The following is a 115,343-nucleotide window of genomic DNA, read 5'->3' as shown; positions in this document are numbered from 1 at the left end:
ACGGCTTGTTCCTTTGTGTCGATTTCTGCTGCCTGTTTGCTTTCCGTATTCTTGTTTCCGCAAGAAACCAGAAAGACTGTGAATAATGCGATAAGAATAGATTTTTTCATTATGGTTTATTTTAAAGTTGTTTTTCTGTTTTGTAATATCTCTTTCTCAACCAAAAAGCGACATTTACCAATGCGATCAGTACGGGTACTTCGACAAGCGGACCGACTACGCCTGCAAAGGCTTGTCCGCTATGGATGCCGAATACCCCGATAGCCACAGCAATAGCCAGTTCGAAGTTGTTTCCTGCTGCGGTAAAGGAAATAGACGCATTTTTGTCGTAACTTGCTCCCATAGCTTTACTGACAAAGAAGCTGATAAAGAACATGGCTACAAAGTAGATAAGTAAAGGAATCGCAATGCGTACTACATCCATTGGTATTTGTACGATCAGTTCTCCTTTGAGGCTGAACATGAGTACGATGGTAAGGAGTAATGCGATCAGTGTTATAGGCGAGATTGCAGGAATAAATTTATCTTGATACCATTGCTCTCCTTTTGCTTTTACTAAGATTAAACGACTAAGAATACCCATCAGAAAAGGAATACCCAAATAGATGGCTACTGTTTCGGCAATCGTACCGATGGATATATCCACGATAGCCCCTTCAAACCCGAAATAAGGGGGCAATATGGTTATAAACAGCCACGCATAGAAACTATAAAAGAATACCTGAAAGATACTGTTCAGAGCAACAAGCCCCGCCCCATACTCCCTATTGCCTTCTGCCAGATCATTCCAAACAAGTACCATTGCAATACAACGGGCTAAACCGACAAGGATAACTCCGACCATATATTCGGGATAGTCTTGTAAAAAGGTAATGGCTAAAATGAACATTAAAATAGGGCTGACAATCCAGTTTAGAAATAAAGATGTACCCAATATTTTTACATTGGTAAATACTTTCGGCAATAGTTTGTAATCGACTTTTGCCAATGGCGGGTACATCATCAGGATAAGACCGATTGCCAAAGGAATGTTTGTTGTTCCGCTTGACATGGAATCTATATAACCACTAAAAGAAGGTATAAAGTAACCTAAAGCTACCCCGATAGCCATTGCAAGGAATATCCAAAGTGTTAAGTTCTTATCTAAGAAACTCATTTTTCTTTTACTCATAGCCTTTTATCTTATTAGTGTATAGTTCGTAAAATGCTTTTTTTATTTCGTCCCTCACCCTGATATACTCGGATTGTATAAATTCGGGTGTTCCTGTGGCTTCGGACGGATCATCAAATCCGATGTGCAAACGATTCTTTACTTTTCCCGAAAATGAGGGGCAGCTTTCATTTGCTCCACCGCAAACGGTAATCACATAGTCCCATTCATCATTGATGTATGTATCTATGCTGTCGGATGTATGGTGCGAAATGTCTACTCCTGCATTGTGCATCACTTCTATTGCTTTGGGGTTTACTTTTCCGCTTGCCTGTGTGCCTGCGGAATAGACCAATAACTTAGGGTCAAAAGACTGTAAGAAGCCGTGTGCCATTTGGCTACGACAACTATTACCTGTACAAAGAATAAGTATTTTCATATTTTATTATCAAAAATTAATCATTCGTATTATTACATACCGTTCGTATTTCGTGAATACACGAACACTGAACAGAAATTTTTTATTTATTGCTACAAGTTTCTCCATTATTGATCTCTACAAAAAATGCAGAAAACATCTTTTTTGCTTTCTCCCAATTTTCTTCGTTTATGCAATATTTAACTGTTGGTAGAGTGATTGTTCCCTGTATTAGCTCTGCATCCTTCAATTCATTTAAATGTTGAGAAAGGGTGCTTTTAGCAATAGGTAATACTTCCGACATATCGCCATGATAGCAACATGATTCGTTGGCAAGCATTTCTAATATGGCGATGCGGATAGGATGCCCCATTGCTTTTGCGAAACGTGCGAGTTGTTCTTGTTCGGCTGTAAGTTCTTTCTTTGACATATCTATTTATATTTATCGTTCGCGAATATACGAATATATTTTTAATTCGCAATAATACGAACTATATATTATTATTTTGAATATTGGTTTATATAGTTGAAATCATAAAGCTTGTCATTCTTTATAACAGTAAACATTCGAGCAATAAGTTTGGCTCGGATAGCATTTAATACAGACATTTTATTTTTACCCTCTGCGACTTTTCTGTCATAATAGATTCTCAATTCACTTTTCTTGTTTTGGATGGCAGACAAAGCAGCTAAATGTAAGAGTGATTTGATACTTTTATTAGCTCTCTGTGAAACACGATTGCGGGAATGTTGGCTACTACCTGATAAATAGCTAAACGGTACTACTCCTGCATGACAACAAAACTTTCGACTATCTGGAAACCGAGTAAAAGCATGAGTCTCCAGTATCATCTTTAAAGAGGTTTTACGTCCTATACCTTCGACACTCATCAATAATTTCATTTGATGGAATAATAATTCATCTTTTGTAATAATGATCTCAATTTCATCTTCGATAGATTTAATGGCTTTATCCAATTGTTTCATTAATAATGACAACCGTTTAAGTTTTGACTTGTAAATATTGTCAGCCATATACTCTTTTTGATCTGATAATTGAGCTTGATACTTCTGTCTATCATTACATAGCATACTCAATTCAGTAGAAAGTAATTTCAATGCTTCAATGCTAACAGATGGACGAGAATATACTTTAATCCTGTCGACATAACGATATGCATATAAAGCAATACGCTGAGCATCTATTTTATCATTTTTCCCTCTTTGTAATCCAGAGCTATACTTTATTTGTGTTGGATCCTCAATCCAAAGTTTGTAGTCTTTAGATTGACAAGCAACAATCAAGGGGTAAATATACATGCCTGTATATTCGGCACAGATTACTAAACAATCAGGTTCAGTATCCTGATCAACACAAATATCAAATAGGTATTTTTCAATACTCTTTTGATAGTTAAGAATAACATCCTGTCTTACAACAACACCGTTGCAAAACAAACAGCAATCCAAATTTCTCTTACTTACATCAATACCAAGAAAATAATAATTTCCCATGACTAAATCAATTTAAAAGTTTACAATAGAGAAAGGTGCTTGAATATATCCTAAAAACCTTAAAAACACATAGATTAAATTCTTATATAGGTCTAATTCAAGAATAACAATAAGTCCTAAATAGAAGCATAGTCCTTAAATAACTATTTTTTCATATGGTTCACTTATTATTTTCCTTTCATTTTAGAATAAATATAAATGAATAAAAAATTTATTGTTTGTAAATGAGTCTAAATAAAATCAGAAGTTTTAGATATAAACTCTCTGTTCATATAGTTACAAAACGTTGGATGTAAATCTAAGGTTTTCTCATGAGCCTGATGCGGACGAAAAGAAGCAAAAGACCAAAGTGAAAATCTATTTTTTTATTATGACATCCTCTATTTCTCCTTTCTCTACTCGAACTTGGTTAGGATCCTCAACTAATATAGTTTTATATTCAATTTCAATTTTAGGCTTAACTATGATTGTTAATTCTCCCTCCTCCTTAAAATCTCGGGCAATAAGCTTCCATATAAGAGGAATAGTATACTCTTGCGATAAAGGCTTTATATAAATATTATCTGAACGATCAATGTCATCCCCAACCAAAATTGAGTTATGCGGAATCATTTTTCCAGACATGGAATCCGATGACAATAATGTATTTGACTTTTTGAAAATATCAGTATTTAATCCGATGATGTTTTTTCTATTTGTGTCCTGTAAATCTTGTAAAACTGCACCAAAATTGAAATGTAATTTATAATCTTCTATTGTTTCACTTCCAGTATTATGAATCAATAAACGTATACTTGCATAGCTTAGATTAATTTCACACTCACTATACGTTAGACTAGAGGCAAATTGCATAGGAGAAATTGCATTTCTCAACTTGAGAGCTTGTTGCATTGGGGTTATGAGATTCTTTGCATATGAAGAATTCTGAAATTCATCAAAAACTGCTTTATCTCTATAGTAAGTTGTTGTTGTTTTAAACTTTGGAGATAGAATTATTTCTTTAGAACCATTTTCAAAAGAGATCGCGATACTCTTATTTGATTTGAACTTTTGATTTTTGAGATACCAATCATGAGTCGCTTTATTTTCATCAATTAATTCTACAATGTCTTCCCATGAAAAAAGATGAATTTCAAAAAGACCTTTACTTCGATGCTCTATATTTTTCATTCTAATGAACTCTTCTATTTTAGCATCTTTCACAGCAGTTGTGGCAAAATACAACTTTCTTAGAGGAGGTAAGAACTCTTTAGCTTTGGCAATTTCTTCAATAATTTCTTTTTCATCGAACTGCTTATTTGTATATTCATCTTTCCCTTTACATTGGATACCATAATAACCAATCTCACTAAAAGGGACTCCATATATATCAACACCATTCTGATTTTGTCCTGCCCTACCGTTTTTCTTAATTTCGGGACACATCCATATTTCTCCCCAAAGTTTTTTACAAAGGGATTCGAAATCTTGCCAATTAGATGGTCTACGTAATGATTGAGATGCTTCCATATTTTAATAAAAAACAAAAGAGATTAATTTATAAGTATATATAGATTATCAATTATATTACTTCTTTGCTAGGAACCAATGGTAAAGAATCCTCCCAATTTACAACTATGTCACGCATTTTGTGTTTATCATTAAAATTACGTGATATATTTCTTATTAAATTACTATAATCATCGGAACCATTTTTAAACTGCCTGTAATAAACCTTTAGAGACACACAATTATCGTGTTCAAACAGGGTATTTAATAAAGTTCTGTCTGAATTTCCGCATGAATGCCCCATAACAAAAACCTGATATATCCCAGATTCAATAAACTTTAACAGGGTTCTGTAATTTCGTGTCTGATGGTATTTTATAGATTTAATGTTATCCAAAAAATGGTTATCCTGTAATTTTTCTATCTCTGAATAGCTATCATCTAGTTCATCACCATATCCAAATATTATGGGATTCTTGTTGCAGTTTAATTCTCCATGGATATTGATAAATTCATAATCTGCGCCATCGTTTGTGTATAGCATTTCTGCCGTTTTCGTATAATTAAAGTTTAATAATAATGTATTTGGAAGGCAATAACGTTCTTTGAAAGAATTTCTTTCAATATTTTTTTCAATGAAGTATATTCTGGATTCGTCTTCAGTATTACATAGATTATATTGAGGATCATTCATCTTATCCTCTTCGAATTCCATAGGATTGTCAAAACGGTAAATATCAGAAAAGATAGAATTAACAAATTCCTTTCGTTTAGATGTTGCAACATCTTCAATTTCAATCAAGCTTGAAAAAGCTTTCTGTATAGATTCATGTTTTTGTATTTTTTCGTTTTCAACGATACTTGTCAAATACTCCTCCAACAGTTTTGTGATAGCAGAGAATTCTTCATTTAGCTTAATAACCTTTTCATTTCGTTTTATCCGGTCTTCCTCCGAAAGAAGCTTTTTCAACGTATCATAATACTCGTTTTCAATATCTAACCAGCTTGTTAAGTAGCATTGAGTGGTTATATGTTCAAAAAACTTATTCTCGAAATGTACAATAATTCTTTTTGTTTTAAACATTTCGTGGTATTCTTCAATTAGTCGAAGTAAATTATTATAAGGATTTTCATCCTCACACAGAAAAACAGATTTCTTATCAGAGATGGAAGTCTCATTCCTACTTTTCACTTCAATACGCACGTAGCCATCCGAATAAGGTCTAATTACTGTATCAATGCCATATGTTAATCCAATTTGATCTATTATTTGATTGGTGAAATTACTCCAATAATCATCTATAAACTCCCGATATCCTGTTTTTAGATTGTGTGCCCTATCAAATCCATTACCAATGATTATAATTCTATTCATGCTTAAATTTTTAATATAAAAGATAAAATACCATTACTTCTTTAAGAACACAGGTATTGTTTTGGCTTGTAAGTAATAAGCAGCAATGGTTCGGTGGCGACCATCCTTAAATATATAAGAGTCGTTATTTCTTATTATTGTGGGAGGATCAACATATAACTTTCTATTCCATCTTTCGAGGATATTCAGGATTCGACTATTACTTCGGATATCATCCTTGAAAATATTATTTAAATCAAAGCTTCTCTTCAAATTGGTTACTTCTATTAGTTTTATTATATCTGCATTATATACAGTATCGTTTTTCTCAGGCATACTTGCCCATAATGGCTTTAAGTTATCAATAGGAGCTAGACTATATTTCGCTAGCCATTTCTTGTAAATATCACTTTGTGCATCTAATCCCTCTCTGTCGAGTCCTTTGCATTCCATACAGATGGGGTATAAGTGACTAAACAATCCTTTTTGTCCACAGATATGACAATAGCAGCCTTTATTTATAGGGTAACGATATTTACTTCTACAATTATTACAAAAAACATCATCTATATTCTGAGGAAGGATTTCTGCACACATTATGCAATAACCTTTACCTCCCTTACTTAACATACTCATAAATATTTCAATTACGCCTGTAATAAATCAAACTCTTTTTGGAATTGCTTTTTGAGGAGCTTCTTTAATTTTGGAATTTCATTAACTATCTCCTCTTCATATACAGTGATCGAGTTTTCTATTGATTTGGCCCAAGGCTCACTACCTCTTGCTGTTTCCATAAATTTCATGGAATTATAGGATTTCCAAACTTTATCGAACCGATTTTTAATATCATTTATAAGGGTAATAGTATCATCTTCAAAGATTATTTCATTTTCTTGGTAATATTGAAATAGAGAAGTGTAGTCACAACAAGCTTCATTTTCTAATTCCTCTTCTGATTTTCTTACTCCAATAGTAATAGGCCTCATGAGGATTTCAATGGAGTATTCCGCTTTAACTAATCTCCGATATACTTCACGTATGATATCAAGCCTATCTGTATATACCTTAGAAAAGCGGTAAATACTTTTTTCTTTGTATAAGGATATCTGTTGCTCAAATATCTTTTTAAACAGATAAATAATAATCCCAGATATACCTGTGGCGCCGACTGCAAAGAAGCCTATATTTTCAAAGACATTTATCCAATTCATCTTGAACTCATCTAATTGTTATTTGTAATAAAAATACAAAAAAGCCAGAGAATTTAGATTCTCCAGCTTCCTTTATTTTTTAGATACAGCAACTATTCCATTTCTTTGCCCCATAACTCTATATCACTCGGAGCCGTCACCAACGAATAAATAATACTTATCCAAGTGGACACATACGAAATAACCATCATTGTCATCATTCTTTGTCTCCTTCCGAATTATCATTATTAAAAGAAAATGAAAGCTGATAAGTATTCTGATAATTATCCTCAAAGTAAATGTCAATCACCTGTTGGTCCTCTGACTTAGATGTATAATACAGACGAAACGTATCTTTAGTCAACTCATAAGTGTCGTTCGGTAGAAATACCGTTCCGTCATCCATTCTTAATTCCCCTTTGCCATCCGGTTGAAAATACCGCAGATAATACTTTGCATTATCGTATTTGCCAGATCGTTCCAACTGACACCGAATCTCAGCCGTCTGTCCAACTTTTAGCTTTTTCGGCACAGGCAGGTGAGTAACCTTGAATTTATAACCTTGGCGAATATCAATATCGTCGCTACAGGCACATGCGATACATGCAATCAGTATCGTGTAAATTATATATGATGCTATTCTTCTCATCTCGATTTCTATTTTTTACTTTTGTTTCAAATTTGAATGTTATGTTTATTTTCGTTCTAACCTATCAGAAACCACTAAGTGAGGTTGAAAAATATCTGGGTATGCACCGCACTTACTTAGATATAAATTATAAAGAAGGATATTTTATTGCTTCAGGACGACAGGAACCTCGTAACGGAGGTGTTATCTTATGCAGAGCAGCAACAAAAGAACTTGCTTTGGAAATTATGAAAGCCGATCCGTTCTATATCAATAAGGTTGCAACTTACGATATCATTGAATTCCTTCCGACCAAATATGCTGATGGTTTTGAACGCTTTATCTAATTGATAATTATCTTAATCCCCATACCGATTTGTGTATGGAATTTATTGATGTCCGATCCTAGCAATACCCGTTCCCGTGCATTGAGCAATAACACAAGCCTATCAGTCAGATAAGTTTCTATCTCAAAGCTAACCGCACCACCGTATAAGAAATTATCCTTTGTTGTGATGCTTGCTCCGTCGAACAGTAATTCCTTCCCCCAATTAATCGTTTCATACCCTGCAACAGCGGAAAGCCCCACTGAGAAGAATACTGTTTTGCTTGGATCAGATAAGAATTTCAGATAATACCCCCCTTCAGCTGTTATCTGAGATATGGGTATCAGCTTATCTTTATACTCATAAGACTTTTGCAAGTATTCTCCACCGAAGGTCCATCGGTTACCATTGTTTGTATAAGTCGATAAAGCAATGCCACCAAAGAAAGCCTGTCCGTCTTTCTTTTCCGGATTAAATCCATCCACAAAACCACCTATCACCTGAATTCCTTTTTGTCCGGGCAAATAACGTTGTGCATGAGCCTGTCCGATAAGGACAAGGCTCAATATGATTATTAAAGCTATTTTATATTTATACATTTTATTATTGTATTTGTGTGTAATAAAAGAGTCTATAACCCTGATCTTATTTAATCTTTAACTCATTAATCTGCTCTGCCCATATCAGATCATCGTTCTCTATGACAAAGGTCTGATTGCGTCCACCGTTCTTTTCAAAAAGTTCAATGACCAACTGCTTATCATTCGGGATCGTTATCTTATCAATGGTAAAGACGGTTCGCTCCGTCCGATTAGCTTCAACCTGTGAAACGAAATTGTAAGCCCGAAGCGGATAGATCACCGTTTCCTGAACAGCAGTTTGTTTTACCATCTTCTTATCTACAATCTTGAATCGGATAAAGTCAATATCAAAAGGAACATTCGTTGAATTCTTGATCTGCGTATGCAGATACAAAAGTCCATTGTGACTGTAAATACCTTTAAGTAGATACTGGATACCGAAACGTTTCGATCCGATATGTTTTACAATTCGTTTGTCATTCTGATAGATGGAACGATTAATCAGGTAAACGATACGGGGAGATTCACTTCCGAGTTCCTCCAGGTAAACTTCCATCGAATTATTCGGTCTATTCGTAGCTATACCATCATGCATAAAGTCTTTCATTTCGATATTTAGCTTTTCCGGTTCATCGGCATATTTAATATTGAAAGTATAGTAGCTTCCTTCTTCGGTTATTACAGCCATATTCGTTTCGGTTTCAAAACCACGAATAGCCGCTTTAATGCGTAACACATTCTCCGAGCTTCCCGCCTTTCCTGCAATGATATTACTCGATCCTAAGTCCACATACCGAATCGGAGCAGGAAAAATGACATGCACGGTCTTCTCAAAAGTTACTTCCAATCCGTAAGGAGGAATCATCCTGTCAAAGGTTATCTTTTTACTCAGTCCTTCGTAATAATCCCCATAAGTGGGTTTCAATACCTGTTGCAGATCTTCCTGCATATCTTTTGGCTTTGTTTCATTCTGCGCATGAGCAACAATCGTTGTCAGCATCAATGCTAATACAATAATATATTTCTTCATTGTTTTATTTCTTCGATTAATAAATACTTGTTTTTATTCAGTTGTAAACTCTTTACTGTTTGGGCATCAGAATGATCCGATAGCCCGATTTAAGGGTAACCTTTACCTGTCGTATTTTTTTCTGCATATATGCCGATACACCCTGTATAGCTCCCTTACTGAGATCGGATGCCAGTTGTGCTCCAGTACTCTGAGTCATCGTAAAGCTTGTTCCTACACTGTTTCCCATATTGGCTACAATTTCTTTGGCTGCATTCATCTCCAGTGATCCCGGTATATGAATACCTTTCTGTCCGTCCGTATCGTAAGTGACCATTTCTACAGGAATGATTGTTCCTTCATACTCAATAGAGGATATCAGTATATCCAACCGTTCACCTTGTATTTTAGCAATACCTGTCAGAATGGTATTTTCAGGAATAAGAGTAGTTCCTGCTACCAACGGTTCAGTCAATCGCAGATGGGTAGTTTGTCCGTCAATCACTGTCTGATCATCATGGATAACCGCAGAGATTGTATTTTTACTACTTACCCCCATCTCTCCATCCATTGTATTGAAACCTGTGTTTCGTGGCTGGTCATACATTTGATACAACTCTTCATTAGTAACATTTTGAGCCAGTAATGAAACCGTATTCTTTTGTATCTGACGGATAGGACTCACTGTTGTCTTCCCATTTTTAGACGAATTATCCTTCCCATAATTATCAATCTTGCTTTTCAATGAATTGGAATTTGTCATTGGAGACTCGGACTGTGTCTGTGGCATATACTTGGCTGCCATCTCGTAAGACTTTTCCATCAGTAATAGTTGTTCATCGACAGCCGACTGTTTATTGTCCTTATCTTGCATCTTGGCTTCCAGTTCCTCGAGTTTCTTTTTCACCTCTTCCTTCTCTGGATCGTCATTGGGCTTCTCATAGAAATTACCCAATGTCCGGTGGATATCCCTGTAGGCCGATACCGAATTATTAATCGGATCTTTCTCTTTCTTAATAGCCTGCTGAGGCTCATCATCCAGATTGATAGTCACCCGTTCACTTTTGGAACTTTCCAGCATATCGGCATAGCCTTGTAAGGACTGCATCCGCTCTTTCTGCCGTTCCTTCATCTGTTCCTGTTCGTAGGCATCTTTTTTATCTCCAATGATACCGTCTCCTTTGGGATCTGGTATATCGGCATTGAAGCCCATACCTATCTGCTCTTTGGCTTTTTCTTTCTCCGATGGAGAGATAATCAGCCAAATACATCCTGCGCAAACAATCGCCATTAATGCGAAAATCGCATATTTCTTTAGCTTTTGTTTTTGCTCTTCACTTAGTTTTGGTTTATCTGCCATATGATTAATCTGTTTTATTGTTAGTACTATCCGAATCGAATACCGCATCTTTCGGTTTGGTCTTTTCCAGTTCGAGTTGTTTGATATGCTCTATCTTTAACTGATCCCTGCGTTCCTGTTCCCTTCCCCAATTACTGATTGCCGTAAATGTGAAATACAGGTTCAATATCGTAAAGAACAAAAGCATGATGACAATTACGGTCAGCCTTTTGTCAGGAGTAATCTCCCCACAAAGGCCTTTAAGCTTATCTTCCAGCCAGTAGCCTAGTTCTTTAATTCGTTCTTTCATATCTCAGCATTTTATCGGTCCAATACCCTTAAATCCTTATTTTCCCGTATTTCGAAAGCTTCGATACTGAATCCGTGCGGATTATTATCTGAGCGGACAGAGTTCAGCAGTTTACAGGTTGTCACAAGACTTCGTTCTGTGATATTGCTTTCTCTGATAATCATCTGACGGGCATAGGTGATAACCTGATAAGGATAGACATCCAGATTACAGGAAATACTGTCGACCTGTATCGTCTGATTGATATTCCCAGAGATGACCCGATTGTAATATCCTTTCTCCGATAGGTCTTTGTAATAATTGAAAGCTGACTTATCCGACAAGAGCAATGCCCGTTGGATATTGCTTTCAATGGCAGACTTATCAGGGGAGAGCGTAAAGAACAGTTCGTGAAAACGTCTGACATGTTCACGGGCTTCCACAGGACGGTTCTGCGACAAGTCCTGCGAAAGAGCGAGCATCAGGGACTTTCCGTTATCCAGCACATAGATCTTCTGGCGTTGTGCTTCTGCAAAATTGTAGGCACTCCAAATGGAGTAGCCTGCAATAGCAGCACACAAACAGAGAAAAACAATACCGAAGATGCGGAGTTGCTTAAAGCTCGATTCGATATTTTTTAATGATTTAAATTCCATTGTTTTTTGATTAGATGATTGAGATTAGACATTTACCGCCCTTTCAAGCGTCCTACAATATTTCCGGCAGCAGCACCTCCGACACCACCGGCCATTGCTCCGGCTTTGGTTGCTGTATTGTTTACATTCTTACCGAAATTACCCATGCCACCTGCCGAGATAATCCATCCCGCAACAGTCGGTATAGTGAAATAACCGACAATCCCAATGATGAGAAAGACTATGTAGATGGCATCTGAGCTATCCAGCGAGAAGTTCGGGTCGGTCTGCATTCGTTCAATATCCGATTGGAGCATTAAGGATTGAAGCCTTGCCAGTATCGTACTGAACAGATCGGAAACAGGAAGCCATAGATAAACGGAGATATAGCGTGTGATCCACTGTGTGAGTGTCGATTGAAAGCCATCCCAGACAGATATGGCAAAAGCCAGTGGTCCGAGAATCGAAAGAACAATCAGAAAGAAGGTGCGTATCACATCAATAATCAAAGCAGCAGCTTTAAAGACTATTTCCAATATCTCCCGAAAAGCTTCCCGTATCCACTTCTTTGCATTATACAATCCACGCTCAATATACATTCCTGCTATTTCTCCTACATCGGTAATGCCCAGTTGATCCAGCTTCTCTTCGAAAATCTCGTTGTCTACTAAGTAAGCTGTCTCAGGATTACGTTTCATGGCTTCGTATTCCAGTTTGTCTTTCATCTCTGCATACTTTTGCATATCCAGTGTTTCGGATTGCAGCATTCCATTTGTCCCCTGTACCACAGGACTCATAATGCTGTTAATTGTTCCAAGCACAACGGACGGGAAAAACATAATACAAAGGCCAATGGCAAAAGGACGCAGTAGAGGATAGACATCTATCGGTTCAGCTCTTGATAGGGATTGCCAAACACGGTATGCCACATAGAATAAGGCTCCCAGTCCTGCTATTCCTTTGGCGATGCCAATCATATTGCCACATAAGGGCATCATCTGATCGTAAAGCGTCCGCAGGGTTTGATGAAATTGATCGAAATCCATATTTCTTCTTATTTAGGATTTTACCAATAACGATCCGAAGGATTACCATACAAAGCATTCACACGGGCTGTTTCGCCTTTCTTCTTGGCTCGCAAATAGGAAACACCGATATTCTTATTTGTATAATATCGAACCAGATTACGATAATCAAGCATTGCATCATAACAGGAGTTAACCACATCAATACGGTCTTTATCGGAAAGAGATAGTGTACTGATATTCACAACCCCTTTTAGTTCGCTCAAAACGTCATTGCTTTGTTCCAACAGGCGAGTATATCCGTTGGCTATGGCATTGAGTTCTTCGATGGAATAATTGGGATCGGACAACATCTTTTGAAAACTGTGTACATAGATATCGGATATTTCACCGACCATAAGGATGGTTCTTTGCACCTTCTTGGCATCTTTGACCAAGCCGTTCACGGCTTTGAGTGCATCGTAGTATTGTTTGCCCTGATTATACACCTTTTGAACTTCTTTAAAATTGTTGACCATATTTTGGGCAGTCGTTGATGTCTGTACGATCTGTTTGCTGGTATTGACAATACTCTGAGTGAAGTTACTCGGGTCCCAGACTGTCCATTGGGCTGATATATTTGAAGTGAAAAGCACAAGGCTCACGCACAACATGAAGAATTTCGTTTTCATATTTCAATGATTTTTAATGATGTAATTTGTATAAATAAGAGAGAAATAAAAGAGTAAGAACAAGGGAGTCAGTGTTCTTACTCCCTATGTGAGATTAGTCGGTTATAGTAAGATTTGCTGAAATACCACCTGTCCAATCCGAGATATTTACATTCCCGATTTTCAGGCTCGAACCATTAATCGTTACAGCGTAGGTGTTTTTCGTTCCTGCTTTCCAAGTGGTGTTAGCAGGAACTTTCCATATATAGATACGTCCGTCAATAGTAAAGTTAAAAACAACATCCCCTTCGCCTCCAGTCGATTTAATAGGCAGTACAAAGACTTTTAAGAAATCTGTCTCCGATTGAGATGGTTTTTCCGGAATAGTCAAAAGTGGATAGATATCCGAATATGCCTGAATAGATGCCGGTCTGTTCTTTCCTTCAATATTCTTTATCGTTCCGGTTGAAATATCCATTAGTCCTTCATTAAAAAGAATAGTCTTCTTATCCGCATTGGCTATTTCAATACGGGTAAGCTTGCCTTGCCAGGGATAATTAACCTTACTGATATTAAACTGTACCAAAGTCATAGCATGCTTCATGGTCAGGCTTACTGCCGGATTATCTTTATTGATGGCAGCCTGCCCCGGAGTATGCGTCCCGTACATATAATCCTGTTGCGTAGCGTGATCCACAAAGATCGATCTACCATCGGTATTGTTGCTGCTGTATGGATAATAAGCATAGACGGTAGCATTATCCCTTGTAAGCCTTATCTCAGGTGTTTGATTCCAGATTCCATTCCTAAAAACAGATAAGGCATTGTCATTTTCTTTATAGGAATTATTGTTATCCCCCAGACTACCCGATGTAACAAACAAACCGATATTTGTTCCTTCAGGAAATGCGGATACAACTGATGCCTTTGTACCGACAACATCTATTGCTGTGATACCTGCCTGAATCTTTAAGACAGCATCTCCGCCATTTGGAGTTACCGGATCATCATCGTTACTGCAACTGTTAAGACTAAATAGAGAGACAGCAATGGCTGTCAGAAAAAAGAACTTTTTCATATAATTTATTTTTTACGTTTGAGATTAATTTAAAATTGTCGATAAGCCTGCTTACTGAAGCGACTTATCCGAAGTGATTAGCTTGATAGCCTGTTCAATATCCCCGCCTAACTTTTCAGATAGTTTTTGCACCTGCAATTTTTCGGTCTCTTCGGTAGTATAGGTGTAATACTCGGAAGGACTGACTTCTGTAGCATATACAGCCGATTGCATACCGCCCAATCCGATCCAGACTTCTTTGTAGATACGGCTTGGATTGTTAGACATATTAATGGAAAGTATCTGAGCTTTTTCTTTTTCAGTCAAGCCTAACAAAGCCTGTATCGAATCGAATTTGTTCATATACTTCCGCTGATCGAGCAGTATCTTGCAATCCGAATTATTAATGATAGCTTCCTTCACAATAGGTGATGAGATAATATCATCCACTTCCTGTGTAACAACGATCGCTTCTCCGAAGAATTTACGAACGGTTTTATACAAATACTTCAGATACTCAGCCATATTGGGAGACGAAAGAGCTTTCCATGCTTCTTCTACGATCAGTTGCTTTCGGATACCTTTCAATCGACGCATCTTGTTGATGAATGCTTCCATGATAATGATAGTCACTACAGGGAAAAGGTCACGATTCTCTTTAATAGCATCGATTTCGAAGACAATAAAGCGTTTGGAAAGCAAGTCCAGTTCCTTGTCCGAGTTTAAAAGAAAGTCAAAGCGGCCGCCCCGATAATACTGACGGAGCGTGGTCAGCATATTGTCGATATTGAAATCAGATTTGCTAACTTCAATCTCTCTTTTCGCTAATGCCGCCTTGTACTCATCCCGCATAAACTCATAGAAGGTGTTGAAACTCGGAACAATGCTCCGGTCTGTCTGAATCTTTTTAATGTATTCATCGACAGCACTACCGAGTTCTCCGGATTCGGTCTTCGAGATTTTATCGTCTTCACTTTTCCAAAGTGTTAACAAGAGGGTTTTCAAACTATCCTTTTTCTCTACATCAAACTGATTATCATCGGTATAAAAAGGATTGAAAGAGATCGGCTTTTCTTCGGTATATGTAAAGTAAATTCCGTCTTCTCCTTTGGTTTTACTGCGGATCATTTCACACAAACCCTGATAAGAATTTCCTGTATCTACTAATACAACATGCGTGCCCTGTTCCCAATACTGGCGAACGAGATGATTCATAAAGAAAGACTTTCCACTACCTGAAGGACCCAGCACAAACTTGTTACGGTTGGTGATAATTCCTTTTTTCATGGGTAAGTCGGATATATCCACATGAAGCGGTTTACCTGTTACCCTGTCTACCATCTTGATTCCGAAAGGAGAAGGTGAACTCTTGTAGTTTGTTTCTTCGATAAAGAAGCATAAAGCTTGCTCTATAAAAGTATAGAAAGCTTCTTCTGATGGAAAATCACCCTGATTACCTGGAATACCTGCCCAAAACAAGGTTGGTGTATCGACTGTATTGTGTCGGGGTTTACATTCCATGAGAGCTAACTGGCTACCCACATCGTTTTTAATTCGGGAAAGGACCTCCTTATCCTCACTCCAAGCCATTACATTAACATGGCAACGAACGGAGGTTAACCCGAAACTATGTGCATCATTCAGGTAATCTTCGATCCATTGCTTGTTTATCTGATTACTTCTGCTGTAGCGGGATAAAGAGTGCATATTTCTGGCTTGTCTTTCAAAACGTTTCAGGTTCTCTGCATGGTCATCAATAAAGATATACTGATTGACAATGTGGTTACAGGTCAAGAGTACTCCGATGGGTGCAGCAAAAGACAAACGGCAATCGCTCCGATCCGTAGACAAACGTTCGTAGCGGGTATCGGTTTCTACCTTACCCGGCAGATCATCTACATCTGAAAGCGTATGCAGACACAGATACTTATCACCGATTTTCATTTCACTTGCACCGAGAGACATATCCTGCAGGAAGGTGGTGTCATCCTGGGATAAGGAGAAATACTTTTCGATAATGCCAGCCTGATCTGCTGTTCCTACAATCTCATCAGTGGTCAATCGTGCCAACTTGATAAATCCGCTATCGTTAATGATCCGTTCAAACTGGCTGACTGATTCCAAAAACTTCTGAGCCATCTCCCGATCCTGCATTTCTTTGGGAACAATAAAGCCACGGGTAAGAGCTGTAAAGCTGCTTTGTTGTCTGGCTCTCTCTTTGGTTGTTTTGGTCAGAAAGAGATAACAGGTGTGATTTAAGAAAGGACGTTCATTGAAATGACGCTCGAAACTGTGGGATAGAAAACTGATGTCTTCTTTCTGCAATTCAGGTTTGTAATCCTCTTCGATAAACCAGTCCTGTTTACAGACAATTGAATAGTTGGGTAATACCTTCATTGCTTTTGCCCAGGCTGCATGGATTGCTTCATACTCAGGAGAAGTGACTGTAAAGAGTTCGGGCAGTTCTACCCGATAAACTACTGTTATATCCGCATCTTTGCTCAGGATACAGTCTTGTTCAACTGCCAATATGGGAAACTTACTTTCTAGTGTGGCTGCACTTAGTGTATTCCTCATACAATCTCCTCCTTTCTTTTGATACGACTAATGAGCTGTAAGATCCGTTTACGATTGATAATATAGCGGGGATGGTTACGGATGGCTTGTAATTTCATAAGCCCATGTTCTCCGTATTTGTCGTTCAGGTGGAATGTTGCCCAGACCAATGTTCCGTCGGTAACTACTCCGAACCCGATACAGATTACCTGACTGATCCCGATCATATACATTATCACAAAGACAACGAATACACCTAATAGTCCACCTGCGAAAATGAAGAGGTACTGACTTTTGAGTCCCCGAAATTCTGCGGGCTTTCCGATTCCTTTGTTGATTGAATATTCTGCCATTCTTCTCGTTGTTAAAAGTAAAATAAGAGAGTCTAAAACTCTTATAAGAAGAATGATCGAAGTATGGTGGCGGCAACAATTAGGAAGATGCATGCTCCGAACCACGAAGCGGCAGTCTTAGACGTGTCGGGATCACCTGAGCTGAACTTGGAGTACACCTTTACACCTCCGATCAGACCGACAACTGCACCGATAGCATAGATCAGTTTAGTGGCCGGATCAAAGTAAGAGGTTACCATGTTTGTCGCATCGGTTATACCTTGCATGCCGTTTCCCTGAGCGAATGCAGAGGCCGATGCAGCCATTAGTATGGCTACAAAAAATGAAACTTTTTTGTACATAAAATTGATTTTAAGCTATGAGGAGTGGATAGTTCCCCATAGCGGGTTAAACTTGTAACGTTGGAAATTAGTGGCGGTCGCAGACCGTTTTATTAAAGATATTCTACAACTTTCTATCTCATTAGCAACCTCCTTTCTTAAAATGGTTATTATCTGACCTTAGAAATAATCATCTGCTTTAAAATTCTTATACTCGTCCGATTCATTTAGATGAGAAGCGAGGCCTGGCTCAACATACTGCGGATTCTCTTCGGCATGTTGTTGAAGACGGAGTCCGATGAGTGATGTTATCCTGACAGATAATTCTTTCTTTGCTGAAACCATCTTATCTACCAGTTCTGTATCCCGGTTATCATACAAAACCTGTCCGGCCTTCTGTTCCTCTTCTTTGGTGGCGGTCTTGCTGTTTATAACCTTTACGGTATTCATCATTACCTCATAATCCATCCCTCCGGCTGTATAGACTTCACCTTTTGTATAAGCAGCAATTTCGTCTTCCTCTTCATGATCAATTACTGTTTCTGTCGGATCGGCATCTATGACTAAGTCCTTCGGATCAGGCTCGCTTTCATCCTTTGACGAATCAAATATAGACGCTTTTTTCTGTGCATTATCCAATTCTAAAGAACTGTCATTCAATGTCATCATTTGTCTGATATCAGGCATGCTTTTACCAACCCGTCCAACCCTTTTTTCTCTTTTCTGAGATTTTTCATTGTCTGATTTAGATTCGGAAGAATTCTTCTTTATGGTTATCCTGTAATCCGACAGTTTAATCAGGATAATTCCCACAAGGCATAGGATAATAAGTAACTCTATCATCGTCTAGTCTATTAAATCGGTTCGGTCTTGTTTATACAAAGTATTTATCTCATCCTTGTATTTTTCAAGATGATGCTTCAGAACATTGTCGATATAACCACCCACTGATACATCATCTCCGGCTATCTGTTTTACGATCCGCATAATCGTTTGATATACCGATCTGCTGATATATGCACCCTGACGCAGTCGTATTTCATTACGGCATAAAAAAGTAGCTTCATAATCATTCGTACTGCTACTGCTTCGCTTATTCCGCTTACTACTATTCTCTTTAGGCTTTACTAGCTCATCAATATTTTCTACGATTTCTTCTTCTTTTTTAGGAGGAGCTTTGCCTTCTTTACGTTCTCCGATGGATGCCAGCAGAAAGTCTTCATCAATTTCGTATTCGTTTTCTTTTTTAGCCATTAGCACCTCCCTTCACGATAGATAGAAATTCATCTGTAACCTGATCCAACTGGCTGCCTTTTATCAACCTCTTATCGGCAGGAAGTAATGTAGAGCGGAAGATCGGTTTATGTTCCATTGTTATTTCATGACGAAAGCGTTTGGTGTCGGGAACAAATGATTTCATGACCTGTAAGCCCAATTCAGCTATTACTAATTCGTATACTCCATACAGGTGATTACTCTCTCTTCCATCGACCATATTCCATAGTAAATGCAGACTCTTTATATTTCCTTTGCCTGTGGTTATTATCTGCTCATTGATAAGTCCGCCATATTCCAATGAGCTTTCCAGAACCATGCGGTCAGCAGTAATGGGTGTTATTATATGATCCATTTGGGCAAGGGTACTTAATACACCTTTGGCATTCATCGTTCCGGGTAAATCGAAGAAGATAAAATCCAATGGTACTTCTGATTCATGAATAATTCTTTCGGCTATTTCTATTGCTTCAGTAGTCCGGCTCACTTCAATCGGATAAGCCTTTTTGTTCAGGCTCTTGCATTGCTTATAAAATAGTGATTTGTAATACGGATCTTCTGTTACAGACTGTTTATCCCGCAATCGCATCCCATTAATGCTGTATTGCGGATAGTCACAATCCACGATAGCCACATTGTAACCCTGTGAATAATGCAGATAACTGGATAGTAATACAGTCAAAGCTGTTTTTCCGGCTCCTCCCTTTTGGGTAGAGATAGCGATAAATAATGTTTTCCCTTTCATGTGATACTGTTTTAAATAAGTAATTCAATAATTCATTCGATCAATCAGGAATCAGAGAGTTCGTTCAGCTATTCACGAGTTACATAAGAATGTCATTATTTACTGAATGATGTAAATATGAAGTTCGTGAACTCCATATCAAATGAGGTATAGCTTGACATCATGACTTAGTGAAGTCATTCATTCATGAAGCCATAACTTCCGTCATTGTTGCCCTAATCAAAAGCTTCATTCACTCACGATATAAGTCATTACTGAGCTGATTAGAGACATCTTTCATTAAAGAGTCTTTGAATAACTGAACTCACCAATTTGTTAATTGATTCACACAAAAGAACATTGAAAATAGGTAACCAATAGCGGTAAAAAAAGAACTGTCATCTAATGACATCTGGTGTCACCATTTGTCCGATAAACCTATGATAACCTTTTGATTAATGGACTCTACCTTTGTAGCGTGATAATAATCTTCCGGATTTTGAATTGGCTAATTCTCGTTTCCGAAATTAGCTTCTTGGGCAATCCATCGGAGGATGGATTTTGAATGTCGTCAGACATTAGCAAGGTATGTTTTGAGCTGCCCGAAATACTTTCCGTCTGCTCAAAACCCTTGCCCCTTACAGGGGAGAAAATCATTCCGAAGTCATGATTTTATTCATTAAATATTTATATAGTTATGATACCAGATAATCAATCAGACAGGCGAAAAGGTGGCAGGAATCTCAAAGAGAAGCCTGCTGTTTTTCGCTATTCCATCCGAATGAATATAGATGAGAATAATAAGTTCTTGTCATTATTTGAACAGTCGGGAGAAGCAGTCAAAGCACATTTTATAACCTCTTGCATTTTCAACAGACCTATAAAAGTGGTAAAAATAGATAAAGGTGTACAGGACTATTATATGCGTATGACAACTTTTTTCGGACAATACCGTGCTATCGGAACAAATTATAACCAGATAGTAAAGGCTTTGAAATCAAATTTTACAGAGAAAAAAGCATTGGCTTTTCTCTATAAACTGGAAAAAGCAACACTTGAATTAGTCATTTTACAAAAACAAATGATGGAACTAACAGATGAGTTTGAACGAAAATACGGGCATCTATGGTTGCAAAAATAAATAAGGGAAGCTCTCTTCAAGGTGCATTGTTGTATAATCAGGAGAAGGTAAAAGAACAACAAGCGAAGGTTCTTTTTAGCAATCGAATCATGCTAAATCGTGATGGATCTCTAAATATGTATCTGGCAAATCAGTCGTTTGCTCCCTATTTGAATGCAAATAAGAACACAGAAAAACCAATCCTGCATATATCGATTAATCCCCATCCTGATGATATCGTTTCAGATGAAATGTATAGTGATTTTGCACAAACCTATATGGAAAAGATGGGTTTAGGAGACCAACCTTATATTGTCTATAAGCACGAAGATTTAGACCGAAAACATATTCATATCGTGACAGTAAATATAGATGGGAACGGAAGAAAGATTGGAGATTCCAATAATTTCTTCCAGTCAAAGAAAATCACCCGTGAATTGGAAAAAATTTACAACCTGCATACTGCTGAGAAAAAAAAACAACCAGAAGAAGTACCACAGTTCAAACGGGTAGAATACCAATCGGGAGATATAAAGAAACAGATAGCTAATGTTTCAAAAGCTCTCATTAAGAATTATCATTTCCAATCCGTAAATGAGTTTCGTGCTTTATTATCCCTTTATGGGGTAACAGTCGAGGAAGTCAAGGGCGAGATTAAAGGTAAGAATTATTTGGGTCTGGTATATTCAGCTATAGATGAGAAAGGAGAAAAGGTAGGTAATCCAATAAAAGCTTCTGTTATCGGCAAAAGTGTAGGATATGATGCGTTACAAAGCCGACTGGAGTATTCAGCTAAGTATATGAAAGAACACAAGGTATTTGAGACTCCTAAATTGATTGTTGGTTCGGCAATAAGTAACTATACCGATAAGCAGGCTTTTCTGAATGAATTAGCTAAACATAATATCAATGCAGTATTTCGGGAGAATGGAGACGGTCGTATTTATGGAGCAACATTCATAGATCATCAGAGCAGATGTGTTTTCAATGGATCTAAAATGGGAAAGGAGTTTTCTGCTAATATTTTCAATGAGCTATTTAAGGATGATACTACAAATAGACATCAACTAATGATAAATCCGGCAGACAATACAGCCAAAGGATCTGAAACTGATAATTCAATAGAAAGCTTTACTGAAAATACTGAATATAATAACAAACAGGAAGATTCGACAATAGATCTTTCGTTATTGGAACAGCATGGAACAGACTATGCAGAAGAGGCTTTTACTCGCAGAATAAAGATGGAGGAAAAGAGACGTAAACGGGGATTATAGTCTCTCAATTTGGACAGTGTCCATAATATTGTGTAAATGAAAACTACAGGTTGTAAGGCTTGTAGTTTTTCATTTATTAATAACTTTATCAAAAGTAAGTATTATGGACATACCGAAAGATTTTTTAAGTAAGGAGTTCCTGAGTCAGTTCAAGAACCAGGAAGATGTAGAAGCTTTCATCAGTGAGCTTCATGTCAAGGTTTATGAAGGAATGCTTCAGGGCGAGATGGATTCTCATTTAGGTTATGAAAAAGGCTCAAAAGACGGCATTAATACGGGTAATTCCCGTAATGGCAGTTATCCTAAAAAGATTCAGGGCAAACATGGAGAATCGGTTATTGAAATTCCCCGGGATAGAGAAAGTGAGTTTGAGCCGGTTATCGTTCCCAAATATCAAAGCCGGGGGTTGAATATTGAAAAGTTGGTCATCTCTTTGTATGCCAAAGGTATGAGTGTTTCAGATATAGAATCAGAGATGCATGAGATATATGGTATAAACCTCTCCACATCGGCTATCTCTATCATAACAAATAAAGTAACTCAATTAGCTCAGGAATGGCAAAACCGCCCATTAGACAGCCTGTATCTAATCGTTTGGATGGATGGCATAGTTTTCAAAGTCAGGGAAAATGGCAAAGTCATCAATAAGACTGTCTATTTGTGTGTAGGAATAAATAAGGATGGCTTTAAAGAAGTCTTGGGTATGTGGGTTGGTAAAACAGAATCGGCCTCGTTTTGGATGGGTGTTCTCACCGATTTAAAGGCGCGTGGAGTAGAAGATATCCTGATAACTGTAACTGACAACCTGAGCGGCTTTACAGATACCATAAAGACAGTCTTTCCTGAATCAACTACACAAATATGCGTAGTCCATCAAATCCGCAATTCCTGTCGTTATGTAGTATGGAAAGAGAAGAAGGAATTTACATCCGATTTAAAGAACGTTTACAATGCTCCCACCAAAAATGCAGCCAGTTCTGAACTTGACTTGTTTGAACAAAAATGGGGTTCTAAATATCCTTATGCAATACGTTCCTGGCGTAATAACTGGGATGAGCTTACTTCATTCTATGATTTTCCCCTTGAAATCCGTAAGATTATTTATACCACAAATCTGATTGAAAACCTGAATGGAAAAATTAGGAAGTACACTAAAAACAAACTCTCGTTCCCCACGGATGATGCCTTGAAGAAGTCTGTATATCTGGCTATCAATGAAATCGAAAAGAAGTGGACTCAGCCTGTTTGGAACTGGGGGATTATTTTTAATCAGTTTTTGGTTATCTTTGGAGAAAGAGTGAACCGGTAAAGAAAAATCCTCTCAAACTCCCCCGTTTTTTTGGGGGGGAGATTTGAAAGAATTTATATGATAAAGCTTTAACCTTGTAGTTGACGTTTACACAAAATTAGGGACAGTACCTCAATTTGTAATAGCTAAGACTTAATCTGACAGTTGTAGGTTGTCTATATAATTGGCTGATCAAGATTATTTCATCTTATTTACTACAAATTAGTTATCACCTTTAACAACTCCAACTATAATTTAAAACCATATTTTAATTCTCTTTTCATAAAAGCATCTTCTCCTCCCTCAACAATATCAGCAATATGTTCTCGTATTCCCATACTTTTCAATATATCTGTTTCATTGATATCAGCTGATTTCGTATTCTCTAAGGCTCCATTAATATAATCAAACTGATAAGGGCTAGATGTATTTCTATCATTTTGTCCTTTTTGATTAGCTACAATAATATTTTCAGCGTCAGCGTTAACTACAATATTGGGATTATGGGTGATAAGAATAATCTGTCTCTCTTCTTTTTTCTTTTTAATATACTCAACCAAGTCTTTGGATATTGATCTATTGTCCAAATTATCTTCAGGCTGATCTATTAATATTGGAGCTTTTGATTTACTTAAGCCAATTATTAGCATAAGTATGACAAAGCTGGCTTTTCCTGCAGACATATCACCTAAGTTATCTCCATCGTATTGTACATCCCAATTATCGAAGAAATAATCATCTAATAATATTTTTATAGCGGTTTTTATATCTATTCGATCTTTTAATCTATAAATCTTAGATTCTGTAATAGCTTCAAAAACCTTAATCAATTCATTTGTAATATCATCAATATTAAAAGATGAGGAGCCAATAAGGTCTTCATGAAACAATGTCGGATAAATCTTATATGATTGAGTTCTTCCATCACTTATTTGCTCTATATTCTTTCTTAGTTTAGGAAAATTATATTGAGGATTTCCAAAAATGTGCATATTGTCATTGAGTAAAGACTTAGTTCTCTCATCCATATTTGAAATAATGGATTTATACTCGAAAAAATTTTCTTTAAACAATTTGAATATCTTTGTTTTTTCCTCAGATAATAGATCTTCGCGGCTCTTTATATCTCCTTTTATTTGTGCAATAACTCTTAGTTTTTGAGCATCCTCTTGAGCTATTTTCTCTAAATCTGAAATTTGTTTTTTTATTTCTTCATTTTTAACGAAAGGTTCTAATAATTTAATCAATTCATTTTTTCTTTGATTTTTAGATGTAAGTTGTTGACTAAATAAATTTTCATGCACAAAATAATTATTTTCATTTAATTTAATAAGATTAGATAAATTGGAGATTGAGTCTCGAGCACTTGTTACAGTTTGATAATATGGCGTCAGAAATGATTTTGACTCTTCACTCAAAGAAGTCTTAGAGACTTCTATTTCTGAAATAACTTGGTTTAAAGTTCCTATTATTTTTTCGTTTAAAGCTTTGACTCTCCAAAAATCAGAATTAATAATTTCAAGTTTAATGTTTATTTTATTCAATTCATCATTGTATAAGTTATATTCTTGAATTTGAGAGTCTGATAATCCGACACTTTCTTTTAGTTTTGTTATTTTTTCGTTTGTCGTTGTTATATTTGATATTAAAACATTTTCATCTCCTTTTACAATTCTCTCTTTTTGTAATAGGTCTAACTCATCTTTAATTACAAAATAGTTATTGATCAAAAATTCTCTTTTCTGATCATTTTGTTTTAGAATACTTATAAACTCTTGATATTTATAATTATATGTGTCGTCTTCCAACAATAATCCTCTAACTAATTTTCTAAGTTCATTTCCTGTTTTGTTCTCTTCTGGATCTGCAAGCTTAGATAGATGATTTTGTGGAATATATTTAATTTCCGGCATTATACTAGCTTCATTATCGGCCCTATTTATAGAGCAAATTTGCCCTGATGAAATTTTCACAATAAAATCAAAGTCATTTCCTAAAAAATCATATTTATATTCAGCTTCTTTAGGTTTTTCTTTTCTTAATATGGTTCTATCTGTCAATAATGCTTTTGCTATATTATATAGTAAGATTGATTTACCAGAGGATTTACCACCAATAATAACATTAAGATTCTTATTAAATTTGATGCTAGTTGGGCGGAATCTACCATGTTTATCTATAAATTGGACTTCGTCGATAATTAGTTTATCATCTTTAATGTCAGGTATGGATTCTTGAATTCTAACTCTTTGCTCTGGTTCATATATAATTTGTTTAAGTCCTTCAAATGTTAAGTCTGACTTGATCCAGCAATATCTGTTTAAATCAGGTTCAAATAATTTCTCTTCTGAGTGTGCGTCTGAACCATGAATACAAGCTTTAAGTGAGCCACACTTAGCTATAACTTGTCGTGGAGTATCTACGGATTTTCCCAAAAAATATAGTCTATCTTCGGGATTACCTGAAAAAATACAGTCTGAGATTATGTATATAGATTTTCTTAAAGCTTCTAAACTACCAGCATCAGAAGTGAAAAATTCATGATGTTTTTGAAATGAAGAGGCTCCATCATGTTTGGTATTACTAACAATAACTATAATATTATCCCTTAAAGTAGAATTACTCTTTAATAACTTTGATAGTTGATCTATAGATACAATAAAGTTCTCTATTCCTTTCTTATATGCTGTTAGCTCCTCAATATTAGGCTGTAGATATTTACCTAATTCAATAAACCCATTTCTATTCATCTTATAGTTAATATCACCAGAAGAATATTCTATAGCATTAAAAAAAAAATTATCTATTTTGTCTAATATAAACGGATTAAATATGCAGTGAATGTTAACCAATCGCCCTTTATCTCCAACTGGAAGCATTCTTAATTCCACGTTGGGTAGAAGTAATATATTTCTAATTTTCGCTCTTTCCTCTATGTTAAAGTCAGTATTCTCGTCTATGGATAATTGGTATTCTAAAACTTTTTTATAATTATCTATACTATAATAATCTGTAATGCCTATTGCTGCTATTCCTTTTTCTAGTGCTTTTTGAAATAGAGACTTGCAAAAAATATTAAAATCAGAAGATTCAAAATTATCATTCTTATTTGTTTCTTTTGTATGTACATGTAGATCCCACCTTCTCCATTGAGAACCTCTTTCATTTGTTGTATTCATAGAATTATTTTTAACAATACACTAAGATATTAAGATTTTTTGATACATTTTTTGTTTTAGAATAAATATTTATTTAATAATAGTCAGAATTTATATATGTCCAATATTGGCATTAAAATGTCTTATATCTCAATCATTAATGTCTATATTTTTGAAATTAAAAATCAAAAATATGCAAAACGAAGATGACTTGAGAGGACTCGCTAAAGTAATGGAATTCATGCGAGCCATTAGTATTTTATTTGTGGTTATCCATATATATTGGTTCTGTTATCAGTCCATTTGGAAGATGGGCATTAATATCGGCGTTGTAGATAAAATTCTGCTCAACTTTCAGAATACAGCCGGATTGTTTTCACATATTCTTTGGACAAAACTTTTTGCAGTCGTATTTCTGGCTCTATCCTGTTTAGGAACGAAAGGAGTAAAAGAGGAAAAAATAACTTGGAATAAAATCTATGTTTTCTTATTTTTCGGTTTTATATTCTTTTTTCTCAATTGGTGGATATTAGCTCTCCCTCTGCCGTTAGTGGCGAATACAGCCTTATATATATTCACAATGACAATTGGCTACATTCTGTTGTTGATGGGTGGATTATGGATGAGTCGTTTACTGAAAACGAATCTGATGGAAGATGTTTTTAATATGGAGAACGAAAGTTTTATGCAGGAAACGCAGCTCAAGGAAAATGAATACTCGGTCAATCTGCCTACATTATTTCAGTATCAGAAGAAACAACATAAGGGATGGATTAATGTGGTTAATCCTTTTCGGGCAACTATTGTACTTGGAACTCCCGGTAGCGGTAAGTCTTTTGCGGTAGTCAATAATTACATAGATCAACAGATAAGTAAAGGCTTTGCTCTGTACTGTTATGATTTTAAATATCCTGATTTATCAACAATAGCCTATAATAAGATGTTGCAGTATGCAGATAGATATAATGTTGATCCTCAATTTTATGTTATCAATTTTGATAATCCTGAGCGTAGTCATCGTTGTAATCCGATTGCACCTGAATTTATGACGGATATTTCAGATGCTTATGAATCAGCCTATACAATTATGTTGAACTTAAATAAAACATGGATACAGAAGCAAGGTGACTTTTTTGTGGAATCACCAATTATTCTGTTAGCTGCAATTATCTGGTATCTCAAATTATACGATGGAGGTAAGTATTGTACGTTTCCTCATGCGATTGAATTTCTGAATAAACCGTATAAAGAAATATTTCCTATTTTGACATCCTATCCGCAATTAGAAAACTATCTTTCTCCTTTCATGGATGCATGGCATGGTAATGCACAAGAACAATTGCAAGGACAGATTGCTAGTGCGAAAATTCCATTGTCAAGAATGATTTCGCCACAACTCTATTGGGTGATGTCAGGTAATGATTTTACATTGGATATTAATAATCCCGATGCTCCGAAAATATTATGTGTTGGTAATAACCCCGATAGGCAAAACATTTACGGTGCAGCTTTAGGATTATACAATAGCCGTATCGTAAAGTTAATCAATAAGAAAGGTTTGCTTAAATCATCCGTTATTATTGATGAGTTACCGACTATCTATTTTCGTGGGTTGGATAATCTGATTGCAACTGCCCGAAGTAATAAAGTCGCTGTTTGTCTGGGATTTCAGGATATATCGCAATTGACTCGTGATTATGGACGTGAAGAAGCTGATGTTGTAATGAATACGGTCGGTAATATTTTTTCTGGACAAGTAGTTGGTGACACTGCTAAGAATTTATCAGATCGATTCGGGAAAGTATTGCAGAAACGGCAATCGATGACTATTAATAAACAGGATAAATCGACTACGATTAATACTCAATTAGATGCTTTGATTCCGGCATCTAAAATATCAACACTCACCCAGGGCATGTTTGTCGGTTCTGTTTCCGATAATTTTGAAGAACGAATTGAACAGAAGATATTTCATGCTCAGATTGTTGTGGATACAGAAAAGGTATCTACTGAAACGAAACAGTTCAAACAGATACCTGTTATTATGAATTTTCAAGAGGTTTATAACAAGTCAATGAAAGATGTCATTGAAAATAATTACTATACGATTAAGAAAGATATTACGCAGATTGTTGAAATTGAAATGGATCGGATTATGAAAGATCCTAAGTTGAGTAAGTTGGTGAAGAAATAATATTACATTTGTAAAAGAGAGAACCTCTTGATTTTTCCAAGAGGTTCAATACTGTTTCCAGTGTTTCTGGAAACAGATATACATTAATGTATTAATGAGTGGATGCCGTAGCAGAAGTGAAACTCTTTAGTCCCCATTTGAATTTGGTGCCTAAAGTTTTTCGGCTTCTTTATTTAGACTCGCTACCCACCATAGACCGAGTTTGGCAAAGATAATAATTAAAAATGAGATTGGTATGATTCAGATCAATGCAAAAACAAATACTCAGATAACCTCTTTAAATCTTTCTAATCGGGGGTTAATAGAGATCCCTAAAGAGGTCTTTTTCTGTACCAATTTAAAAAAGCTCAATCTATCAAATAATGGGTTAAGTAAGATTCCTAAAGATATTGATAAATTAAATAAACTTGAAGTATTAGATCTTTCAAATAATAAACTAAAACTATTACAAGCAGGTCTATTTAATCTAAAGAGATTGAAAATTTTGATACTATCCCATAATCAACTCAAAACAATTCCCAAACAAATTCTAAAGCTAAAATATCTCAAAATTTTGATGATTCAGAATAATAATATAGAGTATATTGATTCTGAAATTCTGCCTAAGACAATAGAAAAGCTTAATATTAGTAAGAACAAACTAAAAAATTTGAAATGGTTGAAAAATATTACCAGCCTAGAATCAATATGGATTAACGATAATCCCGTTGAAGACTTTAGTTTGGAGTTAGTTTTAGAACAACAGTTAAAAAATATATATGCTTTTTCAACTATAGAGCTACCTTCAAAAACAAATACAGAATACCTTGTGCTCTCCCGAATAAAGGGAAATGCGATAAAATCATCTAAATTAAGCAATTACAGTTTTTATGTAGAAAGTGAAGAAATGGTGCAAACAACAACAGAAGAAAAATCTCCTCATATATTCATTAGTTATGCTCACTCAAACAAGGACTGGCTAAATCGAGTAATAATACATCTAGAAGGATTAAAAAACTTAAATCTAAATTTTGATATTTGGGAAGATACTAGAATTAAAACCGGAGATGAATGGTTAAAATCAATACAAGAATCGATGGATAAAGCAAATATTGCGATATTACTAATTTCAGCAGATTTTATCGCATCTCAATTTGTTATGCGAAAGGAAGTCCCACACCTCTTAGAAAAAGCTGAAAAGAATGGAGCTGTTATTTTACCAATAATTCTTTCTCCATGTCTATTTACAGATACAAATATAGGTAAATATCAAGCAGTAAATGCTCCCGAAAAAACATTAGAAGACTGCACATATGCAGAGCAAGAAAGAACATTGACAAAATTAATGCAAGAAATAAAAGAAATAATTAATACATAAGAAATCAAAAATAGAATAATCTATTAAGAATTATTGTTGGCTGAAAAGTTAACATAGTTGTCCAGACAGTTCAAATTCATATTAATGAAATAAATTCTTCATCTATTTCTCTTTCTCTATCCAAATATTCAGAAAAAGTATTAAGTAATTGTTCAATTTCAATTTCTTGCTTTTTTAAAAAAGGTATAATGTCAACTTTTGCTAATTTTTTCTTACAAATATTTGCAATTTTTTTTTCATCTGTCCCCCCTCTCCAGTTCTTCTTCTCAATCTTTTTATATGCTGAATATTTTGTGATTTGTTTATTATTCTGCTGTATAAATTGATTATATTTTAAAATAACATAGAAACAGTCAAAAAATGCTTTTAATCGGTTAAAGCAACCTTGGGCTTTGTCTTTATCATCCTTTTCATCCAATTCATGAATTAAGGTTAGAGATTTTTTCAAATATGGTATAATTAGAAATTCGATTGCAGATCTTTCATCAAGTTCTGCTAACAAGGAATAGAAATTTTCTCTAGCTGTTAATTTCGTAGAAGATTCTTTTGAGAGAGAATTAAGTATTTTAGTGTAAATAGTATTTTTATTAGACTCTTCTAAAAAAGCGATATAAGTTGCTGCAAAATATTCTTGTAATGATCTATGAGGAAACACGTAATCAGTACCTTCCTTAGTCAAAATACTTATTGCTATTTGCAGGTCTTTAAGTAAAATGTCACTATCAAAATGTAGTTTCTGTTTTTTCGTTTTGATAGCTGAAAATTTTTCCTCAATATAGATTTTTGAAAATATGAATTTTTCCTCAAAAAATGAGAGAAATGAAAATAGCTTTAAAATTTCAACAAACTGGTCTCTAGATAAACCACTCTCTTTTTCTCTAACAAAAGCCATCTTTGACATACTATCATGTGTAGAATACAATGTATCAAACACTTGACTGTAAAACTGACTGCGTTTTTGAGGAATATTGGAATATGATTGAAAAGTAAGAATAAACATAGATAGGAGTAGTGGATTGGAAAGAAAGCTTTTGTATGATTTGTTTGCTTCCAATCCGATAGCTTCAATCATTCTGCTTGATAATTCTCTTTCTTCTATTTGCTTTTCTATAAATTCAGAAATTTCACTTTCAGATAAGTCGCAGACTAAGTAATTTACAAAAAGAGGTAGTAATTCAATTTCTGTATATGGCCTTGAAGACAATAGATAATAATTCTTATTATATACTTTAACCATATCATCGATTTCTTTTGTTACTTTAGCTTTTTTAGAAGAGCTCACTTCATCATAACCATCTAAAAAGAAAATAAAATCGCCAGAGCCTAATAACCTCTCAATAATTCTATCATGTGTTCCTAATTTTTGTAGTTTAAAAACCATATTATTGATGTATTCTAAGAGGGAACCATTAAATTCATTTAGATACCTTAACTCTATCTTTATCGGAATTTTGAAATTTGATTTAATTGAGTCAATAAATAAATTTTTTATCAATGTACTTTTTCCACTTCCTGCACTGCCGATAATTGTTAAGCACCTAGAATTTTTTAATTTACTAAATAAATTCCTGGTGGATTCTGTTGAAATTCTATTTCCAATAGCGGATTCTTCAAATATATTATACTCTCGTACGAATAATGGTTGATAAAATTTACTTAATTCAACAGGATTTATTCGGTGTAAAAGAGTCTTTGTATAGAAGTTTCTCTTAGCTTCCTCTACTTGATATTCCAATATATTGTTATTGATAATATGCTTAACTTCTTCACCAAGCTCACCCAATAATTTTTCTAATGAATTACCCAAAAATACTCTAAATGTAGAGGACAGTGTATTTATTATATCCATAGTATATTTGTATCGTTTAATGAAATATAAAATTACTTGAAAATTTAATATAAATCATTATCAAAAGATCTTTAATTCATTTTATAATTTCATCCCAGACAAATGATGACACCAGATGTCATCAGATGACAGTTCTTTTATAATCAGCTATATACCAATATTTTCATTCTAAATTAGTAAAGCATTGCTGTTGATGCATCACTAATTTTCGATAAAATGAATGAAAAAGTAAACGACCATGAAATTCTGCTAGTCACAGAAAAAGAGAGTAACAACCTGAATGTTGTCAGTGGTATCGATGAAGACGGAACACCTAAAACTGTCAAGCCTACCAAAGAGAATGAACCCGCTTTCCTGAAAATCGACAAAAATGCTGATGTCCTAGAAAACTTCTTCAAAAACTTCCTGAAGCAGAGTAAAGATCCTACACATTTTCATTTCTTTAAAATACCGTTAGAGTTATTTGAGAGTATTACACCTGTTCTCAAAGAAATGCTGAAAGACCCCGATAATCCATCTAATAAAGAAGCATTGGATGCCTACAAGATATTACCTGAAGCTTTTGCTCCAAAAGAATATCAGGCATTGGATGAATCCCGAATTAATTGGGATCAGTTAGCCGAGTTAGGTATCACCAAAGAAAAACTCGATAGATCAGGTAGTCTAGAACCGATGCTGAACTGGCAAAAATCCCCTGTACTACTTACTATCAAAACCGAGGCTTTGGGAGAAGCCGTCTATTCCGATGCCCGTTTATCTTTCAGAGAAGATGCAGAGGGTAACCTCAAACTGCGTATTCACAATATACGTAATGCACCCGAACTTAATTATCCCTTTATGGGAGTAACATTCACAAAAGAAGATAAAGAGAACCTTCGCCAAACAGGCAATGCCGGAAGACTGATTGAGATTGAACCCAAAGGAGGTATGAAGATGAATGCTTTTGTCTCCATCGATAAACTGACCAATGAACTGGTAGCCCTTCGAGCCGACAGAATAAAAATACCGGATGAGTTTAAAGGTATCAAATTAAGTGAGGAACAGAAGAAAAACCTGGCAGAAGGGAAAGGTGTATACTTAGAAGATATGAAATCCAAGAAAGACACACTGTTTAGCGGTACGGTTCAAATTAATGCCGACAGAAGAGGTCTTGAAATATATTTTGGAAATACTCCCAGGCAAAGCCAATCCCAACACCAATCTGAAAGCCAGCAAGAAGCCCCAAAGTCTTTCCGCAAGAAAGAACTGACTAATGATCAGCAGGCGAGCCTGAATGAAGGAAAAACCGTTTATGTCAGTGGCCTGACTGATCGTAACGGAAAAAACTACAATGGCTACATTACATGGAAACCCGAAACGGGTAAAACCGACTTCATGTTTGCTACCGATTACAAGAAAGCATTGGAACAAGGAGCGGTTAAACCTGATGATCGTCATAAGGTGCAGGTTGCCGTTAATTCGGAAGGAAAAACTAATGAAGCTACCAAGAAAGTAAAAGAGCCGTTAGAGCAAGGACAGACCACACCAACTGAAAAACAGAAAGAAAAGCAGGAGAATAAGCAAGAACTGGAAGAGTCTCAGCAACAATCCCGGGGAATAAGAAGATAGCATATAAATCCCTATATTTACCACTGATTTCTACAATCTTACTATCATAGGCGGCCAACCGTATCGGGAGGTACTTTGGGCAGCTTGTAACTTTGAGAAATTAGTGGAGGCTCTCGGGGAAAGGAAAACCCGGGAGCCGTTCTGCTTTTAGAAGCAATCCCCTATACTACATTATTAAAAACGGTCTGCCGACCTCCACTAATTTCCATCACAATGAAAGCTAAAAATAACCAGCAGGAGTTGTCCTATTACGGACTACTTCTTCATTCCTATCTTCAGGAAAGCCACCCTGACAAAACAGGAGATTCCCAATTCATTAAAACAAGAGCAGATATTGCAGCCGAAGCCTATTCCGATGCAATAAAAGACGGTTATTCACACGACCGGGCTGAAGAAATGGCTTGTAAAGCTTTATATGAAGGGCTTTTGTTCTCCAAGTTCGATACCATCCGTACGATTCTCTTAGAGGAATTCTCCTATATCCCCGAAAGCGAAGTCTTTCAGAAAACGATGTTACTACTCCCTATCTGTGAAGAAGTCTTTACAGAATATACCCTGCATGATGAGTTTGCGTATTCTGCCGAATACAATCTACTCTATACGGAATTGGTTGGAATAATCGATATATGGGAGGACGGACATGAGCTATAATAAAAAGGCTCATCTCAGAGCCAATATCGATGCGATCAAAGTTGTTTTTACCCTTGAAAAAGAACAACGCGAGGCTACCGAAATTGAGCAGGATATATTAATGGAATATACCGGATTCGGGGGACTTAAATGTGTACTTAATCCTGTCAATAGTCTGGCAGATACAGCAGCATGGGCAAAATCCGAATTGGAGTTATTTCCGATGGTTGCCGAACTACATAGGGTTATCAGTGATAATACTGGCTCTTCTATAGAGTATAAGCAATACATCAATAGTATAAAGAACTCGGTACTGACTGCTTTCTACACTCCGCCTTTAGTTGTTCAAGCTCTGGCTGATACTTTCAAGGATAACGATGTACAGATAAATAGTCTGTTGGACCCATCGGCTGGCATGGGTGGTTTTTCCTCTGCTTTTTCTTTTCGCTATCTCAAAGCTGATATCATCAATTTTGAAAAGGATCTGCTGACAGGTAAAATACTTTCCTTTATCAATCCAGATGATAAGGTTATTGTAGATGGCTTTGAAACGATTGAGAGCCGATATAATAATCATTTTGATGTGGTTACTTCCAATATTCCTTTTGGAGAGATGAGTGTATTCGATGTAGAATTTATGAAAAGAGATAAACTGCATAGGGATTCTACTCGGGCCATTCATAATTATTTCTTTCTGAAAGGAGTTGAAACATTGCGTGAAGGAGGATTGATGGCATTTATTACCTCTCAGGGAGTATTAAACTCACCCAATAACCAGGCCGTTCGCCAATGGCTGATGAATAATACGAATCTGATATCAGCTATCCGTTTACCGAATAATCTCTTTATAGAAAATGCAGGAACAGAAGTCGGTAGTGACTTAATCGTTCTGCAAAAGAATACACAAAAGCAAGAACTAACCCGTCAGGAGAAAAAGTTCCTGACAACCTATGAGCTTTCACCCAGCATAACAATAAACAGCAGCTTTGAGAACCTGCAACGAATAGTCCATACCAAAGGATTTACAGATACCGATCCATATGGAAAGCCGGCACAGGTATTCTTACATGAAGGGGGAATGGAAGCAATTTCTTCTGATTTAAAGCAGGTGTTAAATGCTGACTTTAAATTAAACCTCGATCTGAACTTATACTATAAATATTCAACACAAAGCCAAAAGACTGTTCATAATACACCTCCGATAAATAGTACCTCACAGCCTACAGAGAAGAAAGAGAAAGCTATTGAGTTGAATGTATCACAACCAACCATGTCTTTATATGATTTGTTTGGGTTTACAGAAGCCGAGCGTACACAGATTAAACCGAACAAAAGAAAACGCACATCTCAACCCAATCAGAAACCTATACAGTTAAGTTTGTTTTCCTCCAATGAGAGACAAAAACCTGAATCCAAGCCTGAACAAGTTATAAGGAAAGAGAAACCAAAACCACCAATGGAACTTAGACCATTCTCCGCTACATTGGAAGAATATCATAAGCAAGGCTCGTTGGTTAAGGATAATGGGCAGATCGGCTATCTGAAAGAACGTTACAGAAAGGATGCCATGTTTCAGCCTTTAGATCTACCAACAATACAACAGTCAAAGGTTGACAGGTATATTCAATTACGGGATGCGTATCATAAGCTGTATGATTATGAAGCCAAGAATCTTGTTGAAGAACCTGATTTACGAAAAGACCTGAATAGCTCTTACGATTCTTTTTTCAGGCTCTATGGAAATCTGAATAATAAGAAGAATCTCGATATAATTAAAATGGATACTTCCGGAACAGCTATTCTTGCATTAGAACGCAGGATAGACGGAAAATTGCAAAAGGCAGATATATTTCAGAGGCCTGTAAGTTTTAATCCTGATGAGATAAAACATGCAGAAACTTCCCGAGAAGCTTTAGTAGCATCATTAAACAAATATGGTGAGATTCACATGGATTACATGCTCTCACTACTGGATAATAAAAAACGGGAAGAGGTATTAAAGGAACTGGAAGGACAAATCTATTTCAACCCGATGATCCAAAACTTTGAGATACGGGATAAGTTTATTTCAGGCAATGTAATTGAAAAAGCAGAGCAAGTCAAAAACTATCTTACTAATCATCCGAATGATCCGGCATCACAAACCTCCCTTAAAGTATTAGAAGAATCCATTCCACAACCAATACGCTATGCTGAACTGGATTTTAATTTCGGAGAACGCTGGATACCGATGCAAACCTATCGGGATTATGCTGGTACACTCTTTGAAACCAATGTAGATATTGAATACTATGCTTCCCGTGATGATTTTACGGTCAATTCAGAACGAAGCAACCTGATCATTAATGAAAAGTTTGCTGTACAAAGTGAGAAACAACTTTTTACAGGTATCCATCTGATGAAGCATGCACTGCTTAACACAACTCCGAATATTACCAAGACAGTTGAAGTATTGGATGAGAATGGGGAACGTAAAAGTGTAAAAGTCGCAGACCCGGAAGCAATCCAGTTAGCAAATTCGAAAATAGACGAAATCCGGAACGGCTTTACCGATTGGCTCAACGACCAGTCTCCCGAATTTCAAAATAAGCTGGCTGATCTATACAACAAGAAGTTCAATTGTTATGTACGCCCCGAGTACGATGGTTCACACCAGACATTTCCTGATCTTGACCTGAAAGCATTGGGTATTGTCGATTTATATCCAAGCCAGAAAGATTGTATCTGGATGCAAAAACTAATAGGCGGAGGCATAGCCGATCATGAAGTAGGTGGAGGAAAGACACTTATTATGTGTATTGCAGCCTATGAAATGAAACGGCTTGGTTTAGCTAATAAGCCAATGATATTAGGCTTGAAAGCTAATGTACACGAAATAGCTCATACCTTTAGAACAGCATATCCAAATGCAAAGATTCTCTATCCGGGCAAGGAAGACTTTACACCAAGTAAACGGGTAAAGATCTTCAACGACATAAAGAACAATAACTGGGATACCATTATCCTGACGCACGATCAATTCGGAAAGCTACCCCAATCTCCAGAAATGCAGCAACAGATATTTCGAGCGGAACTGGATTCGGTCGAAGAGAATCTTCGTGTTATCGAACAGATTGAAGGTAAATCCGCATCCAAATGCATGTTACGGGGATTGGAAGTAAGAAAACAAAATCTGGAAGTAAAATTGAGTGTACTTGCCGATACCATAAAGAATCGTACAGATGATGTGGTTGACTTTAAAATGATGGGGATAGACCATTTGTTTGTAGACGAATCTCATCAATTTAAGAACCTGACCTTTACCACTCGACATGATCGTGTTGCAGGCTTAGGTAATCCAGAAGGAAGCCAGCGAGCCTTGAATATGCTCTTTGCTGTTCGCACCATACAGGAACGTACAGATAAAGACTTAGGAGCTACATTTCTTTCGGGGACAACTATATCCAACTCCCTGACAGAATTATATCTGTTATTCAAATACCTTCGTCCGAAAGAATTGGAGAATCAGGGTATCAATTCTTTTGATGCATGGGCAGCTATCTATGCTAAAAAGACTACAGATTATGAGTTTTCCGTGACAAACCAGATTGTACAGAAAGAACGATTCCGTTATTTTATCAAAGTCCCTGAACTGGCGAACTTTTATGCGGAAATAACCGATTTTCGTACAGCAAAGGATATAGGAATAGATAGACCCGAAAAAAATGAGATACTATACAATATTCCACCTACACCCCAGCAGGAAATATTTATTCAAAAACTAATGGAATTTGCCAAGACCGGAGATGCCACATTACTGGGTCGTGCTCCACTGACTGAAAAAGAGGGTAAAGCAAAGATGCTGATTGCGACTGACTATGCCCGTAAGATGTCATTGGATATGCGAATGATTAATCAGGCATATGGTGACCATGTCGATAACAAAGCATCTCATTGTGCAGCTAAAATAGCAGAGTATTACAATAAATATGAATCCAATAAAGGAACACAATTTGTATTCTCTGATTTAGGCACGTACAAACCCAATGAATGGAATCCTTATTCGGAGATTAAACGCAAGCTGGTAGAGGATCATGGTATTCCGGCACATGAGATACGTTTTATTCAGGAAGCAAAGACAGACAATGCCCGTAAAACAATGATCGAAGGGATGAATGAAGGACGTATTCGAGTATTGTTCGGTTCTACTTCCATGTTGGGCACAGGGGTAAATGCTCAGCAGAGAGCTGTGGCTATCCATCATTTGGATACACCGTGGAGACCGTCTGACTTGCAACAACGGGACGGACGGGCTATCCGCAAAGGGAATGAGATCGCTAAAATATATGCAGACAATAAAGTGGATGTAGTTATCTATGCAGTCGAGAAAAGCCTTGATTCCTATAAATTCAATCTGTTAGAGAATAAACAAACATTTATCAATCAGCTAAAGAATAATAGTCTGGGTAGCCGTACTATTGATGAAGGTAGCATGGATGAAAGTGCAGGTATGAATTTTTCGGAGTATGTGGCTATTCTTTCAGGCAATACCGATTTATTGGAAAAAGCCAAATTGGAGAAAAAGATCAATGCTTTGGAAAGTGAGAAGAAAGCATTTGTCAAAAGTAAATCTTCAGCAACTTTCAAATATGAGGATAGTACCCGAACCATCGAAGGAAATACCCAAATGATAAACCGCATGACAAAAGACTGGGATGCATTCAGTAATCGTGCTCAGACAGATAAGGAAGGGAATAAACTGAATCCTGTAAAATTGGAAGGAATAAATTCTTCCGATCCTAAGGTTGTCGGAGAAAAGTTAAATCACTTATCGGATAATGCCCGTACCAATAACGAGTTTTTTACTATTGGAACACTCTATGACTTCAAGCTTCTTGTAAAGACAGAGGATAGTCAAAAGGAAGGTTCGATCTTTAAAGATAATCGATTCTTTATAGAAGGGGAGGGTGGAATAAAGTATAACTACAATAACGGGCATATCGCTACTGACCTCAAACTGGCCGCTATGAATTTTCTGAATGCTTTGGAGCGTATTCCTAAGTTGATTGAGAAATATCAGAACGATAATGAGAAACTATCTAAGGATCTACCTATACTTGAACAGGTTATTGACTCTTCTTTCAAAAAAGAGCCTCAATTGAAAGAATTAAAAACAGAATTAGTCGCTTTGGATCGGCAGATTCAGCTTACTCTGACAACGAAAGACGAGCCAAAAGAAGTTCAAAAGGTTGCTCCAGTACAGTCTGCTGATTCTGCAAATAATGTTCGTTCTGGACAACCGATGAGTATTAAGGAGATTATTGATGCAAATAGGGATCGTATATTATTAGGCAGGCCTGAGAATCCAAAAGTCGATATTCCAGAGAACAAGAAAAATAAAGAAGAGAATTCTGGATATAGAGGCGTGAGATTGTAAGAATAAAAAAGAGCTTCTGCGTTTCACAACGAAGAAACTCTAAAAAGGCTATTAGAAAAGAATTTTAATGATCTGCTATTGGATATCTTCTTTGTTTTTGGAGCTGTTTTTCTTCTGCCATTTATCTTTATCAGTAGGTTTATCTTTTCCTCCGAAATATTGATCAATAAATACCTTGACATCTGATTCCCTATAATAGTTCCGCTTGCAGATCGTTTTAAAAGGTAGCAATCCCAGATTACGATAACGTTGTAAAGTACGAGGGGTGATTTTAAGGAAAAGGCATATATCCTGATTGTCGAGTAAACGCTCTTCCAATACACCGCTATTCTCAGAGACCAATAGCTTATCGACCTTTTCATCTATGCGTTTGAGTAGTCTGGCAAGACCCTTTATATTGGATTCGAATATTTCGTCGTCTATCATCATAACCTTACTTTTTAGGTTTGTTTCTTTTCCTACGTTCAATATACTGTTGGTGACTGTTGATCAGATCAGAAAGAGCTTCTTCTCCGGTTTTAACTAAGTGCTCCTGTAGAATACGCTTTATTTCCCCTATAGTATAGTAGGTTTTTCCCGACAGGATGGAATATGAAATAAGTTGATTGGAGCGAAGGCGTTGCAGCGTACGTTCGCTTATCCGAAGAAAGGTACATACCTCATAACTATCGACCCATACTTCGTCCAATTCTTTAGATGTACTAGACGTGTCATTGTTTCGGATGTAGTCGGTAATCGAATCAATCTTTCTGATTAATTCTTTAAATGCTTCTGAATCTATTGTTATAACTTCCATGTCATATTTGTTTGAAGCAAAGGTCTGATATTTAGAATCTTTGAAAGCCCAAGTTGGGATGACTATTTTCAAATAAATGTCTAATTGACTAATAGATAAGATTCTTCAATCGAATATTTTGATTTAGTCTAAAGGGAATCTGTGGTTTGTGGTTTCAGTGAAGTAGTTTATGCTGTTGATGGCTATTTTTAGGACTATTTCATGTAGAAATGTATGGAAAAATAAATACCCAAGCATGGGATAAACTTGGGTATTTATTTTATTTTTATAATATTTAAGGCTAGATATTTCGATGATATTCAACCTGTAGCACATTATTATTGTATTTATGGGTGTTGTGTAGCTTCCATGTTGATTCTTTGGCTGTATTGGGAAATAATGGAATTCCTGAACCGAGTATAATTGGTATAGTTGTAATTATCATTTCATCTATTAAATCATTATCAAGAAATATGGAAATAATTTCTCCTCCACCCACAAGCCAGAGGTCTTTACCTTCTTGTTTTTTTATCTCTGATACAGTTTCTATTATATTCTCAGTAATAAAATGAATATTCTCTTTCAGATTATTCATCTTATTTCGGGTAATTATATATGATATTTTGTCCTTATATGGATATATTACATCCATATTTAGAATATCCCGATAAGTCCTACCTCCCATAATTACACTATCAACAGAATTAAAGAATTCGTCATAACCATAGTCCAATTCTGGTGTAATTGGATATGCTGAGAGCCAGTCTAAACCACCGTCTATATCAGCAATATATCCATCGATAGATGCTGCAATATATAATTTTATTTTTCTCATAGTCAAAATATTTTTAGATGTGCAATATACAAAAAAGAAGTGTGGAGCTTGCATTGCTCCGCTGTGAGGTACTGGTATACCCGAAGGACGAAACAAGCAAGTCCACACTATACTTTCGCATAGCATGAACATTGCACATTTCGTCTCGTCCTTCCAAAAATTACCAGTTTCCACAGCGAGACGTTTACGTGAACGTTATGTTATATATGTCAAGAGGTATTATGGATACCTCTTTTTTTCTTTTTATTCATACAAATATAAGTTATTATTTCGATTCATTTATTGTCCAATCCATCCATTCTTTCTTCGAGAAGCTTGATCAATTTATCTAAAAATAAAGTCCGGCTACCTTTACGCTCCCGAATTTCAAGGAATGTGTGATAAAAGTCTCCTAAGTTGATATTGAAGACCGTCTCAATATATTCAGCGAGCTCTTTTATATTCGTATTGCCATTATTGAAACATCCTGCACTATCCCATGCATAAATCTGTTCTACAAGTTCTGCTTTTTTAGCTGTCCATGTAAGTCTTGTTTTAGGTAAATTAAAATCATTCTGAAAATTGCGTTCAAAATCATCAATGTTTAAAAGTTTGTTGTTGATATAGACAGTTAATCTTTCATTCGCAATCATTTTTGCAACCTTAAAATCGAAGCTTGTGGAGAACTTAGAGTCTCTTTCGAAATAGAAACAATCGAGAATTAACTGAATATCTGGCTTACCTCTTAGAAAATAATACTTATCAAGATGGGTACTTCCCGAACGATAATATTGATAAAAATCAGCGTTATTGTCAAAGAAATACTTTATGCGACCTAACATACCTTCTAAATAATTTTTCCGATCAATATAACTTCCTGTCGGCATTCGCATTTCAAGATTATATATCTTTCTATGGTAAATTAGAATGCTAAAAAGTTGAGGTTTCGTCTCTTTAAAAAAGGTGATTTCATCAAGCGTACTTTTAAATGTATAATTTGAAACAAATTCTTTTAATTCATCAAATGTAGACTCCAATAATGAAATAATACTAATAGATTTCTGAAAGATATTACATTCCTCAGAATCAATAAGCTGAATTTCTTTATTGATATTTTCTTTTATATTGCGAATAAATTGCTCCATTATATTATTGTATTCTGTTTTTTACGTATTAGATTCCTATTTTAGACTAGTCGAAGAAAGAATAAGTCATAATAATCGCTCAAGCCTATAATTAGTTCATATAGGACATGTCTCCAACAATAGCTATATTACAGAGATAAGGCTATAGCCAGACCTCCTTGTTTTCCATTATAAAAAGGGCTAAAAGATATTTGTTTGCTAAATGTACCTTTGTTCATAAACTTCCTCTGCAAATAGGGATAAAGCCAGTAAGCAGCCTTGGTGCTTAGAATACCGAGTCCGGCTCCCACAATAACATCTGCAAACCAGTGTTTGTCATTATATAAACGAAATATCCCTGTTCCGGTTGCAATGGTGTAGCCTGTTATGCCATACCATATTTAAACATCTTTATATTCCTGCCAAAGAAATTCCGCACCCATAAAAGCTACCGCTGTATGACCTGAGGGAAAAGAGTTTTTCGCAGATTTATCTGGTCTCTCTATCTTTGTTGAATACTTTATCGTATTTACTGATGCTGCCATAAAAAGAGTAGATATTCCTAAAATAAAGGTTCTGTCTTTAAAATTATTTTTACCTTTTATCCCCATTAAATTCAGTGCGTATACACTTCCTGCCGGAACATATTGAGAAATGTCATCTATGGTAAACTTCGAATCAATATGTTCTGTTACTTCATGCTTTACCTGCCTGTTAAGCAAATAATTATGCTCTATAGCTGTTTCAAATACACCATAAGCAATTAAAGCCGAAGGAATAATTAATTGCTTATATGAAAACTTAAGCTGTTTTACAGGTTTTATCTTGTCAGAAATGACTGTATCTACAGAAATTAAATTAGTAGAAGGTATATCACTGCCCTGAATCGAAAAATCGATGATTGGGTAGTTGCTTTGTAATGTATCATTATCTACTGTATCCGCTTTTACCGATTGAAATAAGAGCAAGAATAAGACAATACAAACCGATATGTTATTCATTGTTTTTTTATAATAATAAGATTCGTTTGGCTGAGCTAAAGAGTTGTGTCCAGCCAAACGAAATTTTGAAAAATTACTTTCTGAAAATATAATTAGCTATAATCCATGCGTTGAAGCCAACAACCCCCATATATGGGATAGGATTATAATAATTAATACAATGCTCATTCTTACATCTGAAAAACAAAATCCATATGATAAAACCGATAATAGCCCCTATAGATATACTGATCAAAGACAGATATCGCTTTATAATAGGGCTCAGTTTTGATGGAGTTTCTTTTCTTGCTGCTAATCTTCTTATACGTCTCTTTTTACTCATGACGATAATAGTGTTAGTCGCAAGACTTTCAGAATCTCATTTTTAATATTCTGACCGCATTTAGTATTGCTAGCAGAGAGACCCCAACATCAGCAAAGACTGCTTCCCACATGGTAGCCAAACCAAAACCACCTAAAATAAGTACAATCAGTTTAACCGAGAATGCCAATACTATATTCTGTATGACAACTTGCCTTGTAGCTTTAGCTATTTTAATAGAAGTTGCTATTTTGGATGGTTGATCTGTCTGAATGATTACATCGGCCACTTCGATAGCAGCATCACTCCCCATTCCTCCCATTGCTATTCCAACATCACTTAATGCCAGTGAGGGAGCATCATTTATTCCATCTCCGACAAAAGCAATGACATTATTCTTTTCTGTTTTCAGTTCCTCTATATGACGAACCTTATCTTCAGGTAAGAGGTCCCCATAGGCACTGTCAATACCAAGGCTGGATGCTACATTATTCGTTATGGAAGATTTATCCCCACTCAACATTACAACTTGTTTGATTCCAGATAAATGCATATCTGAAATAGCAGCCTGTGCATCATCTTTTACCTCATCCGCTATTGTTATATAGCCCGCATATTCTCCATTAATAGCTGCAATCACAATAGTCTCAACTATAAATTCAATTGTTCTGTCATAAGAGATATTAAATTTCTGCATCAACTTAGCATTGCCCACCAATACTTCTTCTCCATTTACGATCCCTTTAAGTCCATGCCCTGATATTTCTTCCACATCTGTAGCTGTATAATTATCTGAATCCTTTGCAAATTGAACAATTGCTCTAGCAATGGGATGATTTGAGAATTTCTCTATGGCAGCAACAATAGCGACAAATTCCTCTTGCTTATCTTCATCGACCGACGCAACTTTCTGCACATTGAACACACCTTTGGTCAAAGTACCTGTTTTATCCATCACGACTGTATTGACCTTAGTCATTAAATCGAGATAGTTAGCTCCCTTGAAGAGTATGCCTGCTTTAGAAGCTGCTCCGATTCCGCCGAAATAGCCTAATGGGATAGAAATAACTAATGCGCAAGGACAGGAGATTACCAAGAATACCAATGCACGGGATAACCATTCACTGAATATATAGTCGCTTACCAGAAAATAAGGAGTGACTGTAATAAGGAGTGCTAATAGAAATACAATCGGAGTATATATCTTGGCAAATTTACGAATCAATAACTCTGTCTTTGCTTTTCGGGAAGTTGCATCTTGCACCATTTCTAGGATTCTGGCAAGAGAGCTATCCTGATACTTTTTAGCAACCTTAATTTCGATTACTTTATCAAGATTCAACATTCCTGCGAGTACAGTCTCGCCTGCTGAAATAGTTTTAGGTTTACTTTCACCTGTTAATGCTGCCGTATTAAAACTTGCAGATGATGCAAGCATTATTCCATCCAAGGGAACTTTCTCTCCGGCTTTTACCTGAATAACTTCCTCAATTTCCACTTCTTCTGGAGATATTGTCTGATATGAGTCATTTCTATAAACAGTTGCTGTGTCAGGACGTACATCAAGCAATGCCTTAATGTTTCTTTTGGCTCTATTCACAGCCGAATCTTGAAACAATTCACCAATCGTATAAAATACCATTACAGCTACTCCTTCGGGATATTCGCCTATAATGAAAGCTCCAAGTGTAGCCATTCCCATAAGGGTAAACTCAGTGAAGAAATCCTTTTCCTTGATCGTTTCAACGGCTTCCCTAAAAACGGGAAAGGCAACAGGAATGTAAGCTATAATATACAACCCTAAACGAAGATAGCCGTTAAATATATCTGGAATAAAATTATCCATCGCAATACCAACAAGTAGCATAAGTAAACTTATTGAAACCGGGATATACTGCTTCCAGTTATTTTCAAACATCTGCGACTCGGTAGAGTCGCAAGATGTGCATTTATAATTATTCTCTGTATTCATTACTATAAGTATTTAATAATACATTTCACTCGTAGAGCTATTCAACTCAAGATAGAGTATTTCATTTTTGTAAATGAACTGGATCTTATTCTCTCGAGATAACCATCCTAATGCTAAACATATGTTTTTATCATTATATCCGGTCAATTCCCCTATTTGTCTTACGGATAATGCTCCTTCATTAGACAATAATTGCCATATTACTCCGGCATTTATTCCAATATCATTTTTCAACATCTTGACTCTATTTTAAAAATTAATAACTAATCAAGAAGCCACCTGTCATCAGGCAATCCGGTTCTGACTCTGATTGCTCTTTCAACATCAGAGACATAGATTATACCGTCTCCTGAATTACCTGTTTTACCATATGTTGATATTATCGTAATTATTTTATCCACATCATCATTGTTACACACTATCTCAATCTTCGCAACTTTACTATTGGTAAGTGCAAAATTCATGGATAAAGAAGCATCTTCACTTTTTAAATGCCCTGTACCTTCAGCCATTGAAACAGTAAGATTTGGAAATCCTGCATCAAGTAGTTCTCTTAGAATATCATTCACCTTAAACGGTTTAATAAAAGCTTTTATCTCTTTCATGTGATTTTATTATTTAATGTTTCAAAAAGATTAATGACCATGTTCACCATGATCTGTACTCATAGATGCTAAATAAAATGCATTGGCTTTAACGATAGTCACACCCTCTTCCAGTTTATTTACCAGAGTTATCTGTGTATATCCTAGTTCGCTTATACCTGTCAATACCTCAATCCTTTCAAAATGATAAGTTTTTACACCTTCTTCATTAGCTTCTTTCTCTAACACAAATATGTATTTCTTTCCTTCATTGCTGATAATAGCATCATTGGGTACAGCATCAGTTTTTTGTTTTCCAACATTAATCAATCCCGTTACATACATACCCGGAATTAATTTAATATCTGCCTTACCTTTTATATTTGCATGAACGATAATTGCCTTGGTATCCCCTTCGAAAGACTTGTTGATTTCATAAATCTCACCTTTGAGATTAACACCGGGTTGGTTGGTGAGAGTAATATCCACTTCCTGGCCGATTCTTACCATATTAATATCTTTCTCAAAGACTTTAACATCGCAGTGTATACCTGCATTATCAGTAATACTCATTAGCGGTGTTTGCATATCGACATAACTTCCGGTACTGATATTGATTTTGCTGACAGTTCCTGAAATAGGAGTTTTTATCGGAATTTGAGTAACCATATTACCTGAAGAAACCTGTTCGGGGCTAATGGATAATTGTCTTAGTTGCTTTTCTAAACCTGTTAGCTGCGCTTTAGTTATCTCGTAATTAGCTGTTGCCTGCTGCAAAGTTTTTTCAACCCCTGCACCTTGAGTGGATAAATCTTTTTGCCTTCTGTATTCTTGATCAGCAATCAATGCCTCTTTTTTAGTTGTCAGATAATTCTTTTGCAACTCCACTATTTCCGTATTTTCGAGATAGGCTACAGCTTGTCCGGCACTCACGGCTCGACCTTCAATCACCATTACCTGTTTGATGATCCCTCCTAACAAAGAGGTTACCTCCGCTTTTTTCTGTGGATCCAAAGCCATTTCGCCATTTACCCGAATAATACTATTTAAGTCTCTCTGTTCAATTTTGCCAAGTTGAATATCCACAGCTTTCATTTGTGATTCGGTTAGCTCTACTTCTACCGATTCGCCACCATGAGATTCTTCTGTACCTTCTTTTTCTTTTTCTACATCATTTTTAGGCTTTTGTCCGCATGACCCTAAAAATATAAGAGACAGAGCAATTATCGCTATATATATTGTTTTCATAATTTTTTATTGTTTATTTCCTTGGAGGTAGTTTAACATAATGATTGTTTGATTGTAGTCATTGATAGCATTTGCATATAGCAAATGTATCTCTACTGCGGTTTTTAAATTCTGGATATACTCGACATAATCTATTTCTCCTTTTTCATATGAAACCTGTGATATGCGTGTTATATCTTCTGCTTGTTTGCTGCCACGAAGTGAATAATAGTCCAAAGCATTTTTAGCCTTGGTATATTCATTCAGATAAGTCTGATAATTCTTACGCATAGTAAGCATAACCTCTTCCTGCTGAACCCTTGCTATTTCGACTTCTCTTTTAGCAGCTTTTGTTTTGGCTCTTTGTTCTCCAAAAAACAGAGGGACACTTATTCCTACTTCAAAACCCATGAAATTACCTTTGTCAAAACGTTCTCTTTGTAAATCATATGGATTAAATCCTTTTATAAGAAACTGGTTTTTCAATGCAAAATTGAAACTGGGCAGATATCCTTGTTTAATCACACTGAGGTTCTTTTCGCTTATGATCTTTTTATTAGCATAAACCTCACCAAGTGGTGTTTGCTCCGGATTGAAATCATTAAAAGGATAGGCCGCATCCAAAACAGTCAGAGCAGGCTCAACAGGTTCGACTGCCTCTTCTGTATTCATCCAGCGTTGTAAGATTAGTTGTATGCTCTGATAATTCTTTTCAGCCTTTTGTAACTCAATTCTGTTTTCATTATAGAGTCGTTCAGCATTCATCTGTTCCAAACGTCCTGTTTCCCCTGATTTCAACTTTGCGTTGGCGAGGAATAAGAATTTACCATAAATACTGTCCTGTTCCTGTAATATTTTGATATTTTCCTTTGCATAAAGCAATTGATAATATGTTGCTGATATTTCTTTTACGAGTTCATTGCGTGTAACGTCCAAATTACTTCGTTCCAGATTCGTTTCGGCTTTCAATAAGCCTCTGCGAGAACCATACACTGTAGGGAACTCAAAACTTTGGCTTAATGATATGCTATTATCAGGACTTCCTCCTGATGTTGGGTCCTGACTTAACGAAAAGCTTGTTTTATCAATATTAAAAGCAGTTCCTTGTAAATCTTTTGCTCTTTCAATTGAGATACGACCCGACTTCATGGTCAGGTTGTTATCTATTGCCGATTGAATGCATTCCTCCAATGATTTTGTTGTATTTTGCCCAAATAAAGCCGGAGCTAAAACAACAGTCATTGTTATGAATACAATAGTCGATATTATTATTTTTGTTTTCATTCCTGTTTATTTTTAGTAAATGTTTTATAGATAGAAGGTAACACAACCAATGTTAGAGCCGTGGCAGTTAATAATCCTCCTATTACCACTGTTGCGAGAGGCCTTTGCACTTCGGCTCCATCGCCTGTAGATAATGCCATTGGCAGGAATCCCAATGATGCGACAAGCGCAGTCATAATTACCGGACGAAGGCGCAGCATACACCCTTCGATTACTCTCTCACGAATGTTTGTCATCCCTTCTTTTTCAAATATGTTGAATTGCCCAATCAGGACAATACCATTCAATACCGCAACACCGAACAGAGCTATAAACCCGACTCCTGCCGAAATACTGAAAGGCATGTCACGTAACCATAGAGCCCAGATGCCTCCAATAGCCGAAAGTGGTATAGCAGAGAATACAAACAAGGACTCTTTTACACTTTTCAATGTGGCATATAGAAGAAAGAGTATTAATAACAATGCTAATGGAACGGCAACCATCAATCTGTCTTTTGCTTCTTTCAGATTTTGAAATTGTCCTCCGTATGTATAATAATATCCTGCCGGTAGTTTGAATTCTTTGTCTAATATATTCTGAATATCAAACACAGTGCTTTGGACATCACGTCCTCTGACATTAAATCCAACATAAATTCGCCTCTCTCCATTTTCGCGTGTTACCTGTGCAGGCGCATCTTCATATTTAATTTCAGCTACCTGAGAAAGAGGGATTGTTCCTCCTGAAGAAAGGGGCAGATATAGATTTTCTAATGAAGAGATATTATTTCTCAGATCATTATCCATTCTTAATACTAAATCAAATCTACGGTCTTCCTCAAACACATATCCAGCCTCATTTCCGGCAAATGCTGTTTTAAGTACCATATTGGCATCTTTGACTGATATACCATATTTTGCTAATTGATCTCGATTATAAGTAACCTGAACCTGTGGTAATCCGGTAACTTTTTCAACAAACGGATCGCTCACTCCATCTACTTTGTTTATCAAAGAGGCTATCTTATTGGCAGATGCGCTAAGTACTTCCAGGTCATTTCCATAAATTTTAATGGCTACATCCTGTTTAATCCCTGTCACTAACTCATTGGTTCGCATCTGTATCGGCTGTGTCATTTCCACTCCTAATCCGGGTATCTCTCCAATAGCTTTTTCCATCTTTTCCATCAGCTCCTCTTTGGTTTTGGCTGATGTCCATTCTTTTTTAGGAATTAAAGCAATCATCATATCCGCTCGTTCAATAGGCATCGGATCTGTAGGGATTTCAGCACTACCAATACGGCTTACGGCTTGTTTTACTTCAGGAAACTGCTCTTTAAGTATTTTTTCAGCTTGAGAACAGCTTTTAATCATCTGTGACAAGGACGTTCCCTGAGCCATACTTATTTCTGCCGCAAAGTCGCCTTCTTCGAGATTAGGTATAAATTCGCCCCCCATTCTATTAAACATGAATACACTGACTGCAAACAGTGCAACCATACTTATGATTAGAGTTTTGCTCCAATTCAAGCTTTTGGTTATAATAGGACGATAGAAACTGTTAAGCTTATCCATTAGCTTATCTGAGATATTCCGCTTGTGCTCAGTTTTCTTACTTAAAAACAACGCACTAGCCATTGGCACATAAGTTAGAGATAGGATAAATGCACCGAGTATGGCAAAGAATACTGTCATGGCCATTGGCTTAAACATTTTACCTTCTATACCTACCAAAGTGAAAAGTGGAATATAAACAATCATGATAATGATTTCCCCAAATGCCGCACTATTCCTTATTTTAGATGCCGAATCAAATACTTCCTGATCCATTTCTGCCTGTGTCAGCAACCTCCCCTTATATCGGTTTTTCATGACTCCTATATGATGACAGACGGCCTCGACAATGATGACCGCCCCATCCACAATCAATCCGAAGTCGATCGCTCCGAGGCTCATTAGGTTTCCACTTACACCAAATACACGCATCATACCAAATGCAAATAGCATAGATAGAGGAATTACGGAGGCAACTACCAATCCGGCTCTGTAATTCCCTAAGAAAAGTACAAGGATAAAGATAACGATCAATCCTCCCTCTATCAGGTTTTTGGTAATAGTATTCGTTACTCTGTCTACCAATTGTGTTCTGTCAATAAACGGCTCAATAATGACTCCCTCCGGTAAGCTCTTTTGTACCTGAGCCATACGCTCTTTTACATTTTTGATTACCTCTTGAAAGTTTTCTCCCTTCAACATCAGGGTAATACCTGCAACAACTTCTCCCTCTCCATTTCGGGTTACAGCTCCATAGCGTGTTGCATTTCCATACTGTACTTTTGCTACATCTCGAACAAGGATAGGAGTACCATTGACTGTTTTAATCGGTATTCTTTCTATATCTTCCAAAGACTTGACAATACCTAACCCTCGTATGAAATACTGATTACTGTATTGTTCAATGTAGCTCCCTCCTGTGTTTTCGTTATTGTTTTCGAGTGCAGTATACAATTCTGGGATTGTTATATTTACAGCATTGAGTTTATCCGCGTTAATGGCTATCTCGTATTGTTTTACAAAACCACCCCAGCCACTTATCTCTGCTACACCTTCTGTACCTGATAGTTGCTTTCTAACGATCCAATCCTGCATGGTACGCAAGTCGGATATACTGTATTTATCTTCATAGCCTTCTTTTGCCCGTATTGTATAGTGATAGATCTCTCCTAATCCGGTAGATATAGGAGCTAAACTAATCTTACCTACTCCTTGAGGAATAACCTCCTCCGCTTCTTTTAGTTGCTGGTCTACCTGCTGACGTGCCCAGTAAATGTCAGCATCTTCTTTAAATACAATGGTTATAACGGATAAGCCACTTCGGCTGATACTTCTTCTTTCTATAACTTTGGGAATATTGGCTAAAGCCATTTCTAAGGGAGTAGTAATAAACTGCTCCACTTCTTGTGCTCCTAAGGATGGAGACTGAGTAATGACCTGCACCTGATTATTGGTGATATCAGGGGTAGAGTCGAATGGTAATTGAGACAGGGAATAAGTCCCCCAAATAATGAGGGCTACAGTCATGACTCCAATTACCAATTTATTCTCTATCGAGAATTTAATCAGTTTTTGAAACATAATTTGAATATTAAAATATAACAATAGGATTGTACGATACATCTACCTTTAGACGTATCAATTGGATACAAGAATGTTATATTTTAAGCCTTAGGAGGTCTCCAAAGACTATCCAGATGAGATGAAGTTTGGTTTTCATTATAAATAGCAATCTTCTTGACCGGAGTACTATCTATATTTCGCAGGTCAAAGCTATTTTTTGCTATAAAATTGGGATTGTGAAAGCTGGAACATGTGCAAAACGGAGTACATATTTCCTGAGCAGAATCGCTTTCACTATGAGCAGTTGAAACCTGTTCTGTCTTATCTTGTAAAGAATCTATAGTTTGTATATTGCAATTGCATGGAAGCAAGGCAAGACACAGAAAATAAATACTTATAATAAAGACAAATGGTCTCATTTTGTTTTTCTTTATGCTACAAATATAAAAATAAATTTATGCAACTCAGTTGCAGACTTCTATTTTTTGTTAAAGAAGGGTTTTAATAGTTTGTATATTTATTGAAAAAAAGATTGTAGATAGCAAATATCATGAATTAATGAGCTTATTACACTGGCCGCAATATCCTTTAATTACAAGATTTACACTTTCTATTTGCATAACGGGTGATAATTGAAATCCAGGAATAGATATGTTATCCAGACAGAATGCCTTTTTACAATGATTACAATAAAAATGAGCGTGCATATCTTCAATGCTGCAATGGCAATCTCGACTACATACAGAATACTTAACAGAGCCTGAGCCGTCATCGAAGCTATGTATTAATTGATGCTCATGAAATAAATGTATTGTTCTTGATATTGTAGACTTATCTACGGTATCAAGTTGAGATTCTAAATCGGACAAACTAAACGCCCTGTCAAATTCAAGCATCGCTTTTAGTACCAGTATGCGAATAGCTGTTGGTTTTATATCCCGCTCTTCTAATAGATTTACAAAAAGACTGTTCATAATGCAGTATTTTATAATATAGAGTTTATAAAGTTATGTTTTTTATTGAAAATTAATATACAAATCAAAACTTAATTAGATTTGTGCATTAAGACTTCTAAAGTTAGATTTTTTACAAAATGTGTGCTCGTTTTTGAGAAATGTCTATAATAATAGGTGATAATAATTAACATGTTGATAACTTGGCTCATAAATCTCGATATATTTAGAATGATTTTAATTATTTTTATAGTGTAACAATCTAAAATCTAATTATGTATAGTTTATTTCCAGACGAACACGTATATATTGATTTTTCCGTCAAAATTTCTATTCCAGTCGGAAAGAATAAAAAGACCTATTATATAGGGAAAGAGAAGGGTATCCTTAAAAAGTATGAAGGCGATATCTTTTCCGGCTATGAGTTTCGAACTGTGCATGGATTTGTCTATTTTCTTTCAAAGAATAAAGATAAATATCCCAAAGCCTATGATGCTGTATTCTACCTTCAGTTGGATGAAAACCAAAAACTAGATTTAGGAAACATTCAAAATTGTAAAAAGAAACTACTCATAGGCAAGCATCCATCTATTTTACATATCGTTTCGTCATGGAATAACGCATTTCAATACAAACAAGAAAAACGGAATGAAATAGGAGATATAGTACAATACGGATTACGCCCACCACAAACTGGAGCATTGCATTCAATTTTAGCACATTGGAGCATTTCAAATAAGCCTGCTTTAGTTATAATGCCTACAGGAACAGGAAAAACAGAAACAATGCTTTGCCTGTTAATAGCAAATCAAAATGAAAAAACATTAGTTATAGTACCCACTGATTCTCTGCGAACACAGATTTCCAATAAATTTATAGGATTAGGTATTCTTAAAGCTGAACCATTTGATATTATTGCAAATTCCGCTCTTTACCCCAAAGTATCTGTACTTAAAACAACCATTGATACAATTGAAGATGCAGAGAAATTATTAGATGCTAATGTGATTGTTTCTACACCTCAGATATTATCAAACCTTCTAAAGACAGGGAAAAGTGATATTTTTAAATTAATTGTTCAGCAATGTAATAATTTGATTGTAGATGAAGCACATCATATTGCAGCAAAAACATGGAAAGAAATAAAACTAAATTTTGAAGCGGCAGGAAAGCCTGTGTTGTTGTTTACTGCAACCCCATTCAGAAATGATGGAGGTCGGATTGAAGGAGAAACTATATACAACTACCCATTGTCTTTAGCACAAAGAGATAAGTATTATGAGAAAATTATATTTGCCCCTATTGTAGATTTTAATCCGGCTACAGCCGATGAAAAAATTGCAGAAAAGGCTATTGAAACACTAAAAAGAGACCTTGAAGCTGGATATGACCATATCTTGATGGCTCGTGTAGATGAGAGATCGAAAGCAGAAGAAGTTTACGAGCAGATATATAAAAAATACTCGGAGTATTCTCCTGTGTTTATCCATAGTGGTATATCAAAAACTTTGCAGCGGGAAATACTTGAAGGTATTAAAGAAAAAAGACATCGAATTATTGTTTGTGTAGACATGCTTGGAGAAGGGTTTGATCTTCCTCAATTAAAAATTTGCGCAATGCATGAGATGCATAAAAACATTACCACCTCATTTCAGTTTATTGGAAGGTTCACAAGAACAACGGGAAGTAACCTTGGTCCGGCTACTATTATAGCTAACATCGTCGATAATAGCTTTAAAGGAGTGCTAAGCGAATTGTATCGTAAAGATTCGGATTGGGACAAAATCATAAGCCAATCAAATGAAGATATTATTGGAAATATTGTCAAGGAAGAAAATTTCTTTAGAAACTTTTCAGATGTGCCAATACCATATAAGATTCCAATACGAAATATTATGCCTGCTATGAGTACTGTTGTTTTTAAGTTATATGACAATGATGTTCTTTGGCACCCTGAAAAATATACTGAATATTTCAAAAACAAAAAATATGAAATGGTTGCAGTTGAACATAACGAAAAGAATTTACAGATAATTATAGTACGAAGTACAGACAAAGTTCTTTGGGGAAAAATCGACGACTTAATTAATACTGAATATGACCTATACATTGCATATTTGAATCCTGAACAGAAACTTTTATATATTAACAGTTCTAATAATGGTTCTACCCATGATAAACTAGCAGAAGCATTGGTTGGTAAAAATATTTCTTTATATAATGAAGGTGATATATATAGGGTTTTACACAATGTATTTCAGTTGGAGTTGTTCAATCTTGGATTAAAGTCTCATTTAGATGGTCCGATTAGCTTTACAATGTATGCTGGAAATGGGATAGTAAAAGGGTTAAGTGAGATTGAAAAAGGAATGCATAGTTCGAATTTATTTGGAACAGGCTATGAGGAAGGAGAAAAAATAACTATTGGTTGCTCAAATAAGGGGCGTGTATGGACAAAATTAGTTAAATCAATCCCAGAATATTGCGAATGGTGCGATAAAACAGGAGTTAAACTGTTAGATGAAACAATTGATACAAAGAATATTTTTGATTTTATCCAAAAGCCTGATAGAATATCTAACTTTCCTGAAGGGAAAGTTCCAATATCAATAAAATGGAATGAGAAATTTTATTATGATCCACAATCGGCAGTTTATAGTTCTAACTTACTAATAGACTACAATGTTAAATTAGTTGCATATACTTCTCATACTGTTGATTTTGACATCATTACAGGACTTGGAGTTTCTTCATATAGACTAGAATTAGACGAGGATAAAAATGGACGAGGATATAAATATATCCTCATTAAAGGCCATCCAATTATTGTAAGTCAAAGAAAAGAAGATAAAGATATTATTGACCTATTCTTTGAATACCCACCTACCATATGGTTTCAGGACAATTCGAAAATGTACAATGACTTATTTTTCTTGTTCAACTACAAATCTCCAATTTTCGACACGAAAAAGATAATTGCTTACAATTGGGATGGTATTGATATTACTAAAGAATCACAGAAAAAAACTAAGCGAGAGGATTCCATACAATACAGAATACTTGAACGCCTGAAAGCAGAACCAGAATATGATATTATTTTTGATGATGATGACGCAAATGAGGCAAGCGACATTATTGCAATAAAAGGATATGAATCAGAACATAATAAGCTTATATTTGAATTATATCATTGTAAATTCTCTTCTAAAGAAGAAGTTGGAGGGCGATTAAAAGATTTATATGAAGTATGTGGCCAAGCGCAAAGAAGTTATCATTGGCGGCATAATGCAATGGAGTTATTGAACCACATGAACCGCAGGAATAGCAACCGACTTGCGCAAGAAAATCCGTCAAGATATGAGAAAGGTGGAGACGATGAATTACTTATAATCCAAAATATGTTGCTATCTAATTATTGTGACATTGAGTTTCATATATATGTTGTTCAGCCTGGAATTCAGAAGAATAAACTGATTAATAATTCGGAGTTATTGTCTTTATTGGGGGCAACTGATTTACTGTTAAAAAGGACTGGAAATGAATTTTTTATAATTACAAACGAATAATCGGTTATGATGATTCCATTTACCAATTTTGTAAACATAACAAAGTCAATAAAACAAATACCCATATAGTTATATTGAATAAATATTCAATGATCTTTCTTTATTCTTTGTACTCTTACTGACTAAAATATTACAGCGTGCTATGAAAGATAAATGTTACCTTATAAAAAGTATTTCTCCCTATATTAGAAGAGGAGATACATTAGAACTTGTTAATAAGTATCTTTATGTATCGATTAATGAGGATTGGGAATATGTTCCCAATATTGAAATTAGTTATAGTGAGGAATATAAATCAGAAGTTACTTTAGCTAGTGAATATGTGAAGGTGAAACGTATCATTCCCGAAATATTCGATTCATATTATACAAGTACAATTCGTAAATTGAGTGAATCTTTTTCAGAAAATGGAGAGTATTACTTTAAATATAGCATAAAGGCCTGTAAATTATATCTTTTTACAGATTCTAAGCACGTAACTATAGATATTAATAATGATATAGATAATTTTTATTGTAATTTTTCCCGATATAGTGGAATTCGAGGACGAAATACAGCAAGGAAAGAATTAGATACTTTGCCGGAAGAGGTGATGAGGCAACTCTTCAATCTAACAATAGAATTATTGCATGATCCGCAAAATCTCAAGAATTTGAAAGACGAATATTACAAGCAATTAAGTCTGTTAATAGAAAATAGAGAACCTATTAAAGGTCTTATTCTAAATGCAGATATTGCGTTTAATGAAGTACGAATACAGATTATTGATAGAATAGAATCTATTGAAAATAGGATGATTAATTTTGATGATACATTAGAAAACCGAAATGAATTAAGAGGAGAGCTGAAAGGTTTAAAATATTGTCTTAAAATTTTTGATAGTAATAGATAGTATATGCTCTAATTAATATTTTCGATGTGAAAAGATGCTAAATAAAGATTGAAATAGAAGTGGATAAATATTATTTTTTTTGCTATCTTTGGTTTTAGAGATGAGGCAGACAATTCATAGACAATAACTGCTTAAAATGCTGTAAAAAAGCGTTGCTAATTAATAACCAACAGCTTCTTTTAAATTATAATACACTGAATAGCAGGATATAAGGAGAAAGATTCACATGCCTCTCTATCCGTTTTGTGAGGAATATATAAAGAAGCTCATAAAGGACAATAGAGAAAAGACTGCCGAAGGTTATTCCGATGCTCCTGACATCTTTCAAAAAACATTTTACAGATAAGAAACCTTACTTTTCAGGATATAAGGCAAAAAGAGCTAAAAGCTTGAATTCAAACTCTGATGGGAACAGCCAGAGCAAAACAGAAATATCCAACGAACATGAAGGCTATTTTTGAGGCGGGACGTGATAAGTACAACGATTATGAGATTAATATTATCGCTACTGCCAATAATCCTTTTTATAAACTGGAGATACCTAAATGCGACAAACCACAAAAGAAAGCTTCCGATATAGATTCAATCAGAATATTATTCGCAGCAGAGCCTAAAGGCAAAAAGGAGGAAATAGCACAGGACGTAGCTAAATTGATGCTTTTTATGGTCAGGATCAATACCATTGATTTATATGACATGGCGAATTACCGCTTAAAAAATGGTAAACTATGCTATTACAGACATAAAATACGCACAGTCAGAGACGATGCCTATACCGAAGTTACTCTCAGACCTGAAATATTGGATTTGTTTGAGAAATACAAAGGGTAAGATGGTTTTCTGTTCAATTTCAGAAACAGATATCGTGACCCGAAAGGGTTTTACGAGAATGTAAACAAGGGATTAAAGGAGATATGCAAGAATGAGAGATTAAAGAAAAAGACAACTAATACAATGCGTCACAGTTGGGCTACTGTTTACCAAAATGGGGTGTATTTTATTAATCCTACGATGTTTTATAGAGGCAATAGATTGAAACTTATTAATTCACAACTAAATTTGCTAATTTAAACCATAAATAACTTAATTATGAGTTGGGATGAGAAGGATTGGCATTATATTACTTTTTGGAGCGAAGATGAAGATACTGCAAAAAAAGCATCAAAAGAATATGATGCTATAGATAGAAACTATGACGATTATCTTAAAAAGGCAGTATCTATATATGAATGTAGTCGGGATTTATACCCATTGGGTAAAGAAGAATTACAAAAACTACAAAATATTTCGAATAAATATTTTATCTTAATAACTTATTGGTATTGCGGACAAGGAACAATTCATATTAGACCACAAAAAGAAGAATAAACAGGGTAATAAAACAATGCTATGATGAAATTTATAAAAGAAAATTGGAAACTTTCTATTGCAATACTTTTGATTTTTGTGATGCCTTTTCTACTAACCAGAGAAACATTATTTGATAAGTTAGATTTCACTAAAACGGGAAATATTGGAGATACAGTTGGAGGAATTACTGCTCCATTTGTAGGATTAATTAGTATAATTCTGTTGTATCTTACTCTCAAAGAACAAATAAGAATAAATGATAATCAGAAAAAAGAAAATAATTACAATAAACTTCTAAATCTACAGACTATTATATTGAATAATAATAGTGCATTCAGGTTTCGCTTTAACAGTGCAATTGGCATAAATGAGGGTAAAGGAGTATTTGAATTAAATAATCTTTATAGTGAAATATATAACACCTCTATTCCAAGCGTGTCTTTTGATGCTATTATTATGAATATAAAAGTGTTAGATTATTCAATACGCCAATTTATAAAACTTAATTTTCGTTCTGATTTAGATGAAGATGAAAAAGCAGAATTTTATAATTTTGGGAAAGCGTATGCAGAACAGATATTATTCTTTTATGATTTGAGGATACGAAATGTCATAGAGATTATTCCGACTATGGCAGAAATAGACCCTCCTGATTATCCAGTAATTAATGCAGGAGCAGAAGAAGCAGAAGATAGAAATAACCCTATGATTGATGAAGTTAGAGATGAATTTATATTACTTAAAAATAGCCTTAGTAATATTTTAAATATTTATAAATGTGAAGTGCATGAATAAAACTGTATTAATTAGGAAAAAGATAAGGGGAGCATTTCTGCCCCCTCCGGCACAACATCATAGCTGATTACGGAAGCCTATGAATGTTGTCCTAAACGAAAGGTGTTCCCAAGAACTTGGTAGCACCTTTTTCTCGTCTTATGACGATGATTATAGTCAATACGTCTTGCCTAAGCAAGTATTACAAATTTATATTTCGTTACAGAAAGAATCTAATTTCCAGAGGGTAAATAAATTAAATTATTTATCATCCGTTTCTTTTTAATCATAGAGTTAACCTTTATTTGGAAAATCAGATATAGGATATTTTACTTCGAGTAGCTTTTGCAGATGTGTTCTTGTATAATATTTGAGTTCATCCATATATTTTGCGTTGATATGTTCCAAGTGTTTACATTCGTCTGTCCATCATTCAAAGAGAAGAATATAGTTATACGCTAAAATAGAAATTATCCAGAAATAAAATAGGAAATTTCTGTAAAGAGGTTTCCTATTATACTAGTAATAAATATATTATTTCACAGCAGGTTGTATCCATTTGAAAATATAAGAATCGACAGGAATAACCAATCGTTCTGATATCTTAGACATACGTACAGGAAGCTTCATCAGAAAATCGCGGGCACGTTCTGCTTCGTCTGTTAATCCCGAAATTTTATCTATCTGCCATTTATCTATCAGTTTTTGTATAATATCTACATAATCAGTGGCAGTATATACCCCGATGCGCTGTGCAGCATTTGAAAATTGTTCGAAGGCAGTACTTATTTTCTCTTTCGACTCTCTAAGGAAGTGAGCAGGCATAACTATCTTTTGTTTCATCATATACTGGAAAGCGAGCATCATTTCACTCGGGTCTACCTCAAATATGCGCCTTACAAATTCACTGTAAGCATGGTGATGCCTCATTTCGTCACTTGCAATACGTTTACACATTCTAGACAATTTCTCATTACTCATTTTTTTAGCTATTTCTGCTACACGATTGTGTGAAATGAAGGTTGCCAATTCCTGAAAACTGGTGTATACAAAGTTTTTGTACGGATCTCTTCCTGTGCCAATATCAAAACCGTCATTGATGAGATGTTGTGTGGTTTGCTCAATCTCTCTCATATTCACTCTGCCGGATAGATAAAGATATTTGTTTAATAAATCGCCATGACGGTTTTCCTCACCGGTCCAGTGTCTGATCCATTTTGACCAACCATTGCGTTTTTCGCCGTCGATATTATCTATGCCTTCTACATTCATTAACCACGATTCATAAGTGGGCAAAGCCTCTTCGGTGATGGTGTCCCCGACCAATACGACCCAGAAGTCATAAGGGAGCTCTTTGGCCAGTTCGCGTAATTCTTTTACATCTTCGAAGAAAGTTTCTTTCTCTGAGTTAGGAAGATAATCAGTCGGTTGCCATATTTTTTCTACAGGAACCAGAAACTGAGTAATAAAATTATCTACATTCTTTTCTAAGAAGTGCATGACTTCTAAACGGATATTTATAATTGACATTGTACTATATTAATTAATGCCTTCTACTATTGATCTTTCCATTTTCTCAAAAGCTTCTGAGAAGGGTATATCCTTTACAGTAAAAAGCTGGTGTATTGTAAAGGTAAAATTATTTCCAGGCCCTAATAGTAAATTACTTTATTTTGTCATCTTCTACCATTTATTAATAGTTAAACGACTAACAAGTAAGCGGCTGAAATGGATTTCCATGAATTTCATTAGATACGATTCTTTATAAAAGATTTATGGTAAATTCTTCTGTTGAGTAGAAATATTAAATGGTTTGATTTATATCCTTCATTATGGCGACGATTTTAGTTCCATAGCTTCCGCCAATAATTTAAATGATTTGAAACGGGCTTCTTTATCATATATGTAATTGGTAATAAATAGTTCATCAGCGCCAGTCTTTTCCATAAAATCTATTACCTGACTCCTTACTCTTTCTTTATCGCCACAAAATGTGCAGGCCATCATATTATATAAAGACTGTTTCACATCGGGACGGAAAAAAGCCAAAGGCATTTTCTTTACAGGTGGCGGTAGTTTAGTTGGGTTCCCCGTAACAAGACCAAACATAAGTTGTTGTAAGCTAGTCCCCAGCAAGGTAGCTTCATCGTTTGTCTCGGCTACAACTATATTCGCACCCACCATTAGGTAAGGTCTTTTATGATATCTAGAGGGTTTGAAATTCTTTTTATAAATGTCTATTGCCGTCAATAAAAGCGCCGGAGCAAAGTGTGAAGCAAAAACATAGGGTAGTCCTAATTCGGCAGCAAGGTAAGCGCTGTCTGTACTGGATCCCAATATCCAAATGGGAACATTCCGTCCTTCTCCCGGAAAAGCCCGGACTTTTGAACTGCTGTTCTCTTTACTGAAATATTGTTGTAAAGCTTTAACATCTTCTGGAAAATGATATGTCGTAGATAAGTTATTACGCCTCAAAGCAGCAGCTGTTAATTGATCTGTTCCCGGTGCCCGCCCTAATCCTAGATCAATCCTGTCCGGATATAAAATATCCAGTGTACCAAACTGTTCAGCAACAGCTAAAGGTGTATGATTAGGAAGCATAATACCCCCGGAACCGACTCTCAATGTAGTTGTTTTTTCAGCAATATGGCCTATCAATACTGCGGTGGCAGCTGTAGAAGCACTTGCCGTATTATGATGTTCAGCTATCCAAATTCTTTTATATCCGAGCGATTCAATATGTTGTGCATTGTATACAATTTCTTTAAGTGCATCTGGAATATCCTGCCCTTCTACTACTATACCCAAATCTAATAAAGAAATACTAATACTATTGTTCATTTTTTCAGCTATTAAATCTTTATAAAGCCTGTTATCTTATTATATCAGGGATTTATTACATTAAAGAGATCCTTTACTTCATGTGGTTTACAGCATATGTACTGCTTTAGCCCAACAACTTTAGGTCCTAACTTGGTCGTAGTAAACTATACCCAAGCCTTTGTGTTTGTATATAACAGTTCATAATCTAAAACAGTTTTAAACAAAGGCTAGAGAAAATAGCATTTAGGATAAGAATACCAATTGATATTGTAGGCTATACGAGTACATAGATTGAAAAGATAATACTTATTAATTCTTTAAGCTTTAGTATGCAATTAAAATATATTATATTTGTAATGAGTAATTAATGTACGGACAAGTGTGTTCAATAGTAAGACAAAATGTGATATTTTGAAATATCCTAAAGTGTTCACCTTAGAAAAAACGAGTGAAGCAAATATTTGAAATGTAGCTATTTAACTAAAAAATAATGGATCCCGTCCATACCGCAGAAAAGCCTGTTAATCGATTGATTGACAGGCTTTTGTTTTTTACTGTATTGCATTTGTGTTGCAAATTCGCATTTGTCCCATTCCTTTCCCGCCATTGTGCAACACAGGGAAATATTAGCAGAACAAGTTAATTTAGGAAATTATTTCAGTTCTTCTTGATAATATCGTTCCAAATAACGGCGTGTATAATGCCTCATATCTTTACTAAACATATATAATTCTTCTGATTTACCGAATATTTCCCTATACATTGGATGTCCAAGCATCTCCAATGAGCGTTCGAAGGTTTTAAGAGATTTTTCTTTTTCTGATTTGGATTTTGAAGATTTAAGAACCTTATAAGTTTCAAGCCCAATCTCATATATCCAAGGAAAATCATCCTTGAATAAGCTAATCATCATCAAAAAACTTATGGCTGGATTTTCTTCTTTCATTTCCATATGCATTATTTAATCTAACATCATTGGATGAAATTTCCTTCGCCTCCTTCTTTCGGGGTCATATAATCTATTATCAATTAAAGAAGGTAATGCTTCTATCTTAGTTTTCAACTCTTCCGTTAATTTAGAGGACTGTAATCCTTTATCTATACCAGCAACGGCTAATCGTAAGTCGGAAATTGCTTCAACAATATCAGCCAAAGACCGCTCCTCTGCGTCTCCACTTTCTTTCAAAACCTTTAAGTCTAAGGATACAGATATAGGGTTTTGAACTTCGTTACCTCCTGTTTCAATAGATTCAATAGATTTTACTTGCGATGATATTTCTTCTTTTGCAGCTGCAACGCTATCCAAATCAAGGAGGTCAAATTGTATTACTCTTGTCGCGGCAACATCAAAAGGGATAATATCACCCTTTCTTATTATTTGGACGAGTGGTTTCCTCATTGCATGCCTAATTGCCAATTCATAAAACACATTTGGATTATGTTCAGTTAAATCTGCAATTACAAGCTCTGCATCTACTATGTATTCAATAATTTGGGTTGTAATAATTCCTGGTTCAGAGATTTTATCAGCCCTAATAACTTCATATCCTAATTGCGATACTGGTTCCGTAATGATGTGTTTTAATATTTGATCCGAACGGGTTCTGGTTTCAGAACCTCCCTCTCCAATGGGGGATATCACAAAACATATTTTCTTATCTTCTTTTTTCATCATCGTATATCAGATTATTAGCTTAAATTTTTTCAAACCATTCAGGATTGATAGTTACCTCTTCTATTAATTCAGTTTTAACCCCAAGATTAAATTCCTTCAATTTCTCACACAACAAATCACCATCTATTAAATCTATTGGAGGCGCACCATCTCTTGATGCTTCTTTTAATGCTTCACGTGTAAATTTTCCAGTGGTTATAAACAATCCTTTATCAGCTCTTCCCTGCATTGCTCCTCTAAAATCTCTAATATAACTTGATGCTACTGAATCCTTAAATCTTTTGCATTGAAAGAAAACATGAAAGCTTAGAAATCCATTTAGTCTGACAATGCCTTTACCATCAAGGCCTCCATCTCCGGATTTTCCAGTAACTTCAACCTGAACAAATCCACTTTCTCTTAATATTCTTTGGCAAAGTCTCTCGAATGCTGATGGTTCAATACTTTGAACAACCTTTAAGAGATTTTCTTTCCAATTTAATTCATCAGTTTCGTCTTCAACAACCGTATCTAATTTATCTAAGGGAATAAGTTCTTTTTCATCCCTCTTATCATCAGCCCTTACCTTTTTTACAATCTCATTTGATTTGAAGGAATCTGGATTTATATCATTATTTATCAACACCCAGATTCCTCTTGATGAATTTTCGATCAATCCATACTTCTTAAGATAGGTTCTTGCCCAAGCAAGTCTATAATCAACTTTGCTTTGCATTCCACCCTCTTTATGAGGAATACTTAATGTTTCTTCGTCAAGATTAGCTATCTCATATACTTTCTCATTAATTTCCTCGATAGAACCGGAGCCACCTAATAGTTTCAAGGCTTTCAGCGTCGGAACTAATAGTTTATCATAAGTAGGGACTCTGTCATTTGTTTTCTTCCTTCCCATATTGTTCTAAGAATTTAAATCGCTGCAATTTACGAATAATTTATGGTTTTTAGGGGAAACAGCATAATCCTCATGGGTAATTACTGGTAATTACACAAAAACTGCTTATTTTTGTGAATCCAATTTGGGATTATATGAGTAGGTATCGTAAAATGTATAATGAGAATTTGCTGGGAACATCTGATGTTTCCATCCTAAAATTCTATTATGCCAGTTTTAAGTTGCAATATAACAAGGGAAAAATAACAGACTTAAGCGTTTTTTTAGATGACTGTGCTAAAATTTCCGAAGAAACCAATACGGTGCTAAAGATATCCAGCATCATTCCTTTTTTTAATTTGCTTTTTGGAACAGGTAGAGAACAAAAACATATAGCTGAGATAATAAGAAATAAGCGTGAAGAAGTAGAGAAGCTATTCATGCAGGATGATATATCTGATGAAGCTATAAAATCCATATTATATGGCATATCTCCTCTTACACAAATCAACAACTTAACAAAAGAAGATACGATACAAGTAGTAAAAGATAAAATTCTCAAATGTTATTCTATAAAAGGTCGTAAGCAATTAGGTGACCGTATTTTCGGCTATCTATTAGCTTCGGAACTTATCCCGGCATACACTCCCGAAGATAGATTACTAGCATGGAAAACGCTTATCGGAGAAAAAATAGCTCCGTCCGATACGAAACTACACGCCAATCCCTCATTGAACCGTAGTAACGTAGATAGCAAAACTCTTCTAAAGCATTTGGATACTATCCGGGAATTCTATTCCGAAATCGGGCTTGAGAAAGTGACTCCCATCATCAAAAAGGATATGGAAAACCTATCGGTTAAAGCCTGATATTCTCCCCTTATTTTCTATTTATCCTCCTTATTTTACTCTTGTCATAGCAAGTGGACTTGTCCCATTCTGTGAGAGGTTGTCCTATGTTGTCCCGATAGCGCAAGTTGCTTATTTATAGAGATTTTGTTATATACATTTGTCTTCCGATTAACGTAAATTATTCGAAAGATGAAGAAGAAATTTTATCAATTCTGGAGAAATTCAGAAAATGAGGAAGCTGTTGAGAACAGTATTCCTGAAGAGCAAGTGTCGCCGGTTGATAAGGCGATGAGTAACCTAATCAAGATGAAAGAGGCAACCAAACTTCTGAAAGCCTCTGCGCCTACCGTCCGCAAATATGCCCGACTCGGTCATTATAAAGAATACCGTTTCGGCGAAAAGTTGATTTTCTATAATAAGGAGGAGATTCTAAACTTTATCCTAAACCGATGTAGAACGACAGAAGAATCTTGATTCCGATGAAAAAGAAAACAGATTCTTCCGTCCGCCAATCCAAGAACGAACGGATTGAGGTACACTTTCAGGAGAAGTACGATTTCCGTTTCAATGTGATAAAATCCAAACCGGAGTATCGAATAAAGAACAGCAATTATCCGTTTCAGCCTGTTACCAAGTTTGCCCTCAATTCGTTCAAACGGCGGATTGATACCGAACTGGGCATTTCTACATCGGCAGAGAACATCCGAACCATTCTTGAAAGTGACTTTTCGCCAAAGGTGCATCCAGTAAAAGACTATTTTCGGCAATTACCACGTCTTGAACCTGACAAAAACCAATACATTTCTCAATTAGCGCAGACCGTAACCACCGCCAACCCTGAAAAATGGAATGAATACCTAACCAAATGGTTAATGGGTGTGAGTGCCAATGCGCTAGAAGATGTAGGCTGTCAAAACCATACTTGTTTGGTTTTGACTGGAGAGCAGGGGCGGTTCAAAACAACATGGTTAGACCATCTCTGCCCGCAGTCGTTAAAAAGCTATCTGTTTACCGGAAAGATAGACCCGCAGAATAAAGATGTACTGACAATGATTGCCGAATACCTGTTTATCAATATCGATGACCAGTTGAAAGCCTTGAACAAGCGGGATGAAAACGAATTGAAGAACCTGATAACGACTCCGGCAGTTAAATACCGTCGACCTTATGATGTGTATATCGAAGAATACCCTCATTTAGCCAGCTTTATGGCATCGGTCAACGGTAATGATTTTCTAACCGACCCGACCGGAAGCCGTAGGTTCTTACCGTTCGAGGTTCTCAGCATCGACATCAAGACAGCGGAACAAATCAATATGGATAATGTATTCTCTGAAGTGATGTGGCTACTGGATAACGGCTATCGTTATTGGTTTGTCGAGGAAGAGATCGCGGAACTGCACAGGCTCAGCCAACAATTCCATGTACAGACGGCCGAATATGAAATGCTATTGAAAGGATTCGAGAAGCCGGAAGCTGATGAAGAATGTTATATGACGACTTCTGAGGTATTAAGCTACTTACAGGCATATACTTTGGTCAAGATGTCCGAAAAGCGAATGGGGGAAGCCTTGCGTAAAGCGGAATTTGACCGACTATCCAAACGATTGACGAAAGGAGCTAATCCGATTCAATGCTACCGGATAAAGAAAATCATGCCGAATCCATTCTACGACCGTGATATATAGAAATACAGATATGGCTTATTCTTCTTACTACCTTACTACAATCCTATATATTCCAATGAAAGAAAAGGGATTAAGACGTAGTAAGAAGCAAAATCCGCATCTTACTCTCATCCTACTACCTTACTACAAAGTAGTAGTTACTACAGAAAAGAATCATACTACATAAATATAATTGATTATCAGCGTGATAAACAGATTGACTTATGTAGTAAGTAAAACAGCTAAAAAATAAGAAAATGAAAAATTCAAATTATATCAGTATAAAACAATACCTTGATAATAAAGGAATCCATCCCGTAAAAGACCGGGGATATTATGGAATGTATATCTCTCCTTTGAGGGATGACAATAACCCGAGTTTCAAAGTCGATTACGACAAAGATTTATGGTACGACTTCGGAGCGGATGAGGGCGGTTCAATAGTTGACCTTGTGATGAAATTAGAGAATTGTTCGCTGGCAGAAGCATTCCGGCAGTTGGAAAACTCTTTTTCCTTTCATCGGAATAACATTCCGGAGGTTTCTTCGAAACCGACAAACCGAGAATCGGCACTAACCATTACCGATATACAACCGCTCAATCATTCCGCTTTACTTGATTACCTGAAAGAGCGTGGTATAGATACCGATATTGCAAAGCACCATTGTTCGGAAGTCCATTATTCCATTGCGGACAAACCTTATTTTGCTGTTGGCTTTCGGAACGATGCCGGAGGCTGGGAGCTCCGGAACAGATATTTCAAAGGAAGTACCACCCCGAAGAATATCACGATTATAAACAACGGTAGCAATTCGGTTATGGTATTCGAGGGTTTTATGGATTTTCTCTCTTATCTCTCATTAAAACAGAATGTTTCGCCAAAAATCGATTCGGCGATATTAAACTCAATCGCCAATCTTCCGAAAGCGATTCCGTTTCTTCAAACCCACCAAACAATACACGCCTTCTTTGATAACGATGAAGCCGGAAAGCGGGCTGTTCAGAGTTTAAGCCCGGTAGGTAAAGAAGTAATCGACCAGTCTGTTTTCTATCGAAACCATAAAGACCTGAACGATTACTGGCGGGATAAGTCCAAGCCGAAAAAAGAGGTCGGAGAGAACAATGCCGTCTCCTCATTTAAACGGCAGATTCCAATGAGAAAGAAAGGGCGCGGGTTGTAGTGCTACCCTATGCGCGAAGTGCATTGCAAGACGTCAGTTTGTTACCACAAACTGCGCTTGCCGCCTGAACCGCTTTCGCTGGCGGGGGAACTGCAATCGCTTCGCTCTCGACAGTTTTTAATTCATATAATCAGATAAAAATGAAAAATAGCTATATAAAATTTCGTTGTACTAAATCAGAAAAAGAGAGAATCGAGGGCATGGCTAAAAGGTCGGGGGTAAGCCTTTCCGAGTATTGTCGGAAGCAATGCCTGACCGGTCGGATACTTGCCAGCCCGAAGCTAAGCCCGACAGAAATAGCATACTTCCGGGAACTGAAAGAACATAATAATGCCATTTCCCGGCTCTCCAACCTGATACGAAACAAAGACCCGCAATTAGTCGTTGCCATTGCGGAGTATCTGGAACAATCCCGGCAATTGTATAACCGATTCTTCTAAGCGTATGATTGGAAAAGGAAAAGCGATAGCACACGGAGGCAATGCGATTGAATACGCCTTGCGTGAGGGCAAACTGGATAAGATAGTCGGCAGGAACATGATTGAGAGTGATACGCCTGTCGACATTCTCCGGGAGTTTGAAATGGTTAATCAGCACAACTACCGATGTAAAAACAAGTATATGCGTTACGAGATAGGCATATCTCCAAAGGATATAGACAAGCTAAAGCCGGGAGATATGATTAAGATTGCTCGGACATTCGCCAATAAAATGGGGTTGCTGAATAATCAATGGATAGCCTGTACCCATAAAGACACCGGAAAACCGCATATCCATTTGATAGCAAACCGTATCGGGGTTGATAGTAAAGTATTCGACACCACCTTTATGAGTAATCGTTCGGCAAAAATAGCGGAAGAGATAAGCCGTGAAATGGGATTAACGATTGCCAAAGATGTTCAGAAACAAAAAGAGCATCAGGAAACCTATGCAGACCCGGCACGTCAGCAGACAAAAGAGAAGCTCCAAAAGATTGCTTATTATGAATTATTCAGAAATGCGAGTTTAGAGGACTTTTTGCATGGATTGGAGGAAGAGGGTATCAGCATTGAACCCGCAAAGAATAAACAGGGCAAGATCTATGGCATTCGGTTCACTTACGAGGGGGAGACATTCAAGGCTTCAGAAATCGGAAAGGAGTTCGGATTTCGTTCGCTTACCAAGAACTTTTCTTCTTCACCGGGAGAGAGCCATTCGCAACAGGTTCAGCAGAACTACAACCAAGATGTAGGCAATCAACAATCCTATTCGGGAGTAAGCCCCAGTATTGCTTCGCTATTGGCCGATCTGCTTACTCCCAATGGACATAGTCCTGAAGAAGATGATAATACATTGAAACATAAAAAGAAGAAAACTAAAAAACGATATTATGGACGACAGCAATAATAAACCTACCAAGCGAAGAAATAAGTTCGCAGGCAAGGAAGATATTTCCCGCGAAACAGTAGATAACATCCTGTCCGCTCAAATCGACCGACTTCGGGAAATATCTCAGACGAACGATGAAGCGGCAAGCCAAGTCAGGGAGAGCGTGAATATCCTATACGAGAGACGGATTTCAATTGATACGGCTAAGTTTGAGCAACTGAACCGGAACTTCATCAACGAAATGGAGAATAAGCTCCGAAAAGTCAAACAGCCATCTAAAGGCTTGAAATGGTATATTGCTATGTGGGTTATCACACTGGCATCGGCATTTCTTTCCGGATATTTCATACATGAATATAGGGAATGGAAAGAGAAAGCGGTGTATTGGTATCAAATGTATGAGGAAATGAAACCGGAAAAATAGATAAAGAAAACATTGTGGACAAAATTTGTCCAATTGTGGTTTTATTTACTACCTTTGCTGAAAATATCGAATCATAATGAATAATATAAATCAAAACATTACTTTTGGTGAGCACCTTAGGAGATTAAGGGAAACTGCAGGTTTTAGCTTGAAAGATGTCTCAGCAAATATAAGCATAGACTCTTCTCTACTTGCAAAAATAGAGAGAAACGAAAGGTTGCCAACAAGACAACAAATAAGAAACATCGCTTCTTTTTTTATTATAGATGAGAAAAAACTACTGGCTGAATTCTTGAGTGATCAATTTGCCTATAGGATTATAGAGGAGGATGTTGACATTGAAACATTGAAAGTTGCGGAATCAAAAATCAAATATTATACTACAAATAAAAAAGAATTTTCCTATGAATTAAATGGGAATCCCAAGCAGCTACAGGATATCAACAGTATAGTTAATAAGGTTATACAGGGTGACTGTTTAGAGGTTATGCAAATTATTCCAGATAAATCTATTGATATGATTTTATGCGACCTTCCATATGGGACAACGCAAAATAAATGGGATTCTGTTATCAATTTAGAAGAATTATGGACAGAATATGAACGAATAATAAAAGATGATGGAGTAATTGCTCTAACAGCTCAAGGTGTTTTTACCGCTAAACTCATATGTAGTAATGAGAAATTGTTTAAATATAAGATTGTTTGGATAAAATCTAAACCAACAAATTTTCTCAATGCAAAGAAACAACCTCTTAGAAAGCATGAAGATGTTTGTATCTTTTACAAAAAGCAGCCAACATATAATCCTCAAATGACTGATGGAGAACCCTATGACAAAGGGGTCAGAAAAGATCAAAATACAGGTAGTTATGGTGATTTTAAGCCTAAACATGTAAAAAGTAACGGGAAGCGATACCCTAATGATGTTATTTTTTATGATGATGTACCTGTTGATGATTATATTTATATTAAAACGGCAGAAAGTGAAGGACCAGTGGTGCACCCGACACAAAAACCAGTGGAATTAGGTCGATATTTAATAAAAACATATACGAAGCCTGGAGATATTGTTTTGGATAATGCTTGTGGAAGTGGTAGTTTTCTAGTCTCTGCATTGCTTGAAAATCGACAATTCATTGGCATTGAAAAAAATGAAAATGCTTTATTGCATAAGGTTGATATTGTCGATTATGTTGAAATCAGCATCAATAGAATAAAGGAAGCACTAAAAAGAAAAGAAATAGAAGATGCGACTTTAAAATTATTTCAAGAGCCAATCGCAGAATATCATAAAGTATTATATAAAGAAACAAAACTTATTGCTGATTATCAATATTATGGCGAAAATAAATTATAACGAACGTAGTTGGGCGATTGATGTCATTTCAGAAATTTGCCTATATCTATCAAGAAAACGATGGTATTTTAAAAGCGCAGGAGGAGAAAATACTATTAATGAAAACAAATCGAGCTTATTTCCTGATGTATTGCTCTTCAAAGATACTGACAAAGAGGATATTCTTCATGGATGGGAGCTGAAAATGCCTGATACAGCGATTAATGACCCAGATTTAATTGATAATGCAAAGAAAAAGGCAAGAATTCTTAAACGTGATAGTTTTCTTGTTTGGAATGTTAAGACCGCTGCATTATATGTTAAAGATGGGGAGTCTTTCTCTATATATAAGACTTGGGATAGTATCGACATAAATAATAGGAATGAAGTAAAACCAAAAGAAGCTTTATGGAAGGCATTGCTGCATCAAATCCTGGAAGATTTAAATAATTTTTTCGAAGCAGGAGAGATTAGCGATACGGCATTCGAAATATTAGCGGTAGATACTGTAATTGATGTAATTCTAGAGAATGTAGCATCCACTGTGGGTAATTTGAAGCTGCGAATGAGAGCTAGCGCAAGGTTTGCGGCCGAGATTAATCAATGGTGGCTTTCCTCTGCATCTGAATACGGCTATAATCCATCAAAAGAAAGTGATAAACCACATCAACTGCCAACTTTGTCAAAAGTTATCTTGACTGATTGGGTTATTAAGATTGTCTTCGCTCATATATTGAAACGCTACTTCAATGAAGCCCGCTCTATAGAAACAATAACTGATGCAACTAGTATTGCAGAAGCGGAACAAATAATTTCTGATATATCGACTAATTGTGATTTCTGGAATATATTCAACAAAAACTTAGCTCAAGAGTGTATTTCATCTACTGCTTGGGCGCAACTCATACAAATTAGTCAGTATCTTACAACTATAAACATCCAAGATATTGATATTGAGGTGTTACATGTATTGTTGCAATCGTCAATTGATGCCGCAAAAAGAAAGGTGGCTGGCCAATTTTCAACACCAGTAAATTTGGCTAGCCTGCTTGTGCGGTTAACAATAGAGAATAAGGAATTAAATGTTTTTGATCCATGCTGTGGAACCGGGACTATTATTAATCAGGCTTACTTGCTGAAAGAGGAATATGATATCCCGCATAATGAAATTCTATCATCAATATGGGCTTCAGATAAGCATTCATTTCCGATACAGCTTGCAACACTAACTCTTTCAAAACCTGATAATATAGGCGAAATAGTTAATATTTTCAGTTCAGATGTAATAGAACTAAATGTTGGCCAAAGAATCAAGTTTCATAATCCGAATGATGGAGCGGAGGTAGAAAAGGAACTACCTTATATGAACTATATTGTATCTAATTTACCTTTCATACGAGAAAAGGCTATTAAAGAATTAAATCCAGACATAGCGGATATAAATACATGGATAAGAAATGAGACAGGGCTAGATCTATCTCTAAGTGGCAAAAGTGATATCTTTGCCTATATCCCTTTCTACCTTTACAGAATATTAGGAGAAGAAAGTAAAGTCGGCTTTATTTTATCTAATGCATGGATGGGGACAGATTATGGCGATATTTTCCTAAGATTATTCCAACAATTCTACAGTATTGAAAATATAGTTATTTCAGGTAAAGGCAAATGGTTTCATAATGCAGAAGTAGTAACGACTATAATAACTGCCACTAAGAAAAATGCTGTGGGAGCAGAAGAAGATAGGGATAGAACTATAACATTTACAACACTGAATGAGTTCATCGAAAACGTAAATGACACACGACAAGTAGCAGATGCAATTCTCGTGAATGGAGAAAACCGACATTTAACTAATCAGCAATATACAGTTGCTAATATTCACGAGTTTGAGTCTATTGGAATTCCATGGTGTGCGTACTTTGCTGAAATAACCTGGCTACCTGAGATCGCTGATCAGATTGTGAGTTGTAATCAATTTTTTGATTTTACAAGAGGTGAAAGGCGAGGTTGGAATGAGTTGTTTTATCCTGCTGAAGGGCATGAAATTGAGGAAGAATATATTAAACCAGTTCTTAAAAATCTGAGACAAACAACAGCATTAACTTGTACCACAAATAAAGATGCATTCTGCTGTTCTCGAAGTATTCAGGAACTTGAAGAGTTGAATCATGTTGGGGCATTGAATTGGATTCGACATTTTGAAAATCAAGTTAATGAAACAGGAGTTCCCTTAACACAGTCACTTCAGCGAGCTAATATGTATTGGTATGAGATGAAAACCGATAATATGGCTGATTTTGTTGCGAATGTTAACTATGATAAGAGTTTGTTTATCCCAATGCTTCAGGAACGATCTTTTATAGACCAGAGATTAATCGGCTTATCATTGAAAGAAGAGTATCGAGGAGAGGATAAATCGTTATTCCTCGCACTCTTTAATAGCATTTTAAGTATGTTCTTTATTGAGTGCATGGGATTTGGAAGGGGTCTTGGAGCATTAGATTTAAGAGCGACCAAATTCGAATCGGATTTCAAAATGCTCAATCCTGACATATTATCTTCCGAAGACAAGGCACGTATAATCGAGGCTTTTGCTCCAATCATGAGGAGAGATAGATTGAATTTGGAACAGGAAATGGAACAGGTAGATAGAGTGAATTTTGAAATGATGCTATTCGAGATATATGGTATTCAAGAATATTATGAGTCTATCAAAAAATCACTCTTACATCTCTATAAAATCAGATTTGCGGTTAAGGAAGTGTTGATTGATAGCTAAGTTTGTTTAGACAACTTTTGTCTAAGTTCTTTCAATCTGTTCGCCGCCTGCATATTATCGACCTTAATATATCGCATAAAGGCTGCAGGGCTTTTATGTCCGGATATTCGCATAAGTTCTTCGGCAGGGAAGCCGGATAGATACATATTGGTACAGAATGATCGGCGACAAGTATGTGAAGACATCATTTCCCATTTCTCATGGACTTCTTTTACCCGAAGATTCCCTTTCTTACGGACGACTTCTACCTTTTGTTTTAGTTTGGCTTTCTTGCCAAGTTCCTTTAGACGTTCATTGAATTTATAGCTGGGAACTTTTGGCAAGTCGTAATTATATTTTTCTAAGATATTCGGCACGTAGTCAATCATCGGAATGATAACAGCCTTGTGGACTTTCCTCTGTTTTAAGCTGATAGTTTCATTAGTGACATCAATATGTTCCGGGCTAAGTGTAGATAGGTCGCTGTATCGTAAACCTGTATAACAGCCTACAATAAATATATCCCGAATCTCTTCCAGTTCCTTGTCATCTGATAGCTTAAGATTATAAATCTTGGCAAGTTCATTCTCACTTAGATAAATAGCATCTGTTTCTTCTTCAACAACCTTAAAATGACTAAGGTCAACCGCAGGAATAGTTCCTTTAGCTATTTGGTAATTAACGAATCCTTTTAATAATCTAATAACCTTTCCCGCAGAGTTGGTTAGTAACCCAATCGTTCCGTCCGGTTTCTCTGCCTTATAGAAAAGATAATCCATAAATTCATTATAGAATTTCAGATTAAGATTTCGGAATGTAACCGGTTGAGATGAATGCTCCTTAAAATTGGTTAGATGCTTTCTCAGTGATTTATAGTCCTTTATTTGGTCGGCAGACACCTTGCCTTTTTTCTCTTCAATGTAAAGCTCCAATGTATCGAACATGTTTACCCGATTAGAGCGTTGTTCGTATTCTCGGTTCTTTTCCAGTTCGAGCAACACAAAATCAACAATAGGGTCTATACCATTGTCTTTGGCATAAGTTAGTATCTCTCCCAACTTCGATGTTATTTTCGTCAGAGCAGAATCAATCTCCTCAAATTCCGGACAAGCTCGTTTTATCCAACGCTTTTTATCATCCCAATGGTCGGGCTTGATAGTATATCCGGTAGATATAAGTGTGCGCTTTGTGCGATTGTAGTTATAACGCACATACAAAGGAGTCTTTCCGTCGCCAGCGACGTAATTGGGTTTGATGTAGGGATAATATAAATTTGCCATACCGCTAAATTTATTGTGTTGTATTTGTGTTGCAAATCTATAAAAACTATTCGAAATAGCCAAAAAATATTAGAAATAAAATTTTGCAATATATTGATAATAAGCAATTATTAGAAACTATTGGAAATTGTGGAAAAATGAATAGAGTCCCGTCCATACCGCCAAAAAGATTTAGAAAATCAAAGAAGAGTCCTGTTATTCAATAGAATACAGGACTTTTCTTGTTCAGACTCTGATGTGAGTTTTTTTGATTCCTTTTAGTAAATCATCTGTTACCTTAACTTTCCCGATATTGGACAGGGGTCATGCCTGTTCTCTTTTTAAAATAAGTTCCGAAAAATGACGGATTTGCGAAACTCATATCTTCAGATATTTGCAGAATGGTCATATTTGAACTTTTAAGCAACGCTTTGGCCGCCATAATTACCATATCGTCAATCCATTGCTGAATATCCACTCCACTTGTCTCTTTCACAACCCGTGATAAGTATTTAGGAGTGATAAACATTTTATCTGCATAGAAAGCAATACTTCTCTCCTTCATATGATATTCAAATAATAAGCTTACGAAGTTGTGCAAATGTTTTTCCTTCCGTGTAAGCGGCTTGTTTCCTGATTCGGTTTTCTTGTCCTGATACAATTGTAAAACTTCATATATTAATGTTTGGAGTAAGCTTCGTGCGATTTCTTCCCTATAAAGAATGTCTGTCTTTTTGTAGCGTTTTACGATGAATGCATGAAATTCCAAAAGGTCGGTTGTTGCTTCTTCACTAATCTTCAGACAAGGCTTCTGATCTATTTTTTTAGGCGTATCAACATCTGCAATCAATTTAATATCGGAAATAAAGTCAAATGAAAACAGCAAGAACTCAATGGTTAAGTCATCGCTTTGTTCCAATAACTCTAAAATATAATTCGGAAGGATAAGCATTATTGTACAGGGTTCGACCTTATATTCTCGTAAGTTGATCTTAATTCGTCCTGTTCCCTTCACACAGATGGCAAATGCTATTCCTTCCACGATATGCGGATACCTGAAATCGAAGGGATAGTCTTGAATATTTGCTGTGTCATCTGATATAACGAAATTCTTAATGCCTTGAGAGGTAGCCTGATCTTCAAAATCATTCACCGATATTTTAGCATAGTTTTCTTTAGACATAACTCAATCTGTTTATTTTAATTCTAAAAATAGAAATAAAATCCATAGAAAAAGCAAAAAGCGAAGTTATGAACATTTTTGTCGTAGTATTGATTCAGATAAAACCATATTATAGGGAGATATTTGCGACATAAACAGATAGTCGTAAAAATTATTTTTTTTGAATGAAAATTATGAGTAAAGTAAAATTGTTGTTGAATAAAATGGTGGTGATTGTCCTTATTTTAGGATTGGTATCCTGCTCTTTTAAGAAGGGTGAAGAACAGGATGTAAGAACTGTTCTTGTAAAAGTACAAACAATAAAGTATAGTGATGATATTTATCAGCAGGAGTATATAGGAACAGTAGAAGGAGAGAATGCCGTTGATGTCAGTTTTCAGATGAATGGAAATATTGAACAAGTATATGCACAGGAAGGGCAGGGTGTTCGAAAAGGGCAATTATTGGCCCGATTGAATACAAACTCAATAGAAAGTATGCATAATGCGGCAAAAGCAACTCTCAATCAGGCTCAGGATGCATATAACCGATTGTCAGTCCTTTATGAAAACAACAGCCTTCCCGAGATAAAATACATAGAAGCTAAGACACGCCTGGAGCAGGCACAGTCTAACGAACAGATTGCACGCAAAAACTTGCAGGATTGTAATCTGTATGCTCCGATATCTGGAGTAATCAGTCAACGTTACCAGGAAGCAGGTGCAAATGTAGCACCGGGTGCGCCGGTTTATAATCTGGTTACTATCAGTGTCGTAAAAATAAAAATAGCTATTCCCGAAAATGAAATATCTGCAATAAGACCAGGTGAAGCCTGCCGCATAAAAATATCGGCATTGGATGAAGCTGAATTCGAAGGTAAAATCATGGAAAAAGGAGTTTCGGCTAATCCAGTGTCACACACATATGATATAAAGGTGCAGGTAAATAATCCAAATTCGCGGATCATGCCAGGAATGGTATGTAAGGCTTATCTTATAAATCCATCAGGTATTTCTGATCGGAAGAATATCATAGTCCCCTTAAAAGCCATACAAGTTGATTTTTCGGGTAAGCACTTTGTTTGGTTAAAAGACGAACAAAACAAAGCTGTATACCGCGAAATATCGCAAGGTAAACTTATCGGAAACGGAGTTGTAATAGAAAAAGGACTGAAGGAAGGAGATAATCTTATCATAGACGGATATCAGAATATCAGCCCGGGAATAACAGTGAAAACAGCTAAATAAAAGAAGATATGAAATCAGAATCCGGGATTATCGGCTGGGCAATGAAATATAATAAGATTATATTGCTCATTGTCATTGTATTGAGTTTATTTGGCATTTATGCACTGAATGTGATGCCCAAACAGGAATTTCCTGTATTTACAATCCGTCAGGGAGTTGTGGTGGGGGTATATCCGGGAGCTACTTCGGCAGAAGTTGAAGAACAATTGGCTAAACCCCTCGAAAATTTTCTGTTTACATACAAGGAAGTCAAGAAGTCCAAGACATATTCTCATTCCAAAGATGGAATCGTTTATGTATACGTAGAATTGAATGACGATGTGAATAATAAAGATGAAGTATGGTCGAAAATAAAACATGGGTTGACAACTTTCAAAGCTAAATTACCCTCGGGAGTTTTGGCTCTCATTGCCAATGATGATTTTGGCGATACTTCGGCTTTGCTTATAACTCTCGAATCAGAGACAAAGACTTACCGGCAATTGGAAACTTATCTCGAAACACTCGAAGACCGATTGAGAACTATAGAGTCTGTATCGAACTTGCGCCGTTATGGTGAACAGAATGAGCAGATAAGCATATATATCGAGAAAGAAAAGCTGGCTGCGTATGGAATTAACATATTAAATCTGTATCAGACGCTGATCACTAAAGGATTCATTACTACTGCAGGGAAAATAGACAATCCCGAGATGGTTGTTCCTATCCATATCGAAAGGCCCTATCAGTCAGAGAAAGATCTGGAAGAACAAATTATTTACTCTGATGCTCAGGGAAATCATATTCGCTTAAAGAATATAGCTAAAGTAGTAAGGGAATATCCGAAGCCTACCAGCTACACAACTAACAATGGTAAGAAATGTTTGGTGTTATCTGCCGAAATGAGGGAGGGTTATAATGTTATCCAATATGGAAAAGATGTGGAAAAGGTTCTCCAACAATTTCAGAACGATATTCCCGATGATATTCATATTTACCGTGTGGCAGATCAACCGCAGGTTGTAGGGCACTCCATCACTACATTTCTGAAAGAGCTGTTAATTGCGATTGTTGCTGTAGTACTTGTAACTATGATATTGCTGCCGTTGAGGGTGGCCGGCGTAGCTGCATCTTCCATTCCTATATCGATATTTATTTCGCTGGGATTGATGTTCGCTTTTGGAATAGAACTAAATACGGTGACATTAGCTGCATTGATAGTAGTATTAGGGATGATAGTCGATAATTCGATTGTCGTTGTAGACAGCTATCTCGAAAAACTGGATCATGGTATTCCTCGTTGGCAGGCATCGATAGAAAGTGCCAAAGAGTATTCGAAGTCTATTATATCGGCGACATTAGCCATCAGCCTTACGTTTTTTCCTTTTCTGCTAATGCTCACCGGACAATTTCTCGACTTCGTGAAACTCTTTCCATGGACTATTCTTATAACGTTGGGAGTATCTCTGGCTGTGGCTGTTCTTTTTATACCGTTCCTGCAATACTTCTTTATCCGAAAAGGATTGCATCAACCTGATAAGCAGGATGAACATAAGCAAAAAGAAACCTTTTTGGATAAACTCCAAAACGGATACAACCGGCTGCTCGAAAAAGTATTTCAGTATCCTAAAGTTTCTCTCGGCATAGGCATAATTTCTATTATATCGGGTATCTATATATTTGCTAATATTCCTCAGAAGCTGATGCCTGTTGCCGAACGGAACCAATTTGCCGTGGAAATATATTTGCCTAATGGCAGTTCACTCGAGCAGACAGAAGCAGTTGCTCAGGATATGGAGAGTATACTGAGAAAAGAAGAAACGGTTGTTTCGATAACGTCTTTTATCGGGTCGGGGTCTCCTCGTTTTCAAACAGCTTACGCTCCCAAGATCGGGGGATCTAATTTTGCTCAATTTATTGTAAATACTGCATCGAATGAAGATACAGAATTGTTGCTGGACAAATATTCTACAGAATATGCATATCATTATCCAAATGCGTTTGTGAAATTTAAACAACTGGAATATGAATCTGTAGATGCTGATATTGATGTCCGCTTATCAGGCGATAATATAGCTGATCTTAAAAAAATGGCGGATACATTAATGGTCGAACTTAAAAAGTTGGACGAGCCTATCAGAATATATACCAATTATGAAGAGCCGCTGCCCGGCATAAAAATCACGGTAGATCCTGTCGAATCAAACAGATTGGGGGTAAATGAAGCGACTTTAGGGTTGGGGTTAGCTTCCCGTTTCGGAGGAATGCCGATAACAAATATCTGGGAAAATGATTATTCGCTACCTGTTGTGTTGAAATCGAAATGGGAAAATAAAGATCCTGTTGCCGAAGATATTTCGAATGAATATGTATCGGGATTGTTATCGCCCAGTGTGCCTTTACGTCAGATAGCCGATGTATCTGCAAACTGGACTGAGGGACAAATCAACCGGAGAAACGGTGTACGTACTCTTTCCGTTTTTATTGATCTGAAAAGAGGCGAGAGAGTCGGGCAAGTTCAGCCGAAAGTGGAAGAAATTGTAAATGCTGTTTCCGAAAAGTCCATGCCCAAGGGAGTTTCCATTTCTTATGGAGGAGTTAAAGAATCGGATGGTGAGACTATGCCAAAGATGGTAAAGGCACTTTCTATCTCGATAGTTATTATCTTTTTCATACTTGTATTTCATTTTAAAAAGATAAGTCTTGCCTCTCTGGTTCTGGCATCTACTTCGCTCAGTATATTTGGTGCAGCCATAGGACTAAAAGTAATGGGGGTAGATTTTAGTGTTACAGCCATATTGGGAGTTGTCAGCCTGATCGGGATTATTGTGCGTAACGGAATTATCATGTTCGACTATACAGAAGAATTACGGTATAAGCACGGAAAATCTGTGCTGGAAGCTTCTTTGGAAGCTGGTAAACGTCGAATGCGTCCTATATTCCTGACTTCTGCTGCGGCATCTATGGGGGTTATTCCGATGATTATAAGTAAAAGCCCTTTGTGGTGTCCGATGGGAACAGTTATAAGCTTCGGTACCATCTTTGCCATGATATTTATCCTGACATTATTGCCATTGGCTTACTGGCTGATATACAAACACGAAGATAAAAATTCTAAAAAACAAGAAACCGAATAATTATGGATAAAAGATATATTGCAATGATAATGTGTATGATGGTTATATCCGTATCTGCACAAGTGAAGTACAGTCTTGAAGACTGTAAACAGCTGACTGTTAAAAATAACAGAAAGATAAAGAATAGTTTGCTGGGCATCGAATCATCCAAAGAGATCAAAAAAAATGCATTTACAAATTATTTTCCCTCAGTAAGTGCTTCCGGATTCGGGTTCACGGCGAAGGATCCTTTGGTTGCTTTGAATATGGGAGGAACTCCCATTAGTTTCTTAAACAATGGGATGAGTGCTTCTATTACAGCCACTCAACCGATATTTGCAGGTGGTAAAATAGTGAATGGAAACAAACTTGCAGATTTAGGTACTCAGGTAAGCCAATATCAAGCTAAGCTATCTGAAAACGATATGTTGCTGAATACCGAAAACTTTTACTGGCAATTGGTCTCTTTGTATGAGAAAAGTAAAACGCTGGATGTCATAGACGCTCAGGTTGACCAACTCCTGAAGGATGTGGAATTGTCTTATCGTATGGGAATGATTACCAATAACGATGTGTTGAAAGTGAAATTAAAAAAGAACGAGGTGGCAAGTAATCGGATCAATTTGGATAACAATATTAAGCTGGTAAAAATGTCTTTGTGCCAGCTAATGGATCTGGATCTCACTTCGGCTGACTCATTAGAGATATTAACTCCTGATATTCAGGATGTGGACTCTCCGGTAAAGTATTACGTGGATCATAAGAGTGCACTGCCGAATAGGGCGGAAGCTAAACTTCTGGATAAGAACGTAGAGGCATCAAAGCTTCAGACTAAGATAAAAAGGGCTGATTATATGCCTACGGTAGCTGTAGGAGCAACATATTACAGAGAAAATCTGTTGGATAACTGGTCTTCAAACGGGGCTGTGTTTGTTTCTGTCAGCGTTCCGATTTCGGGATGGTGGGGAGGTTCCCATTCAATAAAACAACAAAAGATACAGGAACAGATAGCATACAACGATAAGATAGATACAGAAGAGCAATTGTTACTGCAAATGCAGAATATCAAAAATGAACTTGATAATGCCTATAAGCAGATACTGCTGGCTAAAGATGCCATCGGGCAATCTTCTGAAAATTTACGTTTGAACAATGAGTATTATAAGGCAGGAACAGTAACTCTTACAGATGTACTGGATGCTCAGACCTTATTGCAGCAAAGTAGAGACAGGTATGTTGAAACATACTCGGACTATAAGCAAAAGCAGTTTGAATATTTGCAGGTAACAGGAAGATAAACTCCTTGATTCTTAAATATTGAAGTTGAGCTGATATAACAGGTTCAACTTCAATATTTCTATAGATATTTTTTTGTGATATTCTTTTAACTAATTATCTTGATCTTTCATTTCTATATACCTTTTCAGATGTTTTCCGGTCAATGAAATGTTGCTCTTAATTATATCGACAGGCAAACCTTCAAATACAATTTCTCCTCCGTCTTTACCGGCACTAAGTCCCATGTCTATAATCCAATCGGCTTGAGAGATAATATCCATATTATGTTCCACAATAATAACCGTATTCTTGTCGTTTACCAACCTGTCAAAAAGTTTCATTAGTTTGGCAACATCCGAACCATGAAGTCCGGTTGTCGGTTCATCTAAGACATAGATATATTCTTTATTCCCTAATTCTGCTGCAAGTTTTAAGCGTTGACGCTCTCCTCCCGAAAATGTATTTAATGATTGCCCTAATGTCAGGTAGTCTAAACCAACTTCACAAAGCTTGCTTAATGGTTCGGTTATTTCCCGTTCATTGAAAAAAGCATTCGCCTCACTGATCGTCATAGCCATAACATCTGTAATGTTTTTTTCTTTTAATTTATATTTCAGTACTTCCGGTTTGAAGCCTGTTCCGCTGCAATGTTCGCATCGGATTTCTACATGATCTAAAAAGGCTAAATCGGTAGATATACTACCTAATCCTTTGCATTCGGGACAAGCTCCATCTGAGTTACTGCTGAATAATGATTGTTTTACTTTATTCTGTTTTGCAAACATAGTCCTTATAACATCTGATATTCCGGTATAAGTTGAGATATTTGATCTTTTGCTTCCTCTTAATGGACTTTGGTCTATCACAACAACTTCTTTATAATGGTTTGTCAGTGATTTGATAAGTGAACTTTTTCCCGAACCAGCCACTCCTGAGATGACTGTTAAAATTTCTTTGGGTATCTGAACGGATACATTTTTCAGATTATGAAGAAAACTGTTCCTTATAGGAAGGTAACCCGATGGTTTTCTGTATTCTGTTTTAATCCGGTTCTCCTGATTGAGATACTTCCCGGTTGGTGTACCTGTTCTTTTTAGTCCATCAAAATTTCCTTCATACACAATCCTTCCACCGTTTTTACCTGCACCTGTTCCCATATCTATAATATGATCGGCAATAGCGATAACATCACGATCATGTTCTATAATTAAGACTGTATTGTCTTTATCACGTAATTCTATTAATAATTTATTCAGTCGTTGTACATCATTCGGGTGTAGCCCAACACTTGGCTCATCGAAAATATAAGTAAGGTCGGTCAGGCTGCTGCCTAAATGCCGGACAAGCTTTATCCGTTGAGACTCCCCCCCCGATAATGAAGACGTTTCCCTACCTAAAGTCAGGTAACCTAGACCGATAGCTAATAGGTTTTCGAGATTTTCTATGATCGCTGACAATAATGGAGAGATAGAGTTGTTGTTTATTGTTTTTATAAATGTGAGTAGTTCGTCAATCTGCATATTGCAGCAGTCTGCAATATTCTTTCCAGCTATTCTGCATGATAGAATCTGAGGGTTTAAACGGTTGCCTTTGCATTCGGGACAAACACCTTGTTTTACGACTTCTTTATATCGGGATATGTTTTTGCCGGTAATTTCTTTCGATTCTTTTTTGAAAAAGCTGCGTTCAAAACGAGGAAGTACGCCTTCGTATATTCCTGTTTTTGGAAATCGGGAATCAGGTTGAAGTAATTTTAAGTCATTTGCATAGATCAGATTATACCATTCTTCTTCAGTGTAATCTTTTATCTTTTTGTCATTATCGAATAATCCGGAATAGACATAGCGCGTCCAACGCCATCCGCCTGCCTCAAATGTAGGGAATAGGATAGCTCCTTCGTTTAAGGATTTTTCTTTATCAATCAACTCATCCAAGTCAATAGCATTTGTTTTACCTAAACCTTCGCAGCACGAACACATTCCGAGAGGGTTATTAAAAGAAAAAACAGAAGAATGACCGACAAAGGGCTGTCCAATACGGGAAAACAATAATCGAAGCAATGAATATATATCGGTAATCGTTCCAACTGTGGATCGGACATTGCCTTCTATCTTCTTTTGATTCACGATAATGGCTACCGACAGATTTTCCAAGCTATCGACATCCGGCTTCCCATATTGTTGTAACCGATGACGGATAAAACTATCGTAAGTTTCATTTAACAATCTTTGCGATTCTGCTGCTATTGTATCAAAAACCAATGATGTTTTACCGGAACCTGATACTCCTGTGAATACAGTTATTTTCTTTTTGGGTATTCTGACTGAAATATTTTTGAGGTTGTTTTCTCTTGCTCCTTTTATTATTATTTGATTCTTATCCATTCTTCCTGATTATTTTTTTCAAAGTTAGATACTCTTAATTCCTTGATCAATAAGGGATAAAATTATCATAGGGTGATAAATTAATCTCCACTTGAGTCAGAATTGATTACCTTTGCCGTATAGGATAAAAAGGAGAATATTATGTATGTAAAGAAGAATCCGATGGACTATTCCGATTGTCCGGTGCGTATTGCGATCGATATTTTATCATCCAGTTGGAATGCCTGGCTGATATTAGAGATCAGCAAAGGAGTGGTAAGGCCGTGCGATTTACAACGAAGCATAAGTATTGCCCCTAAACGGGTATTGACAAAGCAGTTAGGAGAATTAGAGAATATGGGGATTCTGGAGAAAAAAGTATATCCTATATTGCCTTTGAAAGTCGAATACTCTTTGACTGAAGCAGGCAAAGGATTGATTCCGATCATTGATCAGATGTGGCAATGGGGAGATAAGTTCAAGGAGGATTATATAATAAGTAGTAGGGTCGATGAATCTCGGTAAATATAAATTCAGATGCTCCCCGGGTGATAACGAATATTTCTTTCTCCCACGCTTTGGTGCAGACTGATTGTTATCTCTATCAGTTGTTTCCGATGTAATAAATACAGGAAATAAACGACCAATTGTATCGCCGATCGTAGTTATTAGAACTCAATAGACAACCCAAATGAGTTGCCATGCCATTCAGGGAACCCGAAAAATTACACATCACTTTTTATGAGTCATTATATCAAGTACCATTTTGTCTGTTTCCTGCATTGCTTGAGATCCTATTCGGGTTAAATTATCAATGCATTTGTCTACATCATCTTCAATAATACCTTCTACAGATGTGACATACTTCTGTTCCATAGCCAGCATTGCTGAAAAAACCGCAGTAGATACACCGCTGGTCAACTTCATTGAACAACTTGGTTTTGCTCCGTCGCAGATCATTCCGGTTAGATTGGCTATCATGTTTTTAACGGCAAATGTAACCTGCTCATACTCGCCACCCATAAGTAAGACAATACCGCAACTCGAGCCTGTTGCCGCTATTACGCAGCCACAAAGAGCAGATAATCTGCCTAGCTTTTGTTTGATGTAAATGACTGTAAGATGGCTCATTATCAGAGCTCTGGCCAGATCTTCTTTTGTTTTATTGTTCTTTTCGGCGTATATGGTAACAGGCAGCGTTGCTGCAATTCCTTGATTTCCACTCCCTGAATTACTCATTACAGGGATTTTAGCCCCAGCCATACGGGCATCGCAGGCTGCAGAGGTGTAGGATAAGATGCTGGTGAATACATTGTCTCCCATAACCGAATACTGTGATTTACCATTTAAGGTACGCCCCAGTTCATGTCCGTATTTGTTTTTGAATGATTGCTCGGATGCAGCCTTATTAACTTTTGCTGATTCCAATATGAACTCCAATTCCTCAATTGGTGTATTTATTGCGAATTCATAGATGAGTTTCATGTTTAACTCCAGATCATCTTTGTCGCAAGATTTTTCAGTCTGCAGTTTCGAATCAAACAGGATAGTATCGTTTTTCTTCAAATAAATAAAATTGGTATGATTACCGGATATAACAGCCGTTGCAAGATCATCCTTATAAGAGCAGGTAACTTCAATGTACAACATCTCAGTTATTCCGTCCTTTAGTTTAATTTCGATCCTGTTTTCGGTTATCATCTGTTTGCCTTCTTCCACAGCTTCGGGAGAAGAATCTTTAAGAACTTCCAGCTGATATTCAGAATTACCGATCAGAGCTCCTAAAGCTACTGCAATAGGCAATCCGATCATTCCGTCTGTACCGGGAATTCCCACCCCCATAGCATTTTTCAGAACATTAGCACTGAGGTATACTTTTATCTTATCTGGTTTCTGTCCTAATATTTCCTTTGCTTTCGCAACGCATAGCGAAACTGCGATGGGTTCGGTACAGCCGATAGCAGGAATCACTTCCTTCTTGATCAAGGCTGCAAATCTATCCCGTAAATTCTTTTCCATACAATGAATTATTTCAGAAAGAGAAGTTTGAGTATCAATGTTCAAACTTCTCTCCTTTATCTAGAAAACAAACGTTTACTTTTTATAATTATTTAATCCTCCCTGTAGAAAATTTACATACGCTTCTATATCTTCGTCGTATGCATACGACTTGTTGAGAGGCATACCGTCATTATCTATCAGTACGTAGAATGGTTGGGCATTAGCTCCGAATTTGGAACGTTGAAGGTAACTCCATTTATCACCGATTGTTTTCAAAGTTTTTTCTTTTCCGTTCTCGGTTATAACAATCGGTTCAGCCAGCGGGCGTTTATCGTCTACATACAGTGTGATAAGTACATATTCATTTTCAATAATGCTGCCTACCCGTGTATCTGTCCAAACTGCTAATTCCATTTTCCTGCAATTTACGCATCCATATCCGGTGAAATCGATCATAACAGGCTTCCCGTTTTTTCGGGCATAATCCATTCCTGCATCATAATCATCAAATTTAGCATGTATTTCCTTGGTATACAAATTAAAATCCTGAGTATTCAACGGAGGAGCAAATGCACTTATTGATTTTAGCGGGGCACCCCACAACCCGGGTATCATGTATACAGCAAAAGCTAATGAGATCAATCCGATAAAGAATCGGGGGATGCTTACTGTTTTGCTGTCGTCGTCATGCGGAAACTTCAACTTTCCGAGCATATAGACACCTAATAATCCAAATATGACAATCCATAAAGCAAGAAATGTTTCTCTATCCAGAATTCCCCACCCATAGGCAAGGTCTGCCACTGAAAAGAACTTCAAGGCAAAAGCCAATTCTATAAATCCCAAGAATACTTTAACAACATTCATCCACCCGCCAGATTTGGGTGCCGATTTAAGTATAGATGGGAATAAGGCAAAGAATGTAAACGGTAATGCTAAAGCGAAAGCAAAACCAAGCATCCCGATAGCAGGGGCTATAATATTGCCGGACGTAGAAACCTCTACCAACAAAAATCCGATAATGGGACCTGTACAAGAGAATGAGACCAGAGAAAGTGTAAATGCCATGAGGAAGATTCCCAACAGACCTCCCGTTTTTTCGGCTTTACTGTCTACGGCTGTACTCCATGACGAGGGTAAAGTGATTTCGAACGCACCGAAAAATGATGCAGCGAAAACGACCAGCATGATAAAGAACAGTATATTGAATACGGCATTGGTTGATAACGCATTTAATGCACTGGCTCCAAAAAGAAGCGTAACTGCCAGACCTAATGCCACATAAATAACTATGATGGACAGCCCGTAAATAATAGCTTGCCTGATGCCTTTCTTCCGATTTTCGCTGCGTTTCAGAAAATAGCTGACTGTCATGGGTATTATCGGCCATACGCATGGAGTGAACAGGGCAAGGCAGCCTCCTAAAAATCCGGTTATGAAGATGTATACCCAAGATGAATCATTTGAAGCCGAAGTTTCCCCGAAATTGTTTAATTCCGATATAACAGGCTTCCATAGATCATTTTTAACGGAGGTATTAACAGCAAGATTACTTGTAGGTAAAGAATCGGTCGCATTGACTGTAGACCCATTCCCTTTTGTATAATTAAATTCAACTTCGGTTGGAGGCAGACAGCTTTCGTCATTACATGCGGCATACTCCAATGCTCCCTTGAGTACAAAATCGGGAGACGTAATTTTTACTTTCTGAATGAAAACTACGCTTTTCTCGAAGTAGCGTAGATTCATATCAAAGATTTTGTCGAAAGTCTTTATCTCTTGTCCTTTGAATGTCAGTTTACCGTCTAGTTCGGCTCCTGATATTTTTTCTAGGGATATGGTTGTAGATACCGGACCTCCGGATGGCATTTCTGTAGAATATATGTGCCACCCATTATCTATAAGTCCGTTAAATGTTATTTCAGCTTCGGTTTCCGATAATATATTCAGTTTGCTGTTAAAGCGTACAGGCTCTTGAATTTGAGCCTGTACCTGAATTGATATAATTAAAACCAATAATGAAAAAAGAAACTTCTTCATCAGTCTATATTATTTTAGCTTTATTTAAATAGTTCCGCTAATTTGTTTTCGAGTTCTTCTCCTCTGATTTTTTCAGCGATGATCTTACCTTTTTCATCAACAAGAAACATTGCAGGAATTGTTTTTACCTTAAAGGCATCACTGGCTCCTTTAGTATCTAGGAAGTTAGGCCATGTAAGTTTTTCTTCATCCAAAGCTTTTTTCCAATCTGCTTCTTTTTTATCAATAGAAATACTTACGATCTCAAATCCTTTAGAGGAGTATTCTTTGTATAATTTTTTTAGATTCGGGATTTCCTTGCGGCAAGGAGCGCACCACGAAGCCCAGAAATCGATCAGATAATATTTTTTGCCTTGAGTTACGGCTGCTAGTGTAGTTTCGCTTTTATCAGCATTTTCCAGAGCAAACGGAGGAACATCTTTTCCGACAAAACCTTCAGGGAATAATTCTTCTTTTACAATCTTACCATAATAGCTGTCCTTTGCTTCTTGTGAAAAAGACTCATACCAGCTGTTCTGATCAGGGGTAAAGTAGCTCATTACATCCAGCATCAATAGAGGTCCCCACCAAGAATCTTTGTTGTCCATTACGATCTTTTTCATGGTAACTTCTACTGTATTGAAGAAATTCTTTTCGTCAGCTGCCAGTTTTTTTGCTGCATCGGTATTATTTAACGAATCCATAAGGGCTTTGTCGTTATTCATTCTGGCAGCACTAATTGCGTCAGAGATCGCTTTGTTATTCTCGTGATAAGCATTGTACAAGGAATCTAGCATGTTGCGAGGAGCTATTTTCGCTAGATACAGATCGTTGGATGGACTTCCTTCTACTTTCAAATCTTCGAAAGTATAAGATATATTGCCGTTTGTATCACGTTTTTCGGCTTTTGCTGTAATTCTTATACTGCCGTTTTCAACCATTACTTTTATGAGTCCATAAGAGTTTTTTATATGGAGATAAAAGAGACGAGGTTCTTCGGTCGCTCCGGTGAAGGTGAATTTTCCTGCCGTAACTACTGATTCGCTTATGGGCTTTTCGTCCTTATGAGTTGCTCCGGGAATTAATTCTACCTGTGCTCCATCTTCCAGTCCGGCAATAGAACCTTCAATCGTATAAGAGGTTGCTGGTTTTGAGCTGCATGAAGTTATAAGCAAGCATATAACTATAATACTTATAAAACTTTTCATTGATTTCATAATTTGATATTTTTTAGAGTCCTTATTTAGCTACATTCTGGGTTATTGTTCCGTTTCCGGGATTTTTAACCGCTCCATTAGGGAAAGGCATAGTCCACAGATGTGAAGTAGGAGATAGTGTAAGTGTTTTACCATCCACTACCTTAGTCAGAGTGCGTGCATATTTAGCGTCCAGATTATACCTGCGAGCATCTATGAACGGAACAATGGTTAATATCATCTCGTTGTCTTTTGTCAATCGGATGTATTCTATTGCTTTTTCTTCGGTTGATGCTGTCAGTACGGTGTATTTGTTGGCAAGAATTCGTGTTTTACGTACTTTGTTTAATATATTCATTGCTTCATCTATGCTTCCGGTACGAGCAAGACATTCTGCTTTGATCAGGTAAACTTCTACAGTTGTCATTCCTCCGTTATTGAAGAAGCCTTGAGTAGTACTTACACAATATGTTTCGCTTCCGATTGTTCTCTTCTTCCATCTCATTGCTGCACGTGCATCTCCGTTTTCAAATTGAGCCTGACGTTCTACTGATATTGGATTTTCGGTAGATGAATAAGATGTTGCACCATGTCTGAAATTATAATTTTCCACATAATAATAATTTGTCGGAGAAGGCATTGTCGTATATAAATCTGGATTTTCTATTCTCTCTTTATATTGAGCATAATACGATACCCAATCATACAATTCTCCATTTTCTTTTAAAGCCAAATCTGCATATTTCAAAGCTTCTGTATAATTACTCATTTGCAAATATACTCTTGCCAGAAATGCGTAAGCAGCTCCGATATTAGGATGCAGAGGTGTAGGCGAAGTTGATTTAAGAAAGGGTAGGGCTTCGTTTACATCATTCAGTATGAAATCGTATGTTTCTTTTACATTTCCTTGTTTGTAAGCAGCATTGATATCCGCATTGGTGATAAGGGGTACTCCCCCTTTAGATGCGGCAGTGCTCTCCTGATATGTATCGGCATAAAAATTCACTACATTGAAATAGTTCATCGCTCTTAACACCTTTGCATAAGCTATTAGTTGATTTTTCTCGGTGTCGGTACCTTCTGTTGCCGTTGGAGCATGTTCTATAATCAGATTGCAGGACGAAATGGACTGGTAAGTTGTGTAGTAGGCACTTTCGTCCGAATTATTCAGGTATATTCTGTCTGCCGATTCGTCCCACATATAATTCGCTTTGGTCAGCTCATAATAATTGAGATTGGCATTGGTTTGGTATCTGTCATTTAGCAGGTTTATGGCATTGGCTACGTCTACTCTTTGATTTGAATACTCGTCTCTGATAAATGCTTCGAAGTCGGCTAAAGTTGTAGGGATTTTTTTCCCTTTCGGTAAAATATCCAGATAATCACTGCATGACGTAAGGAATAAAACGGCACTAAATACAGCTAATATTCTTGTTTTTAATATATATGTTTTCATATCTTTCTTATTATTTGATTAAAAATTCAGATACAGACCTAATACATAATTCGGACTGTTATATCCACCTAAAAGATATTTAGCCTCGGTGCTTTCCGCTATTGTCATCAGGTTTTCGATATTAAACTGAACGCGGGCATTACGAAGGAAGGCTTTAGTGCATATCTCGGAAGGAATGGAATAAGACAGAGCTATATTGCTTAACCGAACGTTAGATGCGCTGATTACATTTATATCTGCATTTGCGTATATAGTATATAAACTGCTGCTGTAATTGGGACTTTCTGCAAAAAGAATCCGAGGAATATCTGTGTGTGCTTCATCGCCGGGATTTCGCCACCGATTTGTTATTTTTTTGTTAGTAGCCGCTGCGCTTGTTATGTAAGCACCTGCAGCGCTAGACCAATCTGCACTAAGCGTAGGCAAGAATGTATTACGCATCTTATGGCCTGCTTCGTATATCAGCATGAATGAAAGGTCGAAGTTTTTGTATCTGAAATTACTACTGAACGAGCCGCTATGTACGGGAACCGTAGTACCGGCATAGTGAATAGCTTCAAGATCTGAAGGAATAGAAGATACTGCTTCTCCTTCTTCATTATACACCTGAGGGAGACCATCTGAGCTTAAACCTGCCCATTTATATGCATAAATTGCCTGATAGGGATTGCCTATGCGAGGATATTCCTTTGGATAATCCAGCTGCAGATAATAGACCGGAGCTTCTACATTTACATAGGTTACTTTATTTTTGTTGTACCCGTACACGAAAGTCGAACTGAAACCAAAATCTTTTGTTCTGATAATTTCACCTGATAAGGTTATTTCGACTCCCCGATTGTTCATCTCCCCATTATTTATTTTATAGGTAGAATAACCATAGCCCTCGGTAGGATTCCCTGTGACATTTGCCAGCAAGTCTTTTCCCGATTTATTATAATATTCAATAGTACCGTTCAGGCGATTACCGAATAAAGCAAAATCTGTTGCAATATTAGTTGTTGTTGTTTTCTCCCAAGATAATGAAGGATTAGGGCGAGTCGAAATTGTACCTTGAGTACCACCAACTGTTGTATTAGGCGTATAATAGGCAACCATATAGGGTGCTGCGTCTTTTGCAATATTACCAGCTATACCATAAGATATACGCAGTTTTAGACGATCGACCCATGGTAATGTCATAAATGACTCTTTTTCCAGATTCCAGGCTAATCCGGTTGACCATATGGGCTTATTCTGATACTTTGAGGCTGTTCCCCATAAGTTCGAACGATCCCAACGCAAACTACCCGTAAGCATATATTTTTCATCATATGTATAACCTGCATTACCATAAAATGATACAAATCGGTTTGTTACTTCCGAACTTGATGCCACATCTGATGTTGTAAGGCGTCCTCCCCAAATTGGAGTAAAATAGGCACCAGCCATTTTTGCAGCATCAATTAAAGTGTAAGTAAGGATATCAGGATCGTAATTGTAGAGAGTATTATTTGAGAACTCTGTTTTGTTTTCTCGTATTTCATTTCCAACTAATGCTGTAAGGACATGTTTTTCGTTGAATGTCTTATTTATATCAATTTGCTGTCTTGATGTATACGCTTTAGAATAGTAATTTACTGTATTGTATATATTACCGTATGGAATGTTAAATTCGGTTCCATTATCTCCTTCGGTGGCGAAACTATTTACTTTGTCCCGGACACTGTAAGAATCTTTAGCCGAAAGTTTAGAATATCTGTCTGAGCCATATTCGTATTGAAACATCGAACTGACATTCAACCAGTCTGTCAGTTTTATATTAAGACGGGCATATGTGCGGTTCTGAAAACTTTTGGTTTTTCCCAGATTTCGTCCGATTTCGTCCAGAGGTGTAATGTCCATGTTATACAGTCCATGATTTTCAATCTCCTGGATCTTGTAACGGGTCATACGAGATGAAGCCAATGAGGTGTAATTTGTTCCATCCGCATTTTTCAATACGTCATATGGCAGATATTTATATCCGGGAGAAGATGCCTTGTATGTTTGCATATTCTGATCCTGATAATAATTGTATGTGCCCAAATCTAATTTCAGCCATTTGGTGATGTCAAGACTGTTAGATATGTTTATACCTACCGATTGATCATCTGTATATAAATCTTCCTGCTTATTATTACGATATGTAACAGATGCCCTGAATATATTAGTGTCAGATGTCTTACCTATCGACAAGTTGTATTGCTGATAGAAAGGGTTGCGTTTGGTATACTTTTTCAGATCGTCATAATAACTATATCCTTGTTGAGAAAGAGTATTCAGACGGCTCTGGAGCTCTGATTCTGAGATATTTCCTGCATAGTAGTTCAGAATCGAAGATATGCCCTGTGTAGGATAGATGTTATCTTTTAGCATTTGTTGCGCATACTGTGCCGCGTTTGCCCCTTGCAACGAAGAGTTGCTGGCTGCCCATTCTTTTTCGATGTCAATGATGTCTGCTGAATTAGTCAAACCCTTTTTATAGTAAGAATAAGGAGAGACTGTGAATGTGCTGGAAAACGATACTTGGGTTTTTCCTCTTGAAGCTTTCTTTGTAACGATCACTACAACACCGTTTGCTGCGCGAGCTCCGTAAATAGAAGTGGCGGCAGCGTCTTTAAGCACTGTTATGCTTTCGATGTCTTCCATATTTAAATCAGGCAGACCTTCTAAAGACTTTCCTGTTGAACCATCGAAACGGACATTTTCAATCGGAAATCCATCTACAACATATAGAGGACTGGTCGCTCCGTGCATGGAGGTGGTTCCTCTTAATAAGCCGTTAGTAAATCCGGCAACCTGTCCATCCAATAAGGTGCTGAGGTTGCTCAATCTTTGTTTACTTAATGTTTCGGATGTAACTTTGGCGAATGATCCGGTTGCTCTTTCTCTCGAGATAGTCTGGTAACCTGTAACCACTACTTCTCCCAGATTTGAACTGGTGTCATTCATTTTGATATTAAAAACTCTCTTTTTTCCGATCACGAGACTTTGTGATTGATAGCCGATGAAAGAGAAAACAATAGAATCGGATTCGGATTGGGCTACAACTGAATATTTACCATTGTTGTCGGTAGCTGTGCCTCCTAATACCTTACTGCCACTTTTCAAAGAAATAAATACACCCGGCATTAAATTACCGTCGGTATCCGTTACATTTCCCTGAATACTTATACCTCCCGTTCCTACATTCTGAGCCGCCACCGTGTGCAGGCTTCCTGCCAGAAATAAGAGAACAATTCTCAAATAGTTTAACATCCTTTTCATACTTATTGAATTTTCTAACATTTACCTTGAAAGCAAAATAATATTAAAAAAACCAATATTGCATTAAATAGATAGTTTAAAAAACGGCAATTGCTGTTTTTGAAGTAAAAAAGTCGAAAATTTGTTAAAACTGCATCTTTTTTAAGAGGTTGCGAAGATTTGATTAAAAAGCTAAAACTTTATTTCGATTTCATCTTTTCGAGAAGAACAACCTTCTCCCTATATTGAGACGGAGTCATGCCCACAGATGATTGAAAGGCTTTGTAAAAAGTTGTGATAGAATTAAAACCCAGATCAGAAGCCAATGCTTTGAGAGGAACGTCCGATTCGGGATCTGAAAGGGTACGTACCGCATCTTCGATTCTGAATGAATTGATGAAATGATTGAAGGTTACATTTGCATATGTATTTATAACCTGAGATAAATAAGTTCTGTTCGTATTTAGCGACAAGGCTAATTTTTCTTTAGTAATATCCTTTTGTCTGTATATATGCTCTTTCCGCATCAGATTGTCTAATTTGTTATATAGACTCAAACTCTTTTCATCTGTTAAAGATGACCCTGTATATTTATCCGGAGCAGGATTATTTGACTCTGTTTCTGATAATTCTGCGAGCTGTGCTTGCAGGTACTTTTCTTTCTTTATGGCTTCCTGATTGCGTTTTACAATTTGAAGATACAATTTGTTTTTCCTGTAATATGACAGATATGTACCTCCTAGCAATAAGATAATAAGAACCAAGGCGAATAATAAAGCCTGAATATTTTTCTCTTTTTGTAAGATAATCAGGTTACTTTGCTGTACTTCATTCTCATGTTTCTCCATGTCGTACTTTACACGTAATTCGCTTATAGACCTTTCTTTATCAGCATTAAATACGCTATCCGACAAATGATGATATATTTTATAATACATTATAGCACTCTCATAATTCTCTTCGAGTTGATACGTATCCGCGATCTTTTCATAGAGAGTCAAAGTATGTATGGTATTTTTGTTTTTTTGCGAAATGTCGAGCCCCTTATATAAAAATGCCAGAGCATCAGGATATTTTCGGTCTACAATCATTAATTTAGCTAATCCCAGATAAGAATCAACAATCGAGGATATTTGAGAATGTTCTTCGAACGACAATGCTTTATCAAACATTTCATGGGCTGAAGATTTGTCTCCTTTTTCCAGAAGAATATTTCCGTACAAGTTGTACACATTGGCTCTGTCATAGAAATTATTCTTATCCATTATGAACTCCGCTTCTTTTATATACTTCAAAGCCTCTTCATAATCTTTTTGTAAATAATACATGTAAGCCGAGTTAGTCGAACCACAAAAGATAAGGTAGGGATCCCGTTTTTTATGTCCCAGTTCATAGCATTCCAATGCATATTTCAGCCCTTTAGGGTCTTTCTTGAGATAATATATGCCCGATATATTACACAGCAAAATCGAATACAACCTCTCGTTGGAACTTCTTTGCGCAGCTTGTATTCCTTTGAAAAAATAATTTATAGACCGGTAGTAATCCATTTCTATATTTGCAGCATATAGTCCTAACCCGTTATAAGCCGAAGCCAATGCTGAATCATTAGATAAGCTGATAGCCAATTTAAGAGATTTATCCATATAATATCTCGATTCTTCCTGAACACCATTCATCATCAAAGCCTGCCCGAGATATATACTGGCATACATTTGATATACTTCATTCTTATTAATGGTAGAGATGCTGTCCAGTTTTCTGGCATAAAATATGGTCTGGTTATAATCGCCTCTGTTTACAAGTAGTGACGATAGTTCTTTCAGTTCTTCATAATTATGTTTATCCTTATTCAGCTTTAATTTCAACTCTCTGATGGTGCGGTCGGGATTAGACGCATATTTCTGATCTTGAGAAGATAGCCCAAGTACAATCAGATGCATGGCGATAAACGCAAGAAAACGATATGGAGTTGTCAATTTCATCTTTTAAGATCTCAGACCTATTTACTGCTTTGGTTAATATAAAAGCCAAAGCCTGTTATGAACTTATAATACTTTCTGTTGCTTGATACAAGTTAAAGTTATTTTAAAGATAAATATCTTTCGAGTCACAAAATTAACCTATTATTTTCAACTGGTCAGGATTTTCTGCGTTTTAGAATGAATTTAAGTGAAATGATTAATATTTTAGCTTATTTAATAAGACATGAAGATTTTAAGTCGCCAGAGCAGAGCTTAACTTGTTTAGACTATGCCGAGTCATGCAAAATGACTAATGAAATTGAACTAAAATACCGATAATTCGTTTTTAGAAATAGAATATAAAAGCACTGATTTTTGAATGAGAAATAAAATAGCTGATCGAATTATTGATTTTAATAAGAATCTCCATTATTCGGGGCAATTACCTGACGACTTCAGGGTTCTAAATCCTTATTTAGATAATCCCGAAACCATGAAGGTAATGGGTGAGTTTTATCGTAAATACTACAATGATACTAATCGCCGACAATTTATTATAGGAATTAATCCCAGTCGGCACGGAGCAGGTGTGACGGGTGTTCCGTTTACAGACACTAAACGCTTGGAAAGTGAATGCGGAATCGTCATGAAATCGGCGCATACACATGAAGTCTCATCTGTTTTTATGTATGAAATGATAAATGCATATGGAGGGGCTGCTTTGTTCTACAATCAATTTTACATTAACTCTCCCTTTCCTTTGGCTATTATCCGCCGCACAAAAGGTGGAAATTGGGTGAATGCAAACTATTATGATGATAAAGACCTATTTATTATGGTAAAAGGGTTTATGATAGAATCTCTAAAAAAACATATTGAACTGGGATTAGATACATCGAAAGTATTTATTCTGGGTAAAAAGAATGCAGATTTTATACAAAAACTGAATAAAGAAGAACACTTATTCGATGAATTTACGGTATTGGAGCATCCCAGATATATTCAGCAATACAAGATGAAAGAGAAGCAGCTGTATATAGATAAATATATTTTGGCTCTTAATGGAATCTCAGGGTAATCAATATGTAATTGTGCTAAATGATAAAAAAAATAAAAAAAAATACCATAAAAAATGATCATTTAACTTCATTTTTTACAGAATATCTTCTTTAATATCTTCTAGATACTTATCTCCAAAAATGTATTTTCTACACTAAAAGACCCCTCTGCGCTAATATTTCCAGTGTTCAGGCATAATTTTCCATGTATATGTACAATTTTATATTCGTTATCTATTGCAACATTTATTTCTTTGCTAACAATCTAAGCTAAATGAAAACAGACGTTAAATTACATTACTTTTTCTAAACTTAATGAGAACACAATTATGATTGAAAAATAACGAACCTTTCCGGTATTTTTATATGCCGATTAATTACTAAGAAAAACTTTAGAAAGAACATATATGCTTCTTGGTATATATGTAATGAATACTTAAAAGATGTTTTATGCCTTATTTTCGATAATGAGGTATTGTATCTTATCTGAACTTCGATTAAAGTCACAGATCCATTTATTGATCGATAAAGTATAACTATACAGATAGTTATCTCTTATCTATACGTCATTAAATACTTGCTGTCGCTTATTGCACCTGTAAACCAATTTCTAATTACTAAAATTACGAATAGAATGAAGAGCACCTTACCTAAAATTCTACTACTTATGGTTATAGGCTTTTCCCTGATTCATTGCACAGAGGATAGGGATGAGTACTATAAAGATCCCTCTTGGGTCGCCCCTCCGTTGTATGATGTTTTACAACAAGAGGGGAGATTTACTAATTATCTAGAATGTGTTGACCGTACCTTGTATGCGACCTCTTTACATGGAAGCGGTTTGTTTACATGTTTTGCCCCTAATGATGAGGCTTTTAAGTCTTATCTGTCTACAAATGGGTATAACTCGGTAAAAGATATTCCTCAATCGGTAATAGATCAGATTGTAGCCTACTCTCTGGTTTATAACTCGTATAAGTTTGATCGTTTGAGCGATATATTGAGCGGAGGATGGGATACTTTGCAAAGTATCAAAAAAAGAACAACTTATTATGAAGGTTTACATCGTGAATACAATGGTTCGGATTCTATATGGGTTGTAGATGCAAATGGCGAAGGCTCTTTTACCATCACAAAACCCAATTCGAAATATATGCCGTTTTACTTGTCGAGGTACTTCGATTCGCGAACAAAGCCTTTGACTGCCGAAGATTACAATACATTTTATCCCTCAAGCCAATATACGGGACGTAATGTACAGGATGCTTCCATATTACAGTCTGACCTGATGGCCGGAAACGGTGTCATTCATGAAGTCAATAAGGTCTTGGTTCCTTTACCGAATCTCGAGAAGATACTGAATGTAGATGATTATTCAATATTCCGTAAGCTTGTTCAGAGCAAAAATGCTTCCGGTGAGTATAATTATATTCGTTATAATAACTTCAGTGTCGTAGATCAGTATTTTAAAGAATTATATCCTTCTAAGAATATAAATCAGGTATATGTTAAGTTCTACTCAGGATTACAGGTTTCACTTAATTCAGAGGCTTATGGTACTTCTGATAAAGAGGCGGAGACCAATGGATTTACCCTTTTTGCTCCGGATAATAATGCTGTACAGAAATTCTTTAACGATAAATTAAAGGATTATTATTCGTCATTGGATAACGTGCCTTCCGATATTTTGGGATATTTTATAAATGCGCAGATGATAAATGAGTTGGTTTGGCCCGGAAACTATAAGGGAATGATGAATGCTCAGGGTGATTATCTGAATGGTGAAGGTGCTACAGGTGAGGGTTTTGATCGTACTCGTTATTATGATATAAAACCCGCCAGTAACGGATTTTTTTACGGATCGAATAGTTATATAAAAAGCCACTATTTCGAAACTGTTTTTGCCGAAGTACTGCTGAATCCTGCTTATTCTTTGCTGAAAAATGCTTTTAATAAATACTTTGAATCTTCATTGATGGAAGAACTGATGCGTTCCGCCCTGAATGGGTATTCATCTAATGATTATATAATTCTTCTGCCAAGTGATCAGCTGTTAACAGCCGATGGTTTTAAATGGGAATGGCTGACGTCTGCCTATGGATTCTCACATTCCAATTCTTTAGTTGTAGCTGATACCCGTATGCAGCGTCTGATCAGGTCTCACATATTCAAGAGAATACATAATTCCGAAATAGATACCCGTTTAGCGAATCTCAATGGAAATTCGTCACTGGGATACGACGGTTTCGGTTATGCCGTAAATGCAGAGGGCGACTTTATCCGCTTCAAAAACGGAAAGATACAGATGTTAGGTAATTATGATGAAGAAAATTGGGTGACTGCTACTTTCAAGAAATCTTTTAATAACGGAACGGTATATACTATTGACAGGCTCTTGCAGTATTCTAGAAATACAACTATGCCCTCGTCTGTTGACGGGTGGCAGGAACAGCCTATGCTTACATATATACAGAAAGCATCTGCGAAAAATTCGAATGTCTCGATTTTCAGCGATTATATGACTGAACTGTTTACTCAGACTTCTTTGGCCTTCACCTTGAGTACTTCATCTTCCTATACAATACTTATGCCTAACAATGAGGCGATGCAGGCTGCTATAGCTGCAAAAGTATTGCCTACTATTGCTGAAACCAAAAAATCGATTAATGATTTGCAAAAGGCTATAAACTTTATCAAATATCATATTATTCCTAGTAAGGTATATGTAAATGACGGTTACAACAGAGTACTTCTGTCTAGTGGTGCTACTCAGGCATACGATGTGGCCTCTACTTTGCATAAAGTGCTTATCACTTCTACTTATCTGAGAGTCGAAAAGTCGAATGGAAATTTGCTGTTCAGAACTCAGAATACCGGATCGGTCAACCGTTCGGCTGAAGTAGTTAAAGGTGTAAGCCATAGCAATATTTTTGGAGCTAAAGCCGTGCTCCACGAAATAGATAACTATTTGGAATATATACCTGAAGAAGAATAATTACCCTTAAATCAGATTATCAATGAATAGAAAAAATTCAATCTTATATCTATTGTTATGTCTGTTTCTGATGACAGGGATGACGTTACACGCTCAGGAAAGCGTACTTATACGGGGAAAGGTCACTTCGGCTACGGACAAAGAGCCTATAATTGGCTGTTCGGTAGTGGAAATGGATAAAGACAACCGTATTGTGATAGGATCTCAAACCGATTTAGATGGTAATTTTAGTCTTAAAGTTACACCTAAAGCCGGTCACAAACTTGTTTTTACGACCATCGGTTTCAAATCGAAGAGTATAGCTTTGTCTACAGCATCCAGAGAGATTAATTGTGTGATGGAAGAAGATGCTAAAGGTTTGACTGAAGTTGTTGTTACTGCCAAAAAGAAAGCTAATGCCGGTCCGTTTGCTATAGCAGAGCGAGACATGACTTACGCATACAGTAAAATAGATGCCGGAGAAATAGAAGATTTGCCTGTTGCCTCTATTGACGAAGCCTTGCAGGGACGTATGGCCGGAGTGGATATCACTGCTACTTCGGGAGAGCCCGGAGCCGGTATGGCTATCCGTATACGCGGAACGTCTTCGATAAATTCGAATGCTAATCCGCTTATTGTTGTCGATAATATTCCTTATGATGCCACAATATCATCTGATTTTGACTTTGCTACCGCCGATGAAGACAGTTATTCGCAGCTATTGAATATATCTCCTTCTGATATTGCCGAAATATCGGTGTTGAAAGATGCCGCTGCTACTGCTTTGTATGGTAGTAAGGGTGCTAACGGTGTATTATTGATTAAAACTAAACGTGGTACTTACGGACCGCCCCGTATCTCGTATTCTTTCAAAGGATCTGCGACGACAATGGGTTCTCCGATAAAAACACTCAACGGAAACGAGTATGTGACAATGATACAGGAGGCTTTCCAGAATTCGGGTATACCGATAGATTTATCTTCTTATCCTGAATTTGCGCGTGACCCTAATAATCCTTATTATTATCACAATTACGGACAGGATACCGATTGGGTTGATGCTGTTACTCAAACCGGATGGACACAAGATCATAACTTGTCTATCTCGGGAGGAGGAACTAAAGCTCTGTACCGGATGTCGTTGGGGTATTATAATCAGAAAGGTAATGTTATCGGGCAGTCTTTGGATCGTGTGACGACCAACTTCAATCTGAATTATAATATTTCGGAACGGATGCGTGTTTCGGCTGACTTTTCGTATACACACTCCAAGAATAATAAAAATTACATGACCGATTTATTGGAGTCGGCATATACAAAGATGCCTAACCAATCTATCTATGAATATACTGATACCGGCGTTAATACCGGAAAATATTTTTCACCCGCAACAACGCCTCAGGGAGACTTTACTTCTGCTAACTTAAGTAAATACACAGGAGGAGTATACAACCCCTTGGCAATGGCCGAGGAAGGAACATGGGATGTGATAACCGACCGTATCAGACCTAAATTTTCGATTCAATATCAGATTATTCCCTCTCAATTGATACTCGATGCCGATTTGGCTTTTGATATCAGCAGTGAAAAGAATAAGAAGTTTTTACCTCAGATCGCAACAGGACGACCTTGGTATGAAAATACGGTGAACAGAGCCGAAGATGCCGATGCCGAAGCTTTTCTTGTACAGACATTTACTCGTCTCTCATATAATCCTAAGTTGGGAAGCGATAAGCATACCCTTTTCTTCGGAACACAATTCTCCACTTATGATAAGAAAGTAGAAGGCTGGGGGCTTGTGTCTGCTAATACCGCATCGACCGAGATTCAGGATCCTTCATTATCATCTCGTATTATTTCCACTGCATCTTCTCGTACTCAAGAACGTACTATGTCTGCGTTACTTACTGCTCAGTATGGGTTTATGGACAAGTATTTGTTGAATGGGGTGATTCGTATGGATGGAGATTCTAAATATAGCAGAAAACATCGTTACGGATATTTTCCGAGTCTATCGTTCCGTTGGAGAATTTCGAATGAGTCGTTCATGAAGAAGTTCGAATTTCTAGACGATCTTAGTTACCGTATCAGCTATGGTGTCAATGGAAATGCCATCTCTAAAAACTATCTGTATTACAAACAATATGGCTCTTACGATTATACATACCTTGGTCAACAGGGGGTATATGTATCAAGTATGCAATTGGAAGATTTGAAATGGGAGCAAACATCCGAAATTAATACCGGTTTGAATTTTATAGCATTCAATGACCGCATAAATATCGATTTCAACTGGTATAAACGTACCACTGATAATCAATTCTTCGAAAAAGCGGCTATTTCTAATACTTCGGGTTATAATAATATTCCGATGAATGCAGGAACAATTGAGAATAAAGGATGGGAGCTTGGGATATTTTCAACTCCGTTCAAGAACAAAGATTGGACAGTTAACTTCAGAATGACTTTGGCTCATAATGATAATATTATCACCAAGTTGTCAGACAATATATCTACATCTACAACGCCTACTGCATCTAACGGTAATTTCATGACCCGTATACAGGTGGGTAATCCGGTTGGATCGTTTTATGGATACAAATACGATGGTGTATATCTGAATGACGCGCAGACTATTGCAAAAGATAAGAGCGGCAATCCTATTTATACCTATGAAAACGGACAAAGAGTTCCCGTGAAAATGAAATTCTGGTATCCGACTGTGGGCTACGAATTCGAAGCGGGAGATGCCAAATACGTGGATATAAACAACGATGGAAATATCAATCAACAGGATATTGTCTATCTGGGAAATGCTAACCCTAAACTGACCGGAGGTTTTGGTCCCGGTGTGAAATATAAGAACTGGTCGCTGGATGCTTATTTCAATTTCCGTTATGGCTGCGATATAATTAACTCCACAAAAATGTCGATGGAGTCGATGTACGATTTTAAAAATCAAAGTAAAGCCGTACTTCGCAGATGGCGTACATCTTATGAGAATGAAGCAGATGCTCCGGCTGACCTTCTGCCTCGTGCCTTGTATAAAAAAGGATATAACTGGCTGGCATCAGACCGTTACGTCGAAGATGGATCATTCCTGCGTTTCCAATCGCTGACACTGAAGTATACATTCGAAAAAGATGTTGTTCGACGTTTGGGTGTTTCAGCATTGAGTCTGTATTGTACACTGTATAATCTGTATGTATGGACTAATTATTCCGGATTGGATCCGGAGGTAAGCTCGAGAAGTAATGACCTGAATAAATTGGGTTATGATACATCAAAGGCTCCCCGTGCGAAAACAGCCTCTATCGGAATTAACCTTACTTTTTGATCGAAAGAAATCAATAACATGAAATAGATAATATTATGATAAAAAAGATATTTGCCATACTCGCAATTTCCGTATTTATGATTTCCTGCTCGGACTGGCTCGATCTGGAACCTGTGGATGGAATTGTGGATTCTAAATTCTGGAAGAATAAAGAAGATGTAGAGTCGGCTGTGATCGGATGTTACTCATCGATGTTGGATGAATCATTGATAAAGGATTTGTATATGTGGGGTGAGCTCAGAGCAGATCTTACCGCTACCGGAACGTCTGCCAATGCAAACGTTTCGAATATAATAAAAGGAGAAATAAGTACCGATAATGCGATAGTACTGGATTGGGGTGCACTTTACACAACAATAAATCAATGTAATGATGTGCTGGAAAATGCCGCAGCTGTACAATCCCTGGATGCTTCTTTTTCCGATAAATTGCTTAAACAATATGAGGGTGAGGCTGTTACTCTCAGGGCGATGATGTACTTCTATTTGGTACGTTCTTTTAAAGATGTTCCATTTATAGAAAAAGCATCTTCTTCAGATAAGCAAGACTATAATGTTCCCAAAACCGGAGGTGATGAGATATTAGAGACTCTGGTGACTCAGCTGCTAACTGCTATTGATAATCTACCCCTCACTTATAAAGACAATGACTCGAACAAAGGCCGGATGACCCAATGGTCTGCAAAAACCCTTTTAGCGGATATTTATCTGTGGCAGGAAAACTATCAGGCTTGCTCTGATCTTTGTACTCAGATAATCGGTTCGGGACAATTTTCTCTTATACCTGTGTCAAAAGCAAAATACGAGGTGATAAACGGGTCTAACATCGATAGTGTCTATCATGTGAGTGAATCGGATGTCAATTCGTTGTTCGATAAGCTATATGTGACTGGCAATTCAGTAGAAAGTATATTCGAAATACAGTTCCCTAAGACTCATGAAACTCTAACAGACCCATTCTATTTATGGTTTAATCAGATACGTCCGGCATTAATTCCTAATTCGGAAATATTATCGGAAGAGATTTTTCCTGAATATACCGGCGATGACCGTGATGTGTATGATATAAGAGGTAACTCTTTTTCTTATAAAGGTTCTTATATATGGAAATGGGTAGGGCTTGATCGTTCATCTGCAATGAGAACAAGGCAGACATTCCCTCATTGGATTGTTTACCGCTATCCCGAAGTTTTATTGATGAAAGCTGAGGCGCTTACTCAACTGTCAAAGACAAATAATGATCAGACAAAATTGAAGGATGCTTATGCTCTTGTAAAGCAGGTGAGAGAAAGAGCAAATGCAATAGAAACTCCCGAAACTAATTTCGATAATGAGACTGAAATCAGTCCGCTGTTACTCGAAAAACTAATCTATGATGAGCGGGGCAGAGAATTTGCATTCGAAGGAAAACGTTGGTATGATGCTCTGCGCCATGCGAAACGTGATAATTTCTCGGAAGCCAACTATTCTTACTTACAGCAATTAGCGATAAATGCTGCACCAGCTGATAAACTGACCAGCCTTCTGGTAAAATACAAGAGCGAATGGTTCTGTTACTGGCCTATATTGCAGTCGGTTGTAGAAACCAATCCGAATCTGACGCAAAATCCATTTTATGCATCATCTAAATAAGATATCATGAAAAAAACGAAATATTTAAAGCCGGAAAATATATTCAAATCATTCTTTTCGCTATTGGCATTAATAGTGATTGTTCTGAGCCATTCTTCTTGTAACGATGATCTGGACGGGAAAACCTTCGTGGTATCGGATGATATCATGATAGATGAATATATAACACAAAAAGATCCTTCGATGTCTACTTTTCTTGAGATAGTCGATAAAACAGGATTTCGGGGTATGATACATGCCTATGGTACATATACCTGCTTTATCCCTACTAACGATGCCATAGACGCATATGCGAAGCAGAAGGGTAAGTCGTCATGGAAAGATTTTTCGGATACCGAACTCGAAAATATGGTTAAGTTCCACATTGTGAACGACACCTTGCAAACGAGTGATTTTGTAGACGGACGTTTGCCGAGCCCTACCTTATTGAAAAAATACCTGACTACCGCAACCGAGTCTTCCGGAACAACGGCTTCTATACGTGTCAATCGTCAAGGTGTGATCACAGTTAAGGACATACGCTGTGCCAACGGGTATATCAATAAAGTAGATGAAGTATTGTCTCCCAACCAATCGACACTGGCCGATGAAGTTTCTAATCTTCCGGAGACGTATTCACTTTTTAAAACGATAATGAAAGAAACCGGATGGATTGATTCTCTTTCCGTTTCGAAGACCGATGTCTGGAGAACTGTTTTGCTGCAAAGCGACAACAGCTTCCAACAAGCAGGTATATCTTCTAAAGCCGATTTGTTGAAATATCTGGCAAAGGAGCTGCCCGAGATAACTTCTCAAAAAACATTATTATGGACGTATGCAGCGTATCACTGCCTTAACGGATTGTATTATGTGGCGGATTTGAGTATGCTTAGTGCATTACAGACTGCTGCCCCCAATCAGGTTTTGACTTTCAAAAACAGCAATGATTCGCTTCTGGTAAATGAATATAAAAATGTAACAGCCGGAATTTATGAAAAAGGTGTCCCTGTTTTAAAATCTTCGACATACACGGATTATAGTTGCGATAATGGCGTTTTGATAGACTTGGGCGGTTATGTAGGACCGGTTGTACGTCCTGCAATGGCTGTATATTGGGATCTTGCCGAACAACCCGAAATTATGAAATTGAAAGAATTCCGTAAAAAGGGAGTGGCGCAGGCTATTGATATGCCATTAGATAATTTTTCCGAAATGAAATTCGAAATTCGAAATTCGGCATATACCTCTATCCAATATTGTACCGAAGCTGCATATAATGCAAAAACAGCTTATGCTTACTATGATAATCTACAGGTAAACTTCAATCGTATAACATCTATGTCTATGCAAACTCCTTTGCTCACCGAAGGTACTTATAATGTGTGGTTGTGTTGGAGAAGAGCCGGATACGGAGATAAAATTAAAGGAGTATTTGAACAGGATGGCAAAGATGATCAGGCATTATCAAATATTGTAGACTTGTCGGAATATTTTGATACCGCAACTGCAGCCGAATCGTTACTGGCTGCCGGAATGAAACGTTATACGGCAAAGGAACGCAACAGTACAATGAATGCCCGCCTGATGGGAACAATAGTGGTAGAAGCTACCGGTCGTCACTGGCTGAAATTTGTATCAGTCAATCAGGCCAAAGCATCTAATGTGTGGCTTGATATGGTTCAATTTATACCTGTGGATAACGATCAGTTGTGGCCTCGTTTCGACGTAGAAGGAAATACTATTTATAAAGGTACGGATTGTGAGAATATTGCACCCACAAATTTGGGTTGTTCTGCCGATAATGATGCAAGATAATAAGTAACAAAAGGGTCTGAGACCCAAATAGAGAAATACGTATGAATAATTACAGAATAATATATATACTGATATTGGTTTTTGTTGCAGGCTTTACAGCCTGTAGCGAAAACGAATGGGACGACCATGTGAAAGGGACGGACGATACCTCTAAGTCTGATCTGTTGGAGCAGATCAAAAGCAATCCCGATCTGTCTGTCTTTGCCCGTTTAATAGAAAAGACCGGATATGATTTATTGCTGGAGGAGGCTTCGAATTTTACGGTTTTTGCTCCTCGCAATTCGGCATGGGATGGTATTGATACCACTAATACAACGGCATTGCGTAAAATTATAGCTTATCAGATAGCTTATGGAAAAAGTATATCAACAGATGCGGCTATACACAGCAAACTGAAAATGATAAACACCAAATATATCAGGTTCGATGCTTCGTCCCAGACTTTGGAGGGAGCTAAAATCGTATCGGCAGATCAGGCCGCCGGCAATGGTGTAGTACATGTTACCGATAAACTGTTTGACCTAAAAGAGAATGTGTTTGATTATATCATATCGAAGTATAAAGATTACAAACAGGTTCAATATCTCGAAGGGATGAATACTAAAGTAATGGATACCGATAAAAGTGTACAGATAGGGGTGGATGCAAACGGACAGCTTGTATATGATACTGTATGGGTGGATGTGAACCCGTTTCTGACAAAATACCCGATCAATAGTGAAGATTCTTTGGTGACTTACGTGTTGCTTGAAGACGATGGCTTTACTTTTCTTAAAGATAAATATATGCCATACTTCAAACAGCAGGTCGATTCTTTAACAGAACCTTTGTCGAAAAAGAATGTCTGTCAGGATATGGTAATTTCTTTAAATAAAGTGGTAGACCTTACTGCTGTCGATACGGTACTGAATGTAGATGATGTGAAGGTCCCTATAAATAGAGCGAATATCAAAGCTACATATGAGGCTTCTAACGGACGGGTATATGTGATTTCGAAGAGCAATATCTTATTGAAAGAAAAGATCAAGCCTGTTAGAATTGAAGGTGAGAATTATTCTTCTTCCACATCCAAATCTAACTTATATGTGAGATTCAAAAGATGGGCGAGCGGCGAAAAGGATATCATGTTGAATTGCCGTTTTGTGCAGTCTGATGTTATTCATGTAACTGGATCTAAGGGGCAGGACTCTACTTACACCCAATCCAAAACCTTTTACTGGGACAATAACGGAGCTTTGGCTAATACGCAGAACTTCCATATAAAATATCAAACGTCTGTAAATTCAGTGGATTATGAAATCCGTTATGTTGCATACGATGATATCGACTGGCATTTTTCAGATCCGAACCATATATTCAGGTTTGAACAAAAATTGTTTGTTTCGATGCCCGGGGAACCCGAACTCGGATACAGTACAGCCAATGGTGTAATAAATAATTATCTGGGAGATAAGGTGGCTTTTGTGAGTCAGGATACAGCAGGCATTCATAAAGAACGCGTAATGAGAAAATGGGATCTGGTGAATAATACAACCCAGTATATAAGTAAGCCCATTGAGAAAGATGATTCGGGAATAATGAGCGTACCGGCTTCAGGTAAACTGACAATGTGGTTGTGTAATACAGCCCGTACGAATGCTACCAGTGCTCAGGGGATGCTGTTTTTAGACTATATTCTATTAGTACCTAAACTTCCCGCTGAGTAAGGTCTCAGACCTTCTTATTGCTTAGCATGCTGAAGTAATAACAGGGTGACTGTGAATAAAAAATATATCATTAATATTCTATCTGTTATTAAACTATGATGACATATATAAAGAAATACATACTTTCATTAGCTATATTTTCGGCTTCGGCTTTGGCCTTCGGTCAGGAAAAGGAGACGAAAGAAAGTGTAATCACCGGAGTTGTGATAGAATCCGCAACAAAGAAACCTGTAGCCGGAGCTGCAGTATCCATTCCGGGGATATCATCATCTATTACCGATGATGAAGGACGGTTCAATCTGTCCAAAACCGTCGATGGAGCGTTTATTCAGGTTCAGATTCCGGGATATGCAACACAAACAGTTGCCGTAAAGGGTCGCAAAGAAATCACCGTGTTCCTGTATGATGATACATTCAGAGAGTTGAACCGGACAGTAAATACTCCATTCGGTACGGCTGATCTGTGGCAGTCTACGGCATCGGTTTCTCCTGTTTCTTTGAAGAATTCCTATAAGAAGGGATCTGTAGGTGTTGAGAGTATTCTTCAGGATGAAGGGGCCGGTCTTAATAGTTTGACAAGATCAGGTGCACCCGGAGCCGGGGGAAATCTATTCCTTAGGGGATTTACTTCCTTAAATGCAACGAATCAACCTTTGATTATCATTGACGGTATTCCGTACGAAAACTCCTCAATAGGAACTTCTTTAGTTGATGGTAATATGACAACTCCTCTTTCGGGTTTGGATCTGAAAGATATAGAGAATATTACTGTACTGAAAGATAATACATCCATTTATGGCAGCCGCGGAGCAAATGGAGTTGTCCTGATAACAACGGCTAAAGCGAAAACGCAGGCAACATCAATTGATTTCTATGCGCATACAGGTATCAACCTGACACCTAAAACCCAATACCGTATGCTCAATGGCTGGGAGTCTAAAGCATATCTGTCGGAAATGTTATCAAGCAGCGGGCTTTATACAGCCTCAGAAATACAGGCTTTGCCTTTTATTAATCAGGAGAAACCCGTAGTTGAGAATTGGGGGATATCTGGTAATGCCGATTATTACAGGTATAATCATAATACCGACTGGCAGGGTAAAGTTTTTGAAAGCAGTATGACAAATAATCTTGGTATATCTGTAAAAGGTGGAGATGATGTTGCGCTATACGCCCTTTCGGTTGGATATACCGGACAAGATGGGATCGTAAAAAATTCTACATATTCGCGGTATAATACACAGTTCAATACTCAGGTGAATATGTCGGCTAATATAAAGCTGAATGCAAACATGAATTTTTCGTATGCCGAAAAAGATTTGATGAACGAGCGGTTGAATCGGGATCTGAATCCTATTTACGCCAGTCTGATAAAGTCTCCGTTTATGGCAGCAAATGTATATGATGAAACGGGAGCACAATCTCCGAAATTCGAACAGGCTGATATTTTCGGAGTTACTAATCCATCGGCTTTGGTCGATGAGCAGACTTTCCAGAAAAGTAAAAATTACCGTTTCTTAGGTAATCTCGAAGGGATATTCAAGTTGAATAAAGATTTTTCGATCAATGCCATTTTTGGCTTGACTTTCGATAAGGTTCGGGAGAATATATTCCTTCCGTCTAACGGACTGCATCATCAAATGCTTCCTACGGCTGAGGTCAGAAACGAAATGCAATCTATGGTAGGACGTTATCTTCAATATTACGGCGATTTGCGATTCAATTACAGTCGTAAGTTTAATGTCGATCATGACCTGACAGCCAGAGCCGGAGTGAGATATCAGACAAATAATTCGGAGTTTGATCAGGTGAAAGCATATAACTCGGCAAATGATAACTTGCAGACAATAGGGCAGGGCGATATAGACCTGACTCAGAAAAGCGGGAGTGAAGATAACTGGAAGTGGTTATCATACTATCTGAATGCCGATTATGGATACAAGAATAAATATTTAGTATCGTTTAATATGGCTATCGATGGTTCGTCACGCATAGGAAAAGAAGCATCAGGATTAAAGATGTTCGATAATGTATTCGGGGTTTTTCCTTCTCTTTCGGCAGCATGGCTGATCTCATCCGAAGACTTTATGGCGGGTGTGGATAAAATCAGTTTTCTGAAATTCAGACTCGGATATACCCGTACGGGAAACAGCGATATAGGTAATTATACAGCCCGTTCGTATTATAATTCTCAAAACTTTTTGGGATACTATGGCTTTGTACGCGGAAATATAGCCAATCCGGAATTGAAATGGGAGAATAATACAAAACTAAATGCGGGATTGGATGTCGGTTTATTTAACGATCGCTTGAGTGTGAGTGCCGATATCTACACAAGCAAGACCACCGATATGCTTATGTGGGAACAACTGCAAGGTGCCGCCGGTATAAGTATGTATGCAAAGAATGACGGAGCAATGAAAAATACCGGATTTGAGCTGGGTATTAATAGTCGTATTATAGATAACCGGGACTTAAAATGGGACTTGGGGGTAAATATCGCTCATTATAAAAATAAAGTAACAGAGCTATCTACCGATAATAAGATAACAGAGATTGCCGGAGGATATGTCAGAACCAAAGTCGGAGCACCTATCGGACAGTTTTATGGCTATAAGACAAACGGTGTTTATGCGACAAGCGAAGAGGCTGCATCTGCCGGATTGAGCAAACTGAATGCCAACGGGTCATCAGTTGCATTTGGAGCAGGCGATGTACGTTTTGTGAATGTAAATAGTTCGGATAAGATTATCGATGATAAAGATATGGTTGTGATAGGAGATCCCAATCCCGATATCTTCGGTAATATCAATACTTCTTTACAATACAAATCATTCACATTGAGTGCTGTTCTTACTTATTCTGTCGGAAACGATATCTATAATGCTCTGCGTCAGGATCTGGAGTCGATGCAAGGATATGACAACCAGACAAAGGCAGTATTAAATCGTTGGACGCACGAAGGGCAGATAACCAATACTCCCCGTGCGGTATGGAAGGATCCGATGGAAAACTCTCGTTTTTCGGATCGTTGGATTGAGGATGGATCTTATTTAAGGATGAAAACTGTAACGCTGTCTTATGACTTCCCTATCAAACAGAAGTTTATAAAGACTTTGCAGGCTTATGTAACCGGCAATAACATGCTGACATTTACTAAATATTTAGGTTATGATCCTGAATTCAGCGCGAGCCAAAATCCATTGTATTATGGTATTGATATGGGAATGAGTCCGATTGCACGTTCTGTATTGTTCGGTGTGAAGATTGGTTTATAACAGATTTAAGAATAAAAATAAATATAAAAGATATGCTGAAACTATATAAATCAATAAAAGCTGTATTTATAGTTTTGTTTATGACAACAGCTTTGGTGTCTTGTTCTGATATGCTTGATGCTGACCAGAATAACGCGATCAATCCTGATGATAATTATAAAACCACATCAGATGCGGATAATGCCATTCTGGGCATATATTCAAAATTTATGGGGTTGGTAGACAGGGTTGTCGTACTCGAAGAACTCAGAGGCGATATGATGGATGTAACAACCAATGCCACTCCTGATCTGGTTGCCATAAATAATCATACGGCGACTAGTACTAATAAATGGTGTGAGATTGCTCCTTTTTATGAAGTGATATTAAACTGTAACGATGCTCTGAGCAATTTTGATAAAATGCTCGCTGAAAATAAAATGACTAAAGCTGATTACAGTTACCGGTATGCCGATGTGATGACAATCCGTTGCTGGGTGTATCTAGAGATGGCTACTCATTTCGGTGAGGTGTATTATGTTACAGATCCGCTTTTGACGGTTCAGGATTTATCCACCGATAAATTTCCGGTATATCAGTTCGATCAATTGGTACAGGAACTGATCAAATGTATGAACGCTGTTCCTACTTTAGATTTGTCTATGGACTCTCCATTGTATAGCCAAACATCTGACGGATATTTGCTGAGGATGTTTTTCTTGAATAAAAAACTGATGCTGGGAGATTTGTATCTCTGGGCGGATGATTATGTACAGGCTGCTACTCAATACTCTAACTTTCTGAAAGAGTCGGAGACAAAACTATTCAGCGGATCGGAATATCTGGCTTATAAACTGGATGGATGGGTTTGGGCAGGTTCGAACGAACCTCGTTTTCAGGTGTGTTATGAGCGTTATAAAGGTGCTGACCTGAATGCGTACCGTAATAAATGGAAAGAAATTTTCTCGAGGTCTTCGACCGATACCGAATTGAGACGGGAAATGATAACCATGATGAGTTACGATACTAAATTTGCACCTTCATATCCTTTGATCGAACTGTTTGCCAATACGGGAGAAGGTAAATATTATCTTAAACCTTCGGCATGGGCTATCGATGGCATGTGGGAAACTCAGGTGCAAAGCAATGACTTCGTATTCGACGGGCGTGGGCGTGAGTCTTCTTTCGAATATGTAAACGGTCAGCCCGTTGTGATTAAATATCTGTATGATTATTATGGACAGACTACGGATGATAATAAAACAATTCATCTGTTATATAATCAGTTTGCAACGGACAAATATTCGAAAAACGGAAAATGGTTCTTATATCGGGCTGGATTGCTTCATCTTCGTTATGCCGAAGCTGCCAACCGGGCAGGCTATCCCGATATTGCTTATGCAATAGTCAATAATGGTATAAATACGAATTACGATTGGGTAAAATCAGATGGTAATACACGTTCTGATAAAGAAGGTGTGCAATACACCGGCTACAAACCTCTGAGTGACAATGTGGCTTCTGTACCTTATCCTGAACCGTTTTATCTGGATGCCCGCAACAACAGCAGTCCGTATAATGTGTACAGGTCTCCATGGTATTTGAATTACGGTATAAGAGGACGAGCCAGCCTGAAAAATGTAGAAAGACCGGATTGGGTGCAAACTAAATCCGATTCTATAAAATGGATGGAAGATGCTATTGTTTCGGAAAATGCGTTGGAATGCGGCTTTGAGGGAAACAGATGGGGTACACTTTTACGTGTGGCAATGCGTAGAAATAAGACCGGAGAAGATGGAACCGGATTTCTGAATAAAATATTACAGGAGAAATTTCAAGCTGCAGGAAAGTCTGCTCCGAGCCTGACGGCTGCTAATTGGTTTCTCCCTAAAAATGAACATGCCTCGGAGTGATCTTGATTTTAGTAGAAGAGGGGAGCTCGGTGATGAGTTCCTCTTTTTTATTTTGCGATGCAGATCATAACATATAGTTTTCTGCTGTTTTCTGAAATTTTATCTATAATGAAAAATACATTCAATTATGGCAAAATACACAGAAAAACTGGGAAAACAAATCGCAGAAGCAATAGAACAAGATGAGTATACATTGGGTGAAATCTGCTCGATACACAATATCAGCCGTAAAACATTTTATCAGTGGATGATCAAATATCCCGATTTTGAGGAGATGGTTGAGAATGCCCGTCTGGAGAGAGACGAACGGTTGGCACAAAAAGCACGTCAGATACTGAGGCAGAGAGTAGAACAAGGGCATACAGTTACTACAACCCGTTATAAATATGCCTTAGATGAATACGGTGAATTGTATCTGGCAGGAAAAACAGTAACCGTGAAAGAATATGCTCCGGATGAAAAGACCCTGAAAATGGCAATATCCAAAGAAAGCGACATCAGCAATAAAGAGAAAAAAAATTTTGCGGAACTGAAGGAGAAAGAACGTATTTTACAAGAAGAACTGGAATACCAATTATGGAAAGAGGAAGAAGAAAGGGAGTATCAAGAGTCGCTCCAAAATCAGCCGCAGAGTACCAGAGTTATGCAAATAACGTCTGATAACTGATTTTAGTGTAACTTTTGTAACCTTTTTGAAAATGAAAAATGAATAGTTTTCAATTGATAATTATGTGAATCAGTATTTGAAAAATATTTTTTTTACTACGCGCAATCATAGATTGCTTGTATTCCTTTTGGCCAAAGCCCCAAAAGGAATCAAAAGGTCTTTGGCGCTGCGAGGCTCTGCCTATCTGACAACGTTCACGGGCGAAACTAAATAAAACTCGCCTTTCAGGCTCAAACAGCATTTAG

At 36.7% G+C, this 115,343-nt stretch carries 91 protein-coding genes (1 of these 91 running past the window's edge); 36 read left to right on the top strand and 55 right to left on the bottom strand.

The features are described from left to right. The 10 genes from K322_RS0110055 to K322_RS0110005 form a co-directional block, all read right to left on the bottom strand. Positions 1–110, bottom strand: partial view of a nitrophenyl compound nitroreductase subunit ArsF family protein gene (locus K322_RS0110055; RefSeq protein ID WP_026626774.1) — the start only. 328 nt of this gene lie to the left of the window's left edge; 110 of the gene's 438 nt are visible here — the first part of the coding sequence; its start codon is at positions 108–110; its stop codon lies off the left edge, out of view. Positions 111–121: 11 nt separating this feature from the next. Further along, on the bottom strand, positions 122–1,171 hold the full coding sequence (gene arsB / locus K322_RS0110050) for an ACR3 family arsenite efflux transporter (RefSeq protein WP_026626773.1): 1,050 nt from the start codon (positions 1,169–1,171) through the stop codon (positions 122–124). Further along, positions 1,164–1,589, bottom strand: a complete 426-nt coding sequence (locus K322_RS0110045; protein WP_026626772.1) for an arsenate reductase ArsC — start codon at positions 1,587–1,589, stop codon at positions 1,164–1,166. The genes arsB and K322_RS0110045 overlap by 8 nt, the downstream gene beginning before the upstream one ends. An 82-nt stretch (positions 1,590–1,671) precedes the next feature. Beyond that, entirely contained in the window at positions 1,672–1,998 is a 327-nt protein-coding gene (locus K322_RS0110040; RefSeq protein WP_026626771.1) for an ArsR/SmtB family transcription factor, read from the bottom strand. Between the two features lie 71 nt (positions 1,999–2,069). Then, positions 2,070–3,083, bottom strand: coding sequence for an IS110 family RNA-guided transposase (locus K322_RS0110035; protein WP_026626770.1), 1,014 nt, complete (start codon positions 3,081–3,083; stop codon positions 2,070–2,072). A 357-nt stretch (positions 3,084–3,440) separates the two neighbouring features. Next, a complete protein-coding gene (locus K322_RS0110030; protein WP_026626769.1) occupies positions 3,441–4,592 on the bottom strand; it encodes a hypothetical protein in 1,152 nt (383 codons plus the stop codon). Between the two features lie 52 nt (positions 4,593–4,644). Beyond that, complete coding sequence (locus tag K322_RS0110025) at positions 4,645–5,946, bottom strand: AbiH family protein (protein WP_026626768.1); 1,302 nt, start codon at positions 5,944–5,946, stop codon at positions 4,645–4,647. 33 nt (positions 5,947–5,979) lie between these two features. Next, a complete protein-coding gene (locus tag K322_RS19125; protein ID WP_026626767.1) occupies positions 5,980–6,378 on the bottom strand; it encodes a hypothetical protein in 399 nt (132 codons plus the stop codon). A gap of 194 nt (positions 6,379–6,572) precedes the next feature. Further along, a complete protein-coding gene (locus K322_RS0110015; RefSeq protein ID WP_026626766.1) occupies positions 6,573–7,139 on the bottom strand; it encodes a hypothetical protein in 567 nt (188 codons plus the stop codon). Between the two features lie 196 nt (positions 7,140–7,335). Beyond that, positions 7,336–7,767, bottom strand: a complete 432-nt coding sequence (locus K322_RS0110005; RefSeq protein WP_026626765.1) for a DUF3872 domain-containing protein — start codon at positions 7,765–7,767, stop codon at positions 7,336–7,338. Between the two features lie 41 nt (positions 7,768–7,808). On the opposite strand from K322_RS0110005, the gene K322_RS0110000 reads away from it, so the two are divergent. Further along, positions 7,809–8,093, top strand: coding sequence for a YciI family protein (locus tag K322_RS0110000; RefSeq protein WP_026626764.1), 285 nt, complete (start codon positions 7,809–7,811; stop codon positions 8,091–8,093). On the opposite strand, the gene K322_RS0109995 is transcribed toward K322_RS0110000, so the two are convergent. The 14 genes from K322_RS0109995 to K322_RS0109930 form a co-directional block, all read right to left on the bottom strand. Beyond that, complete coding sequence (locus K322_RS0109995; protein ID WP_026626763.1) at positions 8,090–8,671, bottom strand: conjugal transfer protein TraO; 582 nt, start codon at positions 8,669–8,671, stop codon at positions 8,090–8,092. The two genes, K322_RS0110000 and K322_RS0109995, sit on opposite strands and share 4 nt — an antisense overlap. Positions 8,672–8,717: 46 nt before the next feature. Then, a complete protein-coding gene (gene traN, locus K322_RS0109990; RefSeq protein WP_026626762.1) occupies positions 8,718–9,683 on the bottom strand; it encodes a conjugative transposon protein TraN in 966 nt (321 codons plus the stop codon). 52 nt (positions 9,684–9,735) lie between these two features. Beyond that, complete coding sequence (gene traM / locus K322_RS0109985) at positions 9,736–11,022, bottom strand: conjugative transposon protein TraM (protein WP_026626761.1); 1,287 nt, start codon at positions 11,020–11,022, stop codon at positions 9,736–9,738. A gap of 4 nt (positions 11,023–11,026) precedes the next feature. Further along, positions 11,027–11,311: a TraL conjugative transposon family protein gene (locus tag K322_RS0109980; protein ID WP_026626760.1), complete on the bottom strand. Its 285-nt coding sequence runs from the start codon at positions 11,309–11,311 to the stop codon at positions 11,027–11,029. Between the two features lie 11 nt (positions 11,312–11,322). After that, positions 11,323–11,946 carry a conjugative transposon protein TraK gene (gene traK / locus K322_RS0109975; protein ID WP_026626759.1) on the bottom strand — a complete coding sequence of 208 codons (624 nt, stop codon included), beginning with the start codon at positions 11,944–11,946 and terminating at the stop codon, positions 11,323–11,325. 32 nt (positions 11,947–11,978) lie between these two features. After that, on the bottom strand, positions 11,979–12,971 hold the full coding sequence (gene traJ, locus K322_RS0109970; RefSeq protein ID WP_026626758.1) for a conjugative transposon protein TraJ: 993 nt from the start codon (positions 12,969–12,971) through the stop codon (positions 11,979–11,981). A 20-nt stretch (positions 12,972–12,991) separates the two neighbouring features. Continuing rightward, positions 12,992–13,621, bottom strand: a complete 630-nt coding sequence (locus K322_RS0109965; RefSeq protein WP_026626757.1) for a DUF4141 domain-containing protein — start codon at positions 13,619–13,621, stop codon at positions 12,992–12,994. A gap of 94 nt (positions 13,622–13,715) precedes the next feature. Continuing rightward, a complete protein-coding gene (locus K322_RS0109960; protein WP_026626756.1) occupies positions 13,716–14,678 on the bottom strand; it encodes a fimbrillin family protein in 963 nt (320 codons plus the stop codon). Positions 14,679–14,729: 51 nt separating this feature from the next. Continuing rightward, the gene (locus K322_RS0109955) at positions 14,730–17,234 is read right to left on the bottom strand and encodes a TraG family conjugative transposon ATPase (protein WP_026626755.1); all 2,505 of its coding nucleotides are present in this window, start codon (positions 17,232–17,234) and stop codon (positions 14,730–14,732) included. Then, positions 17,231–17,566 carry a DUF4133 domain-containing protein gene (locus K322_RS0109950; protein WP_026626754.1) on the bottom strand — a complete coding sequence of 112 codons (336 nt, stop codon included), beginning with the start codon at positions 17,564–17,566 and terminating at the stop codon, positions 17,231–17,233. The genes K322_RS0109955 and K322_RS0109950 overlap by 4 nt, the downstream gene beginning before the upstream one ends. 41 nt (positions 17,567–17,607) lie before the next feature. Beyond that, positions 17,608–17,907, bottom strand: a complete 300-nt coding sequence (locus tag K322_RS0109945) for a DUF4134 domain-containing protein (RefSeq protein ID WP_026626753.1) — start codon at positions 17,905–17,907, stop codon at positions 17,608–17,610. A gap of 159 nt (positions 17,908–18,066) precedes the next feature. Then, positions 18,067–18,729: a hypothetical protein gene (locus K322_RS0109940; RefSeq protein ID WP_026626752.1), complete on the bottom strand. Its 663-nt coding sequence runs from the start codon at positions 18,727–18,729 to the stop codon at positions 18,067–18,069. 3 nt (positions 18,730–18,732) lie between these two features. After that, a complete protein-coding gene (locus K322_RS0109935) occupies positions 18,733–19,140 on the bottom strand; it encodes a DUF3408 domain-containing protein (RefSeq protein ID WP_026626751.1) in 408 nt (135 codons plus the stop codon). Continuing rightward, positions 19,133–19,906, bottom strand: coding sequence for a ParA family protein (locus K322_RS0109930; RefSeq protein WP_026626750.1), 774 nt, complete (start codon positions 19,904–19,906; stop codon positions 19,133–19,135). The genes K322_RS0109935 and K322_RS0109930 overlap by 8 nt, the downstream gene beginning before the upstream one ends. Positions 19,907–20,582: 676 nt before the next feature. Between K322_RS0109930 and mobA the strand changes: the two genes are divergently transcribed. From mobA to K322_RS0109915, 3 genes are all read left to right on the top strand, one after another. Continuing rightward, positions 20,583–21,026, top strand: coding sequence for a conjugal transfer protein MobA (mobA, locus tag K322_RS0109925; protein WP_026626749.1), 444 nt, complete (start codon positions 20,583–20,585; stop codon positions 21,024–21,026). Continuing rightward, positions 21,011–22,282 (top strand): conjugal transfer protein MobB, encoded by a 1,272-nt coding sequence (gene mobB, locus K322_RS0109920; protein WP_026626748.1) that lies wholly within the window; start codon positions 21,011–21,013, stop codon positions 22,280–22,282. Before mobA ends, mobB begins: the two co-directional genes overlap by 16 nt. A 103-nt stretch (positions 22,283–22,385) precedes the next feature. Next, complete coding sequence (locus K322_RS0109915) at positions 22,386–23,591, top strand: IS256 family transposase (protein ID WP_026626747.1); 1,206 nt, start codon at positions 22,386–22,388, stop codon at positions 23,589–23,591. A gap of 227 nt (positions 23,592–23,818) precedes the next feature. Here K322_RS0109915 and K322_RS0109910 read toward each other — a convergent pair whose 3' ends face one another. Continuing rightward, positions 23,819–26,749 carry a TrlF family AAA-like ATPase gene (locus tag K322_RS0109910; protein ID WP_026626746.1) on the bottom strand — a complete coding sequence of 977 codons (2,931 nt, stop codon included), beginning with the start codon at positions 26,747–26,749 and terminating at the stop codon, positions 23,819–23,821. A 172-nt stretch (positions 26,750–26,921) separates the two neighbouring features. Between K322_RS0109910 and mobC the strand changes: the two genes are divergently transcribed. Beyond that, the gene (gene mobC / locus K322_RS0109905) at positions 26,922–28,922 is read left to right on the top strand and encodes a conjugal transfer protein MobC (RefSeq protein ID WP_026626745.1); all 2,001 of its coding nucleotides are present in this window, start codon (positions 26,922–26,924) and stop codon (positions 28,920–28,922) included. A gap of 202 nt (positions 28,923–29,124) precedes the next feature. Next, positions 29,125–30,279 carry a leucine-rich repeat domain-containing protein gene (locus K322_RS20280; protein ID WP_157279422.1) on the top strand — a complete coding sequence of 385 codons (1,155 nt, stop codon included), beginning with the start codon at positions 29,125–29,127 and terminating at the stop codon, positions 30,277–30,279. 76 nt (positions 30,280–30,355) lie between these two features. Here the strand turns inward: K322_RS20280 and K322_RS0109895 are convergent, their stop codons facing one another. Beyond that, on the bottom strand, positions 30,356–32,128 hold the full coding sequence (locus K322_RS0109895) for an NACHT domain-containing protein (protein WP_026626744.1): 1,773 nt from the start codon (positions 32,126–32,128) through the stop codon (positions 30,356–30,358). Positions 32,129–32,344: 216 nt separating this feature from the next. On the opposite strand from K322_RS0109895, the gene K322_RS0109890 reads away from it, so the two are divergent. The 3 genes from K322_RS0109890 (at position 32,345) to K322_RS0109880 (ending at position 39,782) form a co-directional block, all read left to right on the top strand. Then, on the top strand, positions 32,345–33,736 hold the full coding sequence (locus K322_RS0109890; RefSeq protein WP_026626743.1) for a DUF3945 domain-containing protein: 1,392 nt from the start codon (positions 32,345–32,347) through the stop codon (positions 33,734–33,736). A 213-nt stretch (positions 33,737–33,949) separates the two neighbouring features. Further along, positions 33,950–34,387 (top strand): DUF1896 family protein, encoded by a 438-nt coding sequence (locus K322_RS0109885; protein WP_026626742.1) that lies wholly within the window; start codon positions 33,950–33,952, stop codon positions 34,385–34,387. Continuing rightward, complete coding sequence (locus K322_RS0109880; protein ID WP_026626741.1) at positions 34,377–39,782, top strand: helicase-related protein; 5,406 nt, start codon at positions 34,377–34,379, stop codon at positions 39,780–39,782. Before K322_RS0109885 ends, K322_RS0109880 begins: the two co-directional genes overlap by 11 nt. A 75-nt stretch (positions 39,783–39,857) precedes the next feature. On the opposite strand, the gene K322_RS0109875 is transcribed toward K322_RS0109880, so the two are convergent. The 15 genes from K322_RS0109875 to K322_RS0109815 form a co-directional block, all read right to left on the bottom strand. Next, on the bottom strand, positions 39,858–40,211 hold the full coding sequence (locus tag K322_RS0109875; RefSeq protein WP_026626740.1) for a helix-turn-helix domain-containing protein: 354 nt from the start codon (positions 40,209–40,211) through the stop codon (positions 39,858–39,860). Between the two features lie 4 nt (positions 40,212–40,215). Then, positions 40,216–40,578 (bottom strand): MerR family transcriptional regulator, encoded by a 363-nt coding sequence (locus K322_RS0109870; RefSeq protein ID WP_006844301.1) that lies wholly within the window; start codon positions 40,576–40,578, stop codon positions 40,216–40,218. 280 nt (positions 40,579–40,858) lie between these two features. Beyond that, positions 40,859–41,392, bottom strand: a complete 534-nt coding sequence (locus K322_RS0109865; RefSeq protein WP_026626739.1) for a dihydrofolate reductase family protein — start codon at positions 41,390–41,392, stop codon at positions 40,859–40,861. Between the two features lie 275 nt (positions 41,393–41,667). Further along, positions 41,668–42,516, bottom strand: coding sequence for an RteC domain-containing protein (locus K322_RS0109860; protein ID WP_026626738.1), 849 nt, complete (start codon positions 42,514–42,516; stop codon positions 41,668–41,670). Positions 42,517–42,644: 128 nt separating this feature from the next. Beyond that, positions 42,645–42,884, bottom strand: a complete 240-nt coding sequence (locus K322_RS21175) for a phosphatase PAP2 family protein (protein WP_317614703.1) — start codon at positions 42,882–42,884, stop codon at positions 42,645–42,647. A gap of 12 nt (positions 42,885–42,896) precedes the next feature. Beyond that, positions 42,897–43,496, bottom strand: a complete 600-nt coding sequence (locus K322_RS19110; protein ID WP_260203780.1) for a phosphatase PAP2 family protein — start codon at positions 43,494–43,496, stop codon at positions 42,897–42,899. Between the two features lie 73 nt (positions 43,497–43,569). Further along, positions 43,570–43,818, bottom strand: coding sequence for a hypothetical protein (locus tag K322_RS20835; protein WP_026626737.1), 249 nt, complete (start codon positions 43,816–43,818; stop codon positions 43,570–43,572). 28 nt (positions 43,819–43,846) lie between these two features. Continuing rightward, on the bottom strand, positions 43,847–45,715 hold the full coding sequence (locus K322_RS0109845) for a heavy metal translocating P-type ATPase (protein WP_221407007.1): 1,869 nt from the start codon (positions 45,713–45,715) through the stop codon (positions 43,847–43,849). Between the two features lie 66 nt (positions 45,716–45,781). Continuing rightward, positions 45,782–46,006, bottom strand: coding sequence for a winged helix-turn-helix domain-containing protein (locus K322_RS0109840; RefSeq protein WP_006801092.1), 225 nt, complete (start codon positions 46,004–46,006; stop codon positions 45,782–45,784). A 26-nt stretch (positions 46,007–46,032) separates the two neighbouring features. Beyond that, the gene (locus K322_RS0109835; RefSeq protein WP_026626735.1) at positions 46,033–46,374 is read right to left on the bottom strand and encodes a P-II family nitrogen regulator; all 342 of its coding nucleotides are present in this window, start codon (positions 46,372–46,374) and stop codon (positions 46,033–46,035) included. A gap of 30 nt (positions 46,375–46,404) precedes the next feature. Next, the gene (locus K322_RS0109830; RefSeq protein ID WP_026626734.1) at positions 46,405–47,601 is read right to left on the bottom strand and encodes an efflux RND transporter periplasmic adaptor subunit; all 1,197 of its coding nucleotides are present in this window, start codon (positions 47,599–47,601) and stop codon (positions 46,405–46,407) included. Positions 47,602–47,607: 6 nt separating this feature from the next. Further along, positions 47,608–48,864 carry a TolC family protein gene (locus tag K322_RS21020; RefSeq protein ID WP_035331850.1) on the bottom strand — a complete coding sequence of 419 codons (1,257 nt, stop codon included), beginning with the start codon at positions 48,862–48,864 and terminating at the stop codon, positions 47,608–47,610. Continuing rightward, positions 48,861–51,980 (bottom strand): efflux RND transporter permease subunit, encoded by a 3,120-nt coding sequence (locus tag K322_RS19100; RefSeq protein WP_084158557.1) that lies wholly within the window; start codon positions 51,978–51,980, stop codon positions 48,861–48,863. The genes K322_RS21020 and K322_RS19100 overlap by 4 nt, the downstream gene beginning before the upstream one ends. A gap of 83 nt (positions 51,981–52,063) precedes the next feature. Then, on the bottom strand, positions 52,064–52,381 hold the full coding sequence (locus K322_RS0109820; RefSeq protein WP_026626733.1) for a DUF6660 family protein: 318 nt from the start codon (positions 52,379–52,381) through the stop codon (positions 52,064–52,066). Between the two features lie 129 nt (positions 52,382–52,510). After that, complete coding sequence (locus K322_RS0109815) at positions 52,511–52,936, bottom strand: Fur family transcriptional regulator (protein WP_026626732.1); 426 nt, start codon at positions 52,934–52,936, stop codon at positions 52,511–52,513. Positions 52,937–53,190: 254 nt separating this feature from the next. On the opposite strand from K322_RS0109815, the gene K322_RS0109810 reads away from it, so the two are divergent. The 5 genes from K322_RS0109810 (at position 53,191) to K322_RS0109785 (ending at position 59,518) form a co-directional block, all read left to right on the top strand. Next, positions 53,191–56,481 carry a DEAD/DEAH box helicase gene (locus tag K322_RS0109810; protein ID WP_026626731.1) on the top strand — a complete coding sequence of 1,097 codons (3,291 nt, stop codon included), beginning with the start codon at positions 53,191–53,193 and terminating at the stop codon, positions 56,479–56,481. Positions 56,482–56,623: 142 nt separating this feature from the next. After that, positions 56,624–57,373: a hypothetical protein gene (locus K322_RS0109805; RefSeq protein WP_026626730.1), complete on the top strand. Its 750-nt coding sequence runs from the start codon at positions 56,624–56,626 to the stop codon at positions 57,371–57,373. A gap of 405 nt (positions 57,374–57,778) precedes the next feature. Further along, entirely contained in the window at positions 57,779–58,204 is a 426-nt protein-coding gene (locus K322_RS19095; protein WP_026626729.1) for a hypothetical protein, read from the top strand. Between the two features lie 258 nt (positions 58,205–58,462). Further along, positions 58,463–58,741, top strand: coding sequence for a hypothetical protein (locus tag K322_RS0109790; RefSeq protein ID WP_026626728.1), 279 nt, complete (start codon positions 58,463–58,465; stop codon positions 58,739–58,741). 21 nt (positions 58,742–58,762) lie between these two features. Further along, positions 58,763–59,518 (top strand): hypothetical protein, encoded by a 756-nt coding sequence (locus K322_RS0109785; RefSeq protein WP_026626727.1) that lies wholly within the window; start codon positions 58,763–58,765, stop codon positions 59,516–59,518. A 513-nt stretch (positions 59,519–60,031) separates the two neighbouring features. Here the strand turns inward: K322_RS0109785 and K322_RS0109780 are convergent. The 5 genes from K322_RS0109780 to K322_RS0109755 all read right to left on the bottom strand — a co-directional run bounded on the left by K322_RS0109780 (position 60,032) and on the right by K322_RS0109755 (position 64,887). Continuing rightward, complete coding sequence (locus K322_RS0109780; RefSeq protein WP_026626726.1) at positions 60,032–61,027, bottom strand: acyl-ACP desaturase; 996 nt, start codon at positions 61,025–61,027, stop codon at positions 60,032–60,034. A 300-nt stretch (positions 61,028–61,327) separates the two neighbouring features. Beyond that, positions 61,328–62,338: an LLM class flavin-dependent oxidoreductase gene (locus K322_RS0109775; RefSeq protein WP_026626725.1), complete on the bottom strand. Its 1,011-nt coding sequence runs from the start codon at positions 62,336–62,338 to the stop codon at positions 61,328–61,330. Positions 62,339–62,972: 634 nt separating this feature from the next. Beyond that, complete coding sequence (locus K322_RS0109765; RefSeq protein WP_035331830.1) at positions 62,973–63,272, bottom strand: hypothetical protein; 300 nt, start codon at positions 63,270–63,272, stop codon at positions 62,973–62,975. A gap of 9 nt (positions 63,273–63,281) precedes the next feature. Next, positions 63,282–63,995, bottom strand: coding sequence for a hypothetical protein (locus K322_RS20275; protein ID WP_051290744.1), 714 nt, complete (start codon positions 63,993–63,995; stop codon positions 63,282–63,284). 19 nt (positions 63,996–64,014) lie between these two features. Beyond that, positions 64,015–64,887, bottom strand: coding sequence for a restriction endonuclease (locus tag K322_RS0109755; protein WP_026626723.1), 873 nt, complete (start codon positions 64,885–64,887; stop codon positions 64,015–64,017). Positions 64,888–65,000: 113 nt separating this feature from the next. On the opposite strand from K322_RS0109755, the gene K322_RS0109750 reads away from it, so the two are divergent. From K322_RS0109750 to K322_RS0109715, 9 genes are all read left to right on the top strand, one after another. Then, positions 65,001–65,735, top strand: coding sequence for a hypothetical protein (locus tag K322_RS0109750; protein WP_157279419.1), 735 nt, complete (start codon positions 65,001–65,003; stop codon positions 65,733–65,735). A gap of 171 nt (positions 65,736–65,906) precedes the next feature. After that, the gene (locus K322_RS0109745) at positions 65,907–66,191 is read left to right on the top strand and encodes a MerR family transcriptional regulator (protein ID WP_026626721.1); all 285 of its coding nucleotides are present in this window, start codon (positions 65,907–65,909) and stop codon (positions 66,189–66,191) included. Positions 66,192–66,196: 5 nt separating this feature from the next. Further along, positions 66,197–67,405: a VapE domain-containing protein gene (locus tag K322_RS0109740; protein WP_026626720.1), complete on the top strand. Its 1,209-nt coding sequence runs from the start codon at positions 66,197–66,199 to the stop codon at positions 67,403–67,405. A gap of 236 nt (positions 67,406–67,641) precedes the next feature. After that, a complete protein-coding gene (locus tag K322_RS19085; RefSeq protein WP_026626719.1) occupies positions 67,642–68,565 on the top strand; it encodes a toprim domain-containing protein in 924 nt (307 codons plus the stop codon). A gap of 140 nt (positions 68,566–68,705) precedes the next feature. Continuing rightward, on the top strand, positions 68,706–69,005 hold the full coding sequence (locus tag K322_RS20830) for a plasmid mobilization protein (RefSeq protein ID WP_157279417.1): 300 nt from the start codon (positions 68,706–68,708) through the stop codon (positions 69,003–69,005). Between the two features lie 4 nt (positions 69,006–69,009). Then, positions 69,010–69,951: a relaxase/mobilization nuclease domain-containing protein gene (locus tag K322_RS0109730; RefSeq protein WP_026626718.1), complete on the top strand. Its 942-nt coding sequence runs from the start codon at positions 69,010–69,012 to the stop codon at positions 69,949–69,951. Beyond that, the gene (locus K322_RS0109725; protein WP_026626717.1) at positions 69,935–70,357 is read left to right on the top strand and encodes a hypothetical protein; all 423 of its coding nucleotides are present in this window, start codon (positions 69,935–69,937) and stop codon (positions 70,355–70,357) included. The genes K322_RS0109730 and K322_RS0109725 overlap by 17 nt, the downstream gene beginning before the upstream one ends. A gap of 76 nt (positions 70,358–70,433) precedes the next feature. Further along, positions 70,434–71,717 carry a DNA methyltransferase gene (locus tag K322_RS19080; protein ID WP_084158556.1) on the top strand — a complete coding sequence of 428 codons (1,284 nt, stop codon included), beginning with the start codon at positions 70,434–70,436 and terminating at the stop codon, positions 71,715–71,717. Beyond that, the gene (locus K322_RS0109715; protein WP_026626716.1) at positions 71,698–74,475 is read left to right on the top strand and encodes an N-6 DNA methylase; all 2,778 of its coding nucleotides are present in this window, start codon (positions 71,698–71,700) and stop codon (positions 74,473–74,475) included. The genes K322_RS19080 and K322_RS0109715 overlap by 20 nt, the downstream gene beginning before the upstream one ends. On the opposite strand, the gene K322_RS0109710 is transcribed toward K322_RS0109715, so the two are convergent. Both K322_RS0109710 and K322_RS0109705 read right to left on the bottom strand, forming a co-directional pair. Beyond that, positions 74,472–75,734, bottom strand: a complete 1,263-nt coding sequence (locus K322_RS0109710; protein WP_087880859.1) for a site-specific integrase — start codon at positions 75,732–75,734, stop codon at positions 74,472–74,474. The genes K322_RS0109715 and K322_RS0109710 overlap by 4 nt on opposite strands. Positions 75,735–76,011: 277 nt before the next feature. Next, positions 76,012–76,896 (bottom strand): AraC family transcriptional regulator, encoded by an 885-nt coding sequence (locus tag K322_RS0109705; protein WP_026626714.1) that lies wholly within the window; start codon positions 76,894–76,896, stop codon positions 76,012–76,014. 173 nt (positions 76,897–77,069) lie between these two features. Here K322_RS0109705 and K322_RS0109700 point away from each other — a divergent pair, with 173 nt between their 5' ends. Genes K322_RS0109700 through K322_RS0109690 form a run of 3 tightly spaced genes read left to right on the top strand, consistent with a single transcriptional unit; the run spans position 77,070 to position 82,515 of the window. Next, complete coding sequence (locus tag K322_RS0109700; protein WP_026626713.1) at positions 77,070–78,122, top strand: efflux RND transporter periplasmic adaptor subunit; 1,053 nt, start codon at positions 77,070–77,072, stop codon at positions 78,120–78,122. An 8-nt stretch (positions 78,123–78,130) separates the two neighbouring features. Then, positions 78,131–81,238, top strand: coding sequence for an efflux RND transporter permease subunit (locus K322_RS0109695; RefSeq protein ID WP_026626712.1), 3,108 nt, complete (start codon positions 78,131–78,133; stop codon positions 81,236–81,238). Positions 81,239–81,240: 2 nt separating this feature from the next. Beyond that, positions 81,241–82,515, top strand: coding sequence for a TolC family protein (locus K322_RS0109690; protein WP_026626711.1), 1,275 nt, complete (start codon positions 81,241–81,243; stop codon positions 82,513–82,515). Between the two features lie 90 nt (positions 82,516–82,605). Here K322_RS0109690 and K322_RS0109685 read toward each other — a convergent pair whose 3' ends face one another. Beyond that, positions 82,606–84,879, bottom strand: coding sequence for an ATP-binding cassette domain-containing protein (locus tag K322_RS0109685; RefSeq protein WP_026626710.1), 2,274 nt, complete (start codon positions 84,877–84,879; stop codon positions 82,606–82,608). 141 nt (positions 84,880–85,020) lie between these two features. Between K322_RS0109685 and K322_RS0109680 the strand changes: the two genes are divergently transcribed. Then, positions 85,021–85,383 (top strand): winged helix-turn-helix transcriptional regulator, encoded by a 363-nt coding sequence (locus K322_RS0109680; protein WP_026626709.1) that lies wholly within the window; start codon positions 85,021–85,023, stop codon positions 85,381–85,383. A gap of 207 nt (positions 85,384–85,590) precedes the next feature. On the opposite strand, the gene K322_RS0109675 is transcribed toward K322_RS0109680, so the two are convergent. From K322_RS0109675 to K322_RS0109650, 6 genes are all read right to left on the bottom strand, one after another. Beyond that, a complete protein-coding gene (locus K322_RS0109675) occupies positions 85,591–86,877 on the bottom strand; it encodes an L-cysteine desulfidase family protein (protein ID WP_026626708.1) in 1,287 nt (428 codons plus the stop codon). 75 nt (positions 86,878–86,952) lie between these two features. Further along, positions 86,953–88,899 carry a protein-disulfide reductase DsbD family protein gene (locus K322_RS0109670; RefSeq protein WP_026626707.1) on the bottom strand — a complete coding sequence of 649 codons (1,947 nt, stop codon included), beginning with the start codon at positions 88,897–88,899 and terminating at the stop codon, positions 86,953–86,955. A gap of 20 nt (positions 88,900–88,919) precedes the next feature. After that, positions 88,920–90,095 carry a TlpA disulfide reductase family protein gene (locus K322_RS0109665; protein ID WP_026626706.1) on the bottom strand — a complete coding sequence of 392 codons (1,176 nt, stop codon included), beginning with the start codon at positions 90,093–90,095 and terminating at the stop codon, positions 88,920–88,922. Positions 90,096–90,117: 22 nt separating this feature from the next. Continuing rightward, complete coding sequence (locus K322_RS0109660; RefSeq protein ID WP_026626705.1) at positions 90,118–91,530, bottom strand: RagB/SusD family nutrient uptake outer membrane protein; 1,413 nt, start codon at positions 91,528–91,530, stop codon at positions 90,118–90,120. An 18-nt stretch (positions 91,531–91,548) separates the two neighbouring features. After that, positions 91,549–94,818 carry a SusC/RagA family TonB-linked outer membrane protein gene (locus K322_RS0109655; RefSeq protein WP_260203779.1) on the bottom strand — a complete coding sequence of 1,090 codons (3,270 nt, stop codon included), beginning with the start codon at positions 94,816–94,818 and terminating at the stop codon, positions 91,549–91,551. A gap of 179 nt (positions 94,819–94,997) precedes the next feature. Continuing rightward, complete coding sequence (locus K322_RS0109650) at positions 94,998–96,782, bottom strand: AraC family transcriptional regulator (RefSeq protein ID WP_026626703.1); 1,785 nt, start codon at positions 96,780–96,782, stop codon at positions 94,998–95,000. Positions 96,783–97,140: 358 nt separating this feature from the next. Here K322_RS0109650 and K322_RS0109645 point away from each other — a divergent pair, with 358 nt between their 5' ends. The 9 genes from K322_RS0109645 (at position 97,141) to K322_RS19070 (ending at position 115,098) form a co-directional block, all read left to right on the top strand. Then, entirely contained in the window at positions 97,141–97,839 is a 699-nt protein-coding gene (locus K322_RS0109645) for an SMUG2 DNA glycosylase family protein (RefSeq protein ID WP_026626702.1), read from the top strand. Positions 97,840–98,453: 614 nt separating this feature from the next. After that, positions 98,454–100,814, top strand: coding sequence for a fasciclin domain-containing protein (locus K322_RS0109640; RefSeq protein WP_084158555.1), 2,361 nt, complete (start codon positions 98,454–98,456; stop codon positions 100,812–100,814). Positions 100,815–100,836: 22 nt separating this feature from the next. After that, a complete protein-coding gene (locus K322_RS0109635; protein ID WP_026626700.1) occupies positions 100,837–104,130 on the top strand; it encodes a SusC/RagA family TonB-linked outer membrane protein in 3,294 nt (1,097 codons plus the stop codon). Between the two features lie 35 nt (positions 104,131–104,165). Continuing rightward, positions 104,166–105,761, top strand: coding sequence for a RagB/SusD family nutrient uptake outer membrane protein (locus tag K322_RS0109630; RefSeq protein WP_026626699.1), 1,596 nt, complete (start codon positions 104,166–104,168; stop codon positions 105,759–105,761). Positions 105,762–105,767: 6 nt separating this feature from the next. Beyond that, positions 105,768–107,555, top strand: coding sequence for a fasciclin domain-containing protein (locus K322_RS0109625; protein WP_026626698.1), 1,788 nt, complete (start codon positions 105,768–105,770; stop codon positions 107,553–107,555). 41 nt (positions 107,556–107,596) lie between these two features. Continuing rightward, entirely contained in the window at positions 107,597–109,261 is a 1,665-nt protein-coding gene (locus K322_RS0109620) for a fasciclin domain-containing protein (protein ID WP_026626697.1), read from the top strand. 95 nt (positions 109,262–109,356) lie between these two features. Continuing rightward, positions 109,357–112,539: a SusC/RagA family TonB-linked outer membrane protein gene (locus tag K322_RS0109615; RefSeq protein ID WP_051290740.1), complete on the top strand. Its 3,183-nt coding sequence runs from the start codon at positions 109,357–109,359 to the stop codon at positions 112,537–112,539. A gap of 32 nt (positions 112,540–112,571) precedes the next feature. Continuing rightward, the gene (locus K322_RS19075; protein ID WP_051290739.1) at positions 112,572–114,431 is read left to right on the top strand and encodes a RagB/SusD family nutrient uptake outer membrane protein; all 1,860 of its coding nucleotides are present in this window, start codon (positions 112,572–112,574) and stop codon (positions 114,429–114,431) included. A 127-nt stretch (positions 114,432–114,558) separates the two neighbouring features. Continuing rightward, a complete protein-coding gene (locus tag K322_RS19070) occupies positions 114,559–115,098 on the top strand; it encodes a terminase small subunit-like protein (RefSeq protein WP_051290738.1) in 540 nt (179 codons plus the stop codon). Positions 115,099–115,343: the final 245 nt, after the last annotated feature.

It is taken from the genome of Indolivaga capnocytophagoides DSM 22835 (assembly GCF_000426485.1).
GTDB lineage: Bacteria > Bacteroidota > Bacteroidia > Bacteroidales > Dysgonomonadaceae > Dysgonomonas_A > Dysgonomonas_A capnocytophagoides.
The sequence above is the reverse complement of the archived record's forward strand: the minus strand, read 5'-3'. Positions and strand labels throughout refer to the sequence as shown.

Coding starts and splice junctions, on each gene's coding strand:
- K322_RS0109645 (WP_026626702.1), top strand. CDS start 97,141: ATGAGAAATAAAATAGCTGATCGAATTATTGATTTTAATAAGAATCTC.
- K322_RS0109915 (WP_026626747.1), top strand. CDS start 22,386: ATGGACATACCGAAAGATTTTTTAAGTAAGGAGTTCCTGAGTCAGTTC.
- K322_RS0109775 (WP_026626725.1), bottom strand. CDS start 62,338: ATGAACAATAGTATTAGTATTTCTTTATTAGATTTGGGTATAGTAGTA.
- K322_RS19095 (WP_026626729.1), top strand. CDS start 57,779: ATGGGAACAGCCAGAGCAAAACAGAAATATCCAACGAACATGAAGGCT.
- K322_RS0109710 (WP_087880859.1), bottom strand. CDS start 75,734: ATGGCAAATTTATATTATCCCTACATCAAACCCAATTACGTCGCTGGC.
- K322_RS0109745 (WP_026626721.1), top strand. CDS start 65,907: ATGAAGAAGAAATTTTATCAATTCTGGAGAAATTCAGAAAATGAGGAA.
- K322_RS0109765 (WP_035331830.1), bottom strand. CDS start 63,272: ATGGAAATGAAAGAAGAAAATCCAGCCATAAGTTTTTTGATGATGATT.
- K322_RS0109680 (WP_026626709.1), top strand. CDS start 85,021: ATGTATGTAAAGAAGAATCCGATGGACTATTCCGATTGTCCGGTGCGT.
- K322_RS0109690 (WP_026626711.1), top strand. CDS start 81,241: ATGGATAAAAGATATATTGCAATGATAATGTGTATGATGGTTATATCC.
- K322_RS0109890 (WP_026626743.1), top strand. CDS start 32,345: ATGAATGAAAAAGTAAACGACCATGAAATTCTGCTAGTCACAGAAAAA.
- K322_RS0109845 (WP_221407007.1), bottom strand. CDS start 45,715: ATGTTTGAAAATAACTGGAAGCAGTATATCCCGGTTTCAATAAGTTTA.
- K322_RS0110025 (WP_026626768.1), bottom strand. CDS start 5,946: ATGAATAGAATTATAATCATTGGTAATGGATTTGATAGGGCACACAAT.
- mobA (WP_026626749.1), top strand. CDS start 20,583: ATGATACCAGATAATCAATCAGACAGGCGAAAAGGTGGCAGGAATCTC.
- traM (WP_026626761.1), bottom strand. CDS start 11,022: ATGGCAGATAAACCAAAACTAAGTGAAGAGCAAAAACAAAAGCTAAAG.
- K322_RS0109805 (WP_026626730.1), top strand. CDS start 56,624: ATGAAAGATAAATGTTACCTTATAAAAAGTATTTCTCCCTATATTAGA.
- K322_RS0109640 (WP_084158555.1), top strand. CDS start 98,454: ATGAAGAGCACCTTACCTAAAATTCTACTACTTATGGTTATAGGCTTT.
- K322_RS0109715 (WP_026626716.1), top strand. CDS start 71,698: ATGGCGAAAATAAATTATAACGAACGTAGTTGGGCGATTGATGTCATT.
- K322_RS0109670 (WP_026626707.1), bottom strand. CDS start 88,899: ATGAAGAAGTTTCTTTTTTCATTATTGGTTTTAATTATATCAATTCAG.
- K322_RS20835 (WP_026626737.1), bottom strand. CDS start 43,818: ATGAGTAAAAAGAGACGTATAAGAAGATTAGCAGCAAGAAAAGAAACT.
- K322_RS0109830 (WP_026626734.1), bottom strand. CDS start 47,601: ATGAAAACAATATATATAGCGATAATTGCTCTGTCTCTTATATTTTTA.
- arsB (WP_026626773.1), bottom strand. CDS start 1,171: ATGAGTAAAAGAAAAATGAGTTTCTTAGATAAGAACTTAACACTTTGG.
- K322_RS0109635 (WP_026626700.1), top strand. CDS start 100,837: ATGAATAGAAAAAATTCAATCTTATATCTATTGTTATGTCTGTTTCTG.
- K322_RS0109910 (WP_026626746.1), bottom strand. CDS start 26,749: ATGAATACAACAAATGAAAGAGGTTCTCAATGGAGAAGGTGGGATCTA.
- mobB (WP_026626748.1), top strand. CDS start 21,011: ATGGTTGCAAAAATAAATAAGGGAAGCTCTCTTCAAGGTGCATTGTTG.
- K322_RS19100 (WP_084158557.1), bottom strand. CDS start 51,980: ATGTTTCAAAAACTGATTAAATTCTCGATAGAGAATAAATTGGTAATT.
- traJ (WP_026626758.1), bottom strand. CDS start 12,971: ATGGATTTCGATCAATTTCATCAAACCCTGCGGACGCTTTACGATCAG.
- K322_RS19085 (WP_026626719.1), top strand. CDS start 67,642: ATGAAAAATTCAAATTATATCAGTATAAAACAATACCTTGATAATAAA.
- K322_RS19070 (WP_051290738.1), top strand. CDS start 114,559: ATGGCAAAATACACAGAAAAACTGGGAAAACAAATCGCAGAAGCAATA.
- K322_RS0110005 (WP_026626765.1), bottom strand. CDS start 7,767: ATGAGAAGAATAGCATCATATATAATTTACACGATACTGATTGCATGT.
- K322_RS21020 (WP_035331850.1), bottom strand. CDS start 48,864: ATGAAAACAAAAATAATAATATCGACTATTGTATTCATAACAATGACT.
- K322_RS0110015 (WP_026626766.1), bottom strand. CDS start 7,139: ATGAATTGGATAAATGTCTTTGAAAATATAGGCTTCTTTGCAGTCGGC.
- K322_RS0109945 (WP_026626753.1), bottom strand. CDS start 17,907: ATGTACAAAAAAGTTTCATTTTTTGTAGCCATACTAATGGCTGCATCG.
- K322_RS0109705 (WP_026626714.1), bottom strand. CDS start 76,896: ATGTCTAAAGAAAACTATGCTAAAATATCGGTGAATGATTTTGAAGAT.
- K322_RS0109860 (WP_026626738.1), bottom strand. CDS start 42,516: ATGGAGCAATTTATTCGCAATATAAAAGAAAATATCAATAAAGAAATT.
- K322_RS0109995 (WP_026626763.1), bottom strand. CDS start 8,671: ATGTATAAATATAAAATAGCTTTAATAATCATATTGAGCCTTGTCCTT.
- K322_RS0109655 (WP_260203779.1), bottom strand. CDS start 94,818: ATGAAAAGGATGTTAAACTATTTGAGAATTGTTCTCTTATTTCTGGCA.
- K322_RS0110030 (WP_026626769.1), bottom strand. CDS start 4,592: ATGGAAGCATCTCAATCATTACGTAGACCATCTAATTGGCAAGATTTC.
- K322_RS0109870 (WP_006844301.1), bottom strand. CDS start 40,578: ATGGAAGTTATAACAATAGATTCAGAAGCATTTAAAGAATTAATCAGA.
- K322_RS0109780 (WP_026626726.1), bottom strand. CDS start 61,027: ATGTCAATTATAAATATCCGTTTAGAAGTCATGCACTTCTTAGAAAAG.
- K322_RS20830 (WP_157279417.1), top strand. CDS start 68,706: ATGAAAAATAGCTATATAAAATTTCGTTGTACTAAATCAGAAAAAGAG.
- K322_RS0109875 (WP_026626740.1), bottom strand. CDS start 40,211: ATGATGATAGACGACGAAATATTCGAATCCAATATAAAGGGTCTTGCC.
- K322_RS0109755 (WP_026626723.1), bottom strand. CDS start 64,887: ATGGGAAGGAAGAAAACAAATGACAGAGTCCCTACTTATGATAAACTA.
- K322_RS0109980 (WP_026626760.1), bottom strand. CDS start 11,311: ATGAAAGAACGAATTAAAGAACTAGGCTACTGGCTGGAAGATAAGCTT.
- K322_RS0109885 (WP_026626742.1), top strand. CDS start 33,950: ATGAAAGCTAAAAATAACCAGCAGGAGTTGTCCTATTACGGACTACTT.
- traK (WP_026626759.1), bottom strand. CDS start 11,946: ATGGAATTTAAATCATTAAAAAATATCGAATCGAGCTTTAAGCAACTC.
- K322_RS0109815 (WP_026626732.1), bottom strand. CDS start 52,936: ATGAACAGTCTTTTTGTAAATCTATTAGAAGAGCGGGATATAAAACCA.
- K322_RS0109865 (WP_026626739.1), bottom strand. CDS start 41,392: ATGAGAAAAATAAAATTATATATTGCAGCATCTATCGATGGATATATT.
- K322_RS19075 (WP_051290739.1), top strand. CDS start 112,572: ATGCTGAAACTATATAAATCAATAAAAGCTGTATTTATAGTTTTGTTT.
- K322_RS0109930 (WP_026626750.1), bottom strand. CDS start 19,906: ATGAAAGGGAAAACATTATTTATCGCTATCTCTACCCAAAAGGGAGGA.
- traN (WP_026626762.1), bottom strand. CDS start 9,683: ATGAAGAAATATATTATTGTATTAGCATTGATGCTGACAACGATTGTT.
- K322_RS0109820 (WP_026626733.1), bottom strand. CDS start 52,381: ATGAGACCATTTGTCTTTATTATAAGTATTTATTTTCTGTGTCTTGCC.
- K322_RS0109730 (WP_026626718.1), top strand. CDS start 69,010: ATGATTGGAAAAGGAAAAGCGATAGCACACGGAGGCAATGCGATTGAA.
- K322_RS0109880 (WP_026626741.1), top strand. CDS start 34,377: ATGAGCTATAATAAAAAGGCTCATCTCAGAGCCAATATCGATGCGATC.
- K322_RS0110045 (WP_026626772.1), bottom strand. CDS start 1,589: ATGAAAATACTTATTCTTTGTACAGGTAATAGTTGTCGTAGCCAAATG.
- K322_RS0110035 (WP_026626770.1), bottom strand. CDS start 3,083: ATGGGAAATTATTATTTTCTTGGTATTGATGTAAGTAAGAGAAATTTG.
- K322_RS0109625 (WP_026626698.1), top strand. CDS start 105,768: ATGAAAAAAACGAAATATTTAAAGCCGGAAAATATATTCAAATCATTC.
- K322_RS0109615 (WP_051290740.1), top strand. CDS start 109,357: ATGATGACATATATAAAGAAATACATACTTTCATTAGCTATATTTTCG.
- K322_RS0109725 (WP_026626717.1), top strand. CDS start 69,935: ATGGACGACAGCAATAATAAACCTACCAAGCGAAGAAATAAGTTCGCA.
- K322_RS0109620 (WP_026626697.1), top strand. CDS start 107,597: ATGAATAATTACAGAATAATATATATACTGATATTGGTTTTTGTTGCA.
- K322_RS0109955 (WP_026626755.1), bottom strand. CDS start 17,234: ATGAGGAATACACTAAGTGCAGCCACACTAGAAAGTAAGTTTCCCATA.
- K322_RS0109940 (WP_026626752.1), bottom strand. CDS start 18,729: ATGATAGAGTTACTTATTATCCTATGCCTTGTGGGAATTATCCTGATT.
- K322_RS0109785 (WP_026626727.1), top strand. CDS start 58,763: ATGATGAAATTTATAAAAGAAAATTGGAAACTTTCTATTGCAATACTT.
- K322_RS0109935 (WP_026626751.1), bottom strand. CDS start 19,140: ATGGCTAAAAAAGAAAACGAATACGAAATTGATGAAGACTTTCTGCTG.
- K322_RS0109700 (WP_026626713.1), top strand. CDS start 77,070: ATGAGTAAAGTAAAATTGTTGTTGAATAAAATGGTGGTGATTGTCCTT.
- K322_RS0109840 (WP_006801092.1), bottom strand. CDS start 46,006: ATGTTGAAAAATGATATTGGAATAAATGCCGGAGTAATATGGCAATTA.
- K322_RS0109895 (WP_026626744.1), bottom strand. CDS start 32,128: ATGGATATAATAAATACACTGTCCTCTACATTTAGAGTATTTTTGGGT.
- K322_RS0110000 (WP_026626764.1), top strand. CDS start 7,809: ATGTTTATTTTCGTTCTAACCTATCAGAAACCACTAAGTGAGGTTGAA.
- K322_RS0109650 (WP_026626703.1), bottom strand. CDS start 96,782: ATGAAATTGACAACTCCATATCGTTTTCTTGCGTTTATCGCCATGCAT.
- K322_RS0109630 (WP_026626699.1), top strand. CDS start 104,166: ATGATAAAAAAGATATTTGCCATACTCGCAATTTCCGTATTTATGATT.
- K322_RS0109965 (WP_026626757.1), bottom strand. CDS start 13,621: ATGAAAACGAAATTCTTCATGTTGTGCGTGAGCCTTGTGCTTTTCACT.
- K322_RS0109960 (WP_026626756.1), bottom strand. CDS start 14,678: ATGAAAAAGTTCTTTTTTCTGACAGCCATTGCTGTCTCTCTATTTAGT.
- K322_RS20275 (WP_051290744.1), bottom strand. CDS start 63,995: ATGATGAAAAAAGAAGATAAGAAAATATGTTTTGTGATATCCCCCATT.
- K322_RS0110040 (WP_026626771.1), bottom strand. CDS start 1,998: ATGTCAAAGAAAGAACTTACAGCCGAACAAGAACAACTCGCACGTTTC.
- K322_RS0109685 (WP_026626710.1), bottom strand. CDS start 84,879: ATGGATAAGAATCAAATAATAATAAAAGGAGCAAGAGAAAACAACCTC.
- K322_RS19080 (WP_084158556.1), top strand. CDS start 70,434: ATGAATAATATAAATCAAAACATTACTTTTGGTGAGCACCTTAGGAGA.
- K322_RS19125 (WP_026626767.1), bottom strand. CDS start 6,378: ATGGAATGCAAAGGACTCGACAGAGAGGGATTAGATGCACAAAGTGAT.
- K322_RS0109675 (WP_026626708.1), bottom strand. CDS start 86,877: ATGGAAAAGAATTTACGGGATAGATTTGCAGCCTTGATCAAGAAGGAA.
- K322_RS0109835 (WP_026626735.1), bottom strand. CDS start 46,374: ATGAAAGAGATAAAAGCTTTTATTAAACCGTTTAAGGTGAATGATATT.
- K322_RS0109950 (WP_026626754.1), bottom strand. CDS start 17,566: ATGGCAGAATATTCAATCAACAAAGGAATCGGAAAGCCCGCAGAATTT.
- K322_RS0109665 (WP_026626706.1), bottom strand. CDS start 90,095: ATGAAATCAATGAAAAGTTTTATAAGTATTATAGTTATATGCTTGCTT.
- K322_RS0109660 (WP_026626705.1), bottom strand. CDS start 91,530: ATGAAAACATATATATTAAAAACAAGAATATTAGCTGTATTTAGTGCC.
- mobC (WP_026626745.1), top strand. CDS start 26,922: ATGCAAAACGAAGATGACTTGAGAGGACTCGCTAAAGTAATGGAATTC.
- K322_RS0109740 (WP_026626720.1), top strand. CDS start 66,197: ATGAAAAAGAAAACAGATTCTTCCGTCCGCCAATCCAAGAACGAACGG.
- K322_RS0109695 (WP_026626712.1), top strand. CDS start 78,131: ATGAAATCAGAATCCGGGATTATCGGCTGGGCAATGAAATATAATAAG.
- K322_RS0109810 (WP_026626731.1), top strand. CDS start 53,191: ATGTATAGTTTATTTCCAGACGAACACGTATATATTGATTTTTCCGTC.
- K322_RS19110 (WP_260203780.1), bottom strand. CDS start 43,496: ATGAATAACATATCGGTTTGTATTGTCTTATTCTTGCTCTTATTTCAA.
- K322_RS0109790 (WP_026626728.1), top strand. CDS start 58,463: ATGAGTTGGGATGAGAAGGATTGGCATTATATTACTTTTTGGAGCGAA.